Annotated in this window: 96 protein-coding genes, 2 tRNA genes and 3 pseudogenes (2 of these 101 only partly in view); 40 read left to right on the top strand and 61 right to left on the bottom strand. The window is 55.5% G+C overall.

The genetic code is table 11. The annotated features are described in order from the left end of the window. Positions 1–1,915: the 3' portion of a 4Fe-4S dicluster domain-containing protein gene (locus tag BM347_RS13645; protein WP_093916999.1), read on the top strand. 1,289 nt of this gene lie to the left of the window's left edge; 1,915 of the gene's 3,204 nt are visible here — the last part of the coding sequence; the start codon falls outside the window, past its left edge; its stop codon occupies positions 1,913–1,915. Positions 1,916–2,097: 182 nt separating this feature from the next. Next, positions 2,098–2,787 carry a ribulose-phosphate 3-epimerase gene (gene rpe, locus BM347_RS13640; RefSeq protein WP_093916998.1) on the top strand — a complete coding sequence of 230 codons (690 nt, stop codon included), beginning with the start codon at positions 2,098–2,100 and terminating at the stop codon, positions 2,785–2,787. Positions 2,788–2,872: 85 nt separating this feature from the next. Here the strand turns inward: rpe and BM347_RS13635 are convergent, their stop codons facing one another. The 11 genes from BM347_RS13635 to BM347_RS13585 form a co-directional block, all read right to left on the bottom strand. Continuing rightward, complete coding sequence (locus BM347_RS13635; protein WP_093917095.1) at positions 2,873–4,366, bottom strand: class I adenylate-forming enzyme family protein; 1,494 nt, start codon at positions 4,364–4,366, stop codon at positions 2,873–2,875. Positions 4,367–4,443: 77 nt separating this feature from the next. Continuing rightward, positions 4,444–5,217, bottom strand: coding sequence for an oxepin-CoA hydrolase, alternative type (locus BM347_RS13630; protein WP_093916997.1), 774 nt, complete (start codon positions 5,215–5,217; stop codon positions 4,444–4,446). Next, on the bottom strand, positions 5,214–5,642 hold the full coding sequence (locus tag BM347_RS13625; RefSeq protein WP_093916996.1) for a PaaI family thioesterase: 429 nt from the start codon (positions 5,640–5,642) through the stop codon (positions 5,214–5,216). The genes BM347_RS13630 and BM347_RS13625 overlap by 4 nt, the downstream gene beginning before the upstream one ends. Further along, positions 5,623–6,756: an acyl-CoA dehydrogenase family protein gene (locus tag BM347_RS13620; protein ID WP_093916995.1), complete on the bottom strand. Its 1,134-nt coding sequence runs from the start codon at positions 6,754–6,756 to the stop codon at positions 5,623–5,625. The genes BM347_RS13625 and BM347_RS13620 overlap by 20 nt, the downstream gene beginning before the upstream one ends. Next, entirely contained in the window at positions 6,753–7,958 is a 1,206-nt protein-coding gene (locus tag BM347_RS13615) for an acyl-CoA dehydrogenase family protein (RefSeq protein WP_093917094.1), read from the bottom strand. Before BM347_RS13615 ends, BM347_RS13620 begins: the two co-directional genes overlap by 4 nt. A gap of 48 nt (positions 7,959–8,006) precedes the next feature. Continuing rightward, positions 8,007–10,103 carry an FAD-dependent oxidoreductase gene (locus BM347_RS13610; RefSeq protein WP_093916994.1) on the bottom strand — a complete coding sequence of 699 codons (2,097 nt, stop codon included), beginning with the start codon at positions 10,101–10,103 and terminating at the stop codon, positions 8,007–8,009. Positions 10,104–10,126: 23 nt separating this feature from the next. Then, positions 10,127–10,903, bottom strand: a complete 777-nt coding sequence (locus BM347_RS13605) for an IclR family transcriptional regulator (protein WP_093916993.1) — start codon at positions 10,901–10,903, stop codon at positions 10,127–10,129. After that, complete coding sequence (locus tag BM347_RS13600) at positions 10,900–12,240, bottom strand: TRAP transporter large permease (RefSeq protein WP_093916992.1); 1,341 nt, start codon at positions 12,238–12,240, stop codon at positions 10,900–10,902. Before BM347_RS13600 ends, BM347_RS13605 begins: the two co-directional genes overlap by 4 nt. Continuing rightward, positions 12,240–12,773, bottom strand: a complete 534-nt coding sequence (locus BM347_RS13595) for a TRAP transporter small permease (protein ID WP_093916991.1) — start codon at positions 12,771–12,773, stop codon at positions 12,240–12,242. Before BM347_RS13595 ends, BM347_RS13600 begins: the two co-directional genes overlap by 1 nt. 28 nt (positions 12,774–12,801) lie before the next feature. After that, positions 12,802–13,857, bottom strand: a complete 1,056-nt coding sequence (locus tag BM347_RS13590; protein WP_175498576.1) for a C4-dicarboxylate TRAP transporter substrate-binding protein — start codon at positions 13,855–13,857, stop codon at positions 12,802–12,804. A gap of 174 nt (positions 13,858–14,031) precedes the next feature. Next, a complete protein-coding gene (locus tag BM347_RS13585; RefSeq protein ID WP_093916990.1) occupies positions 14,032–14,520 on the bottom strand; it encodes a class I SAM-dependent methyltransferase in 489 nt (162 codons plus the stop codon). Positions 14,521–14,676: 156 nt separating this feature from the next. Between BM347_RS13585 and BM347_RS13580 the strand changes: the two genes are divergently transcribed. Genes BM347_RS13580 through BM347_RS13565 form a run of 4 tightly spaced genes read left to right on the top strand, consistent with a single transcriptional unit; the run spans position 14,677 to position 20,534 of the window. Then, a complete protein-coding gene (locus tag BM347_RS13580) occupies positions 14,677–16,446 on the top strand; it encodes an ABC transporter ATP-binding protein (protein ID WP_093916989.1) in 1,770 nt (589 codons plus the stop codon). After that, positions 16,439–18,358, top strand: a complete 1,920-nt coding sequence (locus tag BM347_RS13575) for an ABC transporter substrate-binding protein (RefSeq protein ID WP_093916988.1) — start codon at positions 16,439–16,441, stop codon at positions 18,356–18,358. The genes BM347_RS13580 and BM347_RS13575 overlap by 8 nt, the downstream gene beginning before the upstream one ends. After that, a complete protein-coding gene (locus tag BM347_RS13570; protein ID WP_093916987.1) occupies positions 18,355–19,380 on the top strand; it encodes an ABC transporter permease in 1,026 nt (341 codons plus the stop codon). The genes BM347_RS13575 and BM347_RS13570 overlap by 4 nt, the downstream gene beginning before the upstream one ends. Then, the gene (locus BM347_RS13565) at positions 19,380–20,534 is read left to right on the top strand and encodes an ABC transporter permease (protein ID WP_093916986.1); all 1,155 of its coding nucleotides are present in this window, start codon (positions 19,380–19,382) and stop codon (positions 20,532–20,534) included. Before BM347_RS13570 ends, BM347_RS13565 begins: the two co-directional genes overlap by 1 nt. 90 nt (positions 20,535–20,624) lie before the next feature. On the opposite strand, the gene BM347_RS13560 is transcribed toward BM347_RS13565, so the two are convergent. Beyond that, complete coding sequence (locus BM347_RS13560) at positions 20,625–21,395, bottom strand: MBL fold metallo-hydrolase (RefSeq protein ID WP_093916985.1); 771 nt, start codon at positions 21,393–21,395, stop codon at positions 20,625–20,627. A gap of 77 nt (positions 21,396–21,472) precedes the next feature. Beyond that, entirely contained in the window at positions 21,473–23,917 is a 2,445-nt protein-coding gene (locus tag BM347_RS13555; RefSeq protein ID WP_093916984.1) for a mechanosensitive ion channel family protein, read from the bottom strand. 392 nt (positions 23,918–24,309) lie between these two features. Between BM347_RS13555 and BM347_RS13550 the strand changes: the two genes are divergently transcribed. The 7 genes from BM347_RS13550 (at position 24,310) to BM347_RS13520 (ending at position 30,852) form a co-directional block, all read left to right on the top strand. After that, positions 24,310–25,515 (top strand): glycosyltransferase family protein, encoded by a 1,206-nt coding sequence (locus BM347_RS13550; protein WP_093916983.1) that lies wholly within the window; start codon positions 24,310–24,312, stop codon positions 25,513–25,515. Continuing rightward, positions 25,512–26,753, top strand: a complete 1,242-nt coding sequence (locus BM347_RS13545; RefSeq protein ID WP_093916982.1) for a glycosyltransferase family 4 protein — start codon at positions 25,512–25,514, stop codon at positions 26,751–26,753. Before BM347_RS13550 ends, BM347_RS13545 begins: the two co-directional genes overlap by 4 nt. Positions 26,754–26,818: 65 nt before the next feature. Continuing rightward, on the top strand, positions 26,819–27,829 hold the full coding sequence (locus BM347_RS13540; protein ID WP_093917092.1) for a glycosyltransferase family 4 protein: 1,011 nt from the start codon (positions 26,819–26,821) through the stop codon (positions 27,827–27,829). Further along, a complete protein-coding gene (locus tag BM347_RS13535) occupies positions 27,826–28,407 on the top strand; it encodes a histidine phosphatase family protein (protein ID WP_093916981.1) in 582 nt (193 codons plus the stop codon). Before BM347_RS13540 ends, BM347_RS13535 begins: the two co-directional genes overlap by 4 nt. Beyond that, positions 28,404–29,552 (top strand): glycosyltransferase family protein, encoded by a 1,149-nt coding sequence (locus BM347_RS13530; protein ID WP_093916980.1) that lies wholly within the window; start codon positions 28,404–28,406, stop codon positions 29,550–29,552. Before BM347_RS13535 ends, BM347_RS13530 begins: the two co-directional genes overlap by 4 nt. Positions 29,553–29,566: 14 nt before the next feature. Next, entirely contained in the window at positions 29,567–30,295 is a 729-nt protein-coding gene (locus tag BM347_RS13525; protein ID WP_342742189.1) for a polysaccharide deacetylase family protein, read from the top strand. Between the two features lie 71 nt (positions 30,296–30,366). Next, on the top strand, positions 30,367–30,852 hold the full coding sequence (locus BM347_RS13520; RefSeq protein WP_093916978.1) for an REP-associated tyrosine transposase: 486 nt from the start codon (positions 30,367–30,369) through the stop codon (positions 30,850–30,852). Positions 30,853–30,937: 85 nt separating this feature from the next. Here BM347_RS13520 and lepA read toward each other — a convergent pair whose 3' ends face one another. Next, positions 30,938–32,737 (bottom strand): translation elongation factor 4, encoded by a 1,800-nt coding sequence (gene lepA, locus BM347_RS13515; RefSeq protein ID WP_093916977.1) that lies wholly within the window; start codon positions 32,735–32,737, stop codon positions 30,938–30,940. A 357-nt stretch (positions 32,738–33,094) separates the two neighbouring features. Here lepA and BM347_RS13510 point away from each other — a divergent pair, with 357 nt between their 5' ends. Beyond that, on the top strand, positions 33,095–34,192 hold the full coding sequence (locus BM347_RS13510) for a porin (protein ID WP_093916976.1): 1,098 nt from the start codon (positions 33,095–33,097) through the stop codon (positions 34,190–34,192). Between the two features lie 159 nt (positions 34,193–34,351). Next, positions 34,352–34,711 carry a hypothetical protein gene (locus BM347_RS13505; RefSeq protein ID WP_245764274.1) on the top strand — a complete coding sequence of 120 codons (360 nt, stop codon included), beginning with the start codon at positions 34,352–34,354 and terminating at the stop codon, positions 34,709–34,711. Between the two features lie 31 nt (positions 34,712–34,742). On the opposite strand, the gene BM347_RS13500 is transcribed toward BM347_RS13505, so the two are convergent. The 6 genes from BM347_RS13500 to BM347_RS17615 form a co-directional block, all read right to left on the bottom strand. Further along, positions 34,743–35,207, bottom strand: a complete 465-nt coding sequence (locus tag BM347_RS13500) for an arsenate-mycothiol transferase ArsC (protein WP_093916974.1) — start codon at positions 35,205–35,207, stop codon at positions 34,743–34,745. Continuing rightward, positions 35,208–35,687 carry a UPF0262 family protein gene (locus BM347_RS13495; RefSeq protein ID WP_093916973.1) on the bottom strand — a complete coding sequence of 160 codons (480 nt, stop codon included), beginning with the start codon at positions 35,685–35,687 and terminating at the stop codon, positions 35,208–35,210. A gap of 74 nt (positions 35,688–35,761) precedes the next feature. After that, positions 35,762–37,063, bottom strand: a complete 1,302-nt coding sequence (gene hisD / locus BM347_RS13490; RefSeq protein WP_093916972.1) for a histidinol dehydrogenase — start codon at positions 37,061–37,063, stop codon at positions 35,762–35,764. 89 nt (positions 37,064–37,152) lie between these two features. After that, complete coding sequence (locus BM347_RS13485) at positions 37,153–37,623, bottom strand: DUF2948 family protein (protein WP_093916971.1); 471 nt, start codon at positions 37,621–37,623, stop codon at positions 37,153–37,155. Continuing rightward, positions 37,623–38,891, bottom strand: a complete 1,269-nt coding sequence (gene murA, locus BM347_RS13480; protein WP_093916970.1) for a UDP-N-acetylglucosamine 1-carboxyvinyltransferase — start codon at positions 38,889–38,891, stop codon at positions 37,623–37,625. The genes BM347_RS13485 and murA overlap by 1 nt, the downstream gene beginning before the upstream one ends. A 3-nt stretch (positions 38,892–38,894) precedes the next feature. Beyond that, a complete protein-coding gene (locus BM347_RS17615) occupies positions 38,895–39,065 on the bottom strand; it encodes a hypothetical protein (protein ID WP_175498575.1) in 171 nt (56 codons plus the stop codon). A gap of 84 nt (positions 39,066–39,149) precedes the next feature. On the opposite strand from BM347_RS17615, the gene BM347_RS13475 reads away from it, so the two are divergent. From BM347_RS13475 to BM347_RS13455, 5 genes are all read left to right on the top strand, one after another. Further along, a tRNA-Thr gene (locus tag BM347_RS13475) sits at positions 39,150–39,224 on the top strand. Positions 39,225–39,490: 266 nt separating this feature from the next. Then, entirely contained in the window at positions 39,491–40,504 is a 1,014-nt protein-coding gene (locus BM347_RS13470; RefSeq protein WP_093916969.1) for an Ldh family oxidoreductase, read from the top strand. After that, positions 40,501–41,481 carry a membrane dipeptidase gene (locus tag BM347_RS13465; RefSeq protein WP_093916968.1) on the top strand — a complete coding sequence of 327 codons (981 nt, stop codon included), beginning with the start codon at positions 40,501–40,503 and terminating at the stop codon, positions 41,479–41,481. The genes BM347_RS13470 and BM347_RS13465 overlap by 4 nt, the downstream gene beginning before the upstream one ends. Then, complete coding sequence (locus BM347_RS13460; RefSeq protein WP_245764273.1) at positions 41,478–43,157, top strand: hypothetical protein; 1,680 nt, start codon at positions 41,478–41,480, stop codon at positions 43,155–43,157. The genes BM347_RS13465 and BM347_RS13460 overlap by 4 nt, the downstream gene beginning before the upstream one ends. Before the next feature lie 26 nt (positions 43,158–43,183). Continuing rightward, positions 43,184–43,798, top strand: coding sequence for a DUF3726 domain-containing protein (locus BM347_RS13455; protein ID WP_093916967.1), 615 nt, complete (start codon positions 43,184–43,186; stop codon positions 43,796–43,798). Between the two features lie 10 nt (positions 43,799–43,808). Here the strand turns inward: BM347_RS13455 and urtE are convergent, their stop codons facing one another. The 7 genes from urtE to BM347_RS13420 form a co-directional block, all read right to left on the bottom strand. Continuing rightward, positions 43,809–44,504 (bottom strand): urea ABC transporter ATP-binding subunit UrtE, encoded by a 696-nt coding sequence (urtE, locus tag BM347_RS13450; protein WP_093916966.1) that lies wholly within the window; start codon positions 44,502–44,504, stop codon positions 43,809–43,811. Then, a complete protein-coding gene (gene urtD, locus BM347_RS13445) occupies positions 44,497–45,249 on the bottom strand; it encodes an urea ABC transporter ATP-binding protein UrtD (RefSeq protein ID WP_093916965.1) in 753 nt (250 codons plus the stop codon). The genes urtE and urtD overlap by 8 nt, the downstream gene beginning before the upstream one ends. Beyond that, complete coding sequence (urtC, locus tag BM347_RS13440; protein ID WP_093916964.1) at positions 45,246–46,412, bottom strand: urea ABC transporter permease subunit UrtC; 1,167 nt, start codon at positions 46,410–46,412, stop codon at positions 45,246–45,248. Before urtC ends, urtD begins: the two co-directional genes overlap by 4 nt. Continuing rightward, positions 46,409–46,888 (bottom strand): GNAT family N-acetyltransferase, encoded by a 480-nt coding sequence (locus BM347_RS13435; RefSeq protein ID WP_093916963.1) that lies wholly within the window; start codon positions 46,886–46,888, stop codon positions 46,409–46,411. Before BM347_RS13435 ends, urtC begins: the two co-directional genes overlap by 4 nt. A 3-nt stretch (positions 46,889–46,891) precedes the next feature. Beyond that, positions 46,892–48,826 carry an urea ABC transporter permease subunit UrtB gene (gene urtB, locus BM347_RS13430; protein ID WP_093916962.1) on the bottom strand — a complete coding sequence of 645 codons (1,935 nt, stop codon included), beginning with the start codon at positions 48,824–48,826 and terminating at the stop codon, positions 46,892–46,894. 60 nt (positions 48,827–48,886) lie between these two features. Then, positions 48,887–50,173 carry an urea ABC transporter substrate-binding protein gene (gene urtA, locus BM347_RS13425; protein WP_093916961.1) on the bottom strand — a complete coding sequence of 429 codons (1,287 nt, stop codon included), beginning with the start codon at positions 50,171–50,173 and terminating at the stop codon, positions 48,887–48,889. A 479-nt stretch (positions 50,174–50,652) separates the two neighbouring features. Beyond that, positions 50,653–51,459, bottom strand: a complete 807-nt coding sequence (locus BM347_RS13420) for a crotonase/enoyl-CoA hydratase family protein (protein WP_093916960.1) — start codon at positions 51,457–51,459, stop codon at positions 50,653–50,655. Between the two features lie 458 nt (positions 51,460–51,917). On the opposite strand from BM347_RS13420, the gene BM347_RS13415 reads away from it, so the two are divergent. After that, a tRNA-Phe gene (locus tag BM347_RS13415) sits at positions 51,918–51,992 on the top strand. Between the two features lie 89 nt (positions 51,993–52,081). Here the strand turns inward: BM347_RS13415 and BM347_RS13410 are convergent. The 6 genes from BM347_RS13410 to BM347_RS17635 all read right to left on the bottom strand — a co-directional run bounded on the left by BM347_RS13410 (position 52,082) and on the right by BM347_RS17635 (position 58,201). Next, positions 52,082–53,134 carry a tyrosine-type recombinase/integrase gene (locus BM347_RS13410; protein WP_093916959.1) on the bottom strand — a complete coding sequence of 351 codons (1,053 nt, stop codon included), beginning with the start codon at positions 53,132–53,134 and terminating at the stop codon, positions 52,082–52,084. A gap of 9 nt (positions 53,135–53,143) precedes the next feature. Continuing rightward, positions 53,144–53,404: a hypothetical protein gene (locus BM347_RS17640; protein WP_245764272.1), complete on the bottom strand. Its 261-nt coding sequence runs from the start codon at positions 53,402–53,404 to the stop codon at positions 53,144–53,146. A gap of 109 nt (positions 53,405–53,513) precedes the next feature. Next, on the bottom strand, positions 53,514–54,854 hold the full coding sequence (locus BM347_RS13400) for a hypothetical protein (RefSeq protein WP_093916958.1): 1,341 nt from the start codon (positions 54,852–54,854) through the stop codon (positions 53,514–53,516). Continuing rightward, positions 54,854–56,776, bottom strand: a complete 1,923-nt coding sequence (locus BM347_RS13395) for a site-specific integrase (RefSeq protein WP_139226489.1) — start codon at positions 56,774–56,776, stop codon at positions 54,854–54,856. The genes BM347_RS13400 and BM347_RS13395 overlap by 1 nt, the downstream gene beginning before the upstream one ends. Before the next feature lie 259 nt (positions 56,777–57,035). Further along, positions 57,036–57,407, bottom strand: coding sequence for a helix-turn-helix domain-containing protein (locus BM347_RS13390; protein ID WP_093916956.1), 372 nt, complete (start codon positions 57,405–57,407; stop codon positions 57,036–57,038). A gap of 611 nt (positions 57,408–58,018) precedes the next feature. Next, positions 58,019–58,201 carry a helix-turn-helix transcriptional regulator gene (locus BM347_RS17635; protein ID WP_217644027.1) on the bottom strand — a complete coding sequence of 61 codons (183 nt, stop codon included), beginning with the start codon at positions 58,199–58,201 and terminating at the stop codon, positions 58,019–58,021. Positions 58,202–58,881: 680 nt separating this feature from the next. Between BM347_RS17635 and BM347_RS13380 the strand changes: the two are divergent. Further along, positions 58,882–59,711, top strand: a pseudogene (locus BM347_RS13380) (transposase). 544 nt (positions 59,712–60,255) lie between these two features. On the opposite strand, the gene BM347_RS13375 reads toward BM347_RS13380, so the two are convergent. Further along, positions 60,256–60,621 carry a hypothetical protein gene (locus BM347_RS13375; RefSeq protein WP_093916954.1) on the bottom strand — a complete coding sequence of 122 codons (366 nt, stop codon included), beginning with the start codon at positions 60,619–60,621 and terminating at the stop codon, positions 60,256–60,258. 569 nt (positions 60,622–61,190) lie between these two features. Between BM347_RS13375 and BM347_RS17705 the strand changes: the two genes are divergently transcribed. After that, positions 61,191–61,490, top strand: coding sequence for a helix-turn-helix domain-containing protein (locus tag BM347_RS17705; protein ID WP_245764271.1), 300 nt, complete (start codon positions 61,191–61,193; stop codon positions 61,488–61,490). Between the two features lie 427 nt (positions 61,491–61,917). On the opposite strand, the gene BM347_RS13360 is transcribed toward BM347_RS17705, so the two are convergent. Further along, entirely contained in the window at positions 61,918–63,300 is a 1,383-nt protein-coding gene (locus BM347_RS13360) for a reverse transcriptase domain-containing protein (protein WP_093916952.1), read from the bottom strand. 467 nt (positions 63,301–63,767) lie between these two features. Here BM347_RS13360 and BM347_RS13355 point away from each other — a divergent pair, with 467 nt between their 5' ends. Then, entirely contained in the window at positions 63,768–64,676 is a 909-nt protein-coding gene (locus BM347_RS13355) for an ion channel (protein ID WP_093916951.1), read from the top strand. An 8-nt stretch (positions 64,677–64,684) separates the two neighbouring features. Then, complete coding sequence (locus BM347_RS13350) at positions 64,685–65,536, top strand: hypothetical protein (RefSeq protein WP_093916950.1); 852 nt, start codon at positions 64,685–64,687, stop codon at positions 65,534–65,536. Positions 65,537–65,866: 330 nt separating this feature from the next. Here BM347_RS13350 and BM347_RS13345 read toward each other — a convergent pair whose 3' ends face one another. Together BM347_RS13345 and BM347_RS13340 are read right to left on the bottom strand one after the other, a co-directional pair. Further along, on the bottom strand, positions 65,867–66,925 hold the full coding sequence (locus BM347_RS13345) for an IS110 family RNA-guided transposase (protein ID WP_093916949.1): 1,059 nt from the start codon (positions 66,923–66,925) through the stop codon (positions 65,867–65,869). A gap of 473 nt (positions 66,926–67,398) precedes the next feature. After that, a complete protein-coding gene (locus BM347_RS13340) occupies positions 67,399–68,109 on the bottom strand; it encodes a TorF family putative porin (RefSeq protein WP_093916948.1) in 711 nt (236 codons plus the stop codon). Positions 68,110–68,661: 552 nt separating this feature from the next. Between BM347_RS13340 and BM347_RS13335 the strand changes: the two genes are divergently transcribed. Next, entirely contained in the window at positions 68,662–69,723 is a 1,062-nt protein-coding gene (locus BM347_RS13335) for an ABC transporter transmembrane domain-containing protein (protein ID WP_093916947.1), read from the top strand. 19 nt (positions 69,724–69,742) lie between these two features. Here the strand turns inward: BM347_RS13335 and BM347_RS13330 are convergent, their stop codons facing one another. From BM347_RS13330 to BM347_RS13305, 6 genes are all read right to left on the bottom strand, one after another. Then, entirely contained in the window at positions 69,743–71,689 is a 1,947-nt protein-coding gene (locus BM347_RS13330) for an acyltransferase family protein (RefSeq protein ID WP_093916946.1), read from the bottom strand. A gap of 335 nt (positions 71,690–72,024) precedes the next feature. Further along, complete coding sequence (locus BM347_RS13325; RefSeq protein ID WP_093916945.1) at positions 72,025–73,923, bottom strand: aspartate:alanine exchanger family transporter; 1,899 nt, start codon at positions 73,921–73,923, stop codon at positions 72,025–72,027. Beyond that, on the bottom strand, positions 73,916–75,298 hold the full coding sequence (gene gad / locus BM347_RS13320) for a glutamate decarboxylase (protein ID WP_093916944.1): 1,383 nt from the start codon (positions 75,296–75,298) through the stop codon (positions 73,916–73,918). The genes BM347_RS13325 and gad overlap by 8 nt, the downstream gene beginning before the upstream one ends. Positions 75,299–75,423: 125 nt before the next feature. Continuing rightward, entirely contained in the window at positions 75,424–76,551 is a 1,128-nt protein-coding gene (locus BM347_RS13315; RefSeq protein WP_093916943.1) for an ABC transporter permease, read from the bottom strand. Position 76,552: 1 nt separating this feature from the next. Next, positions 76,553–79,288: a ribosome-associated ATPase/putative transporter RbbA gene (rbbA, locus tag BM347_RS13310; RefSeq protein WP_093916942.1), complete on the bottom strand. Its 2,736-nt coding sequence runs from the start codon at positions 79,286–79,288 to the stop codon at positions 76,553–76,555. Next, complete coding sequence (locus BM347_RS13305; protein ID WP_093916941.1) at positions 79,285–80,265, bottom strand: HlyD family secretion protein; 981 nt, start codon at positions 80,263–80,265, stop codon at positions 79,285–79,287. The genes rbbA and BM347_RS13305 overlap by 4 nt, the downstream gene beginning before the upstream one ends. A gap of 179 nt (positions 80,266–80,444) precedes the next feature. Here BM347_RS13305 and BM347_RS13300 point away from each other — a divergent pair, with 179 nt between their 5' ends. From BM347_RS13300 to BM347_RS13275, 6 genes are all read left to right on the top strand, one after another. Beyond that, positions 80,445–82,280 (top strand): PHA/PHB synthase family protein, encoded by a 1,836-nt coding sequence (locus BM347_RS13300; RefSeq protein ID WP_093916940.1) that lies wholly within the window; start codon positions 80,445–80,447, stop codon positions 82,278–82,280. 5 nt (positions 82,281–82,285) lie between these two features. After that, positions 82,286–83,056 (top strand): enoyl-ACP reductase FabI, encoded by a 771-nt coding sequence (gene fabI / locus BM347_RS13295; protein ID WP_093917088.1) that lies wholly within the window; start codon positions 82,286–82,288, stop codon positions 83,054–83,056. Between the two features lie 30 nt (positions 83,057–83,086). Then, entirely contained in the window at positions 83,087–83,809 is a 723-nt protein-coding gene (gene phbB / locus BM347_RS13290; RefSeq protein ID WP_093916939.1) for an acetoacetyl-CoA reductase, read from the top strand. A 333-nt stretch (positions 83,810–84,142) separates the two neighbouring features. Next, positions 84,143–85,540, top strand: a complete 1,398-nt coding sequence (locus tag BM347_RS13285; RefSeq protein ID WP_093917087.1) for a bifunctional enoyl-CoA hydratase/phosphate acetyltransferase — start codon at positions 84,143–84,145, stop codon at positions 85,538–85,540. Continuing rightward, the gene (locus BM347_RS13280) at positions 85,537–86,745 is read left to right on the top strand and encodes an acetate/propionate family kinase (RefSeq protein WP_093916938.1); all 1,209 of its coding nucleotides are present in this window, start codon (positions 85,537–85,539) and stop codon (positions 86,743–86,745) included. Before BM347_RS13285 ends, BM347_RS13280 begins: the two co-directional genes overlap by 4 nt. Before the next feature lie 285 nt (positions 86,746–87,030). Beyond that, positions 87,031–87,345, top strand: a complete 315-nt coding sequence (locus BM347_RS13275) for a CopG family transcriptional regulator (RefSeq protein ID WP_342742188.1) — start codon at positions 87,031–87,033, stop codon at positions 87,343–87,345. A 155-nt stretch (positions 87,346–87,500) separates the two neighbouring features. Here the strand turns inward: BM347_RS13275 and BM347_RS13270 are convergent, their stop codons facing one another. Next, complete coding sequence (locus tag BM347_RS13270; RefSeq protein WP_093916937.1) at positions 87,501–89,078, bottom strand: oleate hydratase; 1,578 nt, start codon at positions 89,076–89,078, stop codon at positions 87,501–87,503. Positions 89,079–89,616: 538 nt separating this feature from the next. Between BM347_RS13270 and BM347_RS13265 the strand changes: the two genes are divergently transcribed. After that, on the top strand, positions 89,617–89,946 hold the full coding sequence (locus BM347_RS13265) for a hypothetical protein (protein WP_093916936.1): 330 nt from the start codon (positions 89,617–89,619) through the stop codon (positions 89,944–89,946). 110 nt (positions 89,947–90,056) lie between these two features. Here BM347_RS13265 and budA read toward each other — a convergent pair whose 3' ends face one another. The 5 genes from budA to BM347_RS13240 all read right to left on the bottom strand — a co-directional run bounded on the left by budA (position 90,057) and on the right by BM347_RS13240 (position 97,415). Continuing rightward, on the bottom strand, positions 90,057–91,943 hold the full coding sequence (gene budA / locus BM347_RS13260) for an acetolactate decarboxylase (protein ID WP_093916935.1): 1,887 nt from the start codon (positions 91,941–91,943) through the stop codon (positions 90,057–90,059). A gap of 36 nt (positions 91,944–91,979) precedes the next feature. Further along, complete coding sequence (locus BM347_RS13255; RefSeq protein WP_093916934.1) at positions 91,980–93,689, bottom strand: FAD-dependent oxidoreductase; 1,710 nt, start codon at positions 93,687–93,689, stop codon at positions 91,980–91,982. Continuing rightward, positions 93,686–94,357 carry a ferric reductase-like transmembrane domain-containing protein gene (locus BM347_RS13250; protein WP_175498573.1) on the bottom strand — a complete coding sequence of 224 codons (672 nt, stop codon included), beginning with the start codon at positions 94,355–94,357 and terminating at the stop codon, positions 93,686–93,688. Before BM347_RS13250 ends, BM347_RS13255 begins: the two co-directional genes overlap by 4 nt. 4 nt (positions 94,358–94,361) lie before the next feature. Next, a complete protein-coding gene (locus tag BM347_RS17630) occupies positions 94,362–95,504 on the bottom strand; it encodes a hypothetical protein (protein WP_217644024.1) in 1,143 nt (380 codons plus the stop codon). A gap of 288 nt (positions 95,505–95,792) precedes the next feature. After that, on the bottom strand, positions 95,793–97,415 hold the full coding sequence (locus BM347_RS13240; RefSeq protein ID WP_175498572.1) for a tetratricopeptide repeat protein: 1,623 nt from the start codon (positions 97,413–97,415) through the stop codon (positions 95,793–95,795). Positions 97,416–97,673: 258 nt separating this feature from the next. Here BM347_RS13240 and BM347_RS17470 point away from each other — a divergent pair, with 258 nt between their 5' ends. After that, on the top strand, positions 97,674–98,438 hold the full coding sequence (locus tag BM347_RS17470; RefSeq protein ID WP_139226487.1) for a Crp/Fnr family transcriptional regulator: 765 nt from the start codon (positions 97,674–97,676) through the stop codon (positions 98,436–98,438). A 91-nt stretch (positions 98,439–98,529) separates the two neighbouring features. On the opposite strand, the gene BM347_RS17610 is transcribed toward BM347_RS17470, so the two are convergent. From BM347_RS17610 to BM347_RS13215, 5 genes and pseudogenes are all read right to left on the bottom strand, one after another. After that, positions 98,530–98,673, bottom strand: a complete 144-nt coding sequence (locus BM347_RS17610) for a hypothetical protein (RefSeq protein ID WP_175498571.1) — start codon at positions 98,671–98,673, stop codon at positions 98,530–98,532. Then, positions 98,670–98,879 carry a hypothetical protein gene (locus tag BM347_RS13230; protein ID WP_093916932.1) on the bottom strand — a complete coding sequence of 70 codons (210 nt, stop codon included), beginning with the start codon at positions 98,877–98,879 and terminating at the stop codon, positions 98,670–98,672. The genes BM347_RS17610 and BM347_RS13230 overlap by 4 nt, the downstream gene beginning before the upstream one ends. 34 nt (positions 98,880–98,913) lie before the next feature. After that, positions 98,914–99,099: pseudogene (locus tag BM347_RS13225) on the bottom strand (IS3 family transposase); the annotation flags it as partial. Positions 99,100–99,104: 5 nt separating this feature from the next. Next, positions 99,105–99,704, bottom strand: a pseudogene (locus tag BM347_RS13220) (IS5 family transposase); the annotation flags it as partial. Between the two features lie 327 nt (positions 99,705–100,031). Continuing rightward, positions 100,032–100,739, bottom strand: a complete 708-nt coding sequence (locus BM347_RS13215; RefSeq protein ID WP_093916931.1) for an acyl-homoserine-lactone synthase — start codon at positions 100,737–100,739, stop codon at positions 100,032–100,034. A 193-nt stretch (positions 100,740–100,932) separates the two neighbouring features. Here BM347_RS13215 and BM347_RS13210 point away from each other — a divergent pair, with 193 nt between their 5' ends. After that, complete coding sequence (locus BM347_RS13210) at positions 100,933–102,264, top strand: sensor histidine kinase (protein WP_245764270.1); 1,332 nt, start codon at positions 100,933–100,935, stop codon at positions 102,262–102,264. A gap of 96 nt (positions 102,265–102,360) precedes the next feature. Here the strand turns inward: BM347_RS13210 and BM347_RS13205 are convergent, their stop codons facing one another. Then, complete coding sequence (locus BM347_RS13205) at positions 102,361–102,681, bottom strand: Hpt domain-containing protein (RefSeq protein ID WP_093916929.1); 321 nt, start codon at positions 102,679–102,681, stop codon at positions 102,361–102,363. Positions 102,682–102,700: 19 nt separating this feature from the next. Next, complete coding sequence (locus tag BM347_RS13200) at positions 102,701–103,666, bottom strand: response regulator (RefSeq protein ID WP_093916928.1); 966 nt, start codon at positions 103,664–103,666, stop codon at positions 102,701–102,703. 364 nt (positions 103,667–104,030) lie between these two features. Between BM347_RS13200 and BM347_RS13195 the strand changes: the two genes are divergently transcribed. The 3 genes from BM347_RS13195 (at position 104,031) to BM347_RS13185 (ending at position 106,261) form a co-directional block, all read left to right on the top strand. Then, on the top strand, positions 104,031–104,333 hold the full coding sequence (locus BM347_RS13195; protein ID WP_093916927.1) for an SH3 domain-containing protein: 303 nt from the start codon (positions 104,031–104,033) through the stop codon (positions 104,331–104,333). Positions 104,334–104,437: 104 nt separating this feature from the next. Beyond that, positions 104,438–104,803 (top strand): hypothetical protein, encoded by a 366-nt coding sequence (locus BM347_RS13190; protein ID WP_093916926.1) that lies wholly within the window; start codon positions 104,438–104,440, stop codon positions 104,801–104,803. 69 nt (positions 104,804–104,872) lie between these two features. After that, the gene (locus tag BM347_RS13185; protein WP_093916925.1) at positions 104,873–106,261 is read left to right on the top strand and encodes a PepSY-associated TM helix domain-containing protein; all 1,389 of its coding nucleotides are present in this window, start codon (positions 104,873–104,875) and stop codon (positions 106,259–106,261) included. Positions 106,262–106,448: 187 nt separating this feature from the next. Here the strand turns inward: BM347_RS13185 and BM347_RS13180 are convergent, their stop codons facing one another. Then, entirely contained in the window at positions 106,449–108,731 is a 2,283-nt protein-coding gene (locus BM347_RS13180; protein ID WP_093916924.1) for an adenosylcobalamin-dependent ribonucleoside-diphosphate reductase, read from the bottom strand. Between the two features lie 119 nt (positions 108,732–108,850). Between BM347_RS13180 and BM347_RS13175 the strand changes: the two genes are divergently transcribed. Next, positions 108,851–109,282 carry a DUF1489 family protein gene (locus BM347_RS13175; protein WP_093916923.1) on the top strand — a complete coding sequence of 144 codons (432 nt, stop codon included), beginning with the start codon at positions 108,851–108,853 and terminating at the stop codon, positions 109,280–109,282. Positions 109,283–109,429: 147 nt separating this feature from the next. On the opposite strand, the gene hisG is transcribed toward BM347_RS13175, so the two are convergent. Genes hisG through hisS form a run of 3 tightly spaced genes read right to left on the bottom strand, consistent with a single transcriptional unit; the run spans position 109,430 to position 112,703 of the window. Beyond that, entirely contained in the window at positions 109,430–110,119 is a 690-nt protein-coding gene (gene hisG, locus BM347_RS13170; protein WP_093916922.1) for an ATP phosphoribosyltransferase, read from the bottom strand. After that, on the bottom strand, positions 110,116–111,195 hold the full coding sequence (locus tag BM347_RS13165) for an ATP phosphoribosyltransferase regulatory subunit (protein WP_093916921.1): 1,080 nt from the start codon (positions 111,193–111,195) through the stop codon (positions 110,116–110,118). Before BM347_RS13165 ends, hisG begins: the two co-directional genes overlap by 4 nt. Beyond that, positions 111,195–112,703 carry a histidine--tRNA ligase gene (hisS, locus tag BM347_RS13160; protein WP_093916920.1) on the bottom strand — a complete coding sequence of 503 codons (1,509 nt, stop codon included), beginning with the start codon at positions 112,701–112,703 and terminating at the stop codon, positions 111,195–111,197. The genes BM347_RS13165 and hisS overlap by 1 nt, the downstream gene beginning before the upstream one ends. 214 nt (positions 112,704–112,917) lie before the next feature. Here hisS and BM347_RS13155 point away from each other — a divergent pair, with 214 nt between their 5' ends. After that, the gene (locus BM347_RS13155) at positions 112,918–113,112 is read left to right on the top strand and encodes a SlyX family protein (RefSeq protein WP_093916919.1); all 195 of its coding nucleotides are present in this window, start codon (positions 112,918–112,920) and stop codon (positions 113,110–113,112) included. A gap of 20 nt (positions 113,113–113,132) precedes the next feature. Here BM347_RS13155 and dnaE read toward each other — a convergent pair whose 3' ends face one another. After that, positions 113,133–115,343, bottom strand: the 3' portion of a protein-coding gene (dnaE, locus tag BM347_RS13150) for a DNA polymerase III subunit alpha (RefSeq protein ID WP_093916918.1). Its footprint extends 1,323 nt past the window's final position; only the last 2,211 of its 3,534 coding nucleotides appear in the window; the start codon falls outside the window, past its right edge — the gene reads right to left on this strand; the stop codon is at positions 113,133–113,135.

Here is a 115,343-nt window from a genome sequence, read left to right as displayed (position 1 = left end):
CGGCACCCCTATCGTACCGCCCCACGATCAATCGCTTGGCCTGATCATTGATCAAGGCTTTGAAACCATGGAGGGCGCATCCGGCGATGACTGGATCAGCACCGCCCAATCCATGCGTGCTTACCTACGGTTTTCGGTGCTGGGCGGCATTCTGGCACAGCATCTGCGCAACCTTGGTTTTGACGCCAAGGCACATACGGTAATGGATGGCGACGTTCTTCAGCCGCCGCTTTTGCTGCTGTCCGGCCTGGGCGAGGTCAGCCGGATCGGCGAGGTGATCCTGAACCCCTTCCTTGGCCCCCGCCTGAAATCCGGCATTGTGACCCACACCATGCCCGTGACCCATGACAAACCTATCGATTTCGGCCTGCAAAAATTCTGCGAAGCCTGCAATAAATGCGCCCGTGAATGCCCGTCAGGTGCGATCACGGCAGGCCCGAAAAAGATGTTCAACGGCTATGAGATCTGGAAATCAGATAGCCAGAAATGCGCGACCTACCGGATCACCAACAAAGGTGGCTCCATGTGTGGGCGCTGCATGAAAACCTGCCCGTGGAACCTCGAAGGGCTGTTCGCCGAGGCCCCGTTTCGCTGGGCCGCCAGCACCATCCCAGCTGCCGCACCGCTGTTGGCGCGGCTGGATGATGCCTTGGGCCGTGGCGGGCTGAACCCTGTCAAGAAATGGTGGTGGGACATCGAACACCAGCGCGGCGGCGCGGTGACGGCCCCCACCCATCCGGTCAATGCCCGCGACCTCCAACCCGACTTGAAGCTGCGGGCCGAGGATCAGACCTTGGCGGTCTACCCGGCCCCGCTTGCCCCGCATCCGTGGCCCTATCCTGACCCGATGAACCGCGAGGCCGGGATCAAGGCGCATGCCGCCCTGCTTACCGCAGACGAACACCGCGCCCGCAGTGCCGCTGGGGCAACCGATCACTTGCATCTTTATGATGCAGGCACAGACACGCCGGTGCTGGATCTGCGCATCGGACGCGTCCAACAGCTAAGCGACGCGGTCACCCTGTATGATCTGGTGCATCCGGACGGCCACGACCTGCCGGAATGGACCGCAGGCGCACATCTTGATCTGGTGGTGGCCCCTGAATACTTGCGCCCCTATTCGCTGCTGGGCGATCCTGCCGACCGGACACGCTACCGCATTGCCGTCCTGCGCGAAGAAGAAGGGCGCGGGGGTTCAGCGCTACTTCACCGTATCTTCACCCAAGGCCGACGTGTGTTTGTTTCAGCCCCCACAAACCACTTCGAACTGATCGAAGACGCCCCCCACAGCCTGTTGTTCGGCGGTGGTATCGGCATTACGCCCATGATTGCCTTTGCCCACCGTCTTCATTCAATCGGCCAGCCCTTTGATTTGCACTACTCTGCCCCGTCCCGCGCGGCGGCCCCGTTTATCGACATGCTTGCGCGCGTCCCTTGGTCAGACCGTGTTCGCATACATATAAGTGCGGAAAACACCCGTGCCGATATGCCAGCCCTACTCTCGACAGCGGTCAAAGGAACCCATGTCTACACCTGCGGCCCTGACGCCTATATGCAAGCGGTGATGGACGCTGGCAGAGCAAGCGACTTGCCGGGTGACAACCTGCACCTAGAATACTTCGCGCCCCCCACGGTGCCCGAGTACATCAACCATCCCTTCACCCTGCGCCTGACCGATGGCCGCGAAATCCCGGTTACCGCTGATCAATCGGCCAGCGACGCGCTGATCGCCGCGGATATCAAACTGAACATTAAATGCGCGGATGGCATATGCGGTGTGTGCAAATGCAACCTGCTGTCAGGCAAGGCTGAACACCGCGATTTCGTCTTGTCCGCCAAACAACGAGAGACCGAGATTATCCTTTGCCAATCCCGCGCGGCAGACCCAAACGGCGTATTGGAGATCGATTTATGACCCGCGCCGCTTTTGGATCCGATGCACCCTTCTGCACGATTTCGCCCACGGTCATAGCGCCGATGATAAAACCTGACCCTGATTTCCAAATGGTCTAAAATCCTCGCCGAAGGCTCCGCCGATTGCCACCAGCGCTGACAGCGCTTATATCGCGGCTAACCCTCCCAATAAGGCCAGCAAACATGACATTCGACCGCTCTATCAAAATCGCCCCCTCTATCCTTGCCGCTGACTTCGCGAATTTCGGGGCCGAATGCGAAGCTATTGAGGCGCAAGGTGCAGATTGGGTTCATGTCGATGTGATGGATGGGCATTTCGTGCCCAATATCAGCTTTGGCCCAACCACCTGTGCTGCCATCCGCCCGCACATCAAGGGCATCATGGATGTGCATCTGATGATCGCCCCTGTTGATCCCTATATCGAGGCCTTCGCAAACGCCGGGGCCGACTTCATTACCGCCCATGTCGAGGCAGGCGCGCATATTCACCGTACCTTGCAGGCGATCCGTGGCGCGGGCGCAAAGGCGGGTGTAGCGCTGAACCCCGGCACGCCAGCCTCGGCTGTCGAACACCTGCTGGATATCACCGATCTGGTTTGCGTGATGACGGTGAACCCCGGCTTTGGCGGGCAGAAATTCATCGATATGTCGGACAAGATCAAAACGCTGCGCGCGATGATTGGTGATCGTCCGATCCATATTGAAATTGATGGCGGCGTCGATGTGAACACAGCCCCCACTGTGGCGCAGGCGGGTGCCGATGTTCTGGTTGCAGGCTCTGCCGTGTTCCGGGGCGGGTCCGTGTCGAACCCCGGCCCTTACGGCGATAACATCCGTGCGATCCGCGAAGCGGCGACAGGCGTGTACGTCTAAACGCGAAGCGACACCGAGACTAAGAAAGAAAAAGGCCGGTGCCCCCACTACAGGGCCCGGCCTTTCTTGTGTCATGCGCGCCAGCTTAGGCCATTTGGTCTTTAAACGTCTCAAGCAGCTTGTGCTTCAGGATCTTGCCTGTTGGTGCCGCCGGAAGGGCCGTGCCAATGATGATATGTTTGGGCCGTTTATATCCCGTCAGCCGCTCCCGCACAAAAGCGCGCAGATCTTCCGGGTCCAGACTGTCCCCTTCAGCGATCTGCACAAAGGCCAGCACTTCTTCATCGCCATCCTTGCTGCGTCCGATTACAGCGGATTGGATCACTTGCGGGTGGTCGTTGATCGCGGCTTCGACCTCGGGGGGGTAGACGTTAAAACCGCCGTGAATGATCAGCTCTTTCGAGCGGCCCAGAATATGCAGGAAACCGTTCTCGTCCAGCTTGCCCAGATCGCCGGTGCGCAGCCAGCCATCCGCATCGACCGCTTTCGCAGTCTCGGTCGGGTTTTTGTAGTACCCCTTCATGATCTGCGGGCCACGGGTCATCACTTCGCCTGCGCCAACCCCGCCGCCTTCGACCGTTTCGTCAATCTTGACCTCGATCCCCGGCAGGGGCGGACCGACCGAGATATCAGGCGATCCGATCGGGTTCGAGGTCGCTGATGTTCCTGCCGCCGTTTCGGTCATGCCATAGCCGTTCTGGATGGCAACGCCATAGAATTCTTCCGCCTTGCGTTTCCATGTTGGGTCAAGCGGTGCCGCCCCGGATGAGACATAGCGTAACGTCTTCGAGTTCAGCTTCGTCAGGCCTTGTTCCTTGGTGTATTGCATCAACAGGGCATGCATCTGCGGCACAGCCGACAGGAAATTCACCCCTGATGTCAGCGCCTTATATAGCTTCTCCGCCGAAAACCGCGCCTCCAGACGTACTTCGGCACCGATATAGCAGGACGCCGTCAGCACCGAACACAGGCCGAAAACATGGGTCAGGGGCAATACGCCATACACCACATCCCCTGGGGCCATGCAGCGCAGGTTTGCCGATGTCATACCGCCAAACCGCACATTTTCATGGGTCAGCATCACCCCTTTGGGATCGCCTGTGGTCCCCGTAGTGTACAGCAAAACCGCCACATCGCTTAGGTCAGCATCTGGGTTGCTGGCGGTGGGCGTGGCCAGATGCAACGATCCGAATGCGCCGGTAATTTCAGACGCGCCCATCCGTTCCGCGTGTTTGACCGCATCGGGCGACGCGCCCGTTGTCATCAAGATGGCGGCAGGTGTGGCATGGTCCAGAATGCGTTTGACTTCGCCTTCACTTTGCCGCGCATTGACCGGGATGATCACCGCACCGGCCTTCCAGGTGCCAAAGACCGTGGCCACCGCAGCGCCGCAGTTTTCAGACAACATCAACACCCGGTCATTGGGTTTGACCCCTGCCGCTTTTAGCGCCTCGGCGATGGCGTCTGACGCTTTACCAAGCTCGTTAAAGGTCCAGCTTGTTCCCACGCTGTCCGACAGCGCCTGAGCATCGCCTCGGGATGTGATTTGTTGTGCAAGATATTCCTCTACACGTGCCATAAGCTCTGCCTCCTCGCAGGTCATTTCCGCCTTTGGTCTTTTCAAACCTCAAAGCACATATTCACGCCGACTGGTTTTCAGCCGCCATAATTTGGTTTGCGTTTTTCCAAGAACGCGGCGATGCCTTCAGCGGCCTCGTCTGCGCCAGCCGCATGGGCCATGGCGTTGCGTTCTGCATCCAGTTGCGCGGCTTCGGTCACGTCATAGCCTTGTGCGACCAGCCCCCGGATCACCGATTGTGCCTGCCGTGGGCCTTGGGCCAGACGGTCGGCATATGCCATCGCCCCGTCCATCGCCGTGCCCGGTTCGGCCAGCGCATTTACCACGCCCAGATCATGCATGCGATCAACCGTGACAGGCTGCGCCAACAGGCACATTTCCATCGACAGTTGCCGCGGCAATGCACGCGCAAGCGACGCAGTCAGCCCGCCATCGGGGACCAGCCCTGCCTTGACATAGGCAGCCGTGAATTTGGCACCCTTCGCGGCGACAATCAGATCGCAGGCCAACGCAAAGGACAGGCCCGCACCAGCGGCACCCCCTTCGACAGCGGCAATCACAGGTACAGGGCAACCACGAATGGCGCGCACCACATCATGCAGTTCGTCGATCTTGCCGCGACGTTCGCCTTCGGCCAGATCGCGGCGTGCGATCAATACGTTCAGGTCACCGCCAGCGCAGAAAAAATCGCCCTCGGATGTCAGGATCACGGCACGTACGCGCGGCTCAGATGCGAGCGCTACAGCCTGCGTGATGCAGGCATATAGTTCTGGCGACAGCGCGCCGCGTTTATGGGCATTGCCGTTCCAGACGATGATCCGGTCGCCCTTGTCTTCAATCCGTGCGCTCATGTCAGTTTCTCCTGTGGGACACGTTTGAACACGCCCGTCGATGTAGCGATCACGGTGCCGTCTTCGTGGACCAGTTCGGCATCAATATACAGCAAGCTGCGCCCGCCGCCCTTGATATAGCCGGTCGCAGTTACCCGCCCCGGTTTACCCGCAGCCAGAAACTGCGTGGTCAGCGAGATCGTCAAAAACGGGTTTCTGCCGGTTGGATCAACACTTAGCGATCCGGTCATGCCGCAGGCATTGTCGAGCAATGTGGCCGCGATACCGCCATGAAGAACCCCATGGCGGTTAAGATGTTGCGGACCCAAATCAAGATAGCAGCGCCCGTGGGCCGGATCGGATATGTCAACGACATACCCGACCAGCGTTTGGGTGCCTGTCTCGTCCCGGATCAGCAAGCTTTCGTCAGGCTGCTGCAATGGCAATGTATCGCTCCAGATGGTGGTCTGTATCGCCAAAGCGGTGGTCTGACATGATGATACGCTTGGCGATATGGGCCAGTTCGTATTCCTGGGTCATGGCAATGCCGCCGTGCATCTGAATGCTGTCTTCGGCAACCAGACGGCCCGCGCGGCCCAGCAGGTTTTTCGCCGCAGACACATGGCTTTCACGGCTTTTATAGCCTTCCTCCAGATGACCCGCTGCAACGATCACGGCAGAACGTGCCTGCTCCATCTCGATCAGCAAATCGGACATGCGATGTGCCAACGCTTGGAACGTGCCGATTGGCTTGCCGAACTGTTTGCGCGTCATCAGATAGTCGCGTGTCAGACGGCACGCGGTTTCCATCGCACCCAGCGTTTCTGCGCAGATCGCAACGTTCGCCGCGGCAACGCGCGCTTCGATTGCTTTGAACGCCTTGCCTGCTTCACCCAGACGGGCCGAGGCAGGAACGCTGACATCATCCAGCGTGATTTCGGCCGCACGGCCACCGGCCAACAATGCGTAGCCTTGCAATGTGATGCCTTTGGCGTCCGCAGGAACGAGGAACAGCGAAATGCCATTTTCATCGCCAGCGTCACCGCTTTCGCGGGCCGAAACAACCAACATGTCTGCGTTCTCAGCGTTCACGACAACAGCCTTGCGACCGTTCAGTACGACGTTGTCGCCATCGACCTTAGCCGTGGTGGTGACGCGGTTCGTGTCATAGCGGCTGGCAGGTTCACCATGGGCGAATGCCACTTGCAACGCGCCACCGATAATTTCCTCGACATGGGCTTTTTGGTCATCAGTGCCCAAATCGGCAATCAGACCACCGCCCAGAACGGCAGTGTCCAAGAACGGTTCAACCACGCCCGCGCGGCCCAACTCTTCGAACACAACCGCGATGTCGAAACCAGCGCCGCCAAAGCCGCCCTGATCTTCAGTGAACAGCGCGCCGATGACGCCCAGCTCGGCAAGGCCGTTCCAGATATCAGCGGAAAAACCCGTGTCGCTTTCAAGGATCTTGTTGCGCGTTGCGGTATCGTATTTGTCACGCAGGAAACGGCGCAAGCTGTCTTGCAGCATTTGGCGCTCTTCTGTCAGGTCAAAGTTCATGCTCCACCTCCCATCGTTGTTTTGGCAATGATCTGGCGCTGGATTTCGTTCGAGCCACCAAAGATCGACAGTTTACGGTTGTTGAAATATTGCGCGGCGACGGGGCCGGCATTCAACGGATCAGGCAGGTTAAGGTTCGACCCTTCGATCGCCTCGGATGCGAACGGCATCGCATAGGCACCCGCAGCGCGGCGGGCCAGATCATTGATTTCCTGACGGATGATCGTGCCTTTGACCTTGAGCATGGACGATTCAACACCCGGTGCCGCACCTGCCGCCGCCTTGGAGACGATGCGCAGGTTTGTCGTGCTCATCGCCATCAGGTCAATCTCGACCCGTGCTACACGTGCCGCAAAATGCGGGTTTTCGATCAGGGGACGACCGCCCGCCATTTCGGCGCGCGCGATGCGTTTAACCGCAGTCAGACCCGCCTGAGAGAACCCGACGCCCGCAATATTCGTGCGCTCGTGGGTCAGCAGATACTTGGCATAGGTCCAGCCTTTGTTCTCTTCGCCGACCAGATTTTCGACGGGCACTTTCACATCGGTGAACCACACTTCGTTCACCTCGTGGGTGCCGTCCAGCAGGATGATCGGGCGCACTTCGACGCCGGGTGTTTCCATGTCGATTAACAGGAAGGAAATGCCTTCTTGCTGTTTCACGGTCTTGTCGGTGCGCACCAGACAGAAAATCATGTTGGCGTGCTGGCCAAGCGTGGTCCAGGTTTTCTGACCGTTGACGATGTAATGCGTGCCTTCTTCGTTCAGCACGGCCTCGGTCTTGAGCGACGCAAGGTCGGACCCGGCACCCGGCTCGGAGTACCCTTGGCACCACCAGTCTTCACCCGCCAAGAGACGTGGCAACCAGTAATCGTTTTGCTCTTGCGAGCCGAATTTTTGCAGCACGGGGGCCAGCATGGACAGACCAAACGGCACGATGCGCGGGGCGTAATGCGCGGCGGCTTCTTCCTCAAAGATGTGACGTTGAACAGCATTCCATTCGGCACCGCCAAATTTCTTGGGCCAGTTCGGGGCCAACCAGCCCTGCTTGTTCAGAATGGCATGCCATTCTTCCTGACCCGCTTTGCCCAGCTCTTCCCCTTTGCGAATTTTGTCGCTCATTTCTTTGGGAAGCTTCTCTTCTAGAAAGGCGCGCACGTCGGCGCGGAATGCCTTTTCTTCGTCGCTATAGCTCAGATCCATTAATCTTTCCTCCGGTTTATGTCGTTCGGGCATTGCGCCCTTGTTCATTTATTTTGCGGCGTCTTTGTTCAAATCATCAAAGCTGCGACCCTCGACCACCAGCTGTTTCAGCAACGGTGCGGGCTCCCAGAACCATGCGTCTTCCTTGGCGTAGCTTTCGATATCGGCCAGCACCGCCGGTAGCCCTTGCAGGTCCGCCCATTTCATCGGGCCACCCCAATAGCGCGGAAAACCATAGCCAAACAGCAGCACCATATCGATATCAAGCGGGCGTTTCGCGATGCCTTCCCCCAGTAATCTGGCGGCTTCATTTACCATCGCAGCCATGTAGCGGCGGGTGATCTCCGCGTCGGTGAAATCACGCGGTGTTATGCCCAGCTCAGTACGTTCGGCCGCGATCAGTTCAGGAACTTCTGGGTTGGGCACAGAGCCTCGGGTGCCCTTTTCGTAGATATAGAAACCTTTGCCGGTCTTCTGGCCAAAGTTACCCGCTTCGCAGATTTTGTCGGGGTATGTCGGCACACGTTCTGCCGGATGACGGGTCGCCGCCTTGCGTTTGCGCGTGGCCCATCCGATATCAAGACCCGCCAGATCGCCCACGGCAAACGGCCCCATGGCAAAGCCGAAATCAACCAGTGCCTTGTCAATCTGATAGGGCGATGCGCCGTCCAGCACCATGTGATCGGCGGCTGTCCGATAGGTCGCCAGAATGCGGTTGCCGATAAATCCATCGCAGACGCCAGCGCGCACAGATATTTTGTTCAGCGCCTTGCCAAGGGCAAAGCCTGTAGCGACCACTTCAGGCGCGGTCTTGTCTGCGACAACGACCTCGAGCAGTTTCATGATATGCGCCGGAGAGAAGAAATGCAGCCCGATTACATCCGCCGGGCGCGACGTGCTGGCTGCGATTTCGTCGATATCCAGATAGGATGTATTCGACGCCAAAATCGCGCCGGGTTTGCACACGGCGTCCAGCTTGCCGAACACCTCTTTCTTGACGCCCATGTCTTCAAACACGGCCTCGATCACCAGATCAACCAAGGCAAGGCTGTCATAGTTAATCGACACTTCTAGCGCCGTGGTTGTCATCGCGTCGAATTTCATCTGGGTGATCTTGCCACGTTTCAGGGCACCCGACAGGTTGCCCGCAATGCGGCCCCGTGCAGCTTCGGCGGCGTCGGGTGTCATCTCGATCAAGATAACGTTGAAACCGGCCAGCAAGGCGGCTGTGGCAATGCCGGCCCCCATGGTGCCACCACCGATGATCCCGATGGATTGCAGCGCGCGTGGCTCAACGCCTTTCAGCTCGGGCAGGTTACCGACAGCACGTTCGGAAAAGAACGCGTGGATCATGCCCTGACGCTGATCCGTTTCCATCAGGTCCATGAACATTTTACGCTCGGCCAGCATCCCCTCATCAAAGGGCAGCTCCGACGCGGCTTGAACCGCACGTACCGCTTGGGCGGGTGAAATCTGGCCACGGCCCTTTTTCAGCGTCCCGTCATAGGAAGCATCCCAGTCAATCGGTTCGGGTGCAGGCATTTCGCTAACCGCGCGGCGCGGGGCCGCGTCAGCGATCAAGCTTTCGGCATAGGCCAGACCGACCTCTTCAGGGTCGCCCTCGGCAACCTTGTCAATAATGCCCAGCTTCAACGCTTCATCCGCTTTGACCTGACGGCCTGTGGTGATCAGATCAAGCGATGCATCCACACCAACCAAACGCGGCAAACGTTGGGTGGCACCGGCACCGGGGATCAGACCCAAATGCACTTCTGGCAGGCCGACACGGGCAGAGGGTTGCGCAACGCGGTAATGGGCGGACAGTGCAATCTCAAGACCGCCGCCCAAGGACACGCCATGCATCGACGCGACCACGATCAGCGGAGATGCTTCGACCCGTTTGCACACGTCGGGCAGATAGGGCTCCAGCGGTGTTTTCCCGAATTCGGTGATGTCAGCACCGGCGATAAAGGCGCGGCCCTCGCCAACGATCAAGACAGCTTTGACGCCGACGTCAGCCTCGGCCTGCGCCATGCCCGCAACCAGACCTTCGCGCACGGCATGTGACAGCGCATTTACCGGTGGGTTCTGAATACGCAGCACGGCAACGTCGCCTTTGCGTGTGTATTTGATCTTATCGCTCATCTGTCAAATTCCTGTCTGTTCTTTTAGTCGCGGCGGCTCAGCGCCGGGGTGCGGCCTGTGCGTTGTTCAAGTGCGCGCACCAGATCGCGCAGCGCGGGGCCGACTTCGTCTCGGATCCGGTCATCGGATAGATCGCTGGGCATTGCCCCGCAGGTAAACGCCACCGGTTCGCCAAATTCCTCGGCGAAATAGGGAACGCTTACGGCATTAATGGTGCTGGCATAACGCGTACCCTTGAGTGCGTATGTGAAACCATGCTCGACCAATTGTGAATATCCCTCCGAACGGAACTGTCGCATATCCTTTTCGGGCGTCAACTGCGCAAAGCGTTCTTGGCCAAGTGACGCCACGACGGCCATGCCAGACGAGGACCCAAACACCGGAATCCGGTGCCCCGGCTCGAGCCAGATGGTGGATGCATTGCGCGGACGCCACGTGCGCACGAGCAACATTTTAGAATCGTCACGCACCGCGACCAGCGCCAGCGTGCCCGTGTCATCGGCCAGTTTCTGCATCGCGTCAGACGCCAGATCGAGAAAGTTCACCGCAACAGATGCAACAGACCCAAGCGCAATGGCCGACGGCCCCAAACGAAACCTGTCATTGCGCCCGCCGTGGCTAAGATACCCCAATTCGCACAAGGTATAGGTCAGCCGCGACACGGTGGGTTTTGGCAGGCCCGTCCGGTCAGATATCTGCGCATGGGTCAGCCCGCTATCGCTTGCCCGAAAGGCCCGTAAAATGGCCAAACCACGGGCAAGCGTGTTTGCAAACTTGCGATCTGTCCTGTCGGAGTTCATCGCGCGCCCAAGGGGATCAGCAATGAGATCATCGGGAACGACATGATCAAAGCCAGGACGATAACATCAACGCTCAGAAAGCGGGTGATCCCGGCAAAGATCTTGTCGATCGGAGCGTCTTTGCCGACCACGTTGGCAATCACGAACACGTTCAGACCAACGGGCGGGGTAATCAACCCGATCTCAAGCAGTTTGATCACCACAACACCGAACCAGATCAGGTTCAGGTCATAACTTTCGACCAGAGGGATCATCAGCGGCAACGTCAGAACCATGATCCCAATCGGATCAAGGAACATGCCAAGCACCAGATAGATCACCGCAATCGCCAGCATCAGAACCACAACAGACAGCTGTGCATCGGATACGACGTTCACGATCATCGGGGCCACGTTCGTCAGCGCGATAAAGGCCACGAAAATCTTGGCACCCGCGGCGATAAAGAAAATAGCAGATGTCTGAATGCAGGTTTCCTTGACCGCGTCCCACAAGCCTTTCAGGTTCAGTTTGCCTTGGGCAAACCCGATCAGCGTGGCCGCAACGACGCACACGGCTGCCGCTTCGGTTGCGGTAAAGATACCACCATAGATGCCACCGATGATCAGCACGAACAGCATGACCGCAGGCCAGCTTTCCATCGCTGCCCGAAAGCGTTCCTTTGAGGAATAGCGCACATCGGTTGGTGGTGCGATTTCCGGCGAACGCCAGACCCAGATCGCGATGACAAGGATAAAGCCGGCCAACGTCAACAAGCCCGGCAAAACGCCTGCAAGAAACAGTGAGGAGATCGAGGTTTCAGTGAAGATGCCGTAAATGATGAACAAAACCGATGGCGGGATCAGCGACCCCAATGTGCCGCCCGCCGCAACAGATGCCGTGGCCAGACGCGGGTCATAGCCCATGCGCAGCATTTCGGGCGTGCAAATCCGACCCATCGTCGACGCGCAAGCAATCGAGCTGCCGGTAATGGCCGAAAACCCACCACAGCCCATGACCGATGCCATGGCAACGCCGCCGGGCAGACGGGTCAGCCAGACCTTGGCCGCGTGGTAAATCTTGGTCGTGATATCCGCGCGATAGGCAATATGCCCTAGCGCCACAAACAAGGGGATCATCGATAGATCATAGGAATGGATCAGGTCGAACGAGTTTGAAAACACCATAGATGTGGTGGCGCGGATTGCACGTTCCGGCATGAAGGTGCCGGTGCGAAACGCAAAGATAAAGAAGGTGCCAACTGTCGCGACCGACGCCAAGGAAAAGGCGATCGGCACGCGCATGGCCAGCAAGAAAAGAACCGCGCCAAACGCAATCAGACCGATGGTTGCAGCGTCCATTACAGCACCTCTTTTTCAGCAAGGGCATCAATTGTGTGGTTTTGTTCGTCCGATACGATACCCCCCGACAATATCGTGCGGGTATCACGGATCGCCAGTTCGGCCAGACGCAACCAACAGGCCCCAATACCGATGATAAACAACAGACGTCCGGGCCATTTCGGCAGGTTCAGGTCACCATAGAAAAAGCTGCCTTTTTCCCAAACACTTAGGAATTCGCGGGTGCCAGCGTAAAGCAATGCTGCCAAGGCAATCAGCCCCATCACCGACCCGATCACGATCAGCCAGGACCGCAAACGTGGCCCAAACTGATCAGAAATAAACGCGACACTGATATGTGCGCGGTTGGCCGTCGCGGCACCAAGGGGCAGAAGGATGGCCGCGACCATCAATTCCCGCACCATGGTGACGCTGTCGGGCACGCTTGAGGAAAAGACAGCACGCGCGACCACATTGGTTGTAATCAAGACCCCCAACAGGATGACCGCAATCGCACCCAACCCCAGCAGGATTTTCTCTAGTGGTACCAACATGGTCCCGTCCCTCCCTCAAGATATGTGCTTAGTTACCGGACTGTGCCCAAGGATAGCCGTTTGTATCACGCTCCTGCGTGTATTTGGCGATCAACGCGGCGTAGTCTTCGAGCATCTTATCACCCGGCAGGCCGGATGCTTCAGCTGTTTCGACCCATGCAGCCAAGAACTTTTGACCGCCCTCAACCAACTTTGCCCGCTCCGCGTCAGGCAGTTCGATGATTTCAACGCCTTGCTCTTTCATCGACGCAATAGCCTTGTCGTTGGCGATGGTGATCATACGGCCAAATTCGTCAGCCATATCTGCGCCAGTTGTGGTCAGAACCTCTTGTTGCTCGGCTGTCAGGGAATCGAACATGTCTTTGTTCATAAAGATACCCACGCCGCCAACCTGGCCCCAGTTCAACATCGTGTAGTTGTCCATGACCTCGGCCTGCTTAAGCGCAGAAACCGCGTAGGAATAGCCTTGGCTACAATCGATCAGGCCGGTGTCCAGACCTTGGTACGCGTCATAGATCGACATGTTGACCATGTTCGCGCCTGCTTCGCCGAACACTTTGCCGTATGCGCCCACACCGCGCACTTTCTTGCCTTCGATGTCAGCTACGGAACGGATCGCGTCGCCTTTGCAGCCGATGTTAACCTGGCTGGTGGTCCATGTGCCGATATAGACAAGGTTCTTTTCGGCAAGGTTCTCGGCGACAGCTTCGTTTGTGCGCATCAGTTCGTCTGTGGCGCGCATGCCAACCCAAGCATCGGGGTTGTTGACGGGCAGATCGGCGATGCCATAGGCGGCCATCTCTTGCGGGTAGTAAACCGCGATAACGGAACCCGTGTCCGCAACGCCATCAGCGAGAGACTGAACCGCTGCGTTCGCTTTGAACAACGCGCCACCCCATTGGATGTCCATGCGCAGATCGCCGGACGAACGCTCTGCCACTTGGTCGGCGAACCACTGCAACGCATTTGCGCGCGCGCCGCGGTTCGGGCCTGCTTCACCGTGGATCAGCACGGTTTCTGCGCCAGCCACAGAGGCGGCAAACCCCATGGCAGCGGCGAAAGATAGTTTTTTGATAAAGGACATGAATTTCCCTCCCAAGAAATTTGTTTTACTATGTAAAACTTGGTTTCACTATGTCACGACGGAACCTAGAACCGGAGATGGGAACGCGCAAGCGGATATTGCGCCCCCACGCAAATTACGTGCGGAGCGCGAATATAGGTTAATCTTTCAACTACTTAGACGGTTGGCGCGATATCAGCCGCGCTGATACAGAAAGCAACGCCCCTCGACCGCAGCTTGGGGCAAGGGAATCTCTTGCAGGTAGTCGAAATACATCCGGTCGCTTGAAACCATGACCCCGCCGCGATCCAGAAGCGGTTCGATATATGGCGATATCGCGCGGGCAAAGGCATCGTTTTTCGCCAGGTTATGACCGCCCAGATCTGCATGGATAAGCCGCGCCGTGGCACCGAAACGTTTCAACGCCTCGGGAAGCGTTTCGTATACATCCCCCAGAAACACCCGGTCCTCTGCCGGGGTACTGTCCGGGTTTGACGCGATTGCCCGCTCGAAAACATAAATATCACGCTCTGGCATGATCTCTCGCATGTGGTGGAAAGTGCGGCCATTGCCCAAGCCCAGCTCGAATACCGGGCCGGGTTGGCCTGCGGTGATTTCAGCGGCGTGATCAAGGCAGGCGCGCTGCGACACCATGCGGTCGATAAATAGATCCAGACGACTCATTTTTAGGCTCTCTTTCTCTTTTGCCACTCGGGCATTCACTGCTCGGGCCGTTCATAGGTAGTGCCCTTAGGTTAAAGACCAAGGCCCCTAGACGCAGAAGCGTTTATCGGCTTCACTCACTAGCGTGACAACATGTTTTAACGCTTTTGGATCCAAATGACTGTCCTGTTGGAAGTGAATGACCTGGCAATCGGGTTCGGCGACGCCCCTTCGGTTGTGGATGGCGTTAATTTTTCCGTGAACGCAGGCGAAACGCTGGCCTTGGTCGGTGAAAGCGGGTCTGGTAAGACGCTGACCTGCCGGTCTGTATTGCGCATTCTCCCCGATGCTGCGCAATTGCGCAGCGGGTCAATCAACTTTCACGGTGAAGGTCGGTCTGCCGATCTGATGTCTTTGCCGGAAAAGACAATGCGTAACATTCGCGGCGACTGCATTTCGATGATTTTCCAAGAACCGATGCGCGCGCTTTCCCCCCTGCACCGTTTGGGCAATCAGGTGGCCGAAGTCTTGTGCCTGCACCGCAGCATGGGCCGCGCCGAGGCCAAGCGCCGCGTTTTGGAACAGTTCGAACAGGTTGGATTTGTAGACCCTGATCGGGCGTGGTGCAGCTACCCGTTCGAGATGTCAGGCGGTATGCGCCAGCGTGCGATGATCGCCATGGCGATGGTGGCAAAGCCCGAATTGCTGATCGCAGATGAACCGACCACCGCCTTGGATGTGACCACGCAGGCGCAGGTCTTGGGCCTGATCCGTCGCCTGCAAAAAGAAACAGGTATGGGCGTGATCCTTGTCACCCATGATCTGGGTGTGGTCGCCAATATGGCGCAGCAGGTCGTCGTTATGAACAAGGGCCGCGTCATGGAAAGCGGGCCTGCAACAGATGTGTTGGGGGCACCGGCACATCCCTATACGGCCAAGCTGTTTGCCGCCGCACCGATGATTCCCGAGGTCGCGGCCCCGGCCCGCGCGCCCAGTCATGATGATGTCATCCTTGATCTGCGCAACGTATCGAAGACCTATACCATGCGGGCGGGCGGTTGGCGCAAACCCGTCAGCATCCCCGCATGCCAAAATGTTGACCTACAACTGGAACGTGGCAAGACCCTCGCCATTGTCGGTGAGAGCGGATCAGGAAAAACCACCTGCGCACGGATAGCCATGGGTGCCGAAACGCCCGATCTAGGCGGCGAGGTGTTATTCCGACCAGAGAGGAACGCCAACACCATACCGGTTCACACGATGAACAGCGCCGAACGCATGTCCTTCCAACGCCAAGCGCAAATGGTGTTTCAAGACCCATACTCATCGCTTAGCCCGCGGATGCGCATCCAAAAGACGTTGACCGAACCAATGGAAATTCATGGCATCGGGACGGCCAGCGAACAGCGTGAAAAAGCGGCCGAGATGTTAACCTGGGTCGGGCTGGATGCCAGCATGATGCGCCGTTTCCCCCACGCTTTTTCCGGTGGGCAACGCCAGCGATTGTCGATTGCCCGCGCGCTGACCTTGGACCCGAAATTGCTAATCTGTGACGAACCGACCTCGGCCTTGGATGTGTCAGTCCAAGACCAAATCCTGTCGCTGCTCGAAGACATCCGCGAACGTGCGAACCTAAGCTATCTGTTCATCAGCCATGATCTGGCCGTTGTGGCGCGGATCGCGGACGAGGTCGCGGTGATGCGCGCGGGCGTTATCGTTGAACAGGCCGCCCCCGATACATTGTTCTACAACCCGCAACATCCCTATACCAAAGCGTTGATTGCCGCCCAGCCAGAGCCTGATATCAGCCGCCCGATCGACCTTGATCTGGTGGCCCGGGGGGCCGGATCGCCGCGCCTGTGGCCGGAGGCATACCGCTTTGAAGGGATAGAGGCCCCCGCGTTGCGTGAATTGGAACCCGGCCACAAAGTCAGATGCCATGCGTAAGCTCGCCCTTGCCCTTTCGCTCCTCACCTCGCCGCTTTGGGCGCAACCCACGTTGCCGCCTCTCCAAGAAAGCTCGTTCTGGGCGCAAGAGGTCGACAGCGGCAACATGCCCCCGATTGAAGCCCGCCTGCCCCGCGAACCGCTGATCATCGATCTGGCGGCAAAGGGGCGTAGTTTTGGCACCCAAGGCGGCACCTTGCGTACCTTGGTGTCGCGATCCAAAGACGTACGGCAGATGGTTGTCTATGGCTATGCGCGACTGGTCGGGTATCAGTCGGACTATTCGCTGGCCCCCGATATTCTAAAATCGGTCGATGTCGCAGAGGGGCGCAAATACACGCTACATCTGCGCGACGGCCATCGCTGGTCAGACGGTGCGCCGTTCACGTCGGATGATTTCAAATACTGGTGGGAAAACGTCGTTAACAACGCCGAAATCACCCCCAGTGGCCCGCCCGATTTCATGTTCGTCGAGGAAAAACTGGGCCGCGTCACATTCCCTGATCCGCTGACGGTTGTATTTGAATGGGACGACCCGAATCCCGATTTCCTGCCGCTTCTTGCGCAGGCCAGTCCGCCCTTTATCTATCGCCCTGCACATTATCTGAAGCAGTTTCACATCGATTTTGCCGACCCTGACACCCTATTCCAAGAAGTTACAAGCGCCCGCGTCAAAAGCTGGGCCGCGCTGCACAACAAGCGCGACAACATGTATAAATTCGACAATCCGCAACAACCGACATTGCAGCCCTGGATTAACACCAGCAACAGCGATGGATCACGCCAGCTGTTTGTCAAAAACCCGTATTACCATCGCATCGACAGTCGCGGCATCCAACTGCCCTATATCGACGTGGTGAATATGGATATTGTCGGTGGCGGGTTGATCGCGGCCAAGGCCAATGCGGGCGAGGTTGACCTTCAGGCGCGCGGTTTGGATTTTCCTGACATTTCGATATTGAAAAAGGGCGAGGTGGACGGCGGCAAATACAAGGTCCTTTTGTGGGCCAATGGTGCCGCCAGCCAGATCGCCATTTACCCCAACCTGAATTTTGCTGACCCGGTCTGGCGCGAGGTGATGCGCGACGTGCGGTTCCGCCGCGCGCTTAGCCTTGGCATCGACCGCCGGATGATCAACCGCGCGCTCTATTTTGGCCTCGCCCAAGAGGGCGGGATGACCGCACTGCCGCAAAGCCCGCTGTATAACGAGGCCGATTTACACGCATGGGCGGCGTTCGACATCGACGCTGCAAACGCGTTGCTCGATGACATGGGTCTGACCGAACGCATGCCGTCAGGATTGCGCAAACTACCTGATGGCAGGCCGATGGAATTCGTGGTGGAAACCGCCGGCGAACGTAGCGAGGAAGAAAACGCGCTGGCCATCATCACCGACACGTGGCGTGACCTTGGCATTCGTCTGATCATGCGCCCGCTCGACCGCGATATCCTGCGCAATCGCATCTACGCAGGCACCACGATGGCAGCCGTCTGGTTCGGTTGGGATAATGGCATCCCCGGCCCGGCAACATCGCCCAAATACCTCGCCCCGACCACTCAGGAATTTTTTGCCTGGCCCAAGTGGGGGCAGTATTATCAAACAATGGGCCAATTCGGCGAAGCCCCCGGTCTGCAACCGGCCCAAGAGCTGATGGATTTGGCAAACGCTTGGACCCGCGCTGAGGAAACCCGAGAGCGTACCGAGATTTGGAAACACATGCTTGCGATCCATGCCGAACAGCAATTTGGCATCGGGATACTTTCCAAGGCACCGCAACCCGTTGTCGTATCCAACCGTCTCATGAACGTGCCGCAGGAAGGCGTTTGGGCCTATGACCCCGGCGCGCATTTCGGCATCCACCGCATTGATGAATTTTATTTCAAAGACCCCCTCGTACAGGTGAGCAAATGATCTTTCTCAGATACGCAGTCTGGCGTTTTATCACCATGCTCCTGACCCTCGCGGTTGTGTCGGTTCTGGTCTTTGTCATCATCAACCTGCCGCCGGGCGATTATCTATCAAACCAAATCGCCGAATTGCGCGCAACCGGTCAGGCCTCAGGTGTGGCAAAGGCCGAATTTCTCCGCCATGAATATTCGTTGGATCAGCCACTTTGGAAGCAATATTTGATCTGGGCCGGTGCTGCCCCCGGACCGCAAGGATACGCAGGTCTGCTGCAGGGCAACTTTGGCTGGTCGTTCGAATTTGACCGCCCCGTCGGTGAAATCGTGGGCGATGCGCTGTGGATGACGGTGTTGGTCAATCTTTCCGCGGTCTTGTTTGTGTACCTCATCGCCCTGCCCTTGGGCGTTTTGGCGGCGGCCAAGTCTGAAACATGGGTCGATTATACCGCCGGGTTTATCGGCTATCTTGGGCTTGCGACGCCCAATTTTCTGCTCGCGCTGATCCTGTTCTACTACGGGCATCGCTATTTCGATCTGCCCATTGGCGGCCTCATGGCCCCCGAACTTGAGGGCCAACCGATGTCTTGGGCCAAGGTACAATCCATCCTGTTGCATCTGATTGTGCCCACCTTTGTGATAGGTACCGCCGGTGCGGCTGCAATGATGCAGCGGCTCCGCGCGAACATGCTGGACGAGCTGGACAAGCCCTATGTCGATACGGCCAAAGCCAAAGGGCTAGGCCCCGCGCGACTGTTGGCAAAATATCCGCTGCGCATGGCGTTCAACCCGTTCGTGGCGGACATCGGTAATCTACTGCCTGCGATGATCTCGGGCTCGGTTCTGGTATCGGTTGTGCTGGGCCTGCAAACCATCGGCCCGGCGCTGCTGATCGCGCTCAAATCCCAAGACCAGTTCCTTGCCGCCTTTATCCTGATGTTCGTGGCGCTGCTGACGCTGATCGGCACGATGATCTCAGACATGTTGCTGGTCTTGCTGGACCCACGCATCCGCTATGGGGCACGTGGATAATGGCAACGCAGCCCGATAACCGCTTTATTGACACCACGCCCTGGACGGATGTGGTTGACCTCTCCGCGCCCGAACGCTCGGATATGGATGCCTCGGTCGCGCGGCTGATGTGGCGCAAATTCCGCCGCCACAAACTGGCGCTGGTGTCCGGGCTGTTTCTGGCCTTTTGCTATCTGATCCTGCCGATCGCTGGTTTCATTGCGCCCTACACGCCGAACGAGCGTAATGCCGAACATCTCTATTCCCCACCGCAAAGCATCAATCTGTGGCACGAGGGAGATTTCATCGGCCCCTACGTTTACGAGACGACAGGCACCGCTGATCTGGTGAACTTTCGCTGGGTCTATGAAACCGACAAAACCAAACCGCGCCCGCTCGAGTTTTTCTGCAAAGGCGAGACCTATCATATCTTCGCCCTGATCCCCTCGAACACCCATCTGTTCTGTGCGCCAGAAGGGGCAACCGTTTTTCTGTGGGGATCCGACCGGTTGGGCCGCGATGTGTTCAGCCGCATCCTCTATGGCGCACAGTTATCTTTGACAGTTGGCCTGATCGGCATCACGGTTTCATTCGCACTGGGCATCTTCTTTGGATCACTGGCCGGCTATTTCGGCGGCAAGACTGATTGGATCGTGAACCGCATGATCGAAGTGCTGCGTTCGCTGCCTGAACTCCCGCTCTGGCTCGCCCTCTCTGCGGCTGTCCCGTCCAACTGGGGGCCGGTGTCCGTTTTCTTCATCATATCGATCATCTTGGGTATTCTGGATTGGCCCGGCCTTGCCCGTGCTGTCCGCTCCAAATTCCTAAGCCTGCGCGAAGAGGAATATGTAAAGGCCGCTGAAATGATGGGGGCAAAACCAGCGCGGGTCATATGCAGGCACCTGTTGCCCAACTTCATGTCCCATCTGATCGCCAGCGCGACTCTGTCCATTCCTGCAATGATCCTTGGCGAAACCGCGCTCAGCTTCCTTGGCCTTGGCCTGCGCGCACCCGCCGTCAGTTGGGGCGTCATGCTGAACGACGCGCAAAATCTGGCCAGCATCGAAATCTACTGGTGGACGGCCATCCCGATGCTCCCGATCATCGTTGTAGTACTGGCCTTCAACTTCCTTGGCGACGGCCTGCGCGCCTGCCTGGACCCTTACAAAAGCTAAGCCATCTTCTCTGGCTCATAAATATCCCGGGGGGTGCGGGGGGTGGCCCCCGCGTCGGTCCGGTTGCCAAAGGCAACCGGAAACCAGAACTCAGTACCAGTTCGCAATTTTCACTTCGGTCTCCGCAGCAACCATTTTTGCAAACTCTACCGGGTCTTGCGTACCATCCTCGCGCCCACGGAAATGGTAGGGGTACACAAAGGACGGCTTGAACGCTGACACCGCCGCCGCAGCGGCCGCTGCATCCATAGTAAAAGGCAGGTTCATGCACACGAATGCCAGATCAATATTCTCCAACGCGCGCATCTCTGGCGTGCCTTCGGTATCGCCCGAGATATAGACCCTGAAGTCTGGCAGGTTCAGGATATAGCCGTTGTCGCGCCCCATCGGGTGGAACTTCATGCGCTCTGGCGTGGTGTTATAGGCCGGAATCGCCTCGATGCTCAGCTCCTTGAACATCGCGGCTTCGCCATTGGCGACCATGCTTGCCTTGGCTTTCAACGCCTCGGGCAACATCTCGTAAACGGCGGGATTCGTGATGATCTGTGTGTTTTCACCCACCACAGCGGCAAGCGTATCTGCGTTGTAATGGTCCCCGTGTTCATGGGTGATCAAAACCAGATCGGGGGTCGCAAAATCGGCATAGTTTGCGGCGTCGCCTACCGGATCATTATAGATCACGCCAATCGGCGTCTCCATCACAAAGGACGCGTGATCGACCGGGTGCACTGTGATATCGCCACCCTGAGTCGGAAAGGTGTTGCCGCCATGGGCGGCGGCCTGCGCGGCATAGGGCAGCATGGTAATCACACCAACGGTGGCGGCAGAAGTGGTTAGAAATGTACGTCTGGACTGTGTCATTGGAACCTCCTGTTAAACTACAACCTCAGATAGCCCGCGCCGCATCCATTTCAATTTCGAAATCAATCACACCGCCGCTATCGGTCGTCCCCGTTTGTTTCAGGCGCGTCTAACGGATCTTCCTCGAGGGATGCTTGCGCGGCAGCGGTGACGGCTTTGCGTTCCTGATCGCTTAGATCATCCACCTTGCCGTCGGCCAAACGCACGGTGACCTCGCGGTGGGCAAAACGTATGCCTTCGCGCTCAAACAGGGATCGGATTTCTTCGTAGACGCGTTTGCGGATCAGCCATTGATCCCCCGGTTTGGTCATAAACTTCACCCGGATGATCATCGCGGAATCCTGCATTTCAATCACGCCTTGTGATTTCAACGGTTGGATAAAGTTGTCGCCAATCACCGGATCATCCAGCAGTTCCACACCAAGCTTCTTGATTAGCTTACGCACCTTCTCCACATCGGTGTCATAGGTCACGCGCAGGGGCAGTTTCATAATCACCCAGTCGCGGGAATAGTTGGTCATCACCTGCAACTCGCCGAACGGAATAGTATGCAGTGGCCCCAGATGGTGGCGCAGTTGAAAGGACCGGACCGAAATTTTTTCAACGGTGCCTTTGACCCCGCCAACGTCCAGATATTCCCCCTTGCGGAACGCATCATCGAATAGGAAGAACGCGCCCGCAAAGATGTCGCGCACCAGCGCCTGAGACCCAAACCCAACCGCGACGCCCACAATACCGGCACCCGCAAACAGGGGGCCGACGTTGATGCCGAATTCCATCAGAACAATCAGCACGATGGTGACGACGACCACAATCAGGATAAAGTTCCGAAACAAAGGAAGCAGCGTGGCAAGGCGGCTGGCCGAGGATGCGCCGCTACCTTCATCGCCCAGCTCCGCTTCGGGCTGATCGCCTGCTTCGGCTTCGATTTTGGTATCAATCCAGATCCGGAACGCGTGGTAGATGATATAGCCGATAAAGATGATGACCATGACATCCAGCAGCCGATCGGCAACGCTTTCCACGATCTGCGCGCTTTCATTATCCCAGATGAAAAAGAACGCATAGGCCCCGGCCACAAATGCCAAAATGGCCGCGACCCGTCTGGCCAGCGCCTCAAAGGTGTTCAGCGTCCGGCGCGGCGCGATCTGTGCGCGGGCCTCTTCTTCAGCAGCAAACAAACGTTCTTCTTCTGTTATATCCGGCGCGCCATCACCCGTTTCAGTGCCAGGCCCCGCGCTGTCCGCAGCGTCATTGATACGTGCTTGTTCGCTGCGGATCTCGTTCAGCCGCCGCATGTGCCTCGCCCTTGCGAAACCGCGTTCAATGGCAAAGTTGATGACCCCGTAGACCACAATAATCGAGACCAGAATGCCGTAGGCACCCGCAATCAGCGGGATGGAGCTAGGGTTGGCCAGCACCAAATCATAGGTCAGCTCGACCCATGCGAACAGGACATAGACGATAACGACAGGGGCCCAAACCTTCGACAGGATCCGTGCGACAAAACTGACTTCTTCCACCGGTCTGCCGTGGCGCAGCGCGTTCGAGATCGCCCGCCTGTTCACCAACACCATCAGGATATTGGCCAATACGATTGCCGCGGAAAGCAGCGAGGATATAAATGCATAAACGTCGTAGTTCAGGCCCAATTCGCCGATCCACAGGCCAAAAAGAATGGCGCATGTATCGAAGCTGGCCAAAATCCACAGCCAGCGGTGCAGCCGTCTTGCATCTTTGTCACTAAACACCGGGATGCGATATTGCGACAGGAAGGGGGACAGGATCATCCGCCACAGCACCGCAAAGAACCGGCACACGAAATAGCCGATATTAATCAGCGTGACGGTGAATTGCATCGCCGTATCTTCGAGGGCACCAAACAAAAGCGCGCCCAACAGATAGGCCACGACCATCGATACCAGAATACCCAGAATGCCCATGAGAAAGCGGAACACCAGAAATGGCATTTTCTCGCCATAGCCGACCGGGTTTTCCATAACGCGCGAGGTGACAAATTGCCGTGCAAAATATCTGGCGAAAACCTGTAGTTCGACAATCGCGCCAACGGCAAACAGCCCCAGCGAATACAGCAACGCCTTGCCAAAGGCCCACAAGGTTCCGTCGGGGCTGGCCGCACGCAAGATATAAAGAACTTCGTTAATCGCATCCGGCAATTGAATGATACGTTGGATCAGGGCATTGCGAAAACCGTTCGTGCGCTCTTGGAGCGCCATGAGCGCGGAATGCTGCTGCTCAACGTCGATTTCACCATCCGCCGCCGCATCAGGTGATGTGGGCATGGCATTTGACTGGTTCAGCAGGTTGCCGTTGGCGTCGATGACCACCACGCCAACGCCATTTTCAGCGGCCTGCTTCATGATCTCTGCCACGCGGGCATCGTCGTCGTTCGTGTCAGATTTTACTGTGGGGAACAGGGTTTGCAGCCCTTGCGCATCCCCCTGACCAGCAAAAGGGATCAAAAATAATGACAGCAAAAATACTGAAATAATGTGCCGCATATTGCCTCGCTGTCGCTAAAATACCTCAAACGACGCTAAGCCAGCGCCGCGGCCATTGCAATTGCGCCATATGGAACTAACTCGCGGTCTCGGGCCCGGATGGCCTGTTCGCGTGCCCGAACGCATTCAAACGTGCCAATCGCGCAAAGTAATGTTAACTATTCTTAACGCGTTGGCGTCACAGACCCTGACAAAGGAACCCATATGATCAGCCCTGTTTGCCGCCGTGATCCCGGCACATACCTCTGCAGGCTGCATCCGCTGAAAAGTTGAGCATAAACCCGAGCAGTTTTGCCCCCATCGGCAAAGTTGTTTTTGACATTTCCGGGGTCTTTCGCAACACAGGACGTGACCTGTGCCGCAAGGCTTCCAGACCAAGTTAGGACCGGCGCATGAACCAATCGCCCACCAGACCAAGCCGCAACGGGCAGTCTTCGCACCGCATCATGTTCTACAGCCATGATACGTTCGGGCTGGGCCATTTACGCAGGTCCCGGGCTTTGGCGACGGCGCTGACCCAAGGTGATGAAACCGCATCAGCGATTATTCTGACAGGATCGCCCGTTGCCGGGCGCTTTACCTTTCCCGAACGCGTTGACCACATCCGCCTTCCTGGTGTGACCAAGCTGGCCGATGGCAGCTATGTGTCGCAAACCTTGGGGCTGGATATTGACGAAATCACAGCGCTGCGGTCCGGGCTGATCAAAACCGCGATCGAGAAATACGAACCCGATCTGTTGATCGTCGATAAAGAGCCATCAGGCTTTCGCGGCGAGCTGCTGCCCAGCCTTGAATGGCTGCGTGACCACGGCACGACAAAAACCGTTCTGGGCCTGCGCGATGTCTTGGACGAACCTACGGTGCTGGCCGCCGAATGGTCGCGCAAAAACGCCGTTGAGGCGACGGAAGAATTCTATGATGAAATCTGGGTCTATGGGGATCATGACATCTATGATCCGACCAAGGGTTTGGCCCTATCGGATGAAACCCGCAGCCGGATGCACTGGACCGGATACCTGCGCCGCGAAACCACCGACGAGGTTGACCTGCCGGAACACCCTTATGTTTTGATCACGCCCGGTGGCGGCGGCGATGGTGCCGCGATGGTATCGCTGGTGCTTGAGGCCTATGAAAAAGACCCAGATCTGGCCCCGAATGCCGTTCTAATCTATGGCCCCTTCCTGTCCGGCGACACCCGCGAGGCGTTTGACGCACGAGTGGAGAAACTGAACGGACGGGTCACTGCCGTCGGGTTTGACAGCCGGATCGAGGCGCTGTTCGTCGGTGCAGAGGGCGTCGTTTGTATGGGCGGCTACAACACCTTTTGCGAGGTGCTGTCCTTTGACAAACGTGCCGTGATCGTACCGCGCACCGTGCCCCGGCTTGAGCAATGGATCCGGGCCAGCCGCGCCGAAGAATTGGGCCTTGTGCGGATGCTGGATGAAAACCGCGACGGCATGACCGCGGATGCGATGATCGCCGCGATACGACACCTGCCGCATCAAAACAAACCGTCGCAAGCCGGATCAGACGGTATTCTGGACGGGCTGAAAGTGGTCATTGAACGTGGCACCGCGCTGATGGATGCCGCGAAATGACCGACGCGCCCCTTGCCATTGTTGTCAAAGGCTGGCCGCGCCTGTCAGAGACCTTTATCGCGCAAGAGCTTGTCGCACTTGAGGAAGCTGGCCTGCGCTTTGACATCTGGTCGCTGCGCCACCCGACAGACACGAAAACCCACCCGCTGCATGACCGTCTAAACGCCAAGGTTCGGTATCTGCCCGAATATCTCCGCGACGATCCGGCCCGCGTTTCAGCGGGCCGCGAAGCCGCACAATCTATGCCGGGCTACGGCGAAGCACTTGACGCCTTTGAACGGGATCTGGCCCGCGACGACACGCCCAACCGTCGCCGCCGTTTTGGTCAGGCCTGTGTCATGGCGCATGAGCTTCCCGCAGACACCCGCGGCATCTATGCCCATTTTCTGCACACGCCATCCTCGGTCGCCCGCTATGCCGCGATCCTGCGCGGCCTACCGTGGAGCTTTTCCGCCCATGCCAAGGATATCTGGACATCGCCCGAGTGGGAATTGCGCGAAAAGCTGAACCCGGCGACGTATGGTGCCGCATTTGGGGCCACATGCACAGCGTTCGGGGCGGAACATCTGCGCGATCTGGCCGCCGATCCTAGCCGGATTGATCTGGTGTATCACGGCCTTGATCTGTCGCGTTTTCCCGACGCGCCCGCCCGCGAACAGCGCGGCACAACAGACACCTTCCAAATGATGTCTGTCGGCCGCATGGTTGAAAAGAAGGGGTTCGATAACCTGATCGATGCGCTCGCGCTTTTGCCCAAAACGCTGGATTGGCACTGGACCCATATCGGCGGCGGCACATTGTCGGACGCGATGAAAGCCCGCGCCCAAGACCACGGCATCAACGACCGGATGACATGGCGCGGTGCTTGCGACCAGCCCGAAGTGATTGCCGAAATGCGCAAGGCCGATCTTTTTGTGCTGCCCTCGCGGATCGCCAAGGACGGCGATCGCGACGGTTTGCCCAATGTGTTGATGGAAGCCGCAAGCCAAAAGCTGCCCATCCTGAGCACGCCTGTGTCAGCGATCCCCGAATTTATCGACAGCGGCACCAGCGGTATTCTAAGCGACGATGCCCCCGCCGCATTAGCGCAAGCGATGCAAGATTTCGCCGCCGATCCAGAACTGGGCCCGCGCCTTGCCGAAGCCGGGCACAAGCGTCTGCATGCCGAATTCACCATGGCCCCCGGCATTCGCCAGCTTCACAAGCGGCTTGGGGCGATGCTGGCGCGCTCGGTCTGATGCATCTTGGGTTTTACGCGCCCCTGAAGGCACCAGATCATCCCACCCCGTCAGGGGATCGCGCGATGGCACGGGCGTTGATTGCAGCGTTAGAATATGGCGGAGCGACTGTCACTTTGGCCAGCACCCTACGATCCCGCGACGGAACGGGGGATAGTGCATTACAGACCCGGCTTCTCGATCAGGCGCAGGGTGAAATTGCCCGCTTTTCCCAGCTTGGGCGGGCCGAGGGCTGGCAGGCGTGGGTTACATATCACAACTACTACAAAGCACCTGATCTGATCGGGCCATCCGTCGCGCGCCATTTGGGCATTCCCTATCTGCTGATCGAAGCATCCCGCGCGCGCAAACGTCTGATCGGCCCGTGGGCGCGTTTTGCCAAAGCTACTGAAACCGCCAGCGACGCCGCTGATGTGATATTTTATTTCACCCATCGTGACGCCGAAACGCTGGAACGCGACCGCGCCGGTGCCCAGCAGTTAATTCACCTGCCTCCGTTCTTGATGCGCAGCAGCGTGGATGCGGCGGCAGCGCCAGACGGCCACATGCTTGCTGTTGGGATGCTGCGGGAGGGCGACAAGCTCGCCTCGTATAAAATCATCGCCGATACATTGGCGCAACTGCCTGACACCGGCTGGTCGCTACGCATTGCGGGCGACGGAGCCGCGCGCGCGCGCGTCGAAGCGTTGATGGCCCCCTTTGGTCCTGCGGTGCAGTTCTTGGGTCAGTTAGACGCCGACGCATTGGCCGATGTCTACCGCACCTCGTCGCTGTTGTTCTGGCCCGGCGTGAACGAAGCCTTTGGTCTGGCCTATCTTGAGGGGCAGGCCGCGGGCTTGCCCGTGGTGGCGCAAGACCGGCCCGGTGTGCGTGACGTGCTGGCCCCCGGTGACTATCCCGATCCCGCAGGAGGCATCCCGCCCCTCGCCGCTCGTTTGCAGAAGTTGCTATCTGACTCGGAGCTAAGACATCGTCTGGGGCGTAAAGCCCAAGACCATGTAGCCGCCCATCACCTTTTGCCTGCGGCCTCGGCCACGCTGTTTTCGGGCCTCGCGAAATGCGGAGTATACCGATGATCCAGCTTGCCCTTTTGCGTCATGGCCATACGGACTGGAACCGCGCAGGGCGCATCCAAGGGCGGACCGATATTCCGCTGGATGATGATGCGCGCGCGCAACTGGCGGGGCTGGGCCTGCCAGCGCCTTGGAACGGTGCCGATCTGCTGTCCAGCCCACTGTCCCGTGCTGTTCAAACCGCCGAATTGGTCGCAGACAAACCGCCTCAAACCAGCGCCTCCTTGATGGAAATGGACTGGGGTCGCTGGGAAGGCCTCCGCGGCGTTGACCTGAAAGCGGACCCGTCGAGCGGGTTTCGGGACATCGAATATTGGGGCTGGGATTTCACGCCGCCCGGCGGTGAAAGCCCGGCCGATCTGCGCGTCCGGTTGATCCCGTGGGCCAATGGCCTGCCCCGTGATACGGTTGCCGTGTGCCATATTGGCGTCATGCGGGTGTTGCTCGCCCATGCGATGGGATGGGATTTCAAGGGCGATCCCCCCTTTCAGGTCAAACGGAACCGCCTATATCTAGTCCAGATCGACCCCGCCGGATGGCAGGCATCTCCCGACCAAATCCGACTGGAACCCCGCGTATGAAAGTTTGCATCGTCGTCACGCATCTGCTGGGCACAGGCCATCTTGCCCGCGCCCTGACACTGGGTCGTGCCTATCGCGACGCTGGCCACGAAACTATTGTGGTCTCGGGGGGGATGCCCGCGCCGCAACTGCGCCGCGATGATGTAGAAGTTGTCCAGCTTCCGCCGCTTCGGTCCGATGGGGTGAACTTTGCGCGTCTGCTGGATGGCGATGGTACGGAGGCTGATGCCGCCCTGTTTGACACCCGAACAAGGATGCTAATCGACACGGTGCAATCGCAGGAACCTGACGTTCTGATCACCGAACTGTTCCCCTTTGGCAGACGTATCCTAAGGGCCGAATTCACCGCCCTATTGAATGCGGCGCAGGACCTGCCGCGCCGTCCCCTGATCTGTGCGTCAGTGCGCGACATCCTCGCGCCCCCCTCCAAACCCGCCAAAGCGGCCCTTGCCGATGATCTGATCGCTCAGTTCTATAACGCCGTGCTGGTCCATTCGGATGCGGAGCTCGCCCCCCTGTCGCTTAGCTGGCCGGTGTCGGACGCCTTGGCAGGCAAGCTGCGCTATACCGGATATGTGGCCCCCCCCGCCGCCGCACCGCATGTGGATGGGTTGGGCAGCGGCGAAATCCTCGTCAGCGCAGGCGGCGGCGACGTCGGCCAGCATGTGTTTGATACCGCCCTTACGGCGGCAAAATTGGACCCCGAAAAACGGCAATGGCGGTTTTTGCTGGGCGGCCAAGATGCCGCAGAGCGCAGCGCCGATCTGATGCGCAGCGCGCCCGCAAATGTCACCGTTGAGCCCGCACGGCCCGAGTTCCGGCAGATGCTCTATCACGCCGCCGCGTCTGTATCGTTGTGCGGGTACAACACCGCTTTGGACATCCTGCAAAGCGGTACGCATGCAGTGTTCATCCCCTTTGATGCGGGCAGCGAGGTGGAACAAGGGCTGCGCGCGGATGCATTGGCACAGATGGATGGTATTGCGGTTCTGAGGAACGCGGACCTGTCTGCGGATACATTGCTGAATGACGTGACTGCCGTGCTGAACGCCCCGCGACGGGCACCGCGAACAAAGGGTTTTGATGGCGCAGCTCAAACCGTGCAAATCACCCGTGACATGCGCGAGACCCAAACATGCGGATAGATTGGGCCCCTCTGATGGCTGAGCTGTCCATATGGCGTGCAGAGCAACGCCAACTGCCGATATGGTGGCGCGATGACGATGCAATTGAACCGACCCCGGCGCTGGATCGACTGACCAAAATGGCCGAAACACTGCACCTGCCTGTCCATCTGGCGGTGATCCCAAAACACGCGCAAGACACCTTGCCAACGTTCTGCGCCAATCATGAAACTGTCGTGCCGCTTGTCCATGGCTGGCAGCACATCAGCCACGCCCCCGACGGGCAGAAGAAAGCCGAGTTTGGCCATCCTCGCGACACCGCCCTAGCCGACGCGGAACGTGCACTGACCCGGATGAACGCGCTTTTTGGCAAAGATTTCCTGCCGATGTTTGTCCCGCCTTGGAACCGTGTGGGCGCATCCTTGCTGCCCGAGCTCGCGCCCTTAGGGTATACTGCACTGTCCACGTATCTGCCGCGCCAATCTCAATGGGCAGCGCCCGGCCTTGCGCAGATCAACACCCATATTGATCCGATATTCTGGCGCGGCGGGCGCGGCCTTGTGCCGCCAGACGACATGATCGCGCATATCGTGCAGCTGTTGCAGGACCGTAGACAGGGGATCACCGATGCGAGCGAACCCATGGGGTTTCTCACCCATCATCTGGTGCACGATCAAGATATCTGGGATTTCACGCAAAGCTGCCTTGCCACATTGTTGGACGGCGGTGCGATGGCGGCGGATCTAAGGACGGTGTTGGCCTAGCGTGACGGGGCAAAGGATGGGAGCAGCCCACGTGCAATCCTTTGTTTACCAAGATCAAACAATATCAAAACATGAGCAAATACCGCCGGATGTACGTGCCGGGAGGCACCTATTTCTTCACCGTTAACTTGTCCGACCGCGGATCAGACCTGCTGGTCCGCGAAATTGACCTTTTACGCTCCGCCTATGCGTCGGTCGTGGCGGAATACCCCCTGACCTGCGACGCACTGGTCGTGCTGCCGGACCACATACATGCAGTGTGGACATTGCCTGACGGAGACGCTGATTTCTCTGTTCGCTGGAAGAAGATCAAATCGACCTTTTCGCGGCACTGCCCACAACCTGAATATGTCAGCGCCAGCAAGCAGCGCAAAGGGGAGTGCGGCATCTGGCAGCGGCGGTTTTGGGAGCATTGCATCCGGGACGAAGCAGATTTCGCCGCCCATGTCGAATATTGCCATTGGAACCCCGTGAAACACGGGCTTGTCGAGCGACCGGAAGAATGGCCATATTCAACGGTCCATCGGGAAATCAGGCGTGGCGAGTATATAACGTAGGGTGGGTGAAACCCACGCGTTGCGCACGGTTGAGGGGGAGTGACGCGTGGGTTTTACCCACCCTACGGGTACCAAATAATCCGTTCTAGCCGTCCATCTTCAAGGCGCTAATAAACGCTTCCTGCGGGATATCCACCTTACCAAACTGGCGCATCTTCTTTTTACCGGCTTTCTGCTTGTCCAGCAGCTTCCGTTTCCGAGACGCATCCCCGCCGTAACATTTCGCCGTCACGTCCTTGCGCATCGCGCTCAGGGTCTCGCGGGCTATGACTTTGCCACCGATGGCCGCTTGGATCGGGATTTTGAACATGTGGCGCGGGATCAGGTCTTTCAGCTTTTCGACCATCGCACGGCCGCGCATTTCGGCGCGGTCGCGGTGCACCATCGTTGACAGTGCATCAACCGGTTCGTCGTTAACAAGGATCGACATTTTCACCAGCGCGTCTTCGCGGTAGCCAATCATCTGATAATCAAAGGACGCATAGCCCTTGGTCACCGATTTCAGACGGTCATAGAAGTCAAACACCACTTCGTTCAGTGGCAGGTCATAGACCACCATCGCGCGGCTGCCCGCATAGGTCAGGTCCAGCTGGATACCACGGCGGTCCTGACACAGTTTCAAAACGTCACCCAGATAGTCATCGGGCACAAGGATCGTCGCCTTGATGCGCGGTTCCTCAATGTGGTCCACGAACGTCAGGTCGACCATGTCCGCAGGGTTGTGCAACTGCGTAACGGTGCCGTCTTTCATGTGGATGTCATAGATCACCGACGGGGCCGTAGTGATCAGGTCAATGTCATATTCGCGCTCGATCCGGTCGCGGATGACTTCGAGGTGCAGCAGCCCCAAGAAACCGCAGCGAAAGCCAAAGCCAAGTGCCGCGGAGGTTTCCATCTCGAAACTAAAGCTCGCGTCGTTCAACGCCAGCTTTTCAATGCTGTCGCGCAGATCTTCGAACAGTGCGGCGTCCACAGGGAACAGGCCACAGAAAACAACCGGCTGCGACGGCTTAAAGCCCGGCAGCGGGGTCTCGCAGCCCTTTTTCTCGTGGGTGATGGTGTCGCCGACCCGCGTGTCGCGGACCTGTTTGATCGACGCGGTCAGGAACCCGATATCCCCTGGCCCTAGCACATCAATTGTCGTCATCGCGGGGCGGAATACGCCAATGCGGTCAACGTGATGCACGGACCCGTTTTGCATCATCCGAATGCGGTCGCCCTTTTTCAGCTGACCGTCCATGATCCGGACCAGAACGATCACGCCCAAATAGCTGTCGTACCAACTGTCCACCAGCATCGCCTTGAGCGGCGCATCCAGCGTGCCCTTGGGGGCAGGCAAACGGTGCACGACGGCTTCAAGCGTGTCGATGATCCCTTCGCCGGTTTTGGCCGATACGCGGATCGCCTCGGACGCATCAATGCCGATCACGTCTTCGATCTGTTCGGCGACGCGGTCGCAATCGGTGGCGGGCAGGTCGATCTTGTTCAGGACCGGCACGATCTCGTGATCCGCGTCCAGCGCGTGATAGACATTGGCCAATGTCTGCGCTTCAACGCCTTGGGTGCTGTCGACAACCAACAGCGATCCCTCAACCGCGCGCATGGACCGTGACACCTCATAGGCGAAATCCACGTGGCCGGGGGTGTCGATCAGGTTGAGAACGTAATTCTCGCCATTCAACGCAGTGTAATCGATCCGCACGGTTTGTGCTTTGATCGTGATGCCGCGTTCGCGTTCGATGTCCATGCTGTCTAGCATTTGCTCTTTCATATCGCGCAAGGCGACTGTGTTCGTCTCTTGGATAAGACGATCAGCGAGCGTGGACTTACCATGGTCGATATGCGCGACGATGGAGAAATTGCGGATGTGTGAAAGTGCTGTCATGGATAGGGATATGGTGCGGTTTTAAGCGCTGGTCAATGGGTCCGATTGCCTGTTGTCCATGATGAATAAGCGCTATTTCAGGGAGCATGGGCCATTTGCCGCGCAATATGCTTGGTTGCGGCCTGCTGAATTCAAGTGCCCGGATCGGGAAGCACCCATGCAAATTCCGCATATCACCCAAAAAATGCTTTAAAAACATAGGCTGCACGCGTTCTCACTTTTGCTTGAGTAGAGCCTTCGTGCAACAGTCGGATTTAGTTCGCCTACCTTATGGTTTTAAGCGCCACATCTCCTTCCTAGATTTGAGTTCTCTAATGGCCCGCGACGGCGTGGGCCGGGTGAAAAAGGAACTCAGAGATGAAGATCAAACAACAGCTTGCACCTGTCGCGGCCGCTGCCTTCGGCCTATCGTTTGTACCTGCGCTGGCACAGGCCCAATCCGCAGGGCCCGTTTGGGACTTTTACGGGCAATTGAACATGGGCGTTGTCAGCGTTGATGACGGTGTAGACAGTAATTCTGCCTTCACGGACAACGACAATTCCAACAGCCGCATCGGCCTGTCTATGACGCAGGCCATGCAAAACGGATCCGAGCTTAAGCTGACCTTTGAGACCGGCTTGGGTCTGACGGGTTCGTCCAGCATAAACGGCACCGATGACGACTTTGACGCCGAATACCACCGGACTGAACTGCGCAAATTTGATCTGGCGTATAAGACACCAACCATGGGGACGTTCTCCTTGGGTCAGGGCAGCACGTCAACTGACGGCTCCGCTGAGGCTGATTTCTCGGGCACTGGTGTGGCCGCATATGTTGGCATCAGCGACATCGCAGGCAGCCAATCCTTACGTTTTGCCGATGGCACGCTTTCGACCGTAAACATTGGTAACACGAACGGCTCTTTCGACGGCAGCCGCCGCCTGCGCGTTCGGTATGACACACCCGTCTATAGCGGCTTCTCGGCGTCGGTATCCGCTGGCCAAGAAGTCCTGAAATCGGGTGACGATAACGATTACTACGATGTGGGCACACGCTATGCTACGGATTATGGTGATTATAAGATCGACACGCGTTTGGGCTACTCCTTCCGCGACAGCACCAATGATCTAGTCATGGGCTCTGCCGCTGTTCTGCACGCGCCAACCGGTCTGAACCTTGCTGTGTCAGCGGGCCGTCAAGTCGCGGGTGACGCTGATTATGCCTATATCAAAGCAGGTCTGACACGCGATTACTGGGCCATCGGCTCGACATCATTGTCGATCGATTACTACGACGGCAACGACTTTACCGTCGCAGGGTCCGACACCTCGTCTGTGGGTGTTGCGGTTGTTCAGCGTCTTGATGAATACAATACTGAACTTTACGCGACTTACCGCACCTATGAATTCGACAGTGCTTCTGCGTCTTACCAAGACATGGATGTCACATTCGTCGGTGCCCGCTGGAAGTTCTAAACGGCAGCCATATCAACGCCTTTGCCCGATACCAATGGGCAAAGGCAGCTCAATTTGCGTTATCGTGAATTGCCCAACCGCAGATTATGCGGCATAGTTCGCCCAAGCAGATGGCGCAGCAAACGGGATCAACCCGGCGCGCCGAAGACGAGGCGATAGATGTTACGAATTTTTACGATGATTTGCGCGTTATCCGCATTGGCCGCTTGTGGCGGGGGGCGCGGCTATAACCCCGGTGGCGGCTATCGCAGCGCACCTGTTTTATTCGCGACGGGTCCGATCCAATCGGCCTGTATGTCTGCGGGGCGTAAACAGGCCAGCCGGTCGCGCTGTGGCTGCATCCAAGCCGTTGCAGATCGTTCGCTTTCCCCGTCCGAGCAACGGCGCGGCGTTCAGGTATTCAAAGACCCCCACACCCTGCAAGAGGCCCGCCAGTCGGACAGCGCAAGTGACAACGCGTTCTGGAGTACATGGAAAGCGTTTGGAAACACCGCCGAGACCTTGTGCAGCGCCGCCTGACATCCCGGCAGAGACGATCCTACAAAAATGTTCAGATTTGCGGGCGGGTCGGTTCTCCGAAACGCTCGATCAGCCGTTCTTTGATCTGATCGCGGGCGGCGCGGTATTGCACCATCTTGGCCTCGCGGGTTTCGCCCAGTCCGGTGGGGTCAAGGATGGGCCAGTATTCAACGGTCAAATGATAATACCGCGTCAGTTCCAACGCGCGGCGCTGGCTGGCTGGGCTGAGAGCAATGACCAGATCAAAGGAACTAAGGTCGTCACCCCAATTTTCCATTTCGTCAAAACTGCGCGACCGGTGGCGCGATAGCTCCACGTCCAGTTCCTGACAAACGGCGATGGAAAAGCCGTCAATCTCAAGATCATTCATGACGCCAACGGACTGGACATAGGTGCCCGTGCCGTAAAACTTTTTCATCAATCCTTCGGCCATGGGGGACCGCACTGCGTTGTGATCGCAGCAAAACAGCACCGATTGGGGCAGTTTTTCGTCCATTTATCCGCCGTAATGCAAGACGCAGATCAGGGTGAAAAGACGCCGCGCCGTGTCTGTGTCAATCTCGGCTTTGCCTTCAAGACGTTCCTGTAATACCCGCGAACCTTCATTGTGGATACCGCGGCGGGCCATATCAATCGTCTCGATCTGCGCGGGGGCGGATTTTTTGACCGCCTCGAAATAGGATTCGCAAATCTGGAAATAGTCTTTAACGACCTGACGGAACGGCCCCAGCGACAGATGAAACTCGGCCGCCTTTTCATCTTGTTCCGTGTTCACATCAAACACCAGCCGCTTATCGCGGATGGACAACCCTAGATGATACGGCCCTTGCGGCACATCCCGGTCACCCCTGTTGGGCAGGGTGAACACGTTGTCCTCAAGCAGATCAAACATCGCGACCTTGCGTTCTTGTTCGATCTCAGGCGTGGGCGGTGGCAGGTTTGCGTCGTCAAGCGCGATATGCGTAATCCGAGACATGGGCTTCTCAATTCATTCTTTGGTTCGGGCGACCATAGGCCGCGCGATAAGGTTGTTCAATCTTGGTCGCCGCGTCACTCGTTCAGCTTAGCCAAACGGGCCGTGACGGACAGGCCATGCGCCTCAAGGCTTTCAGAGCGCGCGAGCCGCTCCGCTGACGGCCCGATTGCACGCAATGCTTGGGGGGACATGCGGGCAAGGGTCGTGCGTTTCATGAAATCAAGCACGGACAGACCTGATGAAAACCGCGCCGAACGTGCGGTGGGCAGAACGTGGTTCGGACCGCCGATATAATCACCGATAGCTTCGGGCGTCCATTGGCCAAGGAAAATCGCGCCAGCATGGGTAATCTGCGCGCTCAGCGCATCCACATCCGCGACGCATAGCTCAAGGTGTTCAGGGGCGATCCGATTGCTAAGCGCGGCAGCGACCGCAACATCAGGTACCGTGATGATCGCGCCGTTATCGCGCCAGCTTGCCCCGGCGATCTTGCGCCGCTCAAGCGTTTCGAGACGTTTTTCGACAGCCACTGCAACAGCCTGACCAAAGGCGGCGTCGGTGGTGACGAGAATGGACTGCGCGCTTTCGTCATGTTCGGCCTGCGACAACAGATCAAGGGCGATCCAGTCGGGGTCATTATCGGCGTCCGCAATCACAAGGATCTCCGAAGGTCCTGCGATCATGTCGATGCCGACCTTACCGAATACACGGCGCTTGGCCGCTGCGACAAACGCGTTACCCGGACCGGTGATTTTATCCACCGGCGGAATGGTTGCGGTGCCGTATGCCAAGGCGGCGACCGCCTGAGCCCCGCCAATGCGGTAGATTTCATCGACACCAGCGATACGAGCGGCAAGCAACACAAGCGGGTTAAGGACGCCATCAGGTGTCGGCACCACCATGGCCAGACGTTCTACCCCAGCAACCTTGGCCGGGATCGCGTTCATCAACACCGACGACGGATAACTGGCAAGCCCACCCGGCACATAAAGCCCGGCCGCAGAAACCGCTGTCCAGCGCCATCCCAAAGTCGCGCCAGCCTCATCCGTCCATTCAGCATCTTCAGGCAGTTGGCGGGCGTGATAATCACGAATGCGGGTGGCGGCCATTTCCAACGCAGCGCGGTCTTCCTGTGATACCTGCGCCACGGCGGCATCAACTTCGGCGGTTGTGATGCGAAGGGTTTCGGGCGTCGGCGCGATGCGGTCGAATTTCTGGGTCAACGCGATCACCGCCGCATCCCCGTTCTCGCGAACCTGCGCGATGATATCTGCAACGGTATCGTCAACATCCGTGCTTTCTTCGCGCTTGGCAGATAGCAGGGCTGTAAACGCCGCTTCGAAATCAGGCTGTGAATAGTCTAGAAACTGGGGCATTTAAGATCCCTTTCAGCCATGTGCCCTATTATGGGCGGGGCGATGCAAGGTGATGTTGAATTTGGATATTTAAGAGCCAGAGAAGCGGATCAGACCGGATGTTCCGGCAACTTACGTGAAGGTGCGACATAGGGCTTGGTCACGTCTTTTAGGGTGACCTCGAGCGCTTCGACGCGAAGCCGGATCGCGCCATCACCGGCAAGGGTCAAAAGCACGTCGCCCGACGGCGCATCGGTTTCATTGAATTCGATATCGAGCAACGACAGGATCATATCACTGTCGCCCTTGGTCACACCTTGGGTCGATACGCGCTGAACATTGTTGAACATCAAGACCGATTGAACACGTTCAGGTGCATGGCGTGTTTTACCTTCGTCTTCCCAGCGAACACGGTTCAAAAGCAGCGCGAACCGCGCGCCTTTTTGATGCCAGCGCATTTCGGAAGCCGGAAAAACCGCGTCTTGGGTCAAGGAGGAGATCACCTTGAGATCATCGGCATCCAAAACGCCAAGGTTCAACGGTGCCTCGCGGCCGTCTTCGAAACGTGCGTCCTGGGTCATTATTCTTTGATCCGTTCAATATTTGCGCCCACGCCGCGCAGTTTGGTCACCACATGTTCGTATCCGCGATCCAGATGATAGACCCGGCTGACTTTGGTTTCGCCCTCGGCCGCCATCGCCGCAAGGATCAGCGATACAGAGGCGCGCAAATCTGTCGCCATGACAGGCGCGCCTTTCAATTTCTTGACACCGTTTACAGTTGCCGTGCCGCCGTGGACCTCGATATCGGCCCCCATGCGGATCAGTTCGGGCGCGTGCATAAAGCGGTTCTCGAAAATCTTTTCTTCCAGCACTGAGGTGCCTTCGGCTGTACAAAGCAGTGCCATCATCTGCGCCTGCAGATCGGTGGGAAAACCGGGGAACGGTTCGGTCGTCACATCAACCGCCTGTATCCTGCCGTTGCGGCGCGCCACTTTCAGGCCCTTGTCAGTCTCTGTCACGTCGATCCCCGCGGCGTCCAGTTTTTCACAAAACGCCTGCAGCAGGTTGATGCGACCGCCCAGCAATTCAACCTCGCCACCACAAATGGCAGGGGCCAGCATATACGTGCCCAGCTCGATCCGGTCGGTCACGACGCGGTGTGTGGCGGCGTGCAGGCGCTCAACGCCCTGAATTTCGATGCGGCTGGTGCCGTCACCTTCGATTTGTGCGCCCATGGCACGCAGGCAATCGGCAAGATCGACAATCTCGGGCTCGCGGGCAGCGTTGTTGATGACGGTTGTGCCTTTGGCCAACGTCGCGGCCATCATGATGTTCTCTGTCGCGCCCACGGATGCAAACGGGAAATCGATCACTGCGCCTTTGAGTTTACCACCCTCGGCCTTGGCATGCAGATAGCCGTCACGCAGATCGATCTGCGCGCCCATCAGCATCAGGCCGTCGGTGTGAATATCCATCGGGCGGGCACCAATGGCGCAACCGCCGGGCAACGATACTTCCGCATGGCCTTCGCGTGCAAGCAACGGACCAAGCACAAGGTTGGATGCCCGCATTTTGCGCACGATATCATATTCGGCGCGGGTGTTGATGTCGCCGTGGCACGACATCGCCAGCACGCGGCCATCTTGCATCGACGTGACTTCGGCCCCAAGCGAGCGCAACAATTCGGTCATGGTGCGAATGTCGGACAGGCGGGGCGCATTGGTCAGCGTCAGGGGTTCTTCTGACAAAAGACAGGCAGGCATCAACGTCAGACACGCGTTTTTGGCCCCTGCGATTGGAATTTGTCCCGACAGCGCACCGCCGCCTTTGACCACAATCGAATCCATCGTTCAGCCTTCCGTGTCTTGGCCAGGTTGGCCGTTGCCTGTCTTGGTCTCTGCCTTGCGTGCGCGTGCTTGCGCCTTGCGCCGGCCCATATTTGCCTTCAGCGCCGCCTTAAGCCGATCTTCGCGGATGGCTTTGGCGTTCTTGGGCTTTTGAGGGGCGGTACCTTGTGACATGTCGATTGTCTAGCGCAGCGGGCAGTCAGGGTCTAGATAGCCCTTGCACCATATTGCGAATGCGTCTAATCAGCCGCCATTCGTGCTGGAGTAGCTCAGTGGTAGAGCGCGTCATTGGTAATGACGAGGTCGGGAGTTCAATCCTCCCCTTCAGCACCATTTCCCCAACATCGGCTGTTTCCCTCTTATACCTTTGAATTTATGGGTATCTCGAGCCTTTAGTGCCATTTAGCCATCGTTGGATGGGCCGCATTTCAATAATATGGCCCAAGCGAATCTGCGCGGGGGTGCGTATCTCATGGATGCATTAAACTGCCACCACCGATAGATTTGGTGCCCAATGCGGGCAGCACGTGCAGGCCCTGCACAAAATTTTATTGATCCATGCCGATATGCCGTCATTATCCTTTTAACGAGGAGAAACCATGCCGCATCCACTGACGCTCGACGCCGTAGAAACCCTGGCCCATGACACATTGATCGCAGCGGGGGCAACGGATGCCGCTGCGGGTTCGGTTGCGCGGTCCACCCGCCTTGCCGAGCGTGACGGCATACGCAGCCACGGCTTACTGTATCTGCCGATCTACGCCGAGCATCTGCGGTGCGGCAAGGTATCGATAACCGCCAGTCCCAGCGTGACCACCCCGCGCCCCGGTGCCGTGCGGGTGGATGCGGATCACGGGTTTGCCCATGCTGCGATCGATGCGGGTTGGGACGGCTTTACAGCAGCCGCAAGGACGAATGGCATCGCGGCGATGAGCATTCACAATTCGTATAATTGCGGTGTGTTGGGACATCACGCGGAACGCCTTGCCCAAGACGGGTTGATCGGGCTTTGCTTTACCCATGCGCCGGCGTCGATTGCCCCGCCCGGCGGCAGCAAGCCCGTTGTGGGGACCAATCCTTTTTCTATCGCAGTGCCCGATGGCGCTGGCGGTGCGATGCTGGTGATTGACCAATCCGCGAGTGCTATCGCCAAATCCGAGATTCTGCTGCGCAGCCGCGAGGGTAAAGCGATTGAACCCGGTTGGGCGCTGGATTCCGATGGCAACGAAACATTGGATGCGGATGCCGCCCTTGCCGGTTCCATGATGCCCTCGGGCGGGTACAAGGGGTTCGGTGTCGGTCTATTGGTCGAAATTCTGGCCGCAGCGTTATCAGGTGCGAACCTAAGCGCCGAGGCCAGCCCCTTTTCCGGCACACAAGGCGGGCCGCCCGGCACAGGACAGTTCTTTATCGCGATTGATCCGACAAGCTTTGGCGGGGACGGGTTTCACGCATCAATGCTGCGTCTAGCGACGTCGATCACGGATCAGGACGGTGCCCGCCTGCCCGGCCAACGCCGCGCCGACAACCGCACCCGGATTGAGATCGAAGGGGTCAGCGTTGATGATGCCTTGCTGGCGCGGATCAAAGCCGCCGGAGCGCCCGCCACATGAGCCCGGTCATTGACGGGCTGCAATATGCGAACTGGTCGGAAAAGATATTCCGCGAAATGCGCGCGGGCGGTGTTGATGCTGTGCATGCCACGATCACCTATCACGAGAATTTTCGCGAAACGGTGCTGAATATCGAAGCGTGGAACCGGCATTTTGAACGCCATCCCGATCTGATCTTTCAGGGATTTACTGCCGACGATATCACTTTGGCGCGTGGAACCGGGCGTACCGCGATATTCTTTGGGTCGCAAAACCCGTCCTGCATCGAAGACGACATTGGACTGGTCGAGGTGCTGCACCGTCTTGGCCTGCGCTTTATGCAACTGACCTATAACAACCAATCCCTGCTGGCGACCGGTTGTTATGAGGATGACGATACAGGGCTGACCCGCATGGGCCGTGAAGTCGTTGCGGAAATGAACCGCGTCGGGCTGGTCGTCGACATGAGCCATTCTGGCGAGCGATCTACGCTCGAGGCGATTGACCATTCCACCCGCCCTATTGCCATCACCCACGCCAACCCAGCCGCGTGGCACGCGGCGTTGCGCAACAAGTCCGATACCGTCTTGCGGGCCTTGACGGGCACAGGGGGCATGTTGGGCTTTTCGATCTACCCGCATCACCTGAAAAATGGTGGTGCCTGCACGCTGAATGAATTTTGCGAAATGATCGCACGCGCCGCAGATCGCTATGGCGTCGAGAGTTTGGGGATCGGGTCTGATCTATGTCAGGATCAACCCGACAGCATCGTTGAATGGATGCGCACGGGGCGCTGGACCAAACGTATCGACTATGGCGAGGGCAGCGCGGATGCGCCGGGGTTTCCGCCCATGCCGGACTGGTTCAATGGCAACGCCGATATGGCCAACCTGACCACTGGCCTGCGCGATATCGGTTTTTCCAAGGATGACACCGCCGCGCTGATGGGCGGCAACTGGGCAAGGTTTTTCCGCGATAGTTTTGGCAGGGCTGTATGACCCGCGCGCCGCTGTCCCCTGCCCGGACGGCGGCGATGTTCCGCCGTGATCCGGTGCAGGTCATGCAGTTGGCGCGCCTCGGTCTTGCCCATCCGACGCGGCTGTCATTTCTGCGTATCCTGCTGCGCCGGATGCAACGCGAAAACTGGCGCTTTGATCGACCCCTATTTGATATTGACGCGAATGGTGTGGGCCGTGCGGTTTACCGCGCCATCGGCTCCGAGCGCACCTATAGTCTGGTTGCCTTTGCCCATGATCTGCCTGCCGATCTACGCTCGGACCGGGTGATTGCCACCGCATGGGATGCGACCTTTGCCTTGCATGACGGGACACCCGATGCGGCTGACCTAGGCCGGCTGGCGGCAAATGTACCGCTGCAAGAGGCCGGGCGCGTGACGCAAAAAGAGCTGACCCTAAGCCGGGCAAACCGGTCGGTGCGGTTGTTCGATCACGTCGTCCAATGTCTGTCCGAGGGTCGCCAGCCTGATTCAGATGATTTGGCCGCGACGGGCTATCTGATGCGAACCACAGCGGTTTACGGTTCGGGGAAATTCGGAGCAGCTACCCATCGCAGCCTGAGTGAGCGAGCCGAAACTGCCGCGCCATTCCAAGCGGAAATGCTAACGGTCTGGCTGATCCGCGCCTTTACCGTTGATTTGGTCAACCACATGGCGCGGGATCGCGGCGGGGCGATGGCTGTTCCGCTTGCTGACGGCCTGCGGCGCATCCTTGGGGTGGGGAATTCAACCGGCCTTGGCATGGCACCGTTTCTTGTGCGCCACCCGATATTGCTAAACAATTGGATGATGGTGCGCGAAGAGGCCCTTGCCCGCGTGCGGGCGCAACAAGCGGCGATGTCCGACACGGTTGAACGCTTTGGTCTGGCGCTGATGGCCGCGCAAGAAAACGCGGCTGTCTGGACAAGTGCGCACCCGCTTCAACAAGACCGACTGACGACCTTGCGTTCGGGGCTTGACCAGATCGCGGCCTACGCCGAAACCGGCTGGGATCGGCGGGCAGAGTATCCGTGGGACGCGCTGTGGCATTGGGGCCAAACGCATCTGGAAACGGAGGCGCAGGAAGCGCTTTTGTCGCTTATGCTTGAGCCGCATGGCCATCTGATCGACGGGCTCGAAGATTGTCTGAGCGAGGATGAAGCGGCAGCATTTGCGATTGACGGAAGCCAACAGATTGGCGCGTTGAAAACGATGTTGGCGAGAAACTATGATTGGGCGCTTGAGGTCGATTATACTGACCACAAGGCATCTGGGCGGTTTTGGTACGTGTCCGAAGACAAGCTTGAACCCCGGTTGGGTGAGCGGTTCGATGAACCGGGCAACGACCGCGAGCTACCGCTTGATATCGGGCGGCAAGCGGCAGCGCTGCACGAAACGCTAGAGAGTTTCCCCGCTACGGCCCCTATCGCCGAGCTGCTGTTGGCGCATCCCGAACACCGGTCCATAGTGCGCCGGGTGCAGTTGACAGCCGCGCGCCCCTTCGCCGAAATCCGCGACAACCTGATTGATGCGAACATGCTGCCCATCGATATGCTGCGTTGCAAGCTGGCCTGTTTCGGCGCGTCACGCTTTGACCCCAGATCCGACCGTTGGGTGCGTATCAGCCTGTTTCAAAACGCGCCCTACCCCGATGATCTGCATGTGGGGCCTGACCTTTGACCAAGGCGGATCAAACGCAGTTGACGATGCCCGAGATCAACGCCTTGTGTCTGCGGGCCGCGCGCGGTGCGGGGCTGGGTTGGGGCATGGCCGAAGACTGCGCTCATGCCGCGACCTGGTTAGCTGCACGTGATTTTGATTGGGCAGACACCGTTTTGTATCAGCTTGAAACATCAGGTGGGCGGCAGTTTACGCCCAAGGTGCGCCGATGGGATACAGTTACCCCCGCCTGCGCGTTGCACGTTGGCGTGGCGTTTTCGGATTTTGCAACATTGCCAGAGGGGCCGGGATCTGATGGCGTATGCGTCGGGCAGGTAAGCGGGCCCTTGATGATAGTGCCGTTCGCGGCACGGGCATCGGCGGTGCTGGGTACAGCCCTAGAGATCACCTTGGACGGTGCGCCGTGGCTGCATCTGTCGGGTGATAACCTTCGAATTCAGGGCATCGGATTGATGGAAACAAGGATTGCAGAGGTGTCTGTGACCCCTGCCCCTCTCGATCCCACGCCTCCCACACAAGCAGCTTTGCAAAGCGCGACCATATCTCGCCACCACTTATCTCGTCTGGACGAATTGGCGTTGAAAATGACGGTGCCGTCATCGGCAACATCGGCCAAAGGGGCCGGCGCTGATGATGACTAGTTGGTGATTTTCACAGCGAGAGGTCTGCGATCAAATCAGCCTTTGTGTAATCGGCCTTGAGTTTACGTGGGCTGGTCCGCCCTCCTTCGACCACGATAAAGCTATCCCCCAGCGCATAGGCGAAATCCGCGTTTTGTTCGACCAGCAGGATCGCCATCTCGCCCTTGCTGCGCAGCAATCGCAAGGCGTCGCCGATCTGTTCGATCACGTTGGGCTGAATGCCTTCGGTCGGTTCATCCAGCAAAAGCACGCGGGGCTTGGTGATCAGCGCACGGGCAATTGCCAACTGTTGTTGCTGGCCGCCCGACAAATCGCCGCCGCGCCGCGATTGCATGTCGCGCAGGACCGGAAACAGATCAAACACCTCGTCTGGAATGAAATGTTCGGCCTTGGGCAGGCAGGCAAATCCGGTCTCAAGGTTTTCGTGCACGGTCATCATCGGGAACACTTCGCGCCCCTGTGGCACATAGGCTATGCCCGCTTGGGCCGCCTGAAACGCAGTATTCAAAAGCACGGGCTTGCCATCGATTTTGATCGTCCCACCGGACGCGGCATGCCGCCCTGCAATCGCCTTGAGGGTACTGGTCTTTCCCACGCCGTTGTTGCCCACCATCGTAGTGATCTGGCCCTGCGGCGCGGTGAATGACACCTCGTACAGGATGCGGCTTTGGCCGTAGTGCAGGTCAAGGTTTTCGACTTCAAGCATGACCACGCCCCAAATAAACTTCGATCACAGTCGGGTTAGATGTCACGTGATCCAAGCTGCCCTCGGCCAGCACCGACCCCTCGTGCAACACCGTTACCTTGCAGTTCAGGCGGCGTACGAATTCCATGTCATGTTCGACCACAACAACGGCACGGGTCTGCGCCGCACGTTTCAGAATGTCCGTGGTTTTCTCGCGTTCCTCGACCGTCATGCCAGCGGCAGGTTCATCGACCAGCAAAAGCCGCGGTTCTTGGGCCAACAACATACCGATCTCCAACCATTGTTTTTGACCGTGGCTAAGTTCGCCCGCGATGCGGGGCAAGCTGTCGGACAGGCCAATTTCTTCGGCAATCGCTTCGATCCGCGCGGCATTTCGCGACGTCTTGCGATGCAGCAAAACGGCCAGCGGACTACGTGGATTTTTCAAAGCCATGGCAAGGTTCTGCCGCACGGTTTGCGCCTCGAACACTGTAGGCTTTTGAAACTTGCGCCCGATACCTGCATTGGCGATGTCAGCCTCGGACATCCCTAACAGCGAAATATTGCGTTCTCCCCAGATCACCGTACCTTCATCAGGTTTGGTCTTGCCGGTGATGATGTCCATAAAGGTGGTTTTTCCCGCACCATTCGGCCCGATAATGGCGCGCAATTCCGGCTCTGCAATCTGGATCGACAGGCTGTTGATCGCCTTGAACCCGTCAAAGGACACCGACACGCCCGACACTTCTAGCAAGGTGTTGTTCATGACGGTTTCCTTACCAGATAGTCGAACAGACCCCCGATGCCCTTGGGGAAAAACAGCGTGACGCAAACAAATGACACGCCCAGCAAAACCAACCACCAATCGGTCCACAGGATCGTATAGAACCCCAGATCAATGGCAGGCGCACCGCCCCCCGTGAACCAGCTGGACAGCAGCGATACGAACGCCGCGCCAATGACCGCGCCGTATAGCCGTCCGCGCCCGCCAATGGCGACCCAGACCGCCAGATAAATCGATGCGATGGGGGCAAGCTCGGCCGGATTGATGATGCCCGCCTGCGGATAATACAGCGCCCCCGCGATGCCTGATATCACAGCCGTCAGCGTAAAGATGAACAGTTTGTAGCCCTCAACCCGGTAGCCCAAGAAACGCACGCGCGCCTCGTTGTCGCGAATGCCTTGGATGACGCTGCCCATCTTGCCCGAGACAATCCAAGCAAACAAAAGATAGCCAAGCGCCAAGGCAAGAGCCGAGCCTAGGAAGAAAGCGAGGCTGATATCCGCTTGGGAAGCCGTTTCGAAGCCCGGTATATTTTGCAAGCCGGACAGGCCGTTGTTGCCGCGTAAGCCGCTATCATTCTGGAACAACCATAGCGACAGCGCGAGGGTCATCGCTTGGGTCAGGATAGACAGGTAAACGCCCGTCACACGGCTGCGAAACGCAAGCCAGCCGAACACCAACGCCAACAGGCCGGGCACAAGGACAACCATCAAAAGCTGGAGGAACAGATTGTCGGCAAAGGCCCAGAGCCATGGAAAATCAGAGCTGCCCACCACGCCGAATATCTGGTTGCCGATGGCATCCGAAATCTCTTGGGCCGTCGACGGGATTGCCTGACCCGACAAGCTGCTTAATACGATGCCTTCGGTACGGGCATACATCAGCCACATGCCGATGGCATAGCCACCAATGCCAAAGAACGCGAAATGGCCCAGCGACAGGATACCGCAATAGCCCCAGACCACATCCATCGCGATGGCGATCAGGCACAGGCAAAGCGTCTTGCCCAAAGTCTTGACCATCGAGGTCGAGATCAACCCGGTGCCAAATGCTTCGGACCCGACGGTGACGGCTAGGGTAAACAGCCCCAACAGGGCGATGAACCAAAGAACAGACGGGTTTTGTGCGATGAATGAGCGGTTCATTCTGCGATCTCCAATACAGATAGCTTGCGGGTCATGAAGACGCTGTGCGGATCGACAACATAATCGCCAAACGGCGGGCATTCGTTAAATTCGAAACGGGTATATAGGGCGCGCGCGGGTGCGAAGGCCGGGTGCGTCCCGGTTTCCAACGAAAGCACCGTCATATTTGCGCTCTCGGCCTCTTTGATAAGATGTAGCAGCATGGCTTTGGCGACGCCGCGGCCTCTGGCTTGCTCTGTGGTGTGCATGGATTTGATCTCACCTCCACCGTCGGAGAGAGTTTTTAGCGCGCCTATGCCCAGCAAAACGTCGCCCTCATACGCCGCCCAAACGATCAGGTCTGGCGTGCGCAGGCATTCGATCGGCAGGCGGTGGCAGCTTTCGGACGGGGATGTCCCGTCGCAGAAACTGGCGTGGGCGATAGCGAGATCCTGTATGTCCTGCGCGGCGTGATCAGCCTTTGAGATGGTGATCATGGGTCAGTCCGCCGCCGCCCGGCCTTTTTGGGCGACGATGCCCTTGGGCCGGAATTGAATGAACAGGATGATGAACAGCACCATATAGGTTTGCGCCGCCAGCGTGTTAGACGGGTTGAACCATTCGATGCCTTTTTGCAGGAAGCCGATCAGCGATGCACCTGCAAGCGTGCCCCAGACGTTGCCAACCCCGCCCACGACCACGGTCATAAACGATTGCACGATGTAATCGGCCCCCATTTCGGATGTCACTTTGGCGTATAGGCCGATGGCAACGCCCGCGATCCCCGCAATGCCGGACCCAAGGCCAAAGGTCATCATGTTGATGCGGTCGGGATTGATGCCCATGCTGGCCGCCATGCCGGGGTTTTGCGTGACGGCACGGACCTCAAGCCCCAGCCGCGTGCGTTTGAGAACGAACAGGATCAATGCCAGAAACATCAGGGCCATCACGAAAATAGCGATGCGGATATAGCTGATCTGGATCACGTCCGACACGACCCATGCGCCATCCAGCCAGCCGGGTGACGTGAGGGGGCGTGCTTGGGTGCCAAAGATGTTTTTGGCCAGTTGTTGCAGGGCGACGGAAATCCCGAATGTCGCCAACAGCGTTTCAAGGGGGCGGTGATACAGATGGCGGATCACCAAGCGTTCCATCACCACACCAGCGGCAAATGTCACCGCAAAGGCAAGCGGCAGCGCGACAATGATCGACAGGGTATAATCGGGCACGAATTGCTGCACGACATAGCCGGTATAGGCCCCCATCATGATGAATTCGCCATGGGCCATGTTGATGACCCCCATCACACCAAAGGTGATCGCCAAACCGATCGCAGCCAGAAAGTAGATCGACGCAAGCGACAGCGCATCCAGCGTCAGGTCAACGGCCTGCGCGGCACCGACACGGGTTTCGATGCTATCAAGGGCCGCGCGTGCGGCGTCTGTGATAGCGGGATCGTTTTCCTCATACACTTCGTAAAACGAATGGGCAGCGACGGCGCTGATCTGCTCGTCCAGCGTTACCAGCGGCGGCACGATCCCTTGGTCTGCAAGCACGGCATAGGCGGCCTCGCGCATGGGTTGGGTGCCAAGCTGCGCAGTGGGAATGCCACCGACACGACCGCCCTCGATATTGGCCGCCAGCGCATCGCGAATGGCTGATGGTGAGACCGTGGGTGGTGCCAATTTTGCAGCAACCAACTGGGCATAGGCGTCATCTTGGCTTAGGTCGCTACCCACTTTTAGAACGCGGGCAACATTGCCTGTTGGAGCATCGGCAGACACCGCCTGCTTGGCCGACAACAGCTGGTTTAGCACCGCCCGTGCCTCGATCGAGGTGTCGCTGGACAGCGAATTGATCGCTGCAACTTTGTCGTCCGTATCGGGTGCAAAGCTGGCAGATAGAAAATTAGCCAACTGGATTTTGCGCGCTTTCAGCGTGGCATCGGTTTCAGGATCAATGGATTTCAACAGTGGTTCAAGCTGGCTGGCATTCGGCCTGCGGGCGATTGATTCAATTGCCGATTGGCGGCGCGACAGGTCCGGATCGGTCAGTTGGAACTGCACCAAAGCGGTACCGATCAGGCGGCGCACCCCGCCGTTTGGTTTTATCTGAGAAAAGCCTGCTTTGGGCGCGGTGATCTCAGTACCCGTATCAATATCGCGCAAGGTCAGATCATCGCCACCTTCAACCGCGAAAAAGAAAACCCCATCGGCGTCGCGTTGCCAAACCGTTTTATCCTGCCAATGTTCAAGAAAATCACCAACCTGTGGGGCACCCGACGCAACAATATCGTCCAGCACGGCAGATACGCTGCTGCGCGACGGTTTGGCAATTTCATCAGCGTGTGTTTGCAACACCGGCTGCAGGTCTTGGGCAAAGGCCATTCCCGCAAACCCGAGCCAAATAAAGATAGTCAAAAATTGGCGCAGCATGGGATACCCTTGATCAAGAAGTCAGACGGGCGCAGGAAAACCCCGCGCCCGTCATCGATTTTAGTAGTTGGATGTCAGCTGAACGCAGGTCTTGGTTTCAGTGTTGTACATCCCGCATTCCAGCTCTTTCCAATCAGAGGTCAGAACAGCGCTTTCGGGCAGGAAATCTGTCCATGCGTCGCCCGGAACCGGATCGGTTTGGCTGATGATGTCAAACTGTCCGTCTGCTGTGATTTCACCGATCAGGACCGGCTTGGTCAGGTGGTGGTTTGGCAGCATTTCAGCCATGCCACCGGTCAGGTTCGGGAAAGTTTGGCCGTACATCGCGGTGCGCACCGCGTCGACATCTGTGGTGCCGGCCTGTTCGACCGCGTTCACCCACATGTTAAAGCCGATGTAATGCGCTTCCATCGGGTCGTTGGTCACGCGGTCCGTGCTGCCAATGAAGTCTTGCCATGTCTTGATGAACTCGGCGTTGGCAGCTGTGTCTGCGGACATGAAATAGTTCCACGCGGCCAGGTGACCGACAAGGTTCGTTGTATCGAGACCGGACAGTTCTTCCTCGCCAACCGAGAATGCGACGACAGGAATGTCATCGGCAGAGACATCCGCCGCTGCCAGTTCTTTGTAGAAGCCGATATTTGCGTCGCCGTTGATGGTCGAGACCACACCAACCTGTTTGCCATCTTCGCCAAGTGCTACAACATCGCCCACAATCGTCGCCCAGTCAGAGTGACCAAAAGGCGTGTAGTTCACAAAGATGTCTTCCTCGGCGATGCCCTTGGACATGAGGTAGGATTTCAGGATGTTGTTTGTCGTGCGCGGATACACATAGTCGGTGCCCAGCAACGCGAATTTCTCAACGCCCAGTTCCTCGAGATAATAGTCAACCGCAGGGATCGCCTGCTGGTTTGGTGCGGCACCGGTGTAAAACACGTTCTTGGAGGATTCCTCGCCCTCGTACTGAACCGGATAGAACATCAAGCCATTCAGCTCTTCCAGCACGGGCAACACAGATTTGCGCGACACGGACGTCCAGGCCCCAAAGATCACGTCAACTTCGTTCACGGTCAAAAGCTCGCGGCCTTTTTCAGCAAACAGCGGCCAATCGGATGCCGGATCAACAACGACCGCTTCGAGATCACAGCCCAGAACACCACCTTTTTTGTTTTGCGCATCCACCAGCATCAGCATGGTGTCTTTCAATGTCGTCTCGGAAATTGCCATTGTACCGGACAGCGAATGCAGAACGCCGACCTTGATTGGTGCGGTACAGGCCAAGCCCATTGACGTGGTGCCCAGCAGGGCCGTCATTGCGCAAGCAGCTAGTTTCGTTGAGTATTTCATATCGTATCCCCTGTTACTTGCTACGCGCTTGAGTGCGGAAAACACACTTTCGCAAGAGCCCTGAACAAGATAACTAGGGGCCGCAGCAATATTGTTGTGGTCGTCGCACGGGGGAGAAATCTGCCAGGATAGCCCTCTGTGCGGCGAAGCTGCCTTTACGGCATGACGACAAGATGTGTCTGCATTTCGTGCAGTTGCCAGATATAATGCGGCCTTCCGCTGATATGCTCGGGTGATCCGCCTATAATTCCAGCACAGGTAAACACGAGCGCCTATTTTTGCGCCGCTCCGCTAAGCGTATAGATAGATAGTTTCCAGCCACATGTGCCGCGACACGGTGTTCAAATCCGCCCGCGCTGCATTTTTACGCAGGTTCTAGGGTGATAGAATCGCGAAATGCCGCGCACTTAGGCATTAAGCGCGCGGCATTCTGTACAATGCATTGTAGGGGTGCGGGCAAAGTTGCCTCGCAAAGGGTTCTAGTCGTTGCGCCTAACACGGGCAGCCGTTTTATCGGCAAAGGCAGCAAGCCGTGCACGGGCGTCTGGTTGCGTGTTCACAACCCCCGCTACCACGGCCTCGGCATAGGCCGCATCCATCGCCGACATATTCTGCATGTGGCTGACAGCCGAACAGATCGCAAAATTGGACAGCGGCAGGTTCTGCGCCGCTTTTCGCGCCAGCTCAAGCGCCGCATCATAGCTGGACCCTTTGACGATATATTGCGCAAGCCCAACATCCATCGCCTCATCCCCCTGATAAACACGTCCAGTGAGCATCATATCGATCATCCGTGACTTGCCGACCAGGTCGGTCACACGGATTGTCGCACCGCCGCCGGTGAACAATCCCCGCTGCCCTTCTGGCAATGCGAAATAGGTCGTCTCATTCATGACCCGCACATGTGCCGAGCTGGCCAGTTCCAGCCCGCCGCCCACAACGGCACCTTGCAAGGCCGCAATGATCGGCACGCCGCCGTATTCCATCTTATTGAACGCCTCGTGCCAGCGCAGACAAACATGCATGAAATCGGCGGGGCTGCGATCTTCGTCATGGTGTTCGATCAGATCAAGCCCGGCACAAAAATGATCCCCCGCGCCGGCCAGCACGACCGCCCGCACATCCGCACGCGGTGCGATCGAAAAGAAATCGACCAGTTCTTCGATGGTCTCGATATCCAATGCGTTGCGCTTAGCCGCCCGGTTCAAGGCGACGCCCCACACACCATCACCAAGGTCTTCAACTTTGAGATTGATAAAGCGGGCGGTATCGATGGAAAGAGGCATTTGATGTTCCTTAGCAATTCTCGCGGCGGCGCAAAGGCCCCATATTTGCGCTACAGTATTCAGCAAAACGGACAATGCCCAGTGGCGATCTGCTTGTGATTACCAAGAATTCCGCAGCGGGCTGGACCTGCTCTTGACTACTCTTTCAGCTGTGACGGGTCCAAGCGCCTTGTCGATCACAAGGGGATATCAAAGCGACAAGCCCAACCCGCCAAAACTGGCGCGGGACCAACGGGGAACAGGTTCATTAAGCGTGGTTCCTAAATGTTTCCCGCTTCATGGAAAAACTGGCCTGGGTCCCCTTGACACCATCCCTTGTATGTAAGATTAGCTGCGACTGAGTTGAACGACGTTTGATGGTCACACCCCGACCACAACATGCAGCGGCATAAGGCTATCTAGATAGCTTGACGTCACTTCATTAAGTTTAACTTAGAAGCCTTTGGTTTCATTGGCGTGCCCGGGTAGCTCAGGGGTAGAGCAGTGGATTGAAAATCCTCGTGTCGGTGGTTCGATTCCGCCCCTGGGCACCATTTTATTTAGAAAACCATTTAATTCCAAAGACATAGTGCTTGAATTTGTCCCACTTTTTCGACCTCTGAATTTCGGTGGGACACTTTTGTTATTCTGCCTCACTACTCATACGGCTCAAAGCGCTTTTGGCGCGCAGCTTTTGAGATGCCGCCCGCGTATATCGTACAACCTCTTTGCTCGTGCGATGACCTGTAATCGCCATAATCTCTTGTTCAGTGCAGCCAAGTTCGGCCAAGCGCGATGCTGCGGCTTTACGCAGGCCGTGGACCGAGCAATGGAACAAGCCAGCTTCATCACACCATTTGCGGAAACGGTTGCCAAAGCCGTTAGATGTGAAAGGCTTATTGAAGGCCGTCGAAATGAAGGTTGTTCCGGCCGAGGGTGTGACGTCGATCAATCTTTGTAGTTCTTGGATTATAGGTATTTCGAGGTGAACTGGCTTTGTTTTGCGTCCCTTGTGCTGTCGAAAGACCAGCCAGCCGTCTTGGACGTGATTGGGACCGAAATTGACAAGATCGGACCGGCGCTGTCCAGTGTAAAGGGCGAGGCCAAGCGCGAGGCGTGCCATCGTACCGACCGGATGGGTGGCTTCGTATTTTGCCACTTCAGCTATGGTCCATGTGTGAAGTCCTTCAGGGTTTCCTCTGAGGTATTCGACCTTTTCAGCGGGATTGCCGTCGTGATGATCATAGTTGATCGCAAAGCGATAAAGCTGCCTGACCGCTTTGATCATCCCATTTGCTGCCTCTGGAAATTCAGACATATCGTCTCGGCGTGCGCGTATATGTTTGGGTAGAAGCATGGCAAACGGCTTAGTGCCGTCGTTGTTGTTGTTCAGGCAAAATTTTTCCAAGATCGCGCGGCGAACTTTCTGTGTTCGCGGATCTAGGCTGGTGAACATAGAACTCTTGAAATATTGTACGCAAAGCCAGCGAATACTCGTTCTCTCCGGCTCCTTACAAACCTTCTTTTGTACAGGCTTTCGACCATCGACAGCCAAAGCTTTCTGATAGTCTGTAAGAAATTCATCCGAGCCGTAAGGGCCGCGTAGGCGCGTTTTCACACCATGACGACGGAAATAGATCCGCTCGTTCCCATGACGATCCGTGTCGATCGCAAGATATTTAAGGCGACGTGTCATCAGCGCGGATCAGTCCCAAGGGTTGTCAGAAATTGTGTTGCAACCGGGGAGCCGATCAAAATAGCTATCGAGCTGACGAATGTCCCAGATTCGACGACCGTCGATGCGCCTTGCGGGCGGCATGCGACCATCCAGGACCATCTGGTCGAATTTTGACGTGCTGACACCGATGTATCCGGCTGACTCTTCGCGAGAGAGCCCGCGCTTGGTCGGGGTTGGTACCGCATGTCGTGTATTGTGAATATGCTGGTGCAGTGTCTGAGCGTTCATTCTGAACACCTGTCGGTTTGCGAACGAATTGCGCCAGCAAAATTGCGCGCGTCGGAATGAGACTGGTGCGTGCTCTGCCCTATGCGATGGGACAGGTCAGATGTATTAATCAGCATTTTCCAACTTCCTTTCGGATTTTGGCCCAAGCATGAGATGCATAGTCCTGCTCGCAATCGCTACGGTAAGCTTCTCCAGATCCTGTTGAAGAGTGGCCAAGCATTGTTTGAATGACGTTTGCTGCGGTCTCGGGGGTATGCCGGCGCATGTGGTCAGCAAGTAGCGTGCGAAGGTCGTGTAGTGGAATGCCAACCGCCTCTTTGAACCTCAGCGAAGGCCATTTGGATTGGTATGCTTTGTTGGTTAGCGATAGCCAGTTCGTTCCAATACACTCATTGTATCGCAGGGATGTGAGGCGCTGCGGTCGACCACCCAGAATGTGCTCATCAAGGGATTCCGCGACCTCTTGCCAAAGCTTTCCGGCTCCCGTCGATTTCTTGGTTTTTTCTTGAAACCAATTCAGGGACCATTCGCCAGTAATTGATCTGGTGAGTTCTTTGCCGATGACCCACCGTGACATGTCACCTGTACGTGCAGGCATATTCAATGCCACGGCGCAAATGGCAGCGGATTGGAGTGCTTTTGTGCGCTCAAATGAATGACCGGGCGCGTGGGCTGCTACTTCGCGCAGTTGGGCGATCACACGACCGATGTGAGTGTAAGCGCCGCGCGCCATGAGACCGTCTATGCGGGAAAACTTCTTCTTTTCTTGACCTTTGGAAAGGCAGAGCTGGTTCTGACTGACGAACGCGAGGCCAGTCAGACCATCGGGATCAGCGCCTCCATGCCGTCCTAGCATACCAAGAGCATTCAGGTAATTTGCAATAGTTATCGGTGAAAGACGCTTTTTCTGCGCAGTCAGGACTTTCGCGATTTCGTAGCCGGTAAGGAACGACAGATCATCTGACAGCCCATTTTCAGAAACGACATCTGCGCATCGGCTAATCGAAGCGACATAGCGCTTTAACGTTTTGGGTGTAATATCCGCACTACGTAAACCGACTAAAAAAACTTGCCAGGAGGCTGGCCAGTGCGTGATGTCGAACTCTACGTGAGGCCGTCTGTTGGCAGTCTTATTGCGCGCTGCACTGCCCTTAGGGCGTTTGGATACCCAGTCGGCCTTCACGCTAAGCGCCGCCGCTGTCGAAACCTGTGGCGCATGTGCTGCGAGAGTGCGCAGCAGGAGCCTGAATGTCGATTCTGACGCGCATGCGTAGTGGAAGCTGCTCGCAGATGGTGCGTCCAGTGGTTCCCCTCTAGATGCTGCAATAACGAAGAAACGGTTGATAACCGTAGCGGCCCCAGCTGGTAAGCTGTCATGGGCTTCCAAAAGCGATTTGCGGATTGGAGCTGGCGTCGATGAGAGGCGAGCTTCTAGGATAGATTTCTTCATCAATACTGGCCTCCGGTATTTTTGAACAAACTGGGGTATTGCGCCAGCAGCACACTACGGACCGCACTTGAAGCGCTCTCGCCGCTATCCTTGCCATAATGTTTGCGTACAGTTGCTTCGGAGTCTGCAAGGACCGCAGCAGCTTTGGCGAAGTTTCCGGGCTCTTTGGCGAGCACCAGAGTGGCTATCGCATGTCGGCAGGAATGAGGTGTAAGTCCAAGCCCAATAACCTGATCGCCCTTCGCCCACAATTCGGCGAAAGAAGACGGCGACATAGTTCCGTCGGGTAGAGTGAGGCCGTTCTTAACAAGCCGCGGCGTGGCCGCGCCGGGAAACAGATAGGGGCTGTCATTACAGCCTGACAGCTCGATAAGTCGCGGGCGGTAGATATTCTGCCAATTCCACAGGATCTGGGCATCTTTTCCGACTACAGCGACCCTAATCGTCCGTTCATTTTTCGTTTCGAGAGAGTTGAAACGAATTTCGGCATGTTCGCCGTCCTTGAGCCAGCGGAGGTTCTTGCCCAGGTGCGGGGATAAACGATGGCGCAAGGTAATCAGATTGCGCGTACGCAACGGGCGGGATAGTTGGATCGCATAGAGCGCGGCGACAGCATAAAGACGCAGAGCGTAAAGTTCGTGGAGCTTATTATTTGTCTCTTGCGCCGCTCTTAAGACTTCGCCGGCTAGGTGAGTAAGTGCGGTAGGTGCGTTAACAAATCGCGCAGCCAAATGTGGATTGTGCTGAAGTGCTGTGCAAATGGCATCGGCATTGTCGGTCATTTCGCGTTGTTTTATAATATAATCTTTGTAGGCTGCAGAAAGGACTTCGATGTCAAGCACCACCGCTTCGGAGCGGAGGCCATACAGAGCTAGTGTTTTAAGGCTGACTAGGCGATTGGCCAACGTGCAGCTCTTGTTAGCATCTTTAAGTTTTAACGACGTGTTTGACCGGGTAATTTGGTCGTCAATCGCGCGCCGGATGATATCTCGATCAAATAGCTGCTGTGGATCTACAAGTTCTGTGAGTGGGTGGAGAGTTGCATAGGCTCGGGCAACCCAAGTGATCGCTGCGCGATAGGTTGCTTTCGCCGCTTCGTGGTTCTTCGAAATATGCTTGCGACCCATAGTGCGGTCGGTGACGAACTTGTTGATTGCCTCAGATGATACTCCGTCGGTCATCATCTGCTTCGCCCTTTGTGCAAGACTTTCTGGGGTCACCAGGGTTTCTGCAAATAACGCATCCACTTTCTCGCGGAATTCGGGCGTGAATTCGCTCCACTTCAAGCGATATGCGCGTTCGCGACCAGAAGGGACTTGCAACTCGGTAGGCGGTAGAAGACACCCGATCTCCGGCCACTTGCTTTGCCCATCACGGAGCATGTTCAGAGCCTTGATCCCCTTCACCAATGATCTGCGGGTTTCAGGAGTGCTCCCCTCGACCATCTGGTTGACCTCGGCCTGATCAAGGTTAGCAAGTGGCACTCGGGACAGGCGACGCAATGTATAGATGGGCAGATGTTGGCACGTTGGCAGATCGGCACCACATGCTGAAAAACCCTCGCGATCTTTGACCGCTTCAATTAGTTTCAGGAATGATTCTGAGACGTCGCTGCAAAGATTCGGCTTCGATCCGCCGAACTTTTTGAGGCAGCTCCGCAGTCGAGAATTACCGCGTTTCCGCGCAGCTTCAATGTTCGACGCATTCGACACACTTCCATAGGGTGTAGGCGCGATGCTCGTTTCAAAGTAAAATAAATCCGCTGGTATCGCTGAAAGGTCTTCTTCGGTAATCCCAAGACGAGCTGCGATCTTTCGCAGTTCGTAGATGGTGTCGCGATGCAAGTTAGCATCAGTGGCCCAAACGACTACATCTGCGATGGTCGCGCTGTTGGTATTAAGTTCAGAGGTCTTGTTAAGCATTTGTTCTCCTTTTTGGTGCTGCTTAGGCGTCGCCGCGCTGTGCGGCGACGGCTGAGAAGCACTATTGAGTGGCATTAAAAAAGTTTGGAGAGAGGCGGAAAGCTGTCGGCGTTTCGCACATTCTGACGGGATTCTTCCGAATTTCGCACAAGCGGTCCAAAACATAACGCCAATAGATATTTGGTCCCGTTTGTGCGACTGTCGGAAGATGGTGGCCCGTGTCGAGGTTTGGCTTTTTTGGTTGTGCGAAGCTTGGCGATCATTGCTGCCACCAACTGTCTCTAACAGCCACACCGCGCCCGAGGTGCCATTCAGTAACGTCGTGCGGGTTGCAGCGCACGTTACTGAAAACGTTACGCGTAGGCATGCCGTTTACGATCCAGCGCTCTACAGTTCGAACACTGACCTGAAAGTTAGTGGCGATTTCAGACTTGGTAAGAAGATTTTCTTTGTAGCGTGTGCTATTGGAGGCGCGCGGCATTTTGGCGCTTTCGCAAGACCATAGGTCGACCCATTCAAATCGGTATTCCCTTCCAATCCGAATGGCGTTGATATCTTTCTCAGCGGCTTTCCTGCGAATTGTCGCGCAACTCAAATTAAAGTGCTTTGAAACCTGTTCGACCGTCAGCATTGGCTTCCAGTGCCATCGACCGTAGTTAATTTCGGCGATATGCCTAATATGTATTTGAAGAACATTTATACCTTCTGCAGTTGTTTCTTGTGCAGAAGGCAGGTTGGAAATAACCGCGTTCTGCGATCTCTCCAATAATAGATAAAGTTTTCAATAAATTTAAAGTTTACACCCTTTCGAAAAGATGAGGTGAAGTGCCCCTAGTATTATAGACGCTTTCTTCCATAAAATTAAGGCAAGAAGGCGATTATGGGGAAGCCAAATTTCAGTAAAGGCTTCAAGCGTGATGCTGTGTATGAGATCGCGGTACGTGGATATCCTTTCAACAGCAGCGTGATGTCCTACCACTGGGGCGGAGCAAAAGTCGGCCAATTGTTAGCGCGCCTTGGGACGTGGCGCGTTTGATATTTTTGACGATCTTCCCGCCAGGGCTCTTCGTTGTCTTTCTCATCGTCCACTCCTCAGTGGTTACGATGGGCAACAAACCCTCTCTTAGCAAATCGCCTTATTTGGACCCATAAGCGCTGACGTCACACACTTTTCCAACAAACGTCATCAACAACGGCCATCCCATGCCTTAATGACAGAAGAGTGTATGAATATTACGCAATCTACCACCCAGGAGGTTTTCCTGGGAACACAAAACCTACCTTAAAGCCAAATGGTCGACAGACCTTTACAAGTGTTTCTAATGTTGGGTTTGCCCTACCGTTCTCGAGCTCGATAACTTGTTTTCGTGTCAATCCAAAATGGTAAGCGAAGTCTACCTGGGTCATAGCAATTGCATTACGCATCTCTTTGACTGCATCCGGCAGGAATAGCTCCCCTTCGCAAGCTCTTATGTGCAACTTCGTTCGACGTTCGCGAATGATGTCCTTTGGTACCGTCTTTTGGCGGGGCATAATATTGTCTCCGATGTGGTTCTCATGCTACTAAGCTTTTCTGTTTAGGAATCTTGAGTAGCTAATAAGACTAAAATTAGTATAGAATTTCGTTGCTAAGCTCGAACTGCACCCTGCATGGCAACTGTCATCATGGAAAAAAATTAACTGGGCGAAATATTTAATAATTTTTTTTGATCTTCCACTCATTTTATATCTATCGAGCGGACCGAAACTTTTGATAGTGAACGGTCGCATTCTGATATTTAATTGCGTCGAAACATTCTCCGAGTTTGAAATTATCAATCCCTTTTGCAGAGCCAACAATCCCTGCCTCGTCGACAACCTACCGAACCACATAAGGTGGAACGGCAGCAAGACGCTCGGACGGGTACTCTTACGAGTTAGTAAAATTTAAGGCACGGGCACGAATCAATCCTATTTTGGGAGTATTTTGTGGCTGAGCTAAGCGTGCTTGTCTAGGACGTTTGTGAAGTGGTCCTGCTTTTTAGGACAGTTTTGCGGCTTTGACCTGCTACCCTGAAATGACCGTCGTTTGGGGTTAGCCTGTTCTCCAACTGAGGAGACAGACGATGAAAAGAAGCCGTTTTAGCGAAGAGCCGATCATTGGGATATTGAAAGAGCATCAGGCGGGGCTTGGTACGAAAGAGCTGTGCCGCAAACATGGGGTCAGTGATGCGACGTTTTATAAGTAGCGGTCCAAGTATGGCGGCATGGAAGTATCTGATGCGAAAAAGTTGAAGGCGCTTGAGGCTGAGAATGCCAAACCTAAGAAGCTATTGGCTGAACAGATGACGGATGTCTCAACCCTCAATGAAATGCTGGAAATTTTTTTTGGGGGCACGGTTCAAGGCGACGCGCTGTGGATTGGGCCATGACTGAGAAACGATACAATCAAAAGCGGGCCTGCGCCTTGGCTGGCATCGATCCACGTGTTTATCGACGTGTATCAAACCGCCCAGCCGATACCGAGTTGCGAGGGCTGCTGAAGAAACTGTCGTCTGAACGCGGCGGTTTGGCTATCGTCGTTTGCACATATTGCTGAAGCGGGAAGGCCGGCAGATGAACCATTGCCCGGCAGGGTATCGCGCAGCAATGCACGAGAGGGTGAAAAAACTGTATCGGATCTACCGCGAAGAAGGGTTAACAGTATGTAAACGCGGCGGGCGCAAGCGTGCCGTGGGTACCAGAACGCCGATGGCGATCCCGCAGGGACCGAACCAACGGCGGAGCTTAGACTTTGTGTCTGACAGCCTGCGTCATGCCCGTAGACTTCATCGCCGCATGGCGTACCGACTTCAACGACCACCGCCCACACACAAGCCTCCCTGGCTTGACACCAGCAGAATATGCTAACCGGTCAAAGAAAAACCAAAACCTGAACAGAGCTAACCCAAATTAGCGGACTCAATGGGGAGCAGGTCACTTCGCACGCTGTCCGAATTTGCCGGACCACTTCACTCTTGACCGCTACTTCAGAATGTCCCATCTTTAGCCTATGACTTTGACCCCACATACCTCGTACCGAATATCCTGAATTCGGGATTTCCCTCGTTAAATCGCGTGGGAGGGCACAGGTGTGGCGATGGGACTTATAAACCCTTTTTTTGCGCCAGATTAGCGTATCTGCGAGGGTTCGAGTCCCTCCCTTCCTACCATCTCTTGGTTTTCTTCGACGTCTTTTATGGGCACCCTTTCGTCGATATCGGGCTGGCACTGAATAACGAAAAAGCATTATTGTAAATTGTCTGACGTCAGCTTCTATGGGTCCAAATAGCGATACATGATAAGAGAGTGTTCTTGGAACATCTTAACCACTGAGTAGTGGAAGATGAACAGACAGCTGGAGCATGTAGAAGCCCTAGCGACGGACAGTCCGCCTTTCATGGTCCCGCCCTACCCGCTCAGTAAACTAAACGTTCTGGGACAGTGTGAGACCCTCCATGTCACATTGCTAGTTCAGCTTCGAGATATTGACGGACACGGATGATCGTAGGTAGTCCGCCTGCAATCATCACCGTTATTGCCGGTTGACCCGCAAAAAACGCAGCGCGGTTCGGTAGCCGGAGCCAATTATAGCACCGTGGCTTGGTGAAGATCGTGCCGAGTGCGACGTGGATCCCTATTAGCGTACCTGCTCGCATACTTTGGTCTTCAGTTAGCGGCTCCTCACAGTGTCCCGCTTGGATTCTATTCCACTTTTCGCGAGAGACGCCGAGGAGCTCAAACGACTGCTGCTCGGTGAGCTCCCAGCGGGTAAAGAGTTTGGGAATGGCGCACAAAATTGCCTGTTTTTCATCCGAAGTCATCATATTCGCCACCGTCTCACCTTAGGTTCTCAAAATCACGCTCTGTTGCATTAGGAACGAAGCGTGATTTTGAGAACTGTATTAGCAGCCTCTGACTGCGAAAAGCCTGCACTTATAACCAACCCGATACCGGTCGTTAAAGGTCTTGGCATTGACTTGCTCGTGATACCACTCTGCCCGCCGCACGATCACTCTTCGTTCTTCTTGTGCCTCCAAGACTCTAGCAATGGGGCATTCGCGTAGATGTAGAATTGATCTTCGGTGACGTGACCTGATTTGCTCAGAAGATGTGCAAAGACGCGTGGAATATTGGACTCTTCTGAACCCAAAATGTCTTCTATGCCGCGTCGTCCTCTTTTCGTCATCTGAACCGTCCGACCGGAGCGTTCGGACTTGCTTGATGAGCGAAGGACGACGATCAACCCCTTCTGCAACGCTATGGCACCCTGTTTTTTTGACAATCTGCCGAACCAAACAAGGTGAAATGGCAGAACGACGCTCGGGCGCAAGCTTTTCCGCGTCAGAAAAATAGTTGAATTGTACACGAATCACTCCCATTTTGGGAGTATTTTGTGACTGAGTTAGGAGTTCTTGTCGAGAAGAATTTTGGGGCAAGCACATTGGCAGGCGCAGTTCACACAGATGCATACCGTTTGCTACGGCAAGAACTAGCAAGGTTGCGACTAGCCGCAGGAATGTCGCAAGCTAAACTTGCGGAAATTCTTGGCAAACCGGCATCTTATGTTGCGAAGTACGAACTCGGCGAGCGGCGTCTCGATGCAGTGGAACTTTGCGTTATTTTAAGAATAGTCAGCGCTGATCCGAAACTATTCTTTGAGAATCTATTCGAAGCTTCACCAGATAAATTATGAAATCGGACTAGTTTAGATTGCTTTCGAAGCCCAACTACCGACCTGGGTTCTTTTAAGGGACACTTCCGCCAACGCTGGCATTGCCATGACACTAATTGCTTTGCTGACCAGCCAGATCGCGCAGCTTCAGATGCAATAATTGGTTTAAACGCTTCTCAACTCACTACTTTTGAGGAGTGCGGTTCGGAGTAAGTGTTCTTGGGATTTGGCCGCCATCTCGAGCGCCTCTATTGTCAGGAACTCCATCGGCCCATTGCGGACCTTCGTCGCCCCTCGGCCATGCTGCGGCGCGGCCCGTTGAAGGAGACATTCGCTGCGGGCGCGAAATATGAAGCACAGCGAATTAACAGCTTGAGGACGAAGGAGTCACAGACATAGCGCGGTACAAGCGGGTGTTTAGGGTGGGCGAGCAAGAGAAGGTCGAGGTTTAGGGTTTTGTTTCCGTAGAAGAGCTAGAGTGCATAGCTGCAAGTTTGGGAATTCCCATTACGCTTAGGCGGGTTTCGTCAGAAGCGTTCAATAGCTTTCGGCGTAACCACCTATCGAAATCCAGAAGTTTCTTAGCCGCTTTCAAATCGATTTTCCCAAACGCGTTTGAGTCAGTGACGAAGTCAAAAGACTTTTGCCAACCATACATTTTGTCAGCAATAGTCCTAGTTATTTGAGTGGATGAAAGTTTTGGAGGAACTAATTTGTTCTGTTGAATGCTCTCAGTAATTTCTTGCTTCGACGAAATAATATGCTCTTCAATTCCTGCGAGTAATTTACTGACTGAATCACTGCTTGGCACGCAACGGTTTCTTTGAAATGTGCAGCCAAGAAAATCGAAAGAATCTTCAATTTTCCCTGCCGCTGATTTGGGAGAACCGACTGGATACAATGAGAAGCCAAAGTCTTTCATTCCCTTCGTCGCAGTCTTGATCGCCCAATCTCGCGCCGCCTCAGACTTACAGATCACAAGTAAATCATCAATGTAGCGCACGGCGGTTGTATCTGGAGAATTCAATTGATGATCAAAGTCGTAAAGTAGCAAATTGCCAGCAAACGCCGATAGAGAAGAGCCTTGAGCCACTCCAATCCCTAGTTTTGGGAAAAGCTCAGTAAATCTACCCAGTTCTTCTGGGTTGGATAAATCCACTCTCAGAGCTTCCTCAAGTAAGTCGGCAAGAAGGTTGTCATTAGTTTCCTTTCTTACAATGTCGACTACGCTGGCAGTTGGGATGTCTGTAAAAAAAGATTTAATATCCGACTTATAATAGTATTTTTTCCCGTCGTTCATTTCATCCAGCAACAGATTGACCGCAGGCTTTACTCCTCCAAATTCCCCTAATAAACCTCCGACACCATACTTCGACTGGTTAACGTTGTTGATTGCTCCTAGTCTAGGATCAGTCGTTTGGATCGACTTAGAATTTAGATTGGAAAGGTCAGTTATGCGGCGGGGCTGCAACACTTGTAGAATTGCACGTTGAACAACTCTGTTCTTAACGCTTGCAATGGCAATTGGTCGTGGGTCTTTGTTGAGTGCTAGGCGTGCCCTTTTATCTTTAAGGACTCCCTTGGCCGGATCAAATTGAAACCTATGTTCTCGCAATTGTCGCCCAATTTTGCGCAGATGTGTTTGATGGGCATGCTCAAACTTAGATGCGTTACCCCGGATTTCGCCATTACTTGACGACAATGCGCTCTTCTTTACATGCCTCCATGCGGCGAAAAGATTTGCCTCACTTTTAACTTCATCAAAGAGGGTTTTTGATGTCTTCGCTCGGGTCCCCAACTCATATCCTCCCGACCGTTGACTTCTGTCCATCTACTGAGCACGAGCATGCCGTGACAACAGCAACCTCGGCAGAATTGTCCACCTTGGCTGGTCCGTATCTTGCCGTGATGCGCAGAGAGAACTCCAACGTCACTTCGGGCGCGACAACGAAACTAGATGTAGTATAATTAAGGGCGTGCCAGCGCGAAAGCAAGCTACAGGTTGATTTTTTTCGAAAAAATGCAAGTGAACCTAATCATCCTCAACCTTCCGCCACAAGGCCTTCACAGCCTCGCGCACTTTCTTTTCCTCTAGCCGTCGTTTGACGGATCTGCAGCCAATCGACAGACTATGACTATTGGTGTTTCAATGCTGCACGGTAGCGTGTCTAGGTAAACACCGTGTTGATTGGATGAGTAATGCAAACTGACTATAATGGTTGTCAATGCTTGTAGACTGGTTTCATATAGAGTCAGAATACTCAGGTCGCCGGTATTGCCCAAACGATTGACCACTGCATGAAAGAAAAAATGAAACGTGATCCGGACGAATTTTTTGAGCTTAATGAACCATACTTAGAAATAGCTAGCCCAGATGCCTTTTGGGCACTAGCCGCGACGCGCGACAAAGCTACGCTCAAAGATTTATTGTATCGGCCTGAAAAGCTTGTCAGCCCGAAACCACCTGCAAAGTGGATGGTACGAAACAAGACTTTCATTAATGTCTCATTTTCCAAAACTCAAATTCAGTACATTGAGTTTACGGATTGCAATTTCGAAGACTGTTTATTCATTGGTTCAATAATTACGGATTGCCGTTTCAACAATTGCGAATTTGATTGGTGCAACTTTTTCCGAGCCGAGTTCAAAAATTGTTACGTAGACCCCAAGGTTTTTGAGAGGTGTAACGATAGCGTCAAGCACCCCAATGTCGGTATGAGTTTGTACCAAGAGCTTCTGAATAATAGTCGTCAAGAAGGTCAGCCAGACTTTGCACTTGAGGCACAGTATCAGTTTAAACGATGGCAAAGATACCTAAAGTGGGAACAGCTAAAGGATTCTGACGCTGGTTTTTTGAAACGGGGCTTACTGCTTGCGGCAATCATGAAGGCGAAGATACTGGAAATTACGACCGGTTCTGGTACACGCCTTTTTAACTTTTCGGTGACTGCGGCGTCGCTCCTAATCTTTCTTACTGTGATAAACCACACGTTTGCCCAGTGTTTTGGACTGATGATTGATAAAGAGCCAGTTGTGGACTGGTCAGAGGCATTTTACTTTTCAACAATCGTCGTTACTTCTCTCGGTTTTGGAGACATTACTCCGACAACGGTGTCCGGCCATGTAGTCATTGCATTTGAAGCAATTGTTGGTTTCGTCACTCTCGCGACACTAGTCTCAATGCTCTTTCGAAAAATAACAAGCTGAGGTTAAGGATGGTATCGATATACATTATTGGATCTGTTGCTAGAAATGAAGACGACTATCTTAGTGACAAGGACCTGCTAGTTGTCGACGGACCTAGTCGAAATAGTGCTACAGTTGACCGGTTTGTTGACGAAGGCTGGAATGTATCACGCTATACTCGAGCCGAATTTGAAGCGATGACGGCGGCCCAGTCATTGTTCGTACAGCATGTAAAACAGGATGGAGTTGCGATCAGGGATGATGGCGGGTATGTCGGTTCTCTGCTCGCGCGTAGCAAACCTAAAAAGAACTATATCGGACAACTTAAGTCAGCAATCCAACCGATTTTCCGCTTAAGTGAACTTGACGTACAGTATTGGAACCGCCTCCTACAAGCAGACATCATGTTTGTCGCGGTGCGAAATGCATGTGTCTTCCATCGCGCGACTTATGGTGAACCCGAGTTCGACTATGACCGGCTAATCAACTGGACCTCGAAGTGCGCGGATGTTTCCGCCTCTGATAAAGAGGCTCTTCTCGAATTGCGTTCCCTCAAACATGCTTACCGAAACCGATTGTATGACATTGATGTGTCTGGTGTTCCGGCGATTAAAAAAGCCGTCTTAAAGCTCGCCAAATATTGGAACTCAGAGGTCAGCGCACCCTCAGTAAATGCGGACCTATCAAATGGGTATTTCGAAGTCAGGGAACTCGAGGTTAAACTCGTATCGTTGTTTAACCCGACGTTCTTGGACAATTTAAGTCACGATCACGACCTAGCGGAACTCTGGTCGGTGATCTGCAATCCAAGTCTTTACGATAAACCCCGAAATTCAAATCTACCGAAGTGGTCGGCGCTCGTCTCAAAGTTAGAAGAGTAACCAAAGTCGGCTTACTGTCCTTGAAGTCGCTTAACTCGCACCAGCAGCGAATGACCGCTTTCCGCCCTTGTGCCGACCTACACGAACGGCCCAATGTATGTACCGGCTGCTGTTCGCAAATGATTTCTGACATGTTCTCGGAAGTCGCTCATATGTATCCGGCCTGTTGATCGACACGCGGGTCGTGGCCTTGTTGGGGTTACGCTCGCACCGTGATCTCATTAGCTGCAAGGTCGATTATGACCATTTGGGCCGTCAGACTCTGGGGACGTAATATTTCCGTTCCATGCTTTCTATCTATCGCGAACTCCTTTGGACCGTGGTGGTGCTTTAGACGCCAGCCATGATCTCATCTCTGGGCGCATCAAACGCCGTTTTATGTCTCAATATGCTCCACGCCATCCGGGCCAATTTATTCGCCAAAGCGATTGCCAGCTTATTGCGATGCATGCGCTCTGATGCGCGGGTGAGCCATGCACCGAAGCTGAAGTCCGGCCATCGGTGCGGCCGCATCAGGATGACCTTGGCCGCCTGAACGAACAGCATGCGCAAATACCTGCTTCCACGTTTCGTGATCCGTCCCAATATAGTTCGGCCGCCCGTGCTGTATTGTCGGGGGACCAATCCCACCCAGGCCGCAAAGTCACGACCTCGATCGAAGGCCTCACCTTCACCGATAGCGGCCACCATCGCCGTCGAGATCATCGGGCCAATCCCAGGCACCGTCATCACGTTGACGCAGTTCTCTTCCGTTCGACTGATGTCCTCGATCTCTTTTGAGACTGCATTGATCCGATCATCCATCCACATCCAATCGCCATAGAGCCCGATGAGTATCTTGCGCATCCGCGGCGATATCTCATCTTTGCGGTCTTCAAGGATGGCCTCAAAGGAATTTTTCAACGCACGCAAACCTTTGCGGACAGTGATGCCCTGTTCAATCAAAAACGCACGGATCTGATTGATCGTTGCCGTCCGTCGCGACACCAAGCGCGACCTGACACGGTGCAACGCTTGTAAATCGAGCTGATCTTGGCTCTTCTCAGAGACTGTATTCAAGTTCGGACGTAGCGCCGCCTCAGCAATGGCTTCCGCATCATTGTAGTCGTTCTTCTGGCCCTTATTAAATGGCTTTACGTAGATCGCTGGAATAATCCGAGGCTCAAAGCCCATCTTGCGCAGCGTGCGACTGACAAAGTGGGCACTCAGACACGCCTCCATGCCAACAATACAACGCTGCAACTTTTCGAACGTCGTGACCAATGCAAGACGTTTGATCTGCTTACGCAGAACGCGCTGCCCTTCGTGATTAAACCCAACAATGTGAAATGTGTCTTTACCAATATCGATGCCGACCGACTTCAGATCATCAAACTCAACCTTCGCCATGCTACTTCTCCTATATGCAGGTGAAACTAAGCTCAGTCTAACCTGCTGGGTGAAGCAGCCGGTACATCCCATTACCTGCCGTTCATTCATTGTCAGGTTTTTGCAGTGCAGCTTTCGTATTGCGGACCTTCGCTTTTCTGCAGGGCTTTGGACAAAGACTAGGTTGGTTGATGGAACTTTTCTGCCATTGTCTTTGCAAAAGTGAAAGTCAGTCAATTTGGCAGCCTGATAAGTCAAGGCTCTTCAGCTGTTCGCTAGTATTTGTTGGAGGTATGATGAACCGTTACCCAGTTTTTACTGTTAAAGGTCGATCCTTTGGCCAGGTTATTCTACCGGCAGTCAACACTTCAAGCTGGCCCATAAGAGGTCGAGGGGATTCCCTGACGCACGTAAGGCCGGCTTTGGTCTTTTCAACTTAACAAAGGCCATCACAAATCACGGCAAGCCGCAGATGATGAGCAAGGTGCCAATAATCAGTTGAACAAAGATACAGTAAAGACAACTAGTTCATCATCATAATTGCCACCATACACGCGCAGATCAGCCGAAACATTATCACCAAGATCCCGCGAAAGGCCGATATCCATAGCGTATTTGTCGCTGGACAGGTCGTCACGAGACCCAAGGTCGGTGCCTGCCCCACCCGAAAGCGTGAGATCCCATGGAAGTGCAGCCAGCTCGGCACCGAGATACACCCAATTTTGGTCTGCATATACTTCGCGGTAGTAGTCTAGTCCAAGCGTGACGCGATCAGAAACCGCCCAATCGGTCTTGATGTAAGCTTCGCCGTAATTTGTATTGTCATCGCGATAGAAGTAACGCGCAAAACCCATGTCAAAATCGACATTGCGCCAGCTCGGTGTGATGCCTGCATAGACGTCGTACTCCATATCTGTCGCACCACCAAATTTAACATTGGACGCCCACAGTCCCCCGTAAAACAGACCGTATGCGGCTTCAACGTAAGGCTGGACGGCGGGGTGATCTTCGGTTTGTGTACTGCCTTTGGAGATATAGTTAGATGTCACGTCGACACCGTAGCTGAGTGCTAGGTCTTGTGCCAAAGCACCCGTTGCTGAAAGACAAACCGTGATCATACCAGCCACAACGGAGCGCGTGCGCAGACCGCATTGGCTGCTTTTAGGCTGTGCCGTTAAGAATTCAGGTTGTTCAGTAAAGTTCATTGCGCGGTTTCCTTATCGCTGATCTGCATCGCAACGAAGGCCGAGGCCCCATCTGCTTCAGAACTATTCGTTGTGTTTTTTGCGAGGACTTATGCCAGAGGTTTCCTAGCGGTATGCCCCTGCACACTAGCCAATCCGACACCTGCCGAATTGATGCGCATCAATTCTCGAACATGGCTCAAGCGTTCTGATGGTTGCTATCTTTAAAATTTAGATAACCAAATCCGAAACATTGTCATTCTGCGTCGATCATCAGGTCAGCCGCGCATTAGGTGCAACATTACTCTTGGGCCCATGATCTGGCGACGGCACCACGTTGCAAATCACGTGAATAAGTCGCGGCTTGTTTAGGATGATTGATGTCTGTCAATCGCTGTGACCCAAGGAACGGTATCTACGACCAACCCAAAAGGACGTCGTGATGATCAAAGGTGCCCAGACCATAACAAACACACCCGCAGCTCTGCCCGTTTTGATTGTCGGTCTAGCCGACAGCAACGCCATACCAGTATGGACTGCACACTTCCAAACTTTGACCACTGAATATTGAGAATGCGACCCCAGCCCAGACCCGTTTCGGCCAAATGTTTTGATCGTACTGAAACGACCTTCTTTGGCTTCGTGTGGGAAATGGGCGGCTATCATCAAATTGTGGTCTCAGCCGGGTCGCTGTTTGTCGGCGCGTTGGCCGTGGTCCCGGTCGAGATTAACCGACGCATCATCGACGGTATGATCGACCAGAAAAACCAGCAATTGGTCCTGGCGCTGGTTGCGGTACTGTTGATCGTTACACTCATCAATGCGGTGACCAAAATCGGCATTGGTCTGTATCAAAGTTGGCTGTCGCAAAGTGCGTTGGTCTATTGCCGAAAAACGTTGGTTCAAACGGAACTCGAACGCCGGGCGTGCCAGAGCACAACCCATGGATCTAACAATGGTCGTTCTGACGACGAAATCGTAGATAACCATCCAGATCGACAAGTGGGAACGACTGCGTCTGTTCTGGGCACAGAAATCAGTGAGGTTTGTGATTTTGTTGGGTCCGGAATTTCAGAACTCGTTGCGAACGTGGCCAGCCTTGTATTTGCTTTGGCGTATATGACGTACGTCGAGCCTAAGATCGCTTTGATATCGTCGCTCTTACTCATCCCTCAACTTTTTTCCGTACCGCTTGTCCAAAAGCCATTGAACAGATTGGTCAGAGAACAAACCGAGCAGACGCGAGCGCTTTCACAATCAGTGGTGAACCTAACTGATTTAGATCATCACGATGCTGACGGGTTTCGTATGCAATTGATAGGTATCTACTGGAACCGTCTGCACATAGCCGCTTGGAAGCTACTCGGAAAAGCGATCGTTAACCTGGTCAACTCTCTGGCCGTGCTCAATGTTCTCGCGGTTGGTAGCTATCTTTACTTTCAAGGGCAGACGACAGTCGGGGTCATTGTGGCGTTTACCGTGGCGTTTCAAAAGCTGGCTGATCCAATCAGTGCTCTGGCCACTTTTTACCGCACTACATCCATGAAGGTTCAACGCTTTGACAAAATTGTTGATTGGATGCGTCAGGGTTCCGCTTCTCAGCAAGAAATAATTGCGCCCGCTGATCCACAATAGAAACCTCTGCGCATTCATTCTAACGCGGCCCAGATATTTTTTGTTGTATGAGCCCCGTTAGATTAACACGCCGCCCAAGCTCTGCGGCACCAGAAATCGACAAGTGACCAGTGTCGCGATAGATGCTGATTTGATCAAAGTTCGTTTTACAGGTCGCCTGATCGCATAGAAAGTCGTCAAACCAAATCACAGGGATACTTACCTCTACGCGCTTTAGAATCCGGGTGATTGCCGTATTTCTGGCTGTCATTTCGTCAGGATCGAAATTGCAATCTTCGTACGGCTGACCAAAAATGCGTTTTCTAATATAGCAAAGGCCGAGGGATCTGCCGTTTTGTGGTGGCGGAGAGACAAATATCATCAACTTGCCGCGACCATTGAGATAGCTTTGTGTACTCACGATATTCTTGATTAATCTTTCCTCGACCTCTGCAGGATCAACAACTGTGCCATCTCTTTCGTAAGTTGGATAAAGCAGCTGTGAAAATGCCGAACTGACAATAACCGTTCGAATTTCGTCCGTGTTTGATATCCAGCCCAAAGCTTGGTCATTGAAGTCCGTGCACTGCCACCAGCGCGCTTTGCCAAAATGAGCAGAGATGCCGGGAAACGGGCCGCAAGAGCTCTTAGTCACTTGGACAAAGTCGACCCTTGTCTCACTTGCAACAAGCGCTGGTGCCAATTGCATCGCATAGCTATCACCCCAAAGAACTGTCTGGGGATGAGGTGAGGTGCGACAATTGGATGGAAGGGCAAAGTGTTTGGTATCACAGTCAGAATGCAAACCAACATTAGGACGTAAATTGTCGTGAACGAGTGCGATCTCGGCAAAGCTTTCACCCGCTGGAGTCTGTCTTGAAGGGTGCCCGTCGAACGCCGAAAGGAAAACCCCCAAACTCGCAACTGCTACAAGCGCCCCCGATCCCAACCAAAGAACATTACCTCGGGAAAGCGGATTCTGAGGAGACGCGCGAAAAGGTCTTTCTACATACCGCCAACTGAACCAAGCTAAGGTGAAGGTTGCCATAACCAACGCAACCAATGATGCACCTTGCGGGTCGTCCGAAGTGCGCAACCGAAAAAATGCAATAAGCGGCTGGTGCCACAAATACGCACTGTAACTGATAAGCCCGATGAATACGAAGACAGGGTTGTCCAGAATGGCTGCGATACGATTGCCGTCCCTGGCAAACAGAATAATCAACGCGGTACCAAAAACGGGGATGACCGTCCAAATGCTTGGTGTCGGTGTGGCTGCCGTAAAACTGAGCATTGCGAACACAACAAGTGCTACCCCCACGGCAGCGGCGGCTACATTTGGCCGCACGACGTCGCGCCAAAGCAACACAGCGCAAATTGACCCCGCAACAATTTCCCAAAATCGCATGGGTGCAAGATAGTAGTTCGCAGTTGGCAGGTTCTGCGTGGCCCACTGCGTCAACGCCAAACTGGCCGCACCCAGAACAATAAAGCTGGCAAGGATCAAACTACGTCGAACCCTCCAAACAAAGGCCAGAAATATAGGGAAGAAGATGTAATATTGTTCTTCGACCGCAAGGCTCCAAGTGTGCAGCAACGGTTTTAGTTCTGCGGACGCCGCAAAGTAGCCAGACTGTTGCCAAAACAAGATATTGGATGTGAATGTGGCGACACCGACCAAGCTTAGCCCGAAATCTTCTAACTCGGATGGCATCATCCACAACCAAGCGAATGGGATACAGCAAAGTACGACAAAGCAGAGGGCTGGAAGAATTCGGCGCGCCCTGCGTTCGTAGAAAGTGAGTAATGAAAACTGCTGTTCTTGCAGATCGTGCAACAAGATACTGGTGATCAGGTAGCCACTGATGACAAAGAATACATCTACCCCGATATACCCACCGCTAAAGGCATCAACGCCAGCATGGAAGAAGATTACAGGTACAACTGCAACAGCACGTAACCCGTCAATTTCACCGCGATATTTCATCTAAATATGTGCCCTGACCGTATACGTTTGGTTTCAATTCTTTCATAACTATCCACAGAAAATTGATCCCATCCACGCCAATACGGCCAATAGCGTACCTAACCCTTCACGTGGCCTTATGTTCCGTTAATTTATGTGTTCAGTGAAATGCGAAGGCTGTACAGAGACAACGGGACGCTGTTTATCAGCAACCTCAAGACCAATATGATCGATTATGACCGAGTCGATGGAGTGCCTGCAGTAGTCAAGTTGGTCAGGATCGACCGTAACCTTCGCCCATTGACAGGCAGGGTGATCCGTTTCGAATAAACACAATTGAGGTTAGCGGCTTTCGATCACGACAAGATCATAGAAAAGTAGCCGCCAATGAGTGCCAGTACGGTTGTTAGGGCATAACTCACCGGATAGGGAACCGCGGCGATAGAGCTGCCCGTTTCTTCTATGATCGCATTCAGGCCCGGTGTGCTATTACGTCCGCCGGTGGTGGCACCGTCGGCAATGATCGAATTAAGCCCGAAGAGTTTAACCCCTACCCAAAAGGCGATCAGTGGCGGGATCAGCGCACCAGCGGTCCCGATAAGTGCCAACCAGAAAACTGTGTCGCCCCCGAGAGCTGAAATCACCTTTGGACCCACGTTCGCTGACAGAACGGCGACGAATGCATTCAACCCAAAATCCTGAAGGAAGCTGCGCGCACCTTCATGCACCGGACCACCAAATTCAGGGTTACGGCTGCGAAAGTAACTGACACCGACGCCTGCGAGTATGCACCCGGCGGACGTTCCCAAGGCGAAGGGGATGCCGGAAATATGTACAGTTGCGATACCGACTAAATATCCAACCAACATGGCAAGTGAGAGGTAGAGCACTTCGGACTTTAAGGTCGGTAGAATTGCATGGCCGCCGAGTTGGCGGGCTGCAGCCTTAAGCGCCCCATCGGGTCCGCTCAAGCGCAGCACATCGCCAAAGCGCACGTCGCTTTTGGGTCCAAGTGGGAGTTCGTTGCCTGCCCGGAACAGAGCCTGCACCGCGACACCGCCTGTGCCATGGCGCTCTAAGTCTTCCAGCGTCTTACCCGAAATGGCGTGCGAACCCAAGTGAACGTCAGCAACCTCCATCGGTATGTTCCGGGCCAGCAGGTTATCGGATTCGGGGCCAATTAACTCCCCTTCCTCCAATATCAGATCATGCACATTTGCGCGCACAGTCACGATGTCGCCTTTCAAAATAGTGGGGTTTTTTGTCTGATCCAACACGACACCACCGCGCACGACACGCAGGATCGGGACTTGCGGAAAGTCACTTGCCAACTGTGTTATTGTACGGCCAACAAAGCTCTCATGTGCGACCTCGAAAGCGCGAAGATCATAGGGAGAGAACCCCATTGTCAGCGCACCCGGCGCGCCTGGAACAGGGTGCGTGGCGCCACCGCTAAAATCGGCCTCCGCCCGCTTTGCATCTGCAACAGCATCAAAGCCAAAGATGCGCGGCAGGTAGCGGATCAGCAGGATAATGCCCACGCTGGATAGAACGTAGCTAATCGCATAGGCCGCCGCCATATTTGCCCCGACTTCTTCAATGGTCATCCCCGCTGGCGGGACATAAGCGCCACTATCAAGCGCGTTCTGCCCCACACCTAAGATCGCGGTGATGGTGTAACTGCCGGAAATGAGCCCCGTCGCATACCCCGGTGCGAGCCCGGCCCATGCCGCCCCAAAATAGCAGATCACCCAGTTCAGGACGAAAACGATCAGGCCGACACCGACAAAAGCCAAACCACCTTTGCGCAAACCTGAAAAGAACTGCGGCCCGACTTTAAGGCCAAGCGCATACATGAACAGCAGCAACATGAAGGACGATAGAATGCCGGGGATGGAATAGGTTATGCCATAAGCCGCTTCAGCGGTCATTGAGAGGATCACTCCGACAAGCAAGGTGCCCGCAGTTGACCCAAGTGAAATGCCTTTCAGGCTGAATTTTCCGATCAATGACCCTATCGCAAGTGCCAGAAGGACGAAAGCAATAGGTTGGTTTCCCAAAAGCTGAAAGAAATCATGAAGGCTTGCCTCGGACCCTGGTTCGATCCTGTCGAATACCTGCCCCACCACAGTCTTTGAGGGTGAGGGTCGGTCACTTTGGGCGACAGCCGACCCACCAAGCAAAATCAGTGGCACGAGAAGAAAATAGCTGGCGGGCCTCGCAATTGTGCCAAATCTGCGAGATATTTCAGCCATGATGGAATCCCGGTTTCGCTGTGGAATTCGGGATCGGGTTCTTTGACAGGTGCTCGATCGCGCGCTTCATATCCTCCAGAAGAAGGCTGGCTAGGTCACGGGTGACCCCGTGCCGGATCAGAATGCGCTGAACCACAGTTTCCTGACGGTTCGATGGCAGCGGATAGGACGCGATCTGCCATCCGCGCATCCGTACCCGTTCTGATAGATCGTAAAGTGTGAAGCCATGATCTGCGTCAGTCAGTTTGTAAGCAACAGCTGGTAGGCCGCCATGACCGTCATAAACCATTTCGAATGGCCCGATCTTGGCCAGTTCTGCCCCCAACCATTGCGCTGTATCAGAGCATGCCTGTTGAATTGCAGTATAGCCGTCGCGGCCCAACCGTAGAAAATTGTAATATTGCGCAATAATCTCACCGCCCGGACGGGAGAAGTTCAGCGCGAATGTCGGCATGTTGCCGCCCAAGTAATCCACGTAGAAGATTAGATCTTCAGGCAGATCTTCTTGTGACGCCCAGATGACCCAGCCAACACCCAACGGAGCCAGCCCGTATTTGTGCCCTGAGGCATTGATCGACCGGACGCGAGGGATCTGGAAATCCCACACGAGGTCGCGCTGAATGAACGGTGCGATGAAACCGCCCGATGCCGCATCGACGTGGATCGGAATATCAAGCCCAAGATCACGCTCCATTGCGTCCAATTCGCGTGCCAAGGCTTCGACCGGCTCGTAGATGCCAGTAAAGGTAACACCCAATGTAGCAACCACGCCGATGGTGTTTTCATCGCAATATTTGCGTAGGTCTTCGGGCTGTATGCCAAGCGCATCGCCTTCAAGCGGCACCTCACGGATTTCGACGTCGAAATATCGTGCGAATTTTTTCCAACAAATCTGCACTGGGCCGGTGACGATATTGGGTTTGCTTGCGTCCTTACCCTCGGCCTCGCGCCGCGCACGCCATTTCCATTTGAAGGCCAAGCCACCTAACATGGCCGCTTCGCTTGAGCCTGTGGTCGAGCACCCGACAGTCTCCCATGATTTTTCAGCGTGCCACAGGTCCGCAAGAATGTGGACGCAACGATTTTCGATCTCGGCGGTCTGAGGGTATTCGTCTTTGTCGATCATGTTCTTGTCGACAGCATCAGTCATCAACTGTTTAACTTCATCCTCAACCCATGTTGTGCAAAACGTCGCGAGATTTTGACGCGCGTTACCGTCCAGTAGCAGTTCGTCACGAACAAGCGCATAAGCTGCGTGTGGTTCTGTTAATCCATCTGGCATCCGATATTTCGGCAAGCGACGCTCTGACGAGGCTGTCGAATAGATATCTTCAATTTCGTTGTGCTCGTGATCTTCTACTGCGTGGATCGGCATGCCTTGTGTCCTTTTGAAAAACTATCTCAACCGCCCAGTGATAATTTGGGCATTGAGACACCTTTGGCAGGGTCAGCATCTGCAGTATTGACATGCGTCAATCAGCAAGCAACCCGTTACAAAATTCAGTGGTCAGCAGCCATAGTCTGGCGAAAGCGGATAAGGGCGATGATAAAGAAAACGGCACTTAACCCCACCATGACAAGCATATTGGACCAAACCGTTTCAAATCCGGCACCACGATACAAAATCGCTTGGGAAAACGCGACGAAATGCGTGGAGGGCGAAACCTGCATGGCAGTTTGAAGCCAATTTGGGATACTCTCCATCGGTGTGGTGCTGCCCGACAAAAGGTTCATGATGACAAGAACGGGCAATGCCAAAAGACCAAACTGCGGCATCGACGTGGTGAAGGTTGCCAGTAGGATACCAAGGCCGGTGACCGACACGAGATACAAAACCGTACCCGCCACAAATAGCGGAATGGACCCGGCAACGGGAACCGCCAAAATACCCTGGACCACCAACCACAGCGACAGCACTGCGGCAAGGATGATTGCAAGGCCGTTTGCCCAAATCTTGGCCAGCATGATCTCGGAGGGCGAGACTGGCATGACCAGAAGGTGTTCGATCGTGCCGTGTTCGCGTTCACGGATCAGGGCCGCACCCGTCAACAGTACCGAGAGGATGGTAATGTTATTGATCACCTGCATAACCGATGAAAACCATGTCGATTGCAGGTTTGGATTGAACTGCGCCGTCACAACCAGATCAATGGGCAGAGAGGTCGATGTATCGTCGCGCGCGACGAACTTGGTGATTTCAGCTGTGATAATCTCTTGAAGAAAAACCGATCCGTTCCCCGCCTGCACCATCGCCGTCGCGTCCACATTCAACTGAACTTCCGGGAGCATCCCCGAAATTACATCCGCCTCAAACCTTGGAGGAAAAGACAAGACAAAGACATAATCGCCGTTGTCCATCACGCGGTCGAGATCAGAGGCCGCAATTTCTTGTGGGGTGTCAAATTCAGGTGGCAGGATTGCCCCAATGATTCGCCCCGTCAAATCGGATCGGTCCAGATCAACATAGGCAACCGAGGCGTTGATCACTTCCAGTTTCGCACCGGTTGCAACAGCATAGACCGCAAAACTAAAAACATACGCGATCAACAGGATCAGAACCGGATCAGCGTAGAGGCTGCGCAGCTCCTTTAGCCCAAGCCGGAAGATGTTAGATAGCCACTGCATCATCTTATTTCTCCTGCTTGCGGAGCATTAGGATCGACGCCCCAATAAAGAAAAAGGCAAAGCCAAGCAGCACAACATGGTTTTGCCAAAGTTCTGCAAACCCGAGGCCCTTAGTGAAAGTGCCAACGCTGATCTGTTGATACCACGCAGCCGGAAATCCCAGACCAATCATACGGCCGCTTCCGGACAACGAGGAAACCGGCACCAGCAGGCCCGAGAAATTCACCGCAGGAATAATAGCAATCACGGCAGCCGCAAAGGTCGCCGCGACTTGGGTTTTGGTAAAGGTCGAAATCAAGATACCAAAACCAGTCGTCGCTAAAACATAAATTAGTGTTCCGCCCAGCAATGCGATACCGGATCCCCGGATCGGCACATGGAATACGCCATAAGACATCACCAACAGGGTTAGAAAACTTAAAAAGGCAATGACCACATAGGGAAGCTGCTTACCCAGAACGAATTCGGTTTTAGTGACGGGGGTAGATCGGAAATTGGCAATCGATCCGGTTTCTTTTTCCCGCACGACGCCCATCGCTGCCATCATCGACGGGATCAGGACCAGCATCAGCATGATGACCGATGGCACAATTGCATACACGCTCTTGAATGCCTGATTATACCGAAAACGAGTCTCGATCTCGGCACCGCTGGTATCAATCGCTTCGCCGTAGGTGCGTTCGATTTGGTCCTCCATATAGGACAGGGCCAAGCCTTGCAGATAACCGCGCGCAGTCTGAGCACGAAAGGGCATTGCAGCGTCTATGGCAACCCGCACTTCGGGTTGTTCGCTTCGCAAAAGCAATCGGCCAAAATCAGGAGGTATCTCAATGGCTATGGCTATCTCTCCGCTCTTGAGTCGCGCGTCCAATTCCACCGCCGTTGAGGCCGGTGCCTGTTCTTCGAAATACTCCGAGCCCGAGAACGCTTCAAGAAGCCCACGGCTCTCTGCGGTCTGGTCTTGATCATGCACAGCATAGGGCAGGTCTGTTACATCAAAACTGATGCCATAACCGAAAGTCAGCATCAAAATAACCGGCCCCAAAAAAGCAAAAGTCAATCGCATCGGGTCCCGCAAAATTTCCATCGTTTCGCGCAAAGCAAAGGCCCAAAGACGCGCCAATGCAAAACCGCGCCGCTGCACAGGTGCTGGGGCTGCCGCGTAAGAAGAGGGTTGCGGCCCGCTTGATCCCCTTGCCTGAGTATCTTCGCCAGCGGCCTCCTGCAGATAACTTACAAAAGCGTCATTCAGCGTCTCGGCATTCTTGGACCTCACAATTGCGGCAGGTGTCCCGACGGTCAGAACGCGCCCCGCATGCATCAGTGATATCCGATCACAGCGCTCCGCTTCGTTCATAAAATGAGTAGAGACAAAAATTGTCACACCGTCATTTCGCGATAACCCTATCAAATGCTGCCAAAACTCATCACGCGCGATCGGATCCACGCCCGATGTCGGTTCATCAAGGATCAGAATTTCAGGCGCATGAATGACTGCCACAGCAAGTTGGAGGCGCTGCCTAATACCAAGCGGAAGCGCGTCCGGTTTCTGATCCGCCTCGTCTTGCAACGTGAATGTATCGAGCATCTCGGACACCCGCGCAGCCCGTCCGGTCTTGGGGATTTGATACAATTCCGCATGCAGGTCGAGGTTTTGGCGCACGGTCAATTCACTGTATAGAGAAAACGATTGCGACATGTACCCGACGCGCTGACGCGTACGCATGTCATTTGCATCCAGACTTTCCCCGAACAAAAGCGCTTTGCCATCGCTGGCAGGCAACAGTCCCGTCAGCATCTTCATCGTGGTGGTCTTGCCGCATCCGTTGGACCCCAGGAAGCCGAATATCTCGCCCCGCTCGATTTCAAAATCGACACTGTCCACGGCAACAAAATCGCCAAACCGACAGGTTAGTGATACCGCTTGAACCGCAGGTGTGCCGCCTTGGGTTTCGCGCGGTGGCACGATTACTTCACGATGGCCCTGCCGTACGGCTTCGGGCAGCAAAGCGATGAACGCTTTCTCTAGCGTGGGTTGACCCGTTTTTATGCGCACATCTTCTGGTGTTCCGGTCGCGATAACCTTGCCATCAGACATGGCGGCCAGCCAATCGAAACGTTCGGCCTCTTCCATATAGGCCGTCGCGACAATGACGCTCATCGTTGGGCGCTGCCCCCGAATGCGGTCGATCAAATCCCAGAACTGCTGGCGCGACAATGGATCAACGCCAGTTGTGGGTTCGTCAAGGATCAACAGATCGGGGTCGTGAATAAGCGCCGAACACAGCGATAGCTTTTGCTTCATCCCGCCTGACAGCTTGCCCGCGGGACGGTTCGGAAACGGGTCAAGGCCAGTGGCTTTCAACAGATCAGCGATACGCGCGCGCCGTTCCGCGATGGATTGCCCGAAAAGTCTACCAAAGAAATCGAGGTTCTCCGTCACCGTCAACGTCGGGTACAGGTTACGACCAAGGCCCTGCGGCATATAGGCAATACGGGTGTTGCAGTCCCTCAGATGGTGGCGGTCACGAATATCGCCCCCCAAGACCTGCACTTGCCCCGTCTGCACCTTGCGCACACCCGCAGCAAGCGCCAGCAATGTCGATTTACCAACACCGTCTGGTCCGATCAAACCAGCCATACAGCCCGCAGGAATATCCAGGCTAATGTCGTCCAGCGCCGCCGTCGCACCATAACGATGGATCACGTTGGACAGTTGGACGATGGGTGCATCGGTCATTGTGGAAGACGGACAGCAAGATTAGCGGGCCACACAGCTCCGTCTTTGACCAATACATATCCAACGCCCGGAACCCCGGCACGCGCCCGATCCTGATAATCGACAAGAAGCTCCGGCGCGATAGTCAGTTTGACCCGAAACATCAACTGGTTCCGCTCTTCTTGAGTCTCGACAGATCTAGGCGTGAACTGAGCAGTGCTTGCCACGAAAGTTACGGTGGCGGGAATGACGTAATCGGGAATTGCGTCCAGAATAATCCGGGCCTCGGCTCCGATAGCCAGACGCCCGGCATCACCGGATGGCAGGAATATCGACATGTACATGTCAGATAGGTCAGTGAGCGTCACCACCCGCCCGCCTGCACCAAGTATTTCACCTGAATGCGCCAAAACATACTGAACACGCCCGGCCCTCGGTGCGGTCAATTTTGCATCTGCAATCAAACTTTGGAGACGTTCGACCGACGCCTCGGCCGCCGCGATGTTTGCATCTGCCAAAGGAATTCCCGCCTCAGCTGCCGCAAGGGCAGCCCGCGCCGTGTCCAACACGGTCCGCTGCGCATCCAACTGTGCCTCACTGTGGAAACCGTCCTTCGCGAGCTTCTCGACGCGGCGGAACTCTGCCTCGGCCGTTAACACCTCTGATCTGCGCTGACGTAAAAGGGCCTCTGCCTGCAGCTTCTGCTGTTCGGCTTGACGTACTGCTGCTTCCGACGCGTGCAACTGGGCATCGAGATCGAATGTTTCCATCTCTGCAATCAATTGCCCAGCTTCGACCCAGTCTCCTTCGGTCACAAACACTTTGGCGATACGCCCGGCCAATTTGGTGGCAATCTCAATCCGTTCAGCTTCAATGCGACCATTCGAAGAGCTAATGCCATCAGGCACCGCCATTCTAAGGGAATTTTGCCACCAAAGCGCACCAGCGCCAGCAGCTGCCAACAGGACAAAAACGAAAATCAGCAGTTTCTTATTCATAATCTGTAACCCATCAATGTGGTGCCAATAGACGACAAGCAGCGTCCTTTGTGCAGAACTGCACCTGTCACGTCATTTGCCATGAAGACTCGTTCGCAGATTGACGAAGATCAATTTCCATCCTCACTATTCCAGATAGCACGAACCCAAGTTCAGTCAGCTTGGGAAAGGCTTGGGCAATGGTGAGCATCACACCACTTCGCGACGAAACATTACAAAAGAAAAACGGTACCACGCCTATTGTTGATCCAGTGCTTACCCGCACCGCCGCAAGCGCGCCATCTCATGCGCACACGACGATGGAACAAGCCTTGGACAAAGGATTGAAAGCCGCCCAGTCACGTTTCACTGGTGGGCTGTCACCGATCGCACTTGCCACTGCCTATGCAGATTGGGCACTGCATCTTTCGTCAGCCCCCGGCAAGCAACTGGAACTTGTGGAAAAGGCTGGCAAAAAGACATGGCGCTTGGAAAACTATGCAGCTCATTGCGCTAGAAACCCCAGCACGTCTGAAACCTGCATCACTCCCCTGCCCCAAGACAAACGCTTCCGCGACGAAAGTTGGCAAAAATGGCCATTTAATGTGATCTCTCAGGCATTCTTGCTGAATCAGCAATGGTGGCACAACGCCACCACGGACGTTGAGGGCGTAACCCAGCAGCATGAAAACGTTGTGGAATTTACCGCGCGCCAAATACTCGATATTTTCTCTCCCTCGAATTACGCCCTGACCAATCCAGACGTGCAGGCACAAACTCTTAGCCAAGGCGCAATGAACCTGTTTCGGGGCTGGCAGAACTTTGTCGAAGACGTATCGCGCGCCAATACTGGGAAAAAGCCTGCGGGCCTCGACGACTTTGAGGTCGGACGCAACCTGGCAACTGCGCCGGGCAAGGTCGTGTATCGCAACCGATTGATCGAATTAATCCAGTACGCGCCGACCACAGGCAAGGTTCATCCGGAACCCATTCTGATCGTGCCTGCGTGGATCATGAAATACTACATCCTAGATCTGAGTGAGCAGAATTCTCTGGTGCGATACCTAACAGCACAAGGGTTCACCGTTTTCATGGTCTCATGGAAAAATCCCGACGCCGAGGACCGTGATCTCGGCATGGACGACTACTTGTCACTGGGTATCATGGATGCGCTGGACGCGGTCGACACCATCACGGATGGGCAAAAAATTCACGCGATGGGATACTGCATTGGTGGCACGCTGCTATCAATTGCCGCTGCCGCGATGGCGCGCGACAAAGATGAACGGCTCAAGAGCCTGACTTTTCTTGCGACCCAGACCGACTTTACTGAAGCGGGTGAATTGATGCTGTTTATCAATGACAGTCAGCTTACCTATCTCGAAGATATGATGTGGGACAAAGGGTATCTGGACACCAATCAAATGGCCGGCGCATTTCAACTGTTGCGGTCAAATGACCTTATCTGGTCGCGCGTCGTACATGATTATCTGATGGGCGAACGCACCCCGATGATCGACCTGATGGCGTGGAATGCAGATGCAACACGGATGCCCTACAGGATGCACTCGGAATATCTGCGGCAACTGTTTCTAAACAACGATCTGGCTGAAGGGCGCTATCAGGTTGGTCACCGACCTATTGCAATTTCGGATATCCGCGCCCCTGTCTTTCTTGTGGGCACTGAACGCGACCACGTTGCGCCTTGGCATTCGGTTTTCAAGTTTAACCTGCTGTCTGACACCGATGTGACGTTCCTCTTGACCAGTGGTGGGCACAATGCGGGCATCATATCGGAACCTGGGCACCCGCGGCGTCATTACCGGATCAATACCAAAACCAAGGATGCCCCACATCAAGATGCTGATCGCTGGATGGCCGAAAACAATGCCGTTGACGGGTCATGGTGGCCCGCTCTTGCGGAATGGCTGGCGGATAAATCGGGCAAACCGGTGGCACCACCAATGCTTGGTGCGCCAACAATGGGATACGCACCCGTTTGCGACGCGCCCGGCACCTATGTTTTTCAGGAGTGAACGATATGTTGGAAACCCTTTTAAAAGGCAAACGTGGATTGATTGTCGGGATTGCAAATGAGCATTCCATTGCGGCTGGATGCGGTGCCGCCTTGCGGGCCGCAGGGGCTGACCTTGCCGTGACATATGGCCATGAAAAATCATTGCCCTATATTGAACCCGTGGCCACCGCGCTGGAAGCACCTATTTTCCTGCCCTTAGATGTTCAGGTGGAAGGCCAGATGGAAGCCGTTTTCGAGGAAATTACCCAGAAATGGGGGCAACTAGACTTCGTCTTACACTCAATCGCCTACTGCCCGAAAGAGGACCTACATGGTCCTGTCAGCGAATGCTCCAAGGATGGCTTCGCGCAGGCCATGGATATCTCGGTTCACTCCCTGATCCGAATGACGCGCCTTGCGGCCCCACTGATGACCCATGGCGGCAGCATCGTCACAATGAGCTACTATGGTGCCGAAAAAGTCGTCGATCACTATAATATTATGGGGCCCGTCAAATCCGCGCTTGAGGGGACGGTGCGCTATTTGGCAGCCGAGCTTGGCCCGAAACAAATCCGGGTCAATGCAATCTCGCCCGGGCCTCTGCAAACCCGCGCTGGCTCAGGTATCGACCACTTCGACGAATTGATAGAATCCGCCCGTCTCCGCGCCCCCGAACAAAGTCTCGTAAGTATCGAAGATGTCGGCCACATGGCTGTCGGACTGGTGAGCGATCTATCACGCAAAGTGACTGGCAACATTGCCTTTGTCGATGGCGGTTATCACGTGCGCGCATGATGCGGCACACTAGTATCTAAGGAAAATAACATGACACGAATAGCAGTTGTAACAGGCGGAACACGCGGCCTTGGGCGCGCAGCCGCAATCGCGTTGAAAGAAAAAGGCTGCACCGTTGCTGTTACCTATCATGGTAATGACGCAGCAGCGCAGGCCTTCAAAGATGAAACCGGGATTGCCGTTTATAAATGGGACGTCGCGGATTTTCCTGCCTGCAAAGCAGGGCTTCAGAAAATCGAAGATGACCTAGGTTCCGTTGACATTCTGGTCAACAATGCAGGCATCACTAGGGATGCAACCTTGCATCACATGGCCCCCGAACAATGGGTCGATGTGATCAACACAAATCTGGGATCAGTTTTCAACATGTGCCGCAATGTTGTTCCGGGCATGCGCGAACGCGGGTTCGGGCGCATTATTAATGTATCTTCGATCAATGGGCAGAAGGGTCAATTTGGCCAAACTAATTATTCGGCCGCCAAAGCTGGCATTGTCGGATTCACAAAGGCTCTCGCGCAAGAGAACGCAGCCAAGGGCATTACAGTTAATGCGGTGGCACCAGGCTATTGCGATACTGACATGGTTGCGGCGGTGTCTGCTGACGTCATACAGCAGATCATCGCGGCAACACCGGTAGGCCGCCTTGGACAGCCCGCGGACATTGCGCGCGCAATCATGTTTCTCGCAAGTGACGACGCCGATTTTGTCACCGGCTCAACCCTCAGTGTGAATGGCGGCGAATACATGGTGTGACCAGTCCTCACAGAAAGCAAAGGAGCTACAAATAACCAATAAGAAACTCAAATGAAAACCAGACCTCACTGACCCCGCTGGCAAAGGAGCGACTGAGCAGCCCTTCACCTCAACGGCGAGTGGCAATAATCTGGAAATCGTCACGCATCCCTGGGGCGAAGCCGATCTGAAAATCAACGGCACACAAACGACCCATGTCGATGGCAAAACCTCGGCCGGGGACGCGTTCCGCGAGATCGAGGACGTTGCCGAAAAGGTCGAAGCGCAGAAATCAAAAGACCATCAGGCATCACGTGAGTTCTGATGTCCGACGAAGAAGAAAGGCCGGCATCCATGCAATTCATCGAAAACAAGACCTTTGACGAGATCAAAGTTGGTGACAGCGCCGAACTGACGCGAAAACTGAAACTGGAAGATATAGAGTTGTTTGCCATCATGTCAGGCGATGTGAACCCGGCACATGTCGATGCAGAGTTTGCCAAGTCCGATGTCTTTCATAAGGTAATTGCACACGGGATGTGGGGCGGCGCGTTGATATCAGCGGTCCTTGGCACGGAATTGCCAGGACCCGGAACGATCTACCTCAATCAAAATCTGAGCTTTCGCAGCCCTGTTGGTTTGGGCGACACAGTCACTGTTCGCGTGACCGTCGCGGAAAAGACCGCTGAAAACCATCACGTCACCCTCGACTGCCTGTGCCTGAACCAGAACGGGGGAATCGTGATCGAAGGCCAAGCACTGGTTATAGCACCAACCGTGAAGGTACACCGGCCACGGACCCAGCTACCGGAAGTTCATCTTCATGAACGCGGCGCACGGTTCAATGAGCTTATCGCGGCAACGAAGTCGCTCGCCCCGGTACCCACCGCCGTCGTGCACCCCTGCGATGTCCTATCACTGGGAGGAGCACTTGCAGCCGCCGAGCAAGGAATGATCGTCCCGATATTGATCGGCCCCGAAACCAAAATACGGGCCGTCGCAGATGCTGCCAATCTGGATCTAACGGGTGTGGAGATTATCGACGTTCTGCATAGCCATGCAGCTGCAGAAAAAGCCGTTGAACTCGCCCGTGCTAGCAAAGTGAACATGCTGATGAAAGGCAAAATCCACACCGACGAACTGCTCGGACCGGTTGTGAATCTTGAGACAGGTTTGCGCACCGAAAGGCGTATGACCCATGTCTTCGCGCTCGATGTTCCAAGCTATCCAAAGCCGCTCCTCATTAGCGACGCTGCGATCAACATCTGTCCGAACCTACAAGTGAAACGTGACATCGTTCAGAATGCAATTGACCTTGGTCACGCGCTTGGGATTGTCTGCCCAAAGGTAGCGGTCCTATCTGCTGTCGAAACGGTTACCCCGAATATCCCGTCGACTGTGGACGCCGCCGCATTGTGCAAAATGGCCAATCGCGGACAGATTACTGGCGGGCAACTCGATGGGCCACTTGCCTTTGACAATGCCGTGTCTCGTGTTGCGGCAGATGCTAAGGGGATTGTATCGGAGATTGCGGGCAGCGCGGACATTCTGATCGTGCCTGATCTTGAAGCCGGGAACATGGTGGCCAAACAGTTGGTCTACCTCGCAGGCGCAGATTCAGCGGGTGTCGTCCTCGGGGCACGGGTACCAATTGTATTGACGAGCCGAGCAGATGGCCTGACATCACGCATCGCCTCAGCCGCGATAGCTCAGTTGTTTGTTCATCATTTTGCCAAAAGTGAGCTGTCATGAGCAAGGCTATTCTGACCCTTAACTCGGGGTCCTCCAGCTTAAAGTTCGCCGTCTTTGGATTTGATGCAACGCAAAATACGCCCGGTGTCAGCGGAAAAGTCACGGGGATCGGTGGAGCTCCTGAGTTTTCAGCTCGTGGTGGCGATGGGGAGTATCTTGCGAAAGGCATACTTAGTAATCTCAACACCACATCGAGCCATGAAGACATCATTGCGCATCTGCTGACTTGGCTGCCGCAACATCTTGAGGGCCGCCCGCTCATAGCAATTGGGCACCGTGTCGTTCATGGTGGCAGCTTTTTCGCAGCACCAACACTTGTCACCAATGACGTCTTAGACAAGCTCAAAACACTCATACCCCTCGCCCCGCTGCATCAACCGCACAATCTTGCTGCTATTCGGGCGGTAACAAAATGGCATCCCGAGGTACCCCAAATTGCCTGCTTTGACACAGCGTTTCATCGAACTCAGGATCGTTTGGCATCGCTTTTTGCCCTGCCGCGGAGTTTGAGCGACGAGGGCATCATGCGATACGGGTTTCACGGTCTGTCCTATGAATACATCGCGAGTGTCCTTCCCCAACATCTAGGATCGCAGGCGGACGGGCGCGTGATTGTGGCGCATCTCGGCAATGGTGCCAGCATGTGTGCCATGACGAACAGACAGAGCGTTGCGACCAGTATGGGGTTCACGGCGCTAGATGGTCTGATGATGGGAAGCCGGTGCGGAACTCTCGATCCGGGCGTCGTGCTTTACCTCATGCAATCCAAAGGCATGACTGCCAGTCAGGTTGAAGAGATGTTGTATCGCCAATCGGGCCTGCTTGGTGTCTCTGGTATCAGCAACAATATGCAGGTTCTGCAAAACAGTAGCGATCCGCATGCACGCGAAGCCATTGAACTTTACTGTTTTCGTGCCGCCAGCATTCTCGCGGGTCTCGTTTCAGCCATCGGCGGTCTCGACGCCTTGGTGTTCACAGCGGGCACCGGCGAGAACTCTGCACTGGTGCGCAAACTGACCTGCGACCGGCTCGCTTGGATGGGCCTCCACCTAGATGCCGAGGCAAACGACAAGAACCAAATCACGCTCAGCTCAAGTCAATCAACCGTGGCGGTTCTGAGGCTTCCGACAAACGAAGAAGCCGTTGTTGCTGAGGCATGCCGCAGCTTTGTTACCAACAATCAAATACAAGATCAAAAATTTTGATGTAAAATCTCATGCTGTCAGATAATGATTTTGTAAGACCTAGAATTTGAAAACAATTTTTTGGTGCAGGCAAGCATGCGATACTTAGCTTCTCCTTGTCGCTCCTTGCAGCCTGTAATGGCGTTGGTCCAGATTATATTCCGCCAATTATTGCTCTTACTGTGTCTGACATCAGCAGCCGTTGGACAGATTTGAGGATCTGAATAAGGGAGGATTTCTTGTTCATCTTATCGACTAGGAGATCGAGATGACGAAGAAGCCCGGCGCGATCATTCCCGCTCCCTTGTGGCTGAAAACGCCATTGCTTCATTTCTGTCGCCAGATGCCGCCGGACGCCAAGAAACGGCAACGACCAAACGCCTTGACCAAATTTACCGCCGCATGTTCCGCTTGGAACGCGACGTAAGCATCTCGGTGGAAACCCTGGCGCTGTTCGCTCGGTTTTGGCTGACCACCAACCCGCCACTGCCTGAACCCGCCCGGGCTGCGGCCAAAGCGCAGGCAGGCGAACGCTATGATGCATTCATCGTCGCACTCGGCAGACGCCTGGCAAAGGGACCAGTTCTTCGTCAGGAGGTTTCGGAAGATGTACCACACTAGTTTTTGCTTCGGCGCGTTGATGCGTAATAACGAAAGCCGAATTACGTTGAGTGTTTCTTACGTATAATAATTTCTTGCGATAGAATTCGCTCGAAACGCGAGGGCAAGTAGCTTGGCTCTCTCCGCGCCCAAGACCGCGGGGAGAGAGCCACATTTTAATTGAATGCCTTAATTACGGCATCGAAATTCACTTTGAGAGATTTGTCATGGTGAAGTATAGCTGGTACTTCCCGGTCGATCTCAAGCAATTCATAGACCGCCATCTGGGCCGCACGTACCGAATACTCAACAGTAAAAACTACATCTTCCGGAACTTCAACGAACTGGCTTACGAAGGCAAGATTTCTGGAATTCTTTGGAACAGGCAGAGGTCGGTCAGATCGCGCACGAGGCATAAACATACTTGTAATGTAAGGCATCCTGCATGGTATACAGTTTGCATGTGCGAAAGTCGTCTCCATGTCAAAGTTGAGATGGCCACAAAGTTCCCGAAGGATCTCCTCGCCTGAGCAATCTGACATCGGCTTAGCAACATAGTTACCTATCCTATCGGGATGCAGCGCATACCCCCACAATATCTGTACGTCGGTGGGCTGGCCAATAAAATGTGGTTGATGATACAGAACCACAGACATCAGCCAGTTTGAATCCTTCAAAGTCACAAGACCTCCAGTTCCAGCTTCGTTGCCGGAAAAAGCCTGCATCTTGTCAAAAAAGGCTGTGTCTTTGAGAGTCACAGTAAATGAATGCCAATAGGACTCGGGGATGCTATTGTTGAAAGGTGCCGGATTGCCGAATTCTGGGCGGCCCTCTGCCAATTTTTCCCAAAGCGTCCAACCGCCACTGTCGGCTTTGGTTAGCCGCTTTGGGGCCTCTGTCATGGAACCTACGCTCGATGCATCGGTCATGGAGCCATTTTGAAAGAAGACCAGATCGACTTTCCGAACTGAAATCGTCTTTTGTAGCCCGGATTGGTGGAGCTTAATCCCGACAACCGTATGAGATGCTGTATTGGCTTGAAACTCAAAGTCAGTCACAGTGGACTCGTTCTGGAAGTTGACATTCTCCGCTTCGAGCCAAGCGACCAGAGGTCGAACGAGTGAATCGTATTGATTGTAAACAGTGCGCTTGACGCCAGCCAGGGTTTCAATTCGAGAGAACTCTTTCATAAAGCGATGTAAATAACGTTTGAATTCAACCGCGCTATGCCAGGGTTGAAAGGCAAATGTCGTCTGCCACATGTACCAAAACTTGTTGGTAAAAAATTCTGGCGAGAGCCAATCAGTAATGACACTCGTGCCCAGCCTTTCTTCACTCGCCTCAGTAAGTTTTAGCAACTCCAGCCGGTCCGTCATCGTGAAACCCATCGACTCTACATCTACGATTGAGCGATTTCGATCCACTAATCGCGCCTTGGAATGCGCTTTCATCCGCTTGTTGAATGCGATTGTTTCGTCAAAGATAGACTGTTGCGGATCAGTGAGTGAGGGGATCGTCTTAAACAGGTCCCACGTGCATTCGTAATTGTCGGTCGTCAACATCCGACCACCACGCATCGAATAACCATCTTCCGCATTTCCGGCCCCGTCAAGGCTTCCGCCCAGCTTTGAATTGGCTTCGTAGATGGTAATGTTCTCACCAGGCATCCCACCGTCGCGGATCATAAATGCGGCAGCGGCCAAAGAGCCTATACCACCGCCTACGAGGTAGGCCTTTCGATCAAAAATATTCATGTTGCATCCCCTTATGCATGATTTGAAAGTTCGGTTCGGGGCGATGAAGCAAGCTGTCTTACATTGAAGGAAAACTGACCCGTATGCTGCTCAGCTGCGCCCGGAAGGTGGCAGATGCTGGGTTCATAGGCGGTATCGATTTCATCAAATTGACGAACGTCAATTGCCGGGCACGACTGGTCTGCATCGACTGATCGATGCGCGTGAGTTGCACTCTACGCGGGGTGGGCTAAAAAACGACGCTTTCGGTAGGGTAAAGACGAAGGTCGGAAGCGGCTCGCAATACACATAAAGTAACTGGGGGCGTGCACGCGACGCGATCTGCGCGTCGATCAGCCTATCGCCCACATCAGCGCGGTGACATCGTCGGTTATAAACTCTTTTCGTCATTCCTGATCTCTAATCTCATAAACATCTTATCTCGGAGCCCACGAAGTCGGCAGCAGGCCAGATTGGTGATTATTCACATGACCGGCACGAAGCATTGGTAACTGTCTCGAAAGCAACTCTCGCAGACATTGACGAGAGCGTCGACGAGATGAACACAAAACTCCGCGATGACTGGAGCGAGATTAGAAGCGGTTTCTCCAAATCTCTTTCTGACCTGGAATTGTCTTGGGAGAATGCAAAGCAGGACAACCCCTCCGACGACGGTGCGCTGTTGATTGAGGAGATCGACGAGCTTTACCGGTCGTTCACCCGCTCGCGCATGGTTGATGCCCTCCAAGCTCTGGACAGCGACGGCGACGGCCAGATCGCTCCCGAAGAGCTTGACACCCGCATTGCACGGCTCGTCGAACGGCGTGACGGCGATGGCGATGGCGCGCCGACCTTGCAGCGGCCCGGTGCCCCGCAAGGCGACAATTGATGATGGCCGGGGCGGCGCATTGCCGCCCCGCATTTCGACGGGGCGACGTTTACAATCCAGCCGAGTTTTGCGTTGCCTATTAGGGCAACCAACAGCGCGGCTCCTACCTGCTAGGTGGTTTCCTTGGTTCTCGACTTGCCCTCAACGGCTTCAGTCTTCGCTTTCAGGTCTTCCTTGAGGTTCCACGTGCTGAAGTCGGGATCATCTGGCATCAGGACTTTCCAAGCCTGAAGCTTGTTGACCTTAATTTTGACGTCCTTCCCGGACACTTCGAGGATATGCCCGCCTTTCTTGAAATCCTTCGACAAGAAATGAACGTGCCAACCGGGAAGGTTCATGCCTTCGACGTAGTTGGGCGAAAAGACTCCGATCACTGCGCCTTCGATGTCGTGATACTCGAATTCTCTCTGATCGCCCGCGACCTTGTAGAGCGGCTCATAGGGTTGCTTTTGTTTGAAGTTGCTTCTGACCCTGACGGAAAAGACGCCTTCCATCTTGATCATGAAGAAGTAGTTGTGTGAATCGAGGTACTCTTCCAGCTTCGCCTTCAGATCTTCAATGGATGCGAAAGATATCTCGTCCTCATCCACGCTTTCATCGAAGCGTGTCGTGATCGAGAAGGCGAATGTGTCCTCCGGTGTCATTTCACTAACTTCGCCATCGGCCCTTCCGACATAGGCATGGCCCTTGTAGATGATTGCCTCGCCATCGAGCCCCTCATAAGTCCCGACACCGGTATCGGTGGTTTTTAGGACGTCTTTGACCGTCTTGCTTCCGCGATAGTCGCCTTCCATCAAGGCATTGAGCGTCGAGACCTGCACCAGCGTTCCATCGTCATCATGTGACCTGGAGCGAAAAATCCGGCCGAAGATATCGTGATAGTGATGGTGGTTTCTGTAATTGCCATTTTCATCGTAGACTGCGGCGAGAAGCTCAGGGTGTGTCTGCGAAAATACGTCTTCTGCAGCGGCTTTATGGTGTTTGAAATACGCGTTCATTGTCCATTTCGTGAAGAACGGCGACAGAACGTTGGTGATAAACAGGACGAATGCAAGGATCGAGACCGCGTTCGCGGTGATGACTGAGCCGAGTTGACCATCGAACGTGAAATTGCCCACCATGGCAGGGAGCACGAGCGAAACGCCCGCCAGTGCGGTGGAACCCATCGCGGCATAGCCAGGCCTGCCCAGAACGTATCGATCGACAATGAACGGGATTATGATCGTAACGGCCCAGTAGATTGCGGTGAGCAGAAGCGCGACGACAATGATGTCTGCCTGAAAGGCGTCTACGAGGTCGATCGTGGAGCCGAACTGAAACCCAAGGAAGGGTAGAAGAATAGTGTTTCCCCCGCGGAAGACCTCTTTGATCTTGGGGTCGAGGTTGCCCAAGGCAACTCCGAGGAAAAAAGGCAGCAAGAGCGAAAGCACCTGCATGATTTGACTCGTGAATCCGCCGCCGCCACTTCCGAAATACGACAGGAAGATGAAGGGTAGCAGTGGCATCGAGAAGATCAACATGATCGGGAATGCGCCCCGGTCCGGTTCATCCGCATAAGGTTTGATTATCCCCATATACAAGGCGGCGTTTGCCGATGTCAGGCAGCAAGCCAGCGTAATGGCGTCGATTCCGGCGAACCCCTCCGGGCCGAAATAGAGGAACACGAACGCGCTGATCGCGTATGCTGGCAAAAGCCTTGCAAAAATGACCCAGATGCCCCTTTCGCCGACTTCCACGAAATCATGGCCCGAGATCATCGTGCCCGTGCAAAACAACATAAGGCCGATCACCAGCATCTGCCCGGAAGGGCCAAAGAGGCTCTTCATCGGTTCGCCCAGGTAATCCCACAGGGACATTCCGAGGCCGCTATGCACGGACAGTGTCACAATGATCGCACTTATCACGAGCGGAACGAACATGGTTCCGGCCGGGATCTCATTCAGAGAATCCCAAATTCCGAGACCGGAATGGGTCTTCTTTTTGTCTATTAACGTCATGATTTTCTCCTTGGTTAGTGTTGCGGCTTCAGGGCGTCATGCTGGCTCGGGCCAAGTTCCGAAGGGTTGTTTGGTAAGCTGCATCGTACCGTCTTTGCCGCGGTGGATGTTGATCCAGGCGCGCCAATTCTCGTCATCCACCTCGGGATAATCGAGGCGGTAGTGGCTGCACCGGCTTTCGGTGCGAAACAGTGAGGCGCGCAGTTTCATCTCGGCGCTCTCGATCATGTTGCGCGTCTCCCACGCCAGCCGCAGCTCGTGCATGTTGGCCGCGCGCAGCATGGGCGCGTGGTGGTCGCGCAGCTCCTCGATATATGCCAGCGCGGCCTGCATCATCGACGCTTTCTTGATGTAGAGGACGAAGTTGGGGATCATCACTCCTTGCAGCGTTTGCGTGACCCAGGCGGGGCCGTATCCCGCCTCGCGCCGCAAGGGGGCGAGGATGTCGACCGTGATCTCAGCCAAGCGCGCGTCGGGGATTGTCGGGGCGTCGACACCAGCGGCATATTCGGCTGCTGCTTCGCCCGCGACCGCGCCTTGCACGGCAGAGCCTGCCAGCGATGAGCCTATCTGTGTGTAGATCCCGCCCGCCATATGACTGCCGAGTGCATCGCCTGCCGCATAGAGACCTGGGATGTTGGAAGCGCAGCGATCGTTGTAGGGTACCAGGCCTTCGGATTTGTGGATCGCCATGCCCGCCGATGCGCCCCCGACATTGGCACCTGGACCGAAGCCCGGAGGGGGGCCGTCGCCACCGGCGGGCGCGTCGAATGTGCGCTGGAATTCTTCCGGCACGATTGGGCCGCCGTTGACCTCTTTGACCTCTGCATCGGGCGGCGACCCCGGCCCGCCCGCAACCGGGTTGCCGAGCCGGTAGGCGCGGTAGTTCAGGTCCACACCCAGATCGTGATGCACTTCGACGCCGGTGGTGGAGGGCGCACGCTCGAACATGTCGCCCCACCCGTCGAATGTGGCCGCCGGATGGTCAACGCGGGTAGTGTGGCCGTCGTTCCATTCCTTGCCCGTGACCTTGGCCCCGATCCGGTAGGCCATGACTGTGCCGTCATGGGTCAGGTCACCCAGCGGAAAGCCGTTCGGCTTGAAGCCCCCTGCCCCGGTGCACAGGATCACGGATTTTGCCCGGATCGTGACCGTTTCCTCGGCATCTAGCCGGAAGCCCGCCGCGCCTGCTATGCGGCCACCTTCCTTGATCAGGTGGGTAATCGTCACCCGCTCCAGCAGGGGGATTGCGCGCTCTTCGATGGGCTTCATGAACGGGCGGTTGGCCAGTGTCTGGTCGAAATAGCCCCAGTCTTCTAGCTCTTTAGCGCGATCGAGCGAATGCGCGGCAAGCTGGCGGGTATAGGTGGCGTTATTAGTGCCGAGCGCCGAGCGTGAAACGGTGTCGATGAAATCCTCGATGCTACCGGTCTCGGTTTCGGGATCAAAGACAAAGAACCCCTTGCCAAAGGGTGTGAGGCCCGAAGACCCCAATCGCCCTTTGGAAACGATCATCGTGGCGGCACCCGCGTCATGCGCCTTCACGGCCGCGAAAAGCCCCGCCATGCCGCCGCCGATCACCAGCACGTCGGTGGCATGGTCAGTTTTGGCAATGGTGCCAGGGTCGATCTCGGCCGCGTTCTGCGCCCATCCGGCCACACCGACCGTGGCAAGCCCGGCCGTCGCGCCGGTGAGCGCGAGGAAGTCGCGGCGGGTGGGGGCGACGGTGTCTGCTTGTTCGCTCATGACATGGCTCCTTTCTGCGGAGGGGTGGGTTTGACGGGCTGCGCGCCCCAGTAAAGCCGCGCGAGCAACCCGAAGCCGACCAGCGCCAGTGTCAGCAGCAGAGCAGACATCGGTGTATCCGTGTGACGGCCAAGGATGATGGAATGCCACAGTGCCAGCACCGTGAAGCTGACAGCCAGTCCACCATGGACATACCGCCAGCCGCGATAATGACTGGCGAGGCGTTTGATGATCGGCTTGCGGAAGAAGGCGGTGACGACCAGTACCACGAGGATCAGGTATGCGAAGAACCCCGCTAGCAGCGCGAGGTTGTCAAATGTGGTAAACATCGTGATCAGTGCATCCGACGGGCGAATGCCGCCCTCAAAAAACCTTGGCAAAACGATCAGCGCAGGATGCGCCAGGATCACCGCAACTGCCGCGTAGGCGATATACTTGTGGACCTTTTGTATCTGTACCGGCTTGAAGACACTCAGAAGCCAAGTGTTGCTACGCGCCATGAAGAACTGGCCGAGCAACGCCGTGAAGGCGAGCAGCGTCGCGACGGAGATCACCTCTTTCAGCAGCGAGCGGCGCGGGGTCTCGCCAAACGCATAGAACATCAGCGGGAGGCCGACGAAAATGGCCAAGGCGACAAGGATTGTGGCGCGTTGAACGGTGAATTTCATGGCCTTAACCCCAAGGCACGATGACAGGGATGGATTTCTCAGGCGACATCTCGATGGCGTCGACCGGGCAATACATCCGGCAGAGATGGCAGATCTGGCAGTCGGCGGCATAGGTGATCACCGCCTTGCCGCCCTCCATGCGGATCACGTCGCAGGGGCAGGATTTGACGCATTCCTCGCAGCCGATGCAGCCGTTGATGCTTTTGATCGTCATAAGCGGTCTCCTTGGGTGCGCGCGCGTCAGCCCATGTTGAAAAGTTTCTGATGAAAGTCCGCGGGCTTGAGGCCGTGCGCGACCTGATCCTGACGCAGCGCATGGCCAAAGGCGGCGGGGCCCAGAACCAGATGCTGGCATTTGTCCAGTCGGGCAGCATGTCGCGCAGGCGGGCACCGTCGAGAAGGCCGTCGTTCCATCCCGCATGAGCTGCAACTTGACCCCTGCCGCTGCCACGTCTGCTTCGAGCAACGCCTGAGGCTCCGACGCGATTTTGGGCGCCGTGTGGAAGGGATCAATCTTCTTGCCATCCAGTGCGGCGACCAGATGGTTGAGCCGCGCGATAAAGGGCGTGATGCCGATGCCGGCACGGATCCAGATTTGGCGCTCTTTGGCATTGTCGAAAGTGAAGCGGCCGTACTGCCCTTCGACAATGACCGCGTCGCCCGCCTTCACAGTATCGGGCCAGCCTTCGGTATAGTCGCCAAGCGCCTTCGAGATGAAAGTGATCGCCCGGCGTGCCGGACCCCAGGCCGAAGCGAATATGAACTCCGGCGGGTTCCCTGGCGCGCGGACCTCTGAGAAGTCGGGCAAGAGCGGCAAAGCATAGACGACGAACAGCCCGAAAGCCGCTAGGATCAGCAGCAAGGCCAGCCCTTCGCGCGCCACGCGATCGCGCGCCAATACGTTTGCGAACAGCGCCCGGAACAGCCAGGCTGCCAGCGCGGCCCAGCCAAGGTAGTAGGCGGCGAACAGGATCGGCGCGCCGTCATAGCCCCGTTCAAGCCCGAGAACGCTCACAAGCGCGTAATAGCTTTGACTGGATACTGTCCAGAGGGCTGCCACGATCAGAAGCGTTCGCGCAAACAGACTGATCTTTCCGCCAGGTTGGTCCTGCGTCAAAGCGCGCTGCATATCGGCTGCTGCTATCATGTCCTTGTCTCGCCGCATCGCTCTTCCGGGGCTGGGTTGACGCGAGGTGCCGGCACAAGAACCATCCTATGGGCCAATTCGAGCACATTTTTATGGAGCACGTTTTTGTTTCTTGCTTCGGGTCGCATACCTCTGACTACGCACACGGCTGCGCGCAGGTTTGACGAACGTCAATGCACAGACGCGCACCCTTTGGCATACCCCCTAAGGGTGCGTGGAGGATCTATTTGGTACTGGAGGGCTGTGAGAACGCGCGCCTCTTGAAAGGCATGCCACGGCGAAGTCGACCTAGGCGATATATAGCCCCACTTTTTGGCAAGCCGCGATCGCCCGGTCCGCAATTTCATCGCAAAGACAGATCGCATCGAAATAGCGGCGTGTGAACTGCTCGACATCGGGTGCGATATCGAGCAATCGGCCCTTTTCCATCTCGGCTTCTTTCATGTTGCCCGCCTCGACTTGGAGCCACAACAGAATGTAGTGAAACGCGAACAGACCAGGCATTGGACGCTTCGTGAACTCCGCGATAGCCGCTTCGGGATTTTGCGTCATCATCAGATGCATCGCTTTCGGCATGTGATACCAGTCAGGATGCAGCGGGTTCAGAGTCAGAGCGCGGTCGAGCAAAGGCATCGCCTCATCCCACTCGGCAAGCCGGACAAAGCACATACCGAACATTGCCAGCATGTCGGCGTGCCCCGGATTGAGCTGCAGAGCACGTTTGACCGATGCGCGAAAATCGACAAACCGCTTCGCATGAAATTGTGCAAGGGCAAGGGATTGATAGGCCATGGCGTTTTGCGGATCACACCGCACAGCAATTTGCGCTTGTTTAATTGCCTGCTCAAGACGAATAGGATCACCGACATCCGCTGACATCGTCCGGTAGTATTCGACTTCAATCATCGCTAGCGCGGCATGGGCATCGGCAGATGAGGGTTCACTATCGACAGCACTTTTAAGCCCGGCTTCAATCTCGTCGCGCTCGGTCTTGTCCAACTGAAAGCCGTATTCAAAGTATCGAGACGTCCATGAATATGTGTCCCACCTGATCGCGGGCCGCGATCGCTGAGACTGTCGTGCGGTCTGCCCAATGGAGCTATCTACCCCTATGCGCGCGGCAATTCGAGCGCATAGCTCATCCTGCGCATCGAAGATATGCTGCGGGTTCAGCTCCATATCAATTTGCGTGGTCATAAGGATTGAGTCTTGTGCGGCATCGATCAGCTTGATCCGCGTTTCGATCAGTTCATTCCGAACGCGAAAGGTGCCCTCCAGTACGAAATCCGGACGAAACCGTTGGAACATCTGCGCTATGCTCAATTGTAGTTCTTTTGCTTTCTCCGTCGTCGAGCGCGAAAATACGGAGAGGTATTTGAAACGGGACAGGTCTGAAATAACGCCCTCGTTCAGGCCGAGAGACAGAAAATCATGCTCGACCCCGAGCCCGATATTCTCAAAGGGCAAAACCGCAATCGACGGTTTGTCAGATGGCGTAGGCGCAGAAGGTCTATCATCGCCTTTAACGGATGTGTCATCCGCATCCGCTTGGTCATGGACTACAGGCACATAGTATTCCGGCACGTATCCGCCCTTGGCGATGAAAATATGCACCGGGTCATCCGCACCGTTCTGCTGATAGTACTCGCTCAGCTTTTGACGCAACGCCCGGGCCTGCACACGCACAATGGTGTCGGTTTGCGGATCGAAATCCTCGTCCTTGTCGAAAACCTCTACCCCAATCGTATAACCTTTGAGCTGGTCTGATCGTCCGGCGAGGTTTTGTTCGACCACGTAGGTGAGGAAGCGCGACAAGCGCGGGGCGTTTCGAAATTGCCGACCGTCAACGATATGCGCCAGTTGTGCCTTCACAGCGTCGCAGGGCAGTGAAGAAGCAAGCTGCAAATCCACGTTCCACTCCCTTTTCAATGCCCGATGGGCACTTGTGTCTACCATTCCTCACAATGCGCCTCACTGTGAGTCACTTCATGCTTGATCCAACGGGCTTAGATTGAAGATGCTGGATACCAAAGTCTCCATGCTGGATTAACACCAGCTCAGAGGTCCTGAATTGATCTAACGCATGCCGGGAGGTCTCTACGGGCAGTCCATTGCCTATCAAAGGCCGTTTCAATCACGGCCAAACCAACGAGAACGGGGGGTTACCGCATGACAAGCACGACCGCATCTTTGGCGCACGCCGCGTCCGGAGGCTGGATCGCGCCGCGGCCAAAATTGGTTCCTGCAACACGTGGTTCAGCGACCAAAATCAATTCGACAGCACCTGAAGCACCAAACGAAACGACTGCGTTGCTTACATTGTTCCGGGCCCACGCATTCGAACAGCATTTCCAACCCGGCAGCACCGTATTGCTGCACGGAGACACAGCAGATGCGATCTATCTTGTTGTTTCAGGAACAATTCGGTGCTGTACCGTTGATTCAGAAGGTCACCGGCAGATTTTCTCCTTTTCTAAAAAAGGGGAATTCGTTGGCATTTCCGACATGGATATTTGGCACTTTACGGCCGAAGCCGTCGACCATGTGATCCTGAAGTCGATACCGAGGTCAACGCTTGAGCAAGAGCTCGCTGTCAACATGTCGCTGCGACAGGAGGTCAGGGCTTATGTGCGGGCCTTGCTGATGCGTCGCGAGAGGCAGATGCTGACGCTGATCATCGCCAAGGGTCCCGACCGTCTATATCAGTTTCTGAAAGAATTTGCCGCCACACGCTCTGGCACCGGCCACGTAGTGCTCCCCATGTGTCGCCGCGACATCGGGGACCACATTGGCTTATCGATGGAGGGTGTCAGTCGCGCTTTCAGTCGACTCAAGCGCCAAGGCCTAATCGATCTGAAATCTCATGATAGATTCAAAATCGTCGAGGATACCGATAGAACCGCAAGGCCTAGACCCCAATTGGCGCGCGCATAAGGCGTTCGCTACGCTTGTGCGCATTGGAAGGGTTTGCCTGATCGCTGAGAATGGAGCCAGAGCTGGCGAAACCATTGTCAGCAACGTGAGGTCAGACCAGCGGTGCACAGTCATTTGCATCAAGATCAAGCACCGGGTCATCGGCGCTGCATTCCTGACCGCTGATCGGGTAATGGTCGAGATCAGTGCATCCCGCCGCGCCCAAAAGCAGTACGATCACAGTGAGGGTGGTCATGATTTCCATTGGTTCCTTTCTTGGTTGGGTGTCGTGTTGGATAGCTTGTTGGGGTCGGTCGGAGTTGCGCGCCTGAATTTTTCCAGGGCCTCAAACCCGATGATCACATCCAGAAGCTCGGTCGTGATGCCGCTCTGACACAGCGCGTTCGCCTGTGACTTGCGCACCTCCAGCCGGTCTTTGACGGATTGCTCCTCTTGGCTCATCAAAGCGAACTCAAGCTGAATAGCCCCTAGTTTCCTAGACGCCTGCTTTGTTCAGTTTTAACTCTCTTGCTTCATAGTCAATCGGTGACAGCATGCCGTTGTTTGTGTGGTTACGTGTCGGATTGTAGAACATCTCGATGTAATCGAACACGTCCTGTCTAGCGGCGTCAAGTGTGAGGTAGGTGCGCCGCCGGATCCGTTCTCGTTTCAAAAGCTGGAACTGCCCGTGTCGTATGCGCCATCCGCGATCACGCTGCCGATCTCCTGATCGTGCGGGATCTGGTTGAGGAGATAAGGTAGCATCCGTGTATCCCGAGTGTTGCTGCCCGTAATCTCGACGGCTCTGATTTCCAGCATTTTCTCGTCAACTCCGATGTGGATCTTGCGCCAGACGCGCCGTTTGGGGCCGCTGTGCTTGCGCGTGTTACATTCGCCTTCACTCTTGACCTTGATGCCGGTGCTGTCGACCAACAGGTGTAACGGGCCCTCAGTGCCACGATGCGGAATGTTGACCGCAAGCGTCCTTTAGCGTCGGCAAACGGTGCTGAAGTCAGGCACGGCCCAAGCGAGTCCCGTCAGCCGCAGGAGACTTTCTACAAAGCCGGTCGTCTGACGTAGCGCCATCCCGAACAGAATTTTCATCGTGAGGCACGTCTGGATCGCGGCGTCGTTGAAGGTCCGCGATCTCCCCCTCTTGTCGGAGGGTTTGGCATCCCAATTCATCTCGGGATCGAACCAGATGGTCAGTGACCCGCGACGTTTCAAAGCCTCGTTGTCGGCAGCCCATTTCGTGGTCTTGTAGGTCGGAAGTGTCGGTTTGCTCATGCGGACCAGCTACCACACTGGATTCACGACATGAATCCCTTATCCGCTTTGTGCAACAAAGCCATGTAGCGTTGCCACAGTACCTCGCTCCGACATGCTTCGTTTAGACGACCGAATGCCTTTGCGCGCGACCTTCTGTTTCAAAGGGCACCGCATTTATTGACGCCGGACAACCTGTCCGCGCGGCAATGGTTAGGGTCATAGCAGCTCGAATATTTGCTATCAGGCCCACGTCGGTGGTGATTGGGAGGGGATATCTTAGACATTTATCTGTTCTCTCATTCTTGCGGTACCGGCAACGCGTGACAAGTACTACATTATGACGATCTAAGCCGCTTGGCCCGCCACATGCATCACCGCAGCTTGCGTGTGGTCACCGCCGATGTTCAGCTTGGGGCCCATAGGAAGCGCGTTTAGGCCCAAGCGGTTCATCCAGCGCTGAAACACGGCTGGTACGATACCGATCACATGGGTTGCGCCCTGTTCGGTGGCGGCACGGGCCATTGCCTTGATCAGTTTTGTCTGAATGAACAGGCGCCGCTCGGCGGGTTCGTCCTTGGTCAGGAAAAGCCGCGTGGCTTCCCAAACGTGAGGCATGACGGGGGCCCGCTCGTAAAGAACATGTTCGGGAATATTGGGTAGCAGCCCAAGCTGCGCATCGCGAAGCATATAGGAATAGCAGCCGCAGCGCGCTGTTGTCGGCAGCAACCGAACACCCGCCAGAACGCGGCCATATTCGTGAATCACAACCGAGCGGCTTTGCGGCGTGTCGTATTGGTCGAATTCCATCCCGTCGGTATGCGGAAGCTCCCAGGATTTCTGGTCAATAAATACCGCTTTGCGCGCACGTAGGTTATCGGTGTAAAGTTGCCCATAACGATGCTGGTTGCTTGCAGATACAATGGTTTCATCAATTCTCGTTACAATCGAGGGAAGCGCTGGCGGGACGTCACGCGCGTTCGATTGCTGCTTGGACGAGACATTGAGCTTTACCGATTCAGCCTCATCGATCGTCTTTACCTTATGGAAACCCATATTTTACTACCTACGCCTTGGTTCCAAGACCGAAAAAAGTTAACAATTCGTATACAGCCACGTTTCTGCCTTATTCGCAACAAAATTTCCACCCACAGTAGTATGATCGCATGAATTATTTAGCAAATGCCCGTCAGGGCAACGGGACGCTCTAAGAATGGTTAACTTAAAAGAACTAATTTCCGTGCCCGGCATGAACGCCACCGAACAGCGATCTATCCTTAAAAGACTGAGTGATTATGCGATTGTCGGGCAAAAATTGTTCTGGCAAAGGATCATCATTTACGGTGCAGCGCTTGGCCTTGCGGGATTTTACTACGACCATAGAGTGGCGCTGTTTTTTCTGATCGCGATTGGTATCTGTGAGATATATGACACAGTTTTGATGCGCCACATTCTTGCGACGGCCAAGTCAAAGACGATGAAGCCGCGGAAATTATTCTACAATCTCTACGCCGGAACCATTCTCAGCGCGATAACCATTTCATCGTTCTGCATTGCAATTGCGATACAACAAGGTACTGGCGGCGGGCACTTCCTGCCGATGTTTTTGCTGGTATCAGCATCAATCTTTGCGACGATGAACAACCACCAGTTCATTCCTGTCCTCGTTTCGCGGTTGGCAATTTACGTGTCAGCACTCCTTTATATTGCCATTCGTGATGTGTGGATCGTCAGGCCACCTATTACATCCGAAATCTGGCTTAACCTCTTCACCATACTCTTTGTGTTGGGCTTTGTTCTTGAACTCGCGCGCACCTTTATCTTGGGCTACTCGGTCCTTCTCAAAAACCGCATCGCCCTCCAGATCGAACATAAGAACGCGCTGGCCGCGAGTGAGGCGAAAACACGCTTCCTTGCTACGGTCAGTCATGAACTGCGCACGCCTTTGACATCGATCAAGGGCGCGCTTGATCTTATTGACGTCGGCTCTGCCGGAGAGGTCCCCCCCAAGATGACGCGCCTTTTAGGCATTGCCCGCAGCAACAGTAGCCGCCTCATTGACCTGGTTGGTGATTTGCTTTTGTTGCAGTCTTCCGACGCGGGCAAGTTCACGCTAAACTTGGAAATGGTAGATATGGGCAGCCTTGTAACGGCCAATATACATAACTTTCAGCCCTATGCGAAAACGCTGAATGTCGAGGTCGATGTCGATATCCCCGAGGGCAAATTCTTTGTTCTGGGTGACAAAAAACGTCTGGGCCAGGTCGTAATGAACCTGTTGTCAAACGCGGCCAAGTTTTCCGAGACAGGCGGGGTCGTACGGGTGGCCCTGAGCACAGCGGATGAAAACATCGTTCTGTCTGTGGCAGATCAGGGCATCGGCATCCCCGAGGGCAGCGAAACGCAAATCTTCGAAGAATTCGGCCAAATCGATTCAAGCGATCAACGCAAGTTTCAGGGGACGGGCTTGGGCCTGTCGATATCAAAGCGCATCGTTGAAGGACATGGCGGCAGCATCGAATACGATAGCGAGCTTGGCACGGGAACGACATTCAAGGTGACGTTGAAGTCAGCCGGCTAATTTACTGGTGGCTGTCCTCGCATCGATCAAGGCCCCTAGATAACAGGCGCAACCCGCGTGCTTGCCGATGCTAGGATCCATCCATGCACATCGGTGTCAGCGTGGATCATCCATCAGCCTGATCAATGCAGTAACCTCGGCCCGCAAGGCGGCATCGTCAGCAGAGTGGGAGCCCGCAGTGCCAAGGATCAGCCGTTCCGTCCGTGCCGCCTGCTCGCCCAGTTCTTTGAACCCGAGCGTCGCAGCCGAGCCAGAGACTTTATGTGCGATCCAGGATATGTCCTCGATCGCGTTCTCATCTGCATCTTCAGCGGTCAGTCTGGAAAACGCATCCTTCAGCGATGCATTGCGCTGAGATAGCTCAGCCAAGAATTTTTCGCGCAGTTTTTCCAGGCCAGCAAGAAAATTGGCATTCATTGGGGACCTACCCTTCTTACTAGTGACCCGGCTTCACGGGGGGGCGAATCTCGATCAGGGCATCCGCAGGCGACAGGGTCTTTTGCTCTGCGTTGCCCACAGCCTCGAGCAAGGCATTGACCGAGCTGCGCGACGACCGCCAATCCAACTGGATCGGATCACTTGCTGAAATATGCACCACCATCGGGCGGCCGTTGGAATAATACAGGTCCATCTCTCGCAGCTTTTGCCCGACTGCAAGTTCAAATTCATCGGCATCAAACTGACGCCCTGCATCGGTGATCCCCGCGAAATCCCCGCCGCCAATATGCGCCAGAAAAAACCGGTGGGGTTTCAAACACTCCGACAGCGCCTCGGCAACATCTGTAACAGCAGAATGGAACTCGTAGTGGCTCAGCCCCTCAAACAGGTGCTTTGAATCCTTGATTGCCACCCCAAACGCGCAATTCCCAAAGAGCGACAATCGTGACAGTTGTAGCAAGTAATTCTCAAGCGAAAGATAGTCGATAACACCGTCGATATTCTCAATATGCAAACGCTCGCTCGTGTCCGCCAGAGCGGTGGCACCGTCGGTCCCATCGGTGCGTTCACTTTTCGCCTTTTTACGCTCGGACACCAGCTCGGACACCAGCTGCAACCGCGCATGCATCTCTGAGACGTCAATGGGCTTGTTCACATAATCCGTGGCACCGGCGGCAAAAGCACTGTCGACATAAGCGCGCTCGGCCATCGAAGTGACCATAAGGATAGGTGTTCGCGCATAGTCGGGCATTTTGCGGATGTGCGAAACCAAGGTGATGCCCGTCATTCCGGGCATCTCGATATCCAGCAGAAAGCAATCGAAAGGACCTTTTGCCGCCTGCAAAATATTCAGGGCTTCCTTTCCTGACGCAGCAAAGGTGACATCCCTAAATCCGATATTCGTTAAAATCTCGGACATAAGTCTGCGGATGACCTCATCGTCGTCAACAGCAAGTATTTTCATTTCACATCCTTCAACATGGCGTCAACCGCGGGCGGCACCTTGTATGATCTATATCACGTTTCGCACTATAGATAGAATACGGCAGAAATATTGCGCGCCCGGCACATGGTTGCACGACCGATCCCATTTTTCCATTTATGATCTTCCATGCACCTGCGGCCGCGCATCTCCTTGGGGGTTCACACCACGCATTTTTTCATCTGCTCGATCAAACGCAGCCTGGACTGATGCCAGTCTATCACCAAGGGCATCCGACCTTTGCAGCCGCTAAAAAGATGTAGAAATACGGCACCGGAGTATGGCTGCTTCTTCACGGCGACTATAGGATTGTGCTGAATAACCACCATAGGATCAGGAGAACCCGATGCCAAAATCCAGTCTCAAAGCGCTAATTGCAATTGCTATCGGGGCCGTACTCATGGGCGCACCTGCAAGCGCGCAGCAGCTTGGACGCCATCAGGTTTTCGGCGTCGAAGACGGTGACATGCTGAAAATGCGCAAAGGGCCCGGCACTGGTTACCGCACTGTTCTTGGCCTTCCCAATGGCACCGTCCTGCGTGTCAAAAGCTGCCAGCAAACCGGCAGCACCCGCTGGTGCAAAGTCGCGCTGAACGACGCACGCGCTATGGTTGGTTATGTGTCTTGGGCCTATCTGCGCAAATACTAACTAACGCGATATCTCCACGATATCTTTGGGAAAAATGACCGCTGCTGGCCCTGCGGCGATCTAAACCCTCGCCTATTTTGTCAGCTACAATTATAGCGGGGGAAATGTTCAAATTGACGCAGCCCTTTCGCAACGCTCTGACCGCTTTCGCGCTTGTTTTCGCGATGGTGTTTTCCGGCGTGGCGCATACTGGACTTGCGCGCGCGATGTCGCCGGACCTTGCCGCCTATGTTGCGACGGGTGGATCGCTTGAGGATCTGTGTACCCCGGCGAGCGGTAATAACGGTGCCCAAGCGAAAAAATGCGAAGTGTGTCGGCTGCTGGGGGCCGCGTTGGAACCGCGCCCCTGTGTTGGCGCACCTTTGGTCGTTACCGAAAAAACGCGCGTGCTCACTTTTGTCGCCAAGCGTTTGCACCACAGGCACCCGCTTGACCCGGCCCGTCTGACCCGAGCACCACCCCAAGCCTGATCTCTCATCCACCCAGAGTTCAAATTTCACCCGCCAAAGATGCGGGTTTTCCAAGCTTGGAGCCAATACATGACATCAACCGATATACAAGTGCAGCCCGAGGGCCGCACAAATAAACTCTATTTCGCCGCATGGCGTTGGCATTTTTATGCTGGCCTTTTCGTGCTGCCCTTTCTTTCAATACTGGCAATCACGGGCGCATCCATGCTTTGGATCGCGTGGATTGACGGGCGCGACGGCGAGCGTACCCCAGTCACCCAGCAAGAAATTATTCTGCCTGTTTCTGATCAGGCTGAAGCCGCCCTTGCCGCCATTCCGGACGGCACCTTAAAGCAGTATGTTGCCCCCCGCACCGCGGACGTTGCGGCGCTGTTTCGTGTCGATCACGACGGTGACGCGACAATGGTGGCCGTCGACCCGTATTCCGCCAAGGTGATTGAAACATTCCCCCGCCGCAGTGGGTGGTATGATTTCGCCGATGGCATTCATAGCGATCTCATGCTCGGCGTGACCGGCGACCGAATGCTTGAAACCGCAGCATCCCTCGCCCTCGTTCTTATCGCGACCGGGCTTTATATGTGGTGGCCACGCGAGGCCGGATGGCGCAAGGCGTTCATCCCCAGCTTTGGCCGCGGCCGTGCCATGTGGAAATCCCTGCATGGTGTTGTTGGTATCTGGCTTTCGATCTTTCTGGTGTTCTTCTTGATCTCAGGTCTATCGTGGGCCGGAATATGGGGCGGCAAGATGGTCCAAGCCTGGAGCCAGTTTCCAGCGGAAAAATGGGATGCTGTCCCATTATCCGACGACATCCACGCCAGTATGAACCATGACCGCCGCGAGGTACCATGGGCGCTTGAACAAACCCCGATGCCCGCATCAGGCAGCGATGCCGGGATCGACGGCGTACAAGATGGGCCAGTCACGATCGACACGGTCGACATCCTCGCCCGCGAGATCGGGTTCGACGCGCGCTATCAGTTGAACCTGCCACAGTCGGCAACAGGTGTCTGGACGCTAAGCCGCGATTCCATGAACACCGACAGCACCGATCCGATGTCTGACCGCACGGTCCACGTGGATCAATACACAGGCAAAATTCTGGCCGATATCCGCTATGGGGATTACTCTCTCGCGGGCAAGGCAATGGCCGTGGGTATCGCGCTGCACATGGGCACAATGGGCTTGTGGAGCGTGCTTGCAAACACCCTCGTTTGCCTCGCGGTCTTGTTCCTATGTGCCAGTTCCGTCGTACTTTGGTGGAAACGCCGTCCGGCGAACACAGGCCGCCTGTCTGCGCCGCCCATGCCGAAAGAGCTCCCCCTTTGGCAAGGTGCCGTGCTGGTGGGTTTGTTTGTTTCCATGGCCTTTCCAATGGCCGGTCTGGCATTGATCACTGTGCTGGCGATTGATGTGCTGATCCTGTCCCACTTACCAAAACTACGCCATAGCTTGACCTAGAAAACACGGTGCAGTGCCTTGGTTAAGGCGCTGCACATACCAACGAGAACGGGTTCGGGGGCCGTAGCCTTACTACTGACGACGGACAACGCCTGATAGACTTCTTATGCTTGCAAAATGGCCATTCTAACCCGGTCGGTGGCCACTAATTGATGGTCAGAACAACAAAAAAGAACTTAGTTCTTCATCAGGAACATTTACTATAGCCGCAGCTGCCGCAAGTCATGCAGCCTTCTACCATGCGCAGGTCGTACTGACCGCAGCTGCTGCATGCTTTGCCCCGAGGTGGATTTAGACCCACGACTTGGGCACTTGGGTCAGATTTCAGCCCCTGCCCCTCGCCAGCAATGAAACCGGTGGCGATCAGGTGTTGTTCAATCACCCCACCAATCGCGGCCAGCATTGACGGGATGTATTTGCCCCCCATCCATGCACCACCGCGCGGGTCGAACACCGCTTTCAGCTCTTCTACGACAAAAGACACATCCCCACCACGACGGAACACTGCCGAAATCATGCGTGTCAGGGCGACGGTCCAGGCGAAATGCTCCATATTCTTGGAGTTTATAAACACCTCAAACGGGCGCCGATGGCCTCCGATGACAACATCATTGATCGTGATGTAAAGCGCGTGCTCGCTGTCGGGCCATTTGATTTTATAGGTTGCGCCCTCCAATTCCTCTGGGCGATCCAGCGGTTCAGACATGTACACAACCTCGCCACCGTTCTGGGGCGTGGCTTGGGCCGCGGTTTCGCCGGGCGCGCTGTCGGTACTTTCAGAAACGGAAAGAACCGACCCTGTGACATCATTGGGGCGATAGGTCGTGCAGCCTTTGCAGCCTTGATCCCAGGCGGCCATATAAACGTCTTTGAACGCGTCAAAGCTGATGTCTTCGGGGCAGTTGATTGTCTTGGAAATACTGCTGTCGACCCATTTTTGCGCGGCAGCCTGCATTTTGACATGGTCCAGCGGCGCAAGCGTTTGCGCGTTCACAAAGTAATCGGGCAGCTCGGCATCACCCTTCAGATCACGCCACATCTGAACGGCGTAATCGACAACTTCTTCTTCGGTGCGACTGCCGTCTTTTTGCAGCACTTTACGGGTGTAGGCATAGGCGAACACCGGCTCGATCCCGGAACTAACATTGCCCGCATACAGACTAATCGTACCTGTGGGCGCAATTGAGGTCAGCAATGCGTTGCGAATGCCGTTTTCCTTGATGGCACCGCGCACGTCCTCATCCATTTGCTGCATGGTACCCGACGCCAAATAGGCATCCGCGTCGAACAATGGAAACGCTCCCTTTTCCTTGGCCAGATCGACAGACGCCAGATAGGCGGCTCGCGCAATCGCCTTCAACCATGCCTCGGTCTGGGCTGCGGCCTCGTCCGAGCCATAGCGCAATCCAACCATTAACAACGCATCCGCCAGCCCAGTAACACCAAGGCCGATGCGCCGTTTGGCTTTGGCCTCAGCCTCTTGAGCGTCCAGTGGGAATTTTGACACGTCCACCACATTGTCCATCATGCGCACAGCCGTGGCGACCAGCTTGTCCAAGGCATCAACATCTAGATGCGCCGCGTCATTGAACGGATCCGCAACCATGCGCGCCATGTTGATCGACCCCAGCAGACAGGCCCCATAAGGCGGCAAAGGCTGCTCTCCGCAAGGGTTGGTCGCGGCGATGGTCTCGCAATAACTCAGGTTGTTGGCGCTATTGATCCGGTCAATAAATATCACGCCGGGCTCTGCGAATTCATAGGTGGCCTTCATGATCCGGTTCCAAAGATCACGGGCCTGCACGGTCCGATACACCTTGCCATCGAACACCAAATCCCACGGCGCGTCCGCCTTGACCGCATCCATGAACGGGTCGGTAATCAGTACCGACATGTTGAACATGCGCAACCGCGCAGGGTCCGACTTGGCCGCGATAAATTTCTCAACATCAGGGTGGTCACAGCGCATGGTTGCCATCATTGCACCGCGGCGCGACCCGGCTGACATGATGGTGCGGCACATTGCGTCCCACACATCCATAAAGGACAGCGGCCCCGACGCGTCGGCAGACACCCCCAGAACATCCGCCCCTGCAGGACGGATGGTTGAGAAATCATACCCGATCCCGCCGCCCTGCTGCATGGTCAACGCGGCCTCTTTGAGCATGTCGAAAATGCCGCCCATGCTGTCGGGCACGGTCCCCATGACAAAACAGTTGAAAAGCGTCACACGCCGCGCAGTCCCGGCACCCGCTGTGATGCGCCCAGCAGGAAGGAACTTGAAATCCTCCAAAGCTTCAAAAAACGTATCTTCCCACGTCTCGGGTTGCTTTTCGACTTGCGCCAAATCCCGGGCAATCCGCCGCCACGTGTCTTCGACAGTCATATCTTTTAGCGTACCATCGGCGTCTTTGAACCGGTATTTCATATCCCAGATTTGTTCGGCGATAGGGGTGGCGAATCGTGACATGCTCGGTTCCTTGGCGTTTTCGGGATGGGCTTTACCTTACCTCAAACCGGCCCAAAAGCACAACAGCTTGAAGCTTGGGACGGGCCAGCTACATTATGTACGCAAGGCGGAGAGATTCTGTGGATAAGTACGTAAACATCTTGAAATTGTCGGTAGGTACAGAAAATACCGATGATCTTGCCCTGTGGCAAAAAACAAAGCGGGCGCAAGCCGCCGATGGTCTGCCCCGTCATGTCACCCGCATGTGGCCGAAACGCGAAGCGGAATTAACCAATGGCGGCTCTGTTTTCTGGGTCATCAAAGGTGTTATCCAATGCCGGCAAAAGATTATCCGGCTGGACGAGCACATCGGGCAAGACGGCATTCGACGATGCGCGATCGTTATGGATCCGACGCTTATCCGCGTCCAAAGCAGCGTCAAACGCCCCTTCCAAGGCTGGCGCTACCTTAGCCCCGACGATGCGCCAGCTGATCTGCCAAAAAACCGCGAAGAGGAAGAGCCGCTTCCTACCGATCTCAACCGCGCCTTGGCAGAAATCGGTGTGCTCTAAACTTCAAACACACCATATGCGGCAAGGTTAGAATTTGAGTTTATTTTGCAAAATGAACTAGCTGCAGACCTAGCGTTTCATTTTGCCCGCAAAACTCCCGCCGGAGGCAAATAAACAAAGTAATCGCGCACTAGCACGGCCTTTGGACTACGCCAGCTTTTGGAGCAATGCCGCGAGGGTAAGACGTTCTTCATCATCCATATCAGCCGTGCGGCTGCGCCAAAGCGTCGCTTGCGATTTCAAGATCAAACCGTCGGACAGAATTTTTAGATGGTTCGCCCGCAAGGTTTCGCCGCTTGATGTGATGTCGGCGATCGCTTCTGCGGTTTCGTTTTTCACGGTGCCTTCGGTCGCACCCTGGCTGTCGACCAGCGCATAATCCGCGACCCCCGCACCGCGCAGGAACTCGCGCACGAGGCGGTGGTATTTTGTGGCGATCCGCAGGCGGAACCCGTGTTGCGCGCGAAAGGCTGCGGCTGCGGCATCAAGATCATCCAACGTATCCACGTCGCGCCAAGCGGCAGGCACAGCGATAATTAAATCGGCGTGGCCAAAAGCCAGTTCCTCTACCGGTGCCACCAACTGATCCCACAACGCCAGCTTTTCCTCAATCAAATCAGTCCCAGTGACCCCAAGATGTATGCGCCCTGCTGCCAGTTCGCGCGGGATTTCTCCGGCCGACAGCAGCATAAGCGACACGCCGTCAATGCCGCCAACCGCTGCTGCGTATTCACGATCCGAGCCCGTGCGCTGCAAGGTGATACCGCGCGCCGCGAACCATTCAAACGTTTTCTCCATCAACCGGCCTTTGGAGGGCACACCAAGTTTGATCGTCATTGCGCAGCCTCCAGTTCCAGCATCAGGCCCGGGCGCATCACCCCGCCGACAGCAGGAATTTCATCCCCCTGACCCAGCCGTTTTGTCAGCGCATCATAGCGGCCACCGCTGGCAATGGCAGGCAAGTCTGGCCGTTCTTCCACGCGAAAACCAAAAACAAACCCGTCATAATACTCCATCGATGCGCGGCCATAACTCGCCTCAAACGCCAGTTGATCCGTATCTATACCACGCGCAGCCAATGCATCCGCACGCGCTGCGGCCAGATCCACGGCACCTGCAATCGCGGGCAAATCAACCGCTATGTCTTGTAACCGGCTTAGCGCATGGGGCATTACTTCGCGCACGTCCAACAGCGCCGCAATCAACGCTACTTGCTCTGCCGACAAAACAGGCGCTTGGGCATCTTCGCGCAGCGCATCAATCCGCGCTTCGATCTCTTTCGTGCTGCGCAAACCTATCATCGGGGCATCGCTTTCTACTGCTCCAGCGAGCAACGCAGCCCGAGAGACCGGCACCGGCGTCTGGCCTGCGAACCGCTCCAGCAAGCTGCGAAACCGTCTGGGCCGCCAGATGTGTCGCATCAACGCGGCCTTGCGGCGCTCAGTTGTGTCCAGCCCTTTGACGGCTGCCATCAAGATACCGATGTCGCCGGTGACAGACTGAACCGGCAGCCCGCGCAACGCTTCTGATATCAGCGCAAACACTTCGGCATCAGCCGCTGCCGGATCTGCCCGATCAAACACTTCGTATCCGACTTGGATAAACTCATTTGCACGTGCAGGATCATGTTCCTGACGGCGGAAAACTTCGCCCGCATAGGTATAGCGCGCCGGGTCTGCGCCATGGGCCATATGCATTTGCACCACGGGCACCGTATAATCAGGCCGCAGCATTTGCTCGCCGCGCAGCGCGTCCGATGTCACATAGGCACGCGCCCGGATGTCTTCGCCGTATAAATCCAGTAGTGTTTCAGCAGGTTGCAAGATCGGCGGCTCCACCACCATCGCGCCCTGCGCCTCGAACATCGCGCGCAGTTGCGCCGCCTTGGCAAGCGTCTCTGAACGGGTTGGCATCAGCGGTTCAGCTCCAGTATTTTACGCACTTTCGCGACCAGATCGGCGCGTGGTACTTCATATTGGCTGGGCTGGTCTTTCCATTCCTCAAGCGTCGCATTCTCGGCGATTTTGGCCCCGAGGATCAGGTCTTTAATCTGTATCATACCGCTGTCGAATTCATCCCCGCCCGCGATCACGGCAACGGGGCTGTCCCGGCGATCCGCGTATTTCAGCTGATTACCAAAGTTCTTGGGGTTGCCCAGATATACCTCGGCGCGGATACCCGCCTGACGCAGTTCGGCCACCATCGCCTGATAGTCCGCCATGCGCGCCTTATCCATCACGGTCACAACGACGGGACCAACGGCATCACTGGTCAAGCGCCCCTTCGCATGCAGCGCGGCCAACAGGCGATCCACGCCAATCGACACGCCGGTCGCGGGAACTTCTTGGCCGGTAAAGCGCTTGACCAGATCATCATAGCGCCCGCCCCCCGCAACAGAGCCAAAGTTGCGCACCCGGCCTTTGTCGTCTTTGATCTCGAACGTCAGCTCGGCCTCGAACACAGGTCCGGTGTAATACCCAAGACCACGCACAACTGACGGGTCAATCTCGACCCGATCCGGGCCATAGCCACCCGCTGCCATCAGATCGGCAATGGTCTCCAACTCGTCTACGCCTTGTAGCCCAACGGCTGATCCCTCAACCAGTTCACGCAAGCGCTCCACGGTTTCCGCACCGGTCTCGCGCTTGGCTTGCATAAAGCCCATAACCACATCGGCCTGCGTATCTGTCAGACCGGCACCATCGGTAAAATCACCGCTATCGTCTTTGCGCCCCGCGCCAAGCAAGGCACGCACGCCGTCAAGGCCCAAGCGATCCAGCTTATCAATCGCGCGCAAGACGATCCCGCGCTCGGATGCAAACTTGTCAGGGTATGACGGATCAAGCACGCCAGCCACTTCCATCACGCCGTTCAGCACCTTACGGTTGTTCACGCGCACGATGTAATCGCCCCGCTCAATCCCGACCTCTTCCAAACAATCCGCCAGCATCGCGCAAATCTCGGCATCTGCCGCGACCGAAGGTGCGCCAACCGTATCCGCATCACATTGGTAAAACTGACGAAACCGCCCCGGGCCGGGCTTTTCATTGCGCCAGACAGGGCCCATTGCATAGCGACGATAGGGTGTCGGCAAATCATTGCGGTGCTGCGCGTAAACTCGGGCAAGCGGCGCGGTCAGATCATAGCGCAACGCCAGCCAATCACCGGTCTTGTCCGCATCCGCATCTTCTTGCCACGCAAAAACCCCTTCGTTGGGGCGGTCCACATCGGGCAAAAACTTACCCAAGGCCCCAACCGTCTCAACACCCGAACTCTCAAGCGCGTCAAACCCGTAACGGTGATAGACCCCGGCAATCTTGCGCAGCATCTCGGCGCGCTGCGTGACTTCGGCACCGAAATAGTCGCGAAAGCCTTTTGGCGTTTCTGCCTTGGGGCGAGGGGTCTTCTTTGGCTTGGCCATGGGATCACATCCTGCGGGCTGAACTTTGCGCTTCGCGTCTACCCCACCCCCCCGATAAGAGCAAGCAAACCACACGGCTTTCGCCTCCACTGACCTTGGGCCTTCTCTGGCTAGAAAATATCCTCGGGGGTCAGGGGGCAGACAACCCCCTGACGGTTGTCAAAGGGGCTGACCTCACCTATCTGCGGATTAGTCAAACGAGAAGGATCAGAACATGGACAAGCTAGAAGAACAAATGGCCTATCTTATCCGCACAGTTGATGATTTGTCGGATATGGTTGCCCGCCAAGAAAATGAAATCGCAATATTAACCCGCCGCGTTTACATGTTGATGCAACGCGAAGGTGAACGCGAAGCCGCTGGTAACGAAGGTGTCGTGATCGGAAACGAACGCCCGCCGCACTACTGATCTGCCCGCCACCCCGCCCGTTAGATCTCCTCGACCTCCAAAACGCCGCTAAGCGACCGGATCGCGCCCTTGATCTTGGGCGTGACCGGATATTCCGCGCAAAGGTCCACTTCGACTTCGCCCGGAAGGCTTGGGTCCATCAGGCACAGCTGGATCGGGCCCTTCCCTGCCGATTTGGCTGCCGTTCGCGCGCCTGCCAAAACCTCGGCCACAGCCTGAATAGCAACGGCCTCATCCACAAAAATACGCAAACCCATGTTACCCGCATCCGCCACGACAGAGTCAATCGGCGCGACCGATCTGCCAAGCAATTTCAACTGGTCACTTTCCATGGTCGCCTCGACCATCACGACAACTTTCGATCCCGTCTCAAGGTGATCGCGCGCCAGTTCAAGCGTATCCGAAAACAGCGTTACCTCATAGGCACCAGTGGGGTCGGAAAGCTGCGCAAAGGCAAAGCGGTTACCACGGGCGGATTTACGTTCCTGCCGCCCCGCGACAATCCCGGCGAGCCGTGCGTTCATCGCGCCTTTGACCGATACTTTCTCGGTCAACTCATCCAAGGTCAGGAATGGTACCCCGCCGCTGCCGGCTTTGCGTTTCATCGGGCCCATATAGTCGTCCAACGGATGGCCGGACAGATAGAAACCCACTGCTTTAAATTCCTCGGTCAGGCGCTCTGCGGCCTCCCAATCATCGCAAGGCAGGATACGTGGTTCGGGCAAATCATCGCCCGCCTCGCCAAACAGCGACACCTGATTGCTCGCCTTTTGCTCGTGGATTGCGGCGGAGTAATTCACCAGCCCGTCCAGCGCGTTCCAGACACGACGGCGGTTGCTGTCAAGCTGGTCAAACGCGCCCGAGCGGGCCAGCATTTCCAGCGGCCGCTTGCCGACACGCTTCAGATCGACGCGCCGCGCCAAATCAAACAACGTGGCAAAAGGCTTATCCACGCCCTCAACTTTGCGGCCTTCGGTGATCAGCTTCATCGCCTCGACGCCGACGTTTTTCAATGCGCCAAGCGCATATACCAACGCACCATCGACCACCTTGAAGGTCGCGTCAGAGCGGTTCACGCAGGGCGGCACCCATGGCAATTCCAGCCGCTTGCGGACTTCTTCGAAATACACTGCCAGCTTGTCGGTCAGGTGGATATCGCAGTTCATCACGCCGGCCATAAACTCGACTGGATGGTTCGCCTTTAGCCAAGCCGTTTGATAGCTGACTACAGCATAGGCCGCCGCGTGGGACTTGTTGAAACCGTAGTTGGCGAATTTTTCCAAAAGGTCGAAAACTTCGGACGCTTTTTTCTTATCCACGCCATTGGCCATCGCACCCTTTTCGAATTTAGGGCGTTCCTTGGCCATTTCCTCGGCGATCTTTTTACCCATCGCACGGCGCAACAGGTCAGCGCCGCCAAGGCTGTAGCCCGCCATGACCTGCGCGATCTGCATAACCTGTTCTTGATAAACAATAATACCTTGGGTTTCTTCAAGGATATGGTCAATAGACGGATGCACAGATTCGCGTTCTTTGATCCCGTTTTTAACCTCGCAATAGGTCGGGATATTCTCCATAGGGCCGGGGCGATACAGCGCCACAAGGGCCACGATGTCCTCGATGCAGGTCGGCTTCATCCGTTTCAGGGCATCCATCATGCCGCTGGATTCCACCTGAAACACCGCCACGGTCTTGGCGCTGGCATAGAGCTTATATGATGCCTCGTCATCCAATGGGACGGTGGCAATATCGTCGATCAATCCCTCTGGTGGCTCGAACAATTCGGTCCCGTCGGCGGCAATATGCAAATGACGGCCCGAGGCCTTGATCTGGTCCACAGCGTTCTGAATGACGGTCAGGGTTTTCAGGCCCAAAAAGTCGAACTTGACCAGCCCGGCCTGTTCCACCCATTTCATGTTGAACTGGGTCGCTGGCATATCGGATCGTGGATCCTGATACAGCGGCACCAGCGCATCAAGCGGCCTATCGCCGATCACAACACCCGCCGCGTGGGTCGATGCGTTGCGCAACAGCCCTTCGACCTGCTGACCGTAATCCAGCAATCGCGCGACGACCTCTTCGTTACGTGCCTCATCGCGCAGCCGTGGCTCATCCGCCAAGGCTTTTTCGATGCTCACCGGCTTTACGCCTTCGACGGGGATCATTTTGGACAGGCGATCCACCTGGCCATAAGGCATCTGCAAAACGCGCCCGATGTCCCGCACAGCCGC

The sequence above is a fragment of the Sulfitobacter marinus genome, from assembly GCF_900116285.1.
Taxonomy (GTDB): Bacteria; Pseudomonadota; Alphaproteobacteria; order Rhodobacterales; family Rhodobacteraceae; genus Sulfitobacter; species Sulfitobacter marinus.
Note: the sequence above shows the minus strand (reverse complement) of the source record. Positions and strands in the feature narration are given on the sequence as shown.

What these genes read in the sequence shown, in the direction of transcription:
- rpe (WP_093916998.1), top strand. Translation starts at nt 2,098, where the DNA reads ATGACATTCGACCGCTCTATCAAAATCGCCCCCTCTATCCTTGCCGCT.
- BM347_RS13635 (WP_093917095.1), bottom strand. Translation starts at nt 4,366, where the DNA reads ATGGCACGTGTAGAGGAATATCTTGCACAACAAATCACATCCCGAGGC.
- BM347_RS13630 (WP_093916997.1), bottom strand. Translation starts at nt 5,217, where the DNA reads ATGAGCGCACGGATTGAAGACAAGGGCGACCGGATCATCGTCTGGAAC.
- BM347_RS13620 (WP_093916995.1), bottom strand. Translation starts at nt 6,756, where the DNA reads ATGAACTTTGACCTGACAGAAGAGCGCCAAATGCTGCAAGACAGCTTG.
- BM347_RS13615 (WP_093917094.1), bottom strand. Translation starts at nt 7,958, where the DNA reads ATGGATCTGAGCTATAGCGACGAAGAAAAGGCATTCCGCGCCGACGTG.
- BM347_RS13610 (WP_093916994.1), bottom strand. Translation starts at nt 10,103, where the DNA reads ATGAGCGATAAGATCAAATACACACGCAAAGGCGACGTTGCCGTGCTG.
- BM347_RS13605 (WP_093916993.1), bottom strand. Translation starts at nt 10,903, where the DNA reads ATGAACTCCGACAGGACAGATCGCAAGTTTGCAAACACGCTTGCCCGT.
- BM347_RS13600 (WP_093916992.1), bottom strand. Translation starts at nt 12,240, where the DNA reads ATGGACGCTGCAACCATCGGTCTGATTGCGTTTGGCGCGGTTCTTTTC.
- BM347_RS13595 (WP_093916991.1), bottom strand. Translation starts at nt 12,773, where the DNA reads ATGTTGGTACCACTAGAGAAAATCCTGCTGGGGTTGGGTGCGATTGCG.
- BM347_RS13590 (WP_175498576.1), bottom strand. Translation starts at nt 13,857, where the DNA reads ATGTCCTTTATCAAAAAACTATCTTTCGCCGCTGCCATGGGGTTTGCC.
- BM347_RS13585 (WP_093916990.1), bottom strand. Translation starts at nt 14,520, where the DNA reads ATGAGTCGTCTGGATCTATTTATCGACCGCATGGTGTCGCAGCGCGCC.
- BM347_RS13580 (WP_093916989.1), top strand. Translation starts at nt 14,677, where the DNA reads ATGACTGTCCTGTTGGAAGTGAATGACCTGGCAATCGGGTTCGGCGAC.
- BM347_RS13575 (WP_093916988.1), top strand. Translation starts at nt 16,439, where the DNA reads ATGCGTAAGCTCGCCCTTGCCCTTTCGCTCCTCACCTCGCCGCTTTGG.
- BM347_RS13570 (WP_093916987.1), top strand. Translation starts at nt 18,355, where the DNA reads ATGATCTTTCTCAGATACGCAGTCTGGCGTTTTATCACCATGCTCCTG.
- BM347_RS13565 (WP_093916986.1), top strand. Translation starts at nt 19,380, where the DNA reads ATGGCAACGCAGCCCGATAACCGCTTTATTGACACCACGCCCTGGACG.
- BM347_RS13560 (WP_093916985.1), bottom strand. Translation starts at nt 21,395, where the DNA reads ATGACACAGTCCAGACGTACATTTCTAACCACTTCTGCCGCCACCGTT.
- BM347_RS13555 (WP_093916984.1), bottom strand. Translation starts at nt 23,917, where the DNA reads ATGCGGCACATTATTTCAGTATTTTTGCTGTCATTATTTTTGATCCCT.
- BM347_RS13550 (WP_093916983.1), top strand. Translation starts at nt 24,310, where the DNA reads ATGAACCAATCGCCCACCAGACCAAGCCGCAACGGGCAGTCTTCGCAC.
- BM347_RS13545 (WP_093916982.1), top strand. Translation starts at nt 25,512, where the DNA reads ATGACCGACGCGCCCCTTGCCATTGTTGTCAAAGGCTGGCCGCGCCTG.
- BM347_RS13540 (WP_093917092.1), top strand. Translation starts at nt 26,819, where the DNA reads ATGGCACGGGCGTTGATTGCAGCGTTAGAATATGGCGGAGCGACTGTC.
- BM347_RS13535 (WP_093916981.1), top strand. Translation starts at nt 27,826, where the DNA reads ATGATCCAGCTTGCCCTTTTGCGTCATGGCCATACGGACTGGAACCGC.
- BM347_RS13530 (WP_093916980.1), top strand. Translation starts at nt 28,404, where the DNA reads ATGAAAGTTTGCATCGTCGTCACGCATCTGCTGGGCACAGGCCATCTT.
- BM347_RS13525 (WP_342742189.1), top strand. Translation starts at nt 29,567, where the DNA reads ATGGCTGAGCTGTCCATATGGCGTGCAGAGCAACGCCAACTGCCGATA.
- BM347_RS13520 (WP_093916978.1), top strand. Translation starts at nt 30,367, where the DNA reads ATGAGCAAATACCGCCGGATGTACGTGCCGGGAGGCACCTATTTCTTC.
- lepA (WP_093916977.1), bottom strand. Translation starts at nt 32,737, where the DNA reads ATGACAGCACTTTCACACATCCGCAATTTCTCCATCGTCGCGCATATC.
- BM347_RS13510 (WP_093916976.1), top strand. Translation starts at nt 33,095, where the DNA reads ATGAAGATCAAACAACAGCTTGCACCTGTCGCGGCCGCTGCCTTCGGC.
- BM347_RS13505 (WP_245764274.1), top strand. Translation starts at nt 34,352, where the DNA reads ATGTTACGAATTTTTACGATGATTTGCGCGTTATCCGCATTGGCCGCT.
- BM347_RS13500 (WP_093916974.1), bottom strand. Translation starts at nt 35,207, where the DNA reads ATGGACGAAAAACTGCCCCAATCGGTGCTGTTTTGCTGCGATCACAAC.
- BM347_RS13495 (WP_093916973.1), bottom strand. Translation starts at nt 35,687, where the DNA reads ATGTCTCGGATTACGCATATCGCGCTTGACGACGCAAACCTGCCACCG.
- hisD (WP_093916972.1), bottom strand. Translation starts at nt 37,063, where the DNA reads ATGCCCCAGTTTCTAGACTATTCACAGCCTGATTTCGAAGCGGCGTTT.
- BM347_RS13485 (WP_093916971.1), bottom strand. Translation starts at nt 37,623, where the DNA reads ATGACCCAGGACGCACGTTTCGAAGACGGCCGCGAGGCACCGTTGAAC.
- murA (WP_093916970.1), bottom strand. Translation starts at nt 38,891, where the DNA reads ATGGATTCGATTGTGGTCAAAGGCGGCGGTGCGCTGTCGGGACAAATT.
- BM347_RS17615 (WP_175498575.1), bottom strand. Translation starts at nt 39,065, where the DNA reads ATGTCACAAGGTACCGCCCCTCAAAAGCCCAAGAACGCCAAAGCCATC.
- BM347_RS13470 (WP_093916969.1), top strand. Translation starts at nt 39,491, where the DNA reads ATGCCGCATCCACTGACGCTCGACGCCGTAGAAACCCTGGCCCATGAC.
- BM347_RS13465 (WP_093916968.1), top strand. Translation starts at nt 40,501, where the DNA reads ATGAGCCCGGTCATTGACGGGCTGCAATATGCGAACTGGTCGGAAAAG.
- BM347_RS13460 (WP_245764273.1), top strand. Translation starts at nt 41,478, where the DNA reads ATGACCCGCGCGCCGCTGTCCCCTGCCCGGACGGCGGCGATGTTCCGC.
- BM347_RS13455 (WP_093916967.1), top strand. Translation starts at nt 43,184, where the DNA reads ATGCCCGAGATCAACGCCTTGTGTCTGCGGGCCGCGCGCGGTGCGGGG.
- urtE (WP_093916966.1), bottom strand. Translation starts at nt 44,504, where the DNA reads ATGCTTGAAGTCGAAAACCTTGACCTGCACTACGGCCAAAGCCGCATC.
- urtD (WP_093916965.1), bottom strand. Translation starts at nt 45,249, where the DNA reads ATGAACAACACCTTGCTAGAAGTGTCGGGCGTGTCGGTGTCCTTTGAC.
- urtC (WP_093916964.1), bottom strand. Translation starts at nt 46,412, where the DNA reads ATGAACCGCTCATTCATCGCACAAAACCCGTCTGTTCTTTGGTTCATC.
- BM347_RS13435 (WP_093916963.1), bottom strand. Translation starts at nt 46,888, where the DNA reads ATGATCACCATCTCAAAGGCTGATCACGCCGCGCAGGACATACAGGAT.
- urtB (WP_093916962.1), bottom strand. Translation starts at nt 48,826, where the DNA reads ATGCTGCGCCAATTTTTGACTATCTTTATTTGGCTCGGGTTTGCGGGA.
- urtA (WP_093916961.1), bottom strand. Translation starts at nt 50,173, where the DNA reads ATGAAATACTCAACGAAACTAGCTGCTTGCGCAATGACGGCCCTGCTG.
- BM347_RS13420 (WP_093916960.1), bottom strand. Translation starts at nt 51,459, where the DNA reads ATGCCTCTTTCCATCGATACCGCCCGCTTTATCAATCTCAAAGTTGAA.
- BM347_RS13410 (WP_093916959.1), bottom strand. Translation starts at nt 53,134, where the DNA reads ATGACACGTCGCCTTAAATATCTTGCGATCGACACGGATCGTCATGGG.
- BM347_RS17640 (WP_245764272.1), bottom strand. Translation starts at nt 53,404, where the DNA reads ATGAACGCTCAGACACTGCACCAGCATATTCACAATACACGACATGCG.
- BM347_RS13400 (WP_093916958.1), bottom strand. Translation starts at nt 54,854, where the DNA reads ATGAAGAAATCTATCCTAGAAGCTCGCCTCTCATCGACGCCAGCTCCA.
- BM347_RS13395 (WP_139226489.1), bottom strand. Translation starts at nt 56,776, where the DNA reads ATGCTTAACAAGACCTCTGAACTTAATACCAACAGCGCGACCATCGCA.
- BM347_RS13390 (WP_093916956.1), bottom strand. Translation starts at nt 57,407, where the DNA reads ATGCTGACGGTCGAACAGGTTTCAAAGCACTTTAATTTGAGTTGCGCG.
- BM347_RS17635 (WP_217644027.1), bottom strand. Translation starts at nt 58,201, where the DNA reads ATGCGTAATGCAATTGCTATGACCCAGGTAGACTTCGCTTACCATTTT.
- BM347_RS13375 (WP_093916954.1), bottom strand. Translation starts at nt 60,621, where the DNA reads ATGATGACTTCGGATGAAAAACAGGCAATTTTGTGCGCCATTCCCAAA.
- BM347_RS13360 (WP_093916952.1), bottom strand. Translation starts at nt 63,300, where the DNA reads ATGGACAGAAGTCAACGGTCGGGAGGATATGAGTTGGGGACCCGAGCG.
- BM347_RS13355 (WP_093916951.1), top strand. Translation starts at nt 63,768, where the DNA reads ATGAAAGAAAAAATGAAACGTGATCCGGACGAATTTTTTGAGCTTAAT.
- BM347_RS13350 (WP_093916950.1), top strand. Translation starts at nt 64,685, where the DNA reads ATGGTATCGATATACATTATTGGATCTGTTGCTAGAAATGAAGACGAC.
- BM347_RS13345 (WP_093916949.1), bottom strand. Translation starts at nt 66,925, where the DNA reads ATGGCGAAGGTTGAGTTTGATGATCTGAAGTCGGTCGGCATCGATATT.
- BM347_RS13340 (WP_093916948.1), bottom strand. Translation starts at nt 68,109, where the DNA reads ATGAACTTTACTGAACAACCTGAATTCTTAACGGCACAGCCTAAAAGC.
- BM347_RS13335 (WP_093916947.1), top strand. Translation starts at nt 68,662, where the DNA reads ATGCGACCCCAGCCCAGACCCGTTTCGGCCAAATGTTTTGATCGTACT.
- BM347_RS13330 (WP_093916946.1), bottom strand. Translation starts at nt 71,689, where the DNA reads ATGAAATATCGCGGTGAAATTGACGGGTTACGTGCTGTTGCAGTTGTA.
- BM347_RS13325 (WP_093916945.1), bottom strand. Translation starts at nt 73,923, where the DNA reads ATGGCTGAAATATCTCGCAGATTTGGCACAATTGCGAGGCCCGCCAGC.
- gad (WP_093916944.1), bottom strand. Translation starts at nt 75,298, where the DNA reads ATGCCGATCCACGCAGTAGAAGATCACGAGCACAACGAAATTGAAGAT.
- BM347_RS13315 (WP_093916943.1), bottom strand. Translation starts at nt 76,551, where the DNA reads ATGATGCAGTGGCTATCTAACATCTTCCGGCTTGGGCTAAAGGAGCTG.
- rbbA (WP_093916942.1), bottom strand. Translation starts at nt 79,288, where the DNA reads ATGACCGATGCACCCATCGTCCAACTGTCCAACGTGATCCATCGTTAT.
- BM347_RS13305 (WP_093916941.1), bottom strand. Translation starts at nt 80,265, where the DNA reads ATGAATAAGAAACTGCTGATTTTCGTTTTTGTCCTGTTGGCAGCTGCT.
- BM347_RS13300 (WP_093916940.1), top strand. Translation starts at nt 80,445, where the DNA reads ATGGTGAGCATCACACCACTTCGCGACGAAACATTACAAAAGAAAAAC.
- fabI (WP_093917088.1), top strand. Translation starts at nt 82,286, where the DNA reads ATGTTGGAAACCCTTTTAAAAGGCAAACGTGGATTGATTGTCGGGATT.
- phbB (WP_093916939.1), top strand. Translation starts at nt 83,087, where the DNA reads ATGACACGAATAGCAGTTGTAACAGGCGGAACACGCGGCCTTGGGCGC.
- BM347_RS13285 (WP_093917087.1), top strand. Translation starts at nt 84,143, where the DNA reads ATGCAATTCATCGAAAACAAGACCTTTGACGAGATCAAAGTTGGTGAC.
- BM347_RS13280 (WP_093916938.1), top strand. Translation starts at nt 85,537, where the DNA reads ATGAGCAAGGCTATTCTGACCCTTAACTCGGGGTCCTCCAGCTTAAAG.
- BM347_RS13270 (WP_093916937.1), bottom strand. Translation starts at nt 89,078, where the DNA reads ATGAATATTTTTGATCGAAAGGCCTACCTCGTAGGCGGTGGTATAGGC.
- BM347_RS13265 (WP_093916936.1), top strand. Translation starts at nt 89,617, where the DNA reads ATGAACACAAAACTCCGCGATGACTGGAGCGAGATTAGAAGCGGTTTC.
- budA (WP_093916935.1), bottom strand. Translation starts at nt 91,943, where the DNA reads ATGACGTTAATAGACAAAAAGAAGACCCATTCCGGTCTCGGAATTTGG.
- BM347_RS13255 (WP_093916934.1), bottom strand. Translation starts at nt 93,689, where the DNA reads ATGAGCGAACAAGCAGACACCGTCGCCCCCACCCGCCGCGACTTCCTC.
- BM347_RS13250 (WP_175498573.1), bottom strand. Translation starts at nt 94,357, where the DNA reads ATGAAATTCACCGTTCAACGCGCCACAATCCTTGTCGCCTTGGCCATT.
- BM347_RS17630 (WP_217644024.1), bottom strand. Translation starts at nt 95,504, where the DNA reads ATGATAGCAGCAGCCGATATGCAGCGCGCTTTGACGCAGGACCAACCT.
- BM347_RS17470 (WP_139226487.1), top strand. Translation starts at nt 97,674, where the DNA reads ATGACAAGCACGACCGCATCTTTGGCGCACGCCGCGTCCGGAGGCTGG.
- BM347_RS17610 (WP_175498571.1), bottom strand. Translation starts at nt 98,673, where the DNA reads ATGACCACCCTCACTGTGATCGTACTGCTTTTGGGCGCGGCGGGATGC.
- BM347_RS13230 (WP_093916932.1), bottom strand. Translation starts at nt 98,879, where the DNA reads ATGAGCCAAGAGGAGCAATCCGTCAAAGACCGGCTGGAGGTGCGCAAG.
- BM347_RS13215 (WP_093916931.1), bottom strand. Translation starts at nt 100,739, where the DNA reads ATGGGTTTCCATAAGGTAAAGACGATCGATGAGGCTGAATCGGTAAAG.
- BM347_RS13210 (WP_245764270.1), top strand. Translation starts at nt 100,933, where the DNA reads ATGAACGCCACCGAACAGCGATCTATCCTTAAAAGACTGAGTGATTAT.
- BM347_RS13205 (WP_093916929.1), bottom strand. Translation starts at nt 102,681, where the DNA reads ATGAATGCCAATTTTCTTGCTGGCCTGGAAAAACTGCGCGAAAAATTC.
- BM347_RS13200 (WP_093916928.1), bottom strand. Translation starts at nt 103,666, where the DNA reads ATGAAAATACTTGCTGTTGACGACGATGAGGTCATCCGCAGACTTATG.
- BM347_RS13195 (WP_093916927.1), top strand. Translation starts at nt 104,031, where the DNA reads ATGCCAAAATCCAGTCTCAAAGCGCTAATTGCAATTGCTATCGGGGCC.
- BM347_RS13190 (WP_093916926.1), top strand. Translation starts at nt 104,438, where the DNA reads ATGTTCAAATTGACGCAGCCCTTTCGCAACGCTCTGACCGCTTTCGCG.
- BM347_RS13185 (WP_093916925.1), top strand. Translation starts at nt 104,873, where the DNA reads ATGACATCAACCGATATACAAGTGCAGCCCGAGGGCCGCACAAATAAA.
- BM347_RS13180 (WP_093916924.1), bottom strand. Translation starts at nt 108,731, where the DNA reads ATGTCACGATTCGCCACCCCTATCGCCGAACAAATCTGGGATATGAAA.
- hisG (WP_093916922.1), bottom strand. Translation starts at nt 110,119, where the DNA reads ATGACGATCAAACTTGGTGTGCCCTCCAAAGGCCGGTTGATGGAGAAA.
- BM347_RS13165 (WP_093916921.1), bottom strand. Translation starts at nt 111,195, where the DNA reads ATGCCAACCCGTTCAGAGACGCTTGCCAAGGCGGCGCAACTGCGCGCG.
- hisS (WP_093916920.1), bottom strand. Translation starts at nt 112,703, where the DNA reads ATGGCCAAGCCAAAGAAGACCCCTCGCCCCAAGGCAGAAACGCCAAAA.
- BM347_RS13155 (WP_093916919.1), top strand. Translation starts at nt 112,918, where the DNA reads ATGGACAAGCTAGAAGAACAAATGGCCTATCTTATCCGCACAGTTGAT.